The organism is Kocuria sp. KKT182 (assembly GCF_055635395.1).
Genome location: NZ_CM145757.1, coordinates 2,362,917 through 2,473,194 on the forward strand (window position 1 = coordinate 2,362,917; position 110,278 = coordinate 2,473,194).

The window sequence follows — 110,278 nt, forward strand, 5'->3', positions numbered from 1 at the left end:
GTGGCCTACTGCATCGTGTTCCTGGTCCTGGTCGCAGTGCTGGTGGTCCTTGCCAGGTTCGTAGCCACCCGCCGGCCGATCGCTGAGGTCCTGGAACGCTGGGAACACATCTTGTTCTCGATCGTGCTTATCGGCCTCGGCATCGTCATCCTCGTCAGCGGCGGAGCCTTCGGTCTCTAACAACTCCAGGGCAGGACGCGTAGCGGACCACTCTGGCCCGATGCCCAACCCCAACTGCAAGGCCGCCCTCGGGGCGGGTGTCCGGTAGCCGGCCATATGTAAAGCCGCAGTTCGAATGCCTGGGTCGAGGTGGGCTGCTCAGTAGGGCCGTGGCACGAGGATGCCGCCTCGAAAGGCCTGGTCCTGCTTCAGCAACGCATCCACTTGACCCAGGAAGCGCGAGTGAGCATCGATGCCTTGGACGAACTGATCCAGTGCGACGAAGACATGGTAATAGCTCTGGTGATGGAAATTGCCGGAGTTCTTTTTCGCGCGACGGAGGATGTTGTTGGGAACGCTTGGTGGGTTTTTGGACACGTCGTTCCACAGCCGCGACAGGTGAGCGCAGGCATTGCGCAGGGACACGAAGGAGCGCACCTGGGACGAGAAACCTTGGTGGTTGATGCTGAAATCTGTGGCCATGGTTTTGGCCACGTTTGCGTTCACCGTGTACTCGATGCATTTTGAGAGGGTTCCAAAGGACAACACTTCCGTTGCGACCCACACTGGAAGGTCAGCGTAGGCCTCAGCGTTGCCGTCGCCGCGGTGACGAATGATGTATGGCGCTCTTGAACGCTCCAGATCACTACGCACCAAGTCGTGCACCGGTATTCCACTGGAACCTGTCGGGTGGTAGGTCCCTGCGGCCAGAAGGGCGTCATAGGGTCCCATGTGCTGGCCGAACCTCAAGGCGAAGCCTGCACGGAGGGCCGACTCAACCGTGCTGAGGTTTTGCAAGCAGAGATGCCGCAGCTGTTCGTCCAAATCTTGGAGTACGACGATCTGCTCCAGTGTTGTGCCTGGGCGGAAGTCGTTATCTCCGTAGGTGGGAGCTTTCTGGAAGAAGCGTGCGTACCCGGAGAGATGGTAGTAGCTGACCCGGCGCAAGATCTGGCGGCAGTGGTCGGGATCTCTCATCACGAGACCGCGCCGATCAAGGAGAGCGACTTGCTCGTCCAGGTTCAGCCATGGTTTGCGTTGCATCGTGCTCCGGACATGAAAGGCCCCCGCGCATTTGAGCATCGTGGAGAGGCTTGGCGGGGGCGCTGTTAGGACCAACTCTAGGCACGGCGACGGTTGCCCGCAACCGGCCCTGCTCCTTGGAGCTCCCCGAGGTGCTCTCAGGCGCCGGTCTTGCTGAGGATGATCTCATCGGTCAGCGGCTGGTGGCGGGCGTCGACGAACTGGCGGAAGTTGTCCAGGAGGTCGTCGCCCTTGGTGAGTGCGTCGTGGGTGACCCGCAGAATGGTTCCGCGTCCCCGGGGCAGTTCGGGGCGTTCCTTCAGGCGGTCCTTGGGGGTGGTGAGGAGCTTGCCGCGGGAGTCGTGGACGGCTTCTTCCATCTGGATGAAGTCCAGCATCGCCGTGTCGTAGTAGCGGCCGGCGGACATCAGGAGGTTACGGCTCACCCACTCGCGAGGAACCAGCAGCAAGGGCTTACCCGCAGCCACTGGGAGCTCCACCGCACGCTCGGTCCATTCCAGGTTCGCAGGGTCCCAGACCTGTCGGTGGACACGGGTGGTGCGGTGCCCGCCGGCGGTGAGCTCCGGGTAGGCGGCGAGCATCTGGGCGGTGAAGTCGGCCAGGGGTTGGAACACGAGCCGGGTGGTGAGGTCGGAGGTGATGTCGTTGCCCACCCCTTCGACGAAGATCGGCAGGTCCTCGAGGAGCTTAAGCACCCCGACCCGCAGCAGGGCCTCGGCGTCGTTGTTGAGGGTCCCCCAGATCCATTGCCCCACCAGTCGAGCACCGCCGTGCCCCTCGATGCCGTTCTTAGCCAACCCGAGGCGGGTCTCCTTGGGCTCGGGGAACCGCTGCAGCAGCTCCAGCCCGCGCCGGTGATCTGCTGCCCGTTCGGAGCGGATGCACCGGGTGATCTCGTCGAAGAAGGTCTCGGTGCACCGGTTGGCCTGAGCCGCGAAGGGCTGCGGGGTCTTCTGCAGCCGGATCACTCGGGGGTCCACGAACAGCGGGGAGTCGCGCCGGACGTTGACGTCGAGGAAGGGCACCGGACCGGTGATCCCGTAGTGGACGGTGATGCTTTTGCTGCGGTGGGGCATGGCTGCCTCCTTGAGGTATAGGGCGGAGACGGCGCGGAGTGCGCCGGCTCAAGGCCCATCACAGGAGCAGAGCCTTAACACCCCCGACACTAGCCGCATAGTCATCTTCACGCAAGGGGTGATAGCACGTGCACTAGTAATTCACCTTAAGGGTGATTCGCCCATGCGCGTGTCCTGTCGTACGGGGATGACGGCGTCCCCCTATGGTGAAACGGGCACGGTCCGGTTTCGATATCCTTCCGCCGCCCCCAAGAAGAGTCGATATGTCATCATCACCCCTGAGGTGATGGATTGGAGATAGCTTGCGTGTAGACTATGCGTGCGAGGAGCTCCATCGGCTTGCCCACGAAGTGGATTTTCGGCCTGAGGGATGGAGTCCCGATGACTTGCGGGCCTACCGCAAGAAGGTCCAGGTCCTGGCAAGCGCTGGCCGCGAGCAGGACTTGGAGCAGATGCGCCTGCTGGGTCTCACGCCCCTGGCAGGCGATCAGCACGGCAGCTACTCGACCCGCCTCAACGATCAGTTCTGGTTGGTCGTCACCCTCGTCAAGGACGAGGGTTGCCCCGCGGTTCTTCTCGACATAGTTGATCACCACCATAGGGAGGCGCCCAGATGAGTGCGATGTTGGCAGAGGCATTCCCGGCCGGCGAGATGCTTGCCGACGAGCTAGAGGCGCGCGGCTGGACCCAGACGGAGTTCGCTGAGATTCTGGGCCGTCCGCCGCAGTTCGTCTCCGAGATCATCTCGGGCAAGAAGGAAATCACGCGTGAATCGGCGGCACAGATTGGTGCCGCCCTGGGCACCACCGCTGAGCAGTGGCTCAACATGCAAGACATGTATTTCCTGTGGAAGCAGCGACAGAACAGTGTCGTTCAGCAAGAGCTCGAAGAAGTGCGCCTTCGCGCGCGCCTCAAAGACCTTGCTCCGGTGGCCGTCTTGCGTAAACGCGGCATCGTGACCGCCTCCTCCACACAGGGTCAAGTTGAGCAGGTGAGCGCGCTGTTCAAAATGTCCTCAATTTTTGACTCCCCTCAGCTACCCATGGCAGCCCGACGGACCAACCAGGCCGAGGCGGTGACGCCGACACAAATGACATGGCTTGCCTGCGCCTATCAAAAAGCGGAAAACAAAGCGGTACCTGCTTATGACCGGGACAAGTTACACTTTCTCGCCGAGAAACTAAGTCAACAGGTGAGGAATCCTGCGGCGTTCAGAGGTCTTCCACAGCTATTTGCCGAGGCCGGTGTTGTTCTGGTTTATGTAGAAGCATTTCCGGCTAGCAAGATTGATGGCGCATCCTTCCTCATGGGGTCCACTCCAGTGATCGCTCTGTCCGGAAGAGGTCAACGGCTCGACAAGGTGTTATTCACACTTTTGCACGAGGTCGCTCACGTGGTACTGGGTCATATCGACACAGGGCTGGTCATGGACGACGCTGGCACTGGCCTATCCGCTGCGGAAGAGGCACATGCTGACGAGCTGGCCGCTCAATGGATCATGCCCAAAAATCTAGGCAATATCCCCATACGCATTAATCAAAGCTGGGTCATTAAAGCCGCTGAAAGCCGTGACGTGCATCCAATCGTTATTATCGGTTATCTACAGAAAACAGGTGCCCTAGCTTGGCGCACCGCCTTGGTCAAAGGCGCCCCCAATGTCACGCAACATCTAGCCACGTGGTAATGCGATCCATTCGCCACCACTAGCCGATATCCCTTGAGATCTCACTGAGCGAAACCTATCCATGGTCGGCCCCCTGTCCCGCCTGCGCCACAAGCTGTGAACCTGATCGCGCTCCGCACGGGAATGGCGCCAGCGGCAGTAGGGGCTGACTGGGGTTGAATAGTTTGCATGCGCATTAGGTGGAAGGGGCTCCGGGCCACGACCGGCCCGGCCCTCAAGGGCTTGAGACTGTGGGCCGGGCCTGTTGTCCTGTTGGTCGCCCTGGCCGTGGTGTGGGACGACTCCTGGCTTGTTTCACTTCAAGGTCTAGCGGCGAGGGCAGTGGAAGCGCCTGAGCCTGTCCTGGTGCTCTGCCTCGTAGCCCTTGGGGTGGTTCTTCTAGTAGGGCCAGTCAGACTGGTTGTTCACCGTTGGCGCCGAGACAATCCGTGGGCTTTGACGACAGCCTCCACGTGGGCTTTGGCCGTTCTAGGTATCGGGGCCGTTGCCCTATGGATACTGCTGGGGCAGATTCTGGGTGGTGTGTGGCCGTGGGAACTCGGCACGGAGGGCACCACTCGCTACACCCTGACCCGGATGGTGCTCTACATCGTTGCCGGAGCCATCGGGGCGATTGGCGTCGTGGTGGCCTACCGCCGGCAGCAAGGAATCGAAGAAGGCCACTTTCTGGAGCGCCTTGCCGAGTCGGCTCGCCAGTTGGGAGACCAGAACCCTACCGTGCAGGCTGCCGGCATTTATGCCCTCGCCGGGCTGGCGGATGCTTCCCCTCGTGCCCGCCGTCAACAGTGCATCGATGTGCTGTGCGCCTACCTCCGCCTGCCCTATACCGCACAGCCCTCTGGACCGGAGGGTGCCGAGTCGTCCATGGTCGAGAAGATCGTGCGGACCCGCACGATGCGCACCACGACGGGTGAAACGACAGAGGAGCAGACGCTAGGTGTAGGAGGGCATGACGTTATTGGCGCGGGCCGGGACGCGTGAGGCCGGGGGCTGATCGCCGCAGGCGGTATGGGGTCGATGGTAGTTGAAGTGGTTCACCCACACCCCGATCGCGTCCCGGCGGGCCTGCTCGCTGGCGTAGGGGCGGACGTAGAGCACCTCGTCGGCCAGCAGCCGGTTGTACCGCTCGACCTTGCCGTTGTGCCGTGGCGTGTAGGGCTTGATGCGCTGGTGCCGGCCGGCCAAGGCTTCCACGCAACGGGTGAAGTCCCGGGCCCGGTAGTTGGCGCCGTTGTCCGTGACCACCCGGTGCAGACGGGTGATGCCGTGGGCGGCGAAAAAGGCTCGCGCCCGGCAGAAGAACCCGATCGTGGTCGTGGCCTTCTCGTCGGCGAGGGCCTCGGTGTAAGCCAGCCGGGAGAACCCGTCCACGGCCGAGTGCAGGTAGGTGTAGCCGACCTTCGCCCCGGGCCCGCGCTTGGACTGCTTCGCGGCGCTGGACCCGCGGCCATGGGCCCGCCAGCCGCCGCCGTCAGGGATCTTGCCGACCTTCTTCACATCCAGATGGACCATGTGTCCGGGCCAGGCGGCGCGGATCCGTCCCGGGGTCCTGCGGGAGTTCTCACCTGCGGGGGTAAGGTCGCGCAGCCGGGAGATCCCGAGTCGATGCAGCCAACGGCCGACGGTGCGCAGACTGATCTGGACGGCGCGGTCGACCAGGTGACGGTGGATGCGCCGCGCCGACCACTTGCGGCCCCGACGGAGCGCCTCGATAAGGTCGACGACCGCCGCCGGGGTGAGCGTACGGCTCTCGTGCGGAGCAGAGGAACGGTCGATCAGCCCTGCTTCCCCGGCCTCGAGGTAGCGGGCCACCCAAGTGGCCACGGTCGGCCGGGAGACCCGGAACTCCGCGGCCACGTGGGCCTTGGGGATCCCGTCGTCGAGGTGGCGCAACACCATGCGCAGCCGGCCGGTCGGGGTCAGAGGTGCATTAACGTGGGTCATGAACGGGCTCTCTCGCGCGGACGGACGGTGTAGGAACTTCCATCCTGTGACGAGGAGCCCGTTCCTCAACTCATCGACGCACCCGCGCCAAGAACCTCATGCCCCACAACAGCTAGGTCTGCGTCCGCACGATCGACAGACCCGCCAGAGCATCATTCGGGTGATCGCTGAGCACCTACAGCCGGCGGCTGCAGTGAGCTGGTCTGGATTGAGGTTCGACTTTACCGAGGTGGTGTTCGACGGCGGGGACTTCAGCGGCTGCCGGTTTAGCGGGGAAGTTTCCTTTCAAGGCGCCCAGTTCCGCGAGGGCATCACCACGTTCAAGGACGCCCACTTCGCCGGGGAAACCCTCCAATTCGCCAACGCCAGCTTCCTCGGCGGGATCGTGAGCTTTGCCGATGCCCGGTTCGATGTCGCGAAGCTCGACTTCACCGCGGCCGTCTTTGCGGCCGGGACTGTCTCTTTTACCGGTGCGATCCTCACCACGGACAGCGTCGACTTCTCCGACAGCTCATTCCAAGGCGTGGTGGTCGAGTTCGTGAACACACGATTCGAAGGCGAAAGCCTGAGCTTCGCCGGGAGTCGCTTCGTGGCAGGAGTTACCTCCTTCCGCAATGCTGAGTTCGCGGGCAGCACCCTTTCGTTCTACACCGCCCAGTTCACTGCCGGGATCATGGATTTCAGCTTGACCCGCTTCCGGTGCCGAAACGTCACCTTCTCCGCGGCGCATTTTTCCGGCAGCACCGTCTACTTCGATGACGCCCGGTTCCTGGCGGGCGAGATCTACTTTCGGAATGCTCGACTCTCTGCCGGCTCCCTGAGCTTCCATGGCGCGCACTTCAGCGGGGCCTACGTGGACTTCACAGCGGTGGCGTTCACTGGGGCTACGGTCGACTTCCAACGCCCAGCTATCTGGGCATCCCCTCCCGCATTCAGCCAGATAAACCCGATGCCACCTGGAGTGCTCCCGCGCACGTGGCCACCCGGGATTGGCCGACCCCCACCCATGGACCCCTGAGCACGACAAACTATCGACACCAGCACCATGTTCCTTGCGGAACAGATGGCCTCACCACTCAGAACTGCACCGGTTTTCCCACCGAGGCCACCTGGAATCGGATGAACGCGTACTGGGCCAGTGGGCACACCGAAGAGAGCATGCTGCCCGCATGATCAACGTTGAGTTCTTTCGTGACACCGCGCCACACGGGCGAGCCGTATGCTCAAGGGCAACATCCGTTCGCTTAAGCGCATTTTTGGGTTCACCGCTCGGATCTGCTGCTTGCTTTTCTCGTCGCTGCCCGCGACTTCCTGGGGGAAACACCGTCATGCCCCGCGACTCCTCTCGCCGTCCCGCTCGCCCCGGTCTGCGCCACCGCGCGTCCTCCCCGGTGACCGCGCTCACCGCGTTCTCGGCGCTGGTGGCCGTCAGCGTGGCGGTCAGCTCCGGCATCAGCCCGGACACGGGGCAGGGCCGGGGCGCGGCCTTCGGCGCCCCGGCGGCCTCCGCGGAACGGACGGAGCAGCGGGACAGCGGATGGAGCCTGCTCGCGGCCGGGCAGGAGCGGGCCGCTCCGCCGGCCGGGCCGCTGCGGGACGACCGCACGACCTCGCCCGTGCGGGACGGCGGCGCGGGCCAGGGCTCCTGGCGGGCCGGGACGGGCCGCGGTGACGGAGGCCGCGAGGCGGCCTCGACGGTGCGCCCGGGCCGGCAGGCGCCGAAGCTGTACCAGGGCGAGCTGCCCGTCAACACGATCATCGCACCGGCCCGCCCCGGCGCCGTCCTGCCCGGCGGGCAGTTCGGCTGGCGGATCGCCCCCGACCGCGGCGGGCGCGAGTTCCACAACGGCACCGACGTCTCCGCCGCGGCGGGCCTGCCCGTCGTCGCCGCCCTCGACGGCGTGGTGACGGACGTGTTCTGGGACGTCTGGGGCGGCAACCGCGTGGAGGTCACCCACGCGGACGGGATCAGGACCACCTACAACCACCTCGAGGACGTCCGGGTCCGGACCGGCGACCGGCTCGCCGCCTCCGAGCAGCTCGGCACGGTCGGGGCCACCGGCGTGCGGGTCACGGGCCCGCACCTGCACTTCGAGACCTGGGTGGACGGGCAGGCCGTCGACCCGCAGTCCTTCGACTGGGTCGACGGCATGCGCGTCATCCCCGCCTCCCGCAGCAAGTACTCCCTCGAGGTTCCCGTCCCGGACACGGTCGAGGACCCGGCGGCGCAGCAGGCCGAGGCCGCCAAGAAGGCAGAGGCTGCCCAAAAGAAGGCAGCCCAGCAGAAGGCCGCGGCACAGAAGAAGCCTTTGAAGAAACCCCAGCCCATGACCGAGCCTTCCGCTCCGGTGAAGCCCGACCCCACAACGGCTCCTGCGCCACCACCGGCGAAGAAGCCCACGACCGCTCCAACCAAGCCCGTGAAGCCGGCGAAACCGGCCCCGACGCCCACCACCTCTGCCCCCTCGCCCTCACCGTCCAAGCCGACGCCAGCTAAGTGTACTGACCGGACACGTTGATCGATAGACAAGTCGCCACTTGTGACAGAAGGCCACGCTTGTCTATAGTGTGGGTATGACAGTTTCACTGGATGTTGCCCTGCCGCGCACGGACCTGTCGGCGCGGGATCACGCGCGGATGCTTGCTCCGTTGTTGAAGCCTTTGTCAGACGAGAACAGACTGATGATCGTGCTGACGCTTGCGGCGGGGGCGTGCTCGAACAAGAAGTTGCAGGAGGCCACCGGGTTGAGCCAGGCGCTGGTGAGTCACCATGTGGCAGCCTTGCGGCAAGCGCAGCTGATCAGTGTGCGGGCCGAGGGCCGGTCCAACATCTACGCGCTGTGTTGTGAGCAGTTGGCGGCGCCGGTGCAGTGGCTCGCTCACTTGGCGACTCTCACTCCAGAGGGACAGAAGGCGTGCTGCACTGCCCCAGCAGGGGAGGGTCAGGCATCGACTGAGGGTGCTGCGCGGTGATTCATGCGGTACAGACCTTCGGGTTGATCCTGGTCGAGTTGCTCGTCCTGTTCTCGCTGATCTCGGTGCTCGTTGCGCTGGTGAACCGGCGGTTCGGGCCGGATCGGATCCAGAGCTGGATGGCCGATGGGCGCCTTCCCGGCCCGCTCAAGGGGCTACTGCTGGGGGCGATCACGCCGTTCTGTTCCTGTTCGACGCTGCCGGTGCTGGCTGGGATGTTGAAGTCGGGGGTGGCGTTCCGGACGTCGATGACCTTCCTGATCTCGTCACCGCTGCTGGATCCCATCATCGTGGCCGGGGTGGTGCTGCTGTTCGACTGGCGTATCGCGTTGGTCTACACGGTGGTCACCGCCGCATGGTCCCTGCTCGCCCCCCTAGTATGGGAACGACTCGGCATGGCCAGCCAGCTCAAGCGAGTCAAGGTCGTCGGCGACGACAGCACCCCCCACCCCTGGGCAGGCCTGCGCAACGAGATCCGGCCCGCACTCGGCGAGGCCTGGGCCGATCTGAGACCGCTGCTCGTCCCGATGGTGCTGGGTGTCTCGGTCGGTGCATTTATCTACGGTTTCGTGCCTCAGGACCAACTCGCCGCGGTCGCTGGCGACGACAAACCGTGGGCCGTGCCGTTGGCCGCCGTGCTTGGCGTTCCGCTTTACGTGCGTATCGAGACGATGCTGCCCATCGGCTTGGCCCTCAGCTCGACCGGCATGGGGCTAGGTGCAGTGTTCGCGCTGATGATCGGCGGCGCCGGAGCCTCGATCCCCGAGATCTCGATGCTCACCACCTTGTTCAAGCCCCGACTGGTCGTCACTTTCGTGGTCACTGTCATCGGCACGGCCATCGCCGCCGGCTACCTCATCCCACTGATCGCCTGACCCAACCACCACATTCCCAACCACACGAGGAGAACAAGCAACCATGGGACTCAAGGACCTCTTCACCGCACGCAAGCAGGACAGCAGTTGCTGCGGGGCCCAGATCGTGCCCGACGATGACGACCAGCCCCAGAGCGAGCAGGGAACACCCACCGAGACGGCTGCCTCTTCAGCGCCGAACAGCGAGGACACGGACGGCAACTGACATACCGAATCGATGGGGCTGCACCACAGGGTGCAGCCCCATCACTGTCTCCACCCGCTCGTCACCAGGAAGACCACCATGTCCCACGCCAATGCCGCCCTCACTCCGCGTCACCGCCTCAAGGTTGCCCAGCTGGTTGTTGACCACGGATGGCCGATCAGCGAGGTCGCTGCCCGGTTCCAGGTCTCCTGGCCCACCGTGAAGCGCTGGGCTGACCGCTACCGGGCCGGTCAGTCCATGCAGGACCGCAGCTCACGGCCTCACCGCTCCCCGAACAAGACCAGCCCCACGACTGCGAAGCGCTGTATCCAGCTCCGGCTGCGTCTGCGGGAAGGTCCGGTTCAGTTGGCATACCGGATTGGCGTTGCTCCGTCGACAGTCCACCGGATCTTGGTCGACGTCCACTTGAACCGCCTGTCGCACGTCGACCGTGCCACTGGAGAGCCTGTTCGTCGCTACGAGCACGACCACCCCGGGGCGATGCTGCACGTCGACGTGAAGAAGCTCGGCAACATCCCAGACGGCGGAGGCTGGCGCTACGTCGGCCGACGACAAGGCGAGAAGAACCGCGCAGCCACACCCGACAAGCCCAAGAACAAGCACTACGACCCGTTGATGGGCAAGGCCTACGTCCACACCGTCATCGACGACCACTCCCGCGTCGCCTACGCCGAGATCCACGACGACGAAACAGCCCACACCGCCACAGCGGTCCTGGCCAGGGCCGTCAAGTGGTTCAACGCCCGCGGGGTGACCGTCGAGCGGGTCCTGTCGGACAACGGTGGCGCCTATCGCTCACACCTGTGGCGCGACACCTGCGCCGAGCTGGGAATCAGGCACAAACGGACCAGGCCGTATCGCCCGCAGACCAACGGCAAGATCGAGCGCTTCCACCGCACCCTGGCCGACGGCTGGGCCTACGCCCGCTGCTACACCTCCGAGACGGAGCGTCGCGGCGAACTCGACGGCTGGCTGCACTACTACAACCATCACCGGCCCCACACAGCCTGCAGCAACCAGCCGCCCTTCTCACGATTGACCAACGTGTCCGGTCAGTACAGCTAAGCCGTCCCCGTCCGACGATGCTGGGGAGGACCAGGAGCTCCTGCCCGAGGTCGCGCCCCGGGTTCCGGACGCCACGCGGGACACCGACCGTGACAGCAGCCTCGATATCGAGGACACCGACCTCGACGGGGACGGCATCGACAACGAGGACGACGACAACCTCGACGGCGACAAGTTCCTCAACGAGGTGGATCCGGACATGGATGGGGACGGGTTGGTCAACGAGGACGACCCGGACATCGACGGGGACGGCATCCCCAACGACCAGGACGAGGAACCCCGGCGCCCGGCGCGGATGGTCGTGTCCAAGCCGAAGCCTGAGGCGGGTGTGCCGGCCGATCCCGCGGACACCGCAGATCCTGCAGGGAAGCCCGGGGTTGCCGGGACCTCGCCGGTCACCGGCGCAGTCCCGGCCCCCTGAGTCAGGTACCGGCGCAGCCAGGTGCCCGCAGCCGGTTCAGGAACACCGCTGCACGGATGTCCTGGGCAGGCTTCGACCCACCGGGGGTCGTGCCCTGCTGCTCCGCGACCTCGGCCACCCACAGCTGAGCTGTGGGGGGCCGAGAGTGGCGGGTGTGGTGCGGGTTAGCGCTGGGTGAACCAGGCGCGGACCGGGGCCTTGAACGCGGTGATCAACCAGAGGATGTCCACGATGAGCACGGCCACGGTGAGAGCGATCAGCACCACCGCCCAGCCCCCGAAGAGCAGGGACCCGAAGACGCCGAAGATGGTGCCGATGGCGCTGAGGATGGCCAGGATGATGCCGAGGATCCGCGCCCAGTTCCGGCCCTTCTTCAACCCGCTGTAGACCAGGGCGTAGAGGCCGAGGGCGATCACCGCGGTGATGATCGTGCTCACCGTTGAACCGGTGGCCTGGGTTGCTGCGAGCTGGGCTTGTTCGGTGGTGAAGCCGAGGCGTTCGTAGGCTGCGGTCAAATCCACCGTGGAGGTCACCACCAAAGTGACCAGCAGGTTGAGCAGGTACAGCCCGGCCGAGGCCAGGGTGAGCTTCAGCAGCCGGGCGTGCTGGGGCGGGGGCGCACCACGGTTGGTGCGGCCGTACTGGTCCTGGGTGGGCTGGTAGGACGGCACTGCCCCCGGGGCGGAGCCGTTCGGGGCCTGCTGGGCGCGGGCGAACTCGTCAGGGTGGGGTGATGAGGGTGTAGTCATGGAAGTAACTCCTGAATCATGGCCCGAAACTCCTGCCGGCAAAGGCGAAGTGCCTGCCGGCGTGGGCTTGCGGTGCCCCGGGATGGGATGAAGCCCTCTCAGTATGTGCATTAGTGAAGATCAGGAGTTGTATTGGGTGTGTCCCTACTTCAGCTCAAAGCCACGGCGCACCGTGTGAGCCATGGATGCAACAGGAGCGTCCCTCGTTGACGGGACACTGACCTCCAAATGAGGTACACGGGAGGGCTGCCGCGGCGGGTGGTGATGCTCAGTAGCCTGCCCGTATGGATCTCTTTGCCCAGGTCACCGTGCAGGCATCGTCGCAGGGGCGCTTTTGTTACGCCCTCGTAGAGAAGTGGGTCGCCTGGCAACAACCCTTCCTTTGCCTTAGTAAGGCCTGGTCGTACTGTCGGCCTCACCTCTATTGGGCTGACAGAAAGACACCCCCATGTCTTACTCCCTTCGTGGTGCCACCCCCGTGGTACCATGTACTTCTTCTGCCGGCGGGCATCGTGGCTCGTCGGCATTTTTCATGCGTGGTCTCATGGCCGCCTCTCTGGCCGTGACCTTGGGCTTCAGCGCCGCGGCACCGGCTGCGGCGACCATGGTGCCGCTGGCCGTGCCGGCGGCCTCCACCGCGCTGCAGGACACCCTCGGGGACCTCGGTGCCCGGCCCGGGGCGACCCGGGTGCCGGTGTCGATCACCGATCAGGTCTCGGCCTCGGTGGACGTGGGCACGGGCAACTTCCTGCTCCAGGTCGCCGGGCTCTCGGTCCCGGGGATCACCGGGGACACCACGATCGGACTGACGGGCAACTCCCTGTCCCAGGAACGCTCCACCACCAGTGCGGAACCGCAGCGCTTCGAGCTCACCGCCGGCGCCGCCGGATCCCTGTCCACGGTCTCGGGTGGGGTGATCTATGAGGGCCCGGACGGCTACACCGCCAAGTTCACCGCCGTCGCCGGCTCCACCACCGCCTTCACCGCCCCGGCCGGAGTCAAAGCGGATCTGGTGAAGACCTCCACCGGCTACACCCTCACCTGGCGCCAGTCAGCTGCGGTGGTGGAGTTCAACAACGACGGCAAGACCACCGCGGTGGCCGACCGCAACGGCAACAAGACCACCTACACCTACACCAACGGGGTCCTCTCCAAGGTGGTCGGCACCCGCGGCACGACGGAGGCTCGCACGGCGACGATCAACGTCACCAGCTCGGCGATCACGGTCACCCAGCCCACCTCCTCGGAGAACCGCACGGTGAAGTTCGAGAAGGACTCCACCAACGACCTCGCTGCCTTCGTGGATGCTGAGGGTAACCGGACGTTGTTCGAGACCTGGTCTGGGCAGGTCCGTAAGATCACCTCTCCCACCGGAAAGGTCACCAACATCGCCTACGACGACCAGGATCGGGTCACTCGGGTGGGGAAGGTGAACTCCGACGGGGCGAACTCCCGCACCCGCTTCGACTACCCCTCCGCCACCCAGACCCTGGTGGCGGATCCCAACACGGATCAGGCCGCAGCGGTCTCGGCGGTCCCGCGCACCACCTACACTCTCAACGCCGATCAGCGGGTCACCGCGGCCACCGATGCGATGGGCCGGGCGGCGGCGAAGACCTACACCCCGGACTTCGACACCGCCACCGCCACCTCCGGCAGCGGGACCAGCGCCGGCACGACCACCAACACCTTCGGGGCCAACAACGGCCAGTCGATCACCAAGTCCGCCTCCGCCGGCGGGGCGGCCGAGCAGGCGACCTACGAGAACACCGCGGCGAACACCAAGTACCTGGCGAACTCCTCCACCGATGACGCGGGCAACAAGTCGCTGTACACCTACAACGGCGCCGGCAATCCGCTCACGAGCACGGATGCGATGGCCTCCCAGGCGAAGCTGACCTACAACACCGACGGGACCGTGGCCACCGCCCTGGCCCCGGGCAATGGCACCAACACCACCAAGTACACCTACGACACCAGCAAGCAGCTGACCAAGGTCACCCCGGTCACCGGCTCCTCGCTGGGGGTGAAAGATTTCACCTACGACACCTGGGGCCGGCTGGCCACCGCCACGGACGGGCGTGGGAACACGCTGACCTACTCCTACGACAAGGTCGATCGGATGACCAAGATCGACTACTCCGACGCCACCGCCGATGTGTCCTACACCTATGACGCCGATGGGATGCTCACCCAACGTGTGGATGGGTCCGGGACCACCACCTACGGTTACGACAACCTCGGCCGGCTCACCACCCGGGAGAACACCGCCGGGGGTGGGGCAATCACCTACGGCTACGACCTGGCCTCGAACCTGACCTCCACCACCGACTCCCGGGGTACCACCGGCTACGAGTTTGATGCTTCCGGCACCCCGACGGCGGTGAAGTACCTGTTGAACGGAACCGAGAAGACCCTGAAGATCGCCACCGATGACCGGGGTCGGCGCACCGATGTGTGGATGGACTACCAGCCCAACGGGTCCTCGTGGGCCGCCCATACCCACACCGACTACGACACCACCGGGCGGGTCAAGCGGGTGAAGACCACCCAGGGCTTCGGCACCTCCGCCACGACAGTGGCGGATCTGACCTACTGCTACGCCATCAACACCACCCCCGCAGGCGGGTGCGAGACCACCGCTGCCAAAACCGCAGCCAATGACCGTGCGAAGATCCAGTGGGTCAAGGACGCCTCCGACGGATCGGCCACCGTCTACACCTATGACAAGCGCGGCTGGCTCTCCAGCGCGGTGCGCACCGGCGGGTCCAACCCGCAGACCTACAACTACACCTATGACGAACGAGGCAACCGCAAGACCGCCAACGCCTCGGAGCAGTACAAGGCGCAGAACTACACCTTCAACGCCGCCAACCAGCTCACTAACACCGGATTCGAGTACGACGGCAACGGCAACCTGACCAAGGACCTGTCGGCGACCTTCACCTACAACGCGGCCCAGCAGATGGTGAAGACCGAACGCTGGACCGGCAGCAGCTACAACTACGCTTACGCCGGCAACACACAGCAAGAGCTCATCTCCCACGACACCGCCCGCGGTACTAAAAGCTACGTCTACGGCCGCGAGGACCAGAACGGCAACCCCGTGGTGGAACAGGTCACCCTGGACGGGGAAACCGGCTATGTGGAGCGTGACCCGGTGACCGGGGAGCCGCTGCTGTTGCGCACCCCCACCGGGATGCAATCCCTTTACGTCTACGACGGGACGGGGAACCCCCTGGCGCTAGTCACCAACGGTTCTTACACCGCCACCGCCTACGAGTACGACCCCTACGGCGTTCCCACCCTCACCAAGGATTCCGGCGGATATGGCACCGTGATGAACCCGTACCAGTTCAAGGGCGGTCTGCACGACCGGAACACCAACTGGGTGAAGTTCGGACACCGCTGGTACTCCGTGGAATGGGGTCGCTTCTCCCAGCAAGACACCATTGACGCCCCGCTGGACCCGGCCAATGCCAACCGCTACGCCTTCGCCGCCAACGATCCCGTCAATAATTCTGATCCCACGGGCCTCCTTTCAAAGGACAAGGTTTGCTCTGCCTTGAAGGCCGCTACATTAGGAGCAGCAGCGGCTGGTGCTGTAATTGGCCTTTTTGCGGCAGTCCTGGCCGCTAGTGGAGTCGGTGCACCTGGAGCAGGGGTAGCCGGAGCACTTGCAGCAGCCGTGGGCGTCGGAGTTGTAGCTTTCGGCGTTTCCGAATTCTTACTTGATTGCTAATAGTAAGGCTGTTGAGATGGAACTTAACTTGGCATTCTGGATGGCTATCATTTTTACTATTGCTGGAGCGTTGCTACTATGGGGAGTAGCCCCTAGATACAAAAATAATTATAGATCCTGGGCATGGGTGGCGGCCCTTATGTTTGCTGGGGCAATTATCATACTAGTTTATTTAATTTGGGTTGAATTTATGTGATTCGCCGCCCCCAATCGGAAAACAACACTGCCTTCGCATTCCATTAAGCGGAGGCAGTGTTGTTTGTTTTTATACTTAAGCACTAGTTATTCATCTTTGAATTTGTTAGATAGTTAAGTTTATTGGTGATTCCGGTGCTGGACATGGTCCACACGAAAAGGTAACACCAGTCATTCCAGTCGGTGACGAAGGCGCAAATCTTGTTAAGCTCCGCGACAGAGGAAAACTCTCAGAGGATCGTCACCTGCCGCAACTCCCGGATCCACCGGTAGAGCGCGGCCCTGGACATGCCGAGGTCCCGGGCCACCTGGGTGGCCGGCTCCCCACCCTCGATCAGCCAGACGGCATTGCAGTTCTAGGAGTCAGTGAAGGTCTGGCAGCGCCAGCCGAGGTCCTTACCGGCGGCACGGCGCTTGGCCACCGAGTCGGCGATCCGCCCTCGCTTTATTTCCAGCTCCCTCTGCGCCAAAGCAGCCATGACAGTGAACACCATTGAACCCATCGGGGTCGCGGTGTTTACGCCCCCCTCGCCTAGGTTGAGCACCCGCCACCCAGCACCTCTCCCCCGCAGGGCTTCGGCAAAGCCCAGCATGTTCTGCGTCGACCGCGCCAGACGGTCCAGCGTGGTGATAACCAGGGTGTCGCCCTCCTCAAGGGCGGCCACCGCTTTGTCGAACTGTGGACGCGAAGCACGCCCGCCAGACACTCCACTGTCCACATAAACATCATCGCGCCGCAGACCTGCAGCCAAGAGATCAGCCAATTGACGGTCCGCGTCCTGCTGCCGCGTCGACACTCGGGCGTACCCGATCAGCTTCCCCATGTCCACCTCATCTGTCTCACAACTGACGTTGAGTATCCGATTCTAGGGGCACGGATAAAGCACAAGGATGCGAGACACTCCGATCTGCGGAATCATGGGGGTGTGGCTGTTGGAGGTTAATGGCGGCCTTCTGACGGAAATAAATGGCGGCTTCGGCACTACCGAGCCTCCACGAAACAGTCACGGGACAATGATCGAGGGCCCGTCCCGGCGCCGTCCCGAGAGTCTTCGGATGGCCTCGGTGACTTCCGGTGCTTGGCAATCGCTGTCCTCGGGCGCATCCTGAAGCCAGGTCGTCGAAGGATCTCTGGGAGGCGGATTCCCATGACGAGCCCTCGCCACCGCAGCGTCTCGCACGCCCGTGATCTGTGGGCCGATGCGTTGGGGCGGGCGACCATACGTGCGCTGCAGGGACTGGTGCTGCTGACTGCGACCGTCGTGGTGGTCTACGGGTTGATCCAGCTCAAGTTGGTCGTCATCCCACTGTTGATTGCCTTGATCCTCGCCGCGGCGCTGCACCCTGTTGTGGGGTTCCTGCGCCGGCGGGGCGTGCCCGGGGCGCTGGCCACCTGGATCACCTTCCTGGCCGCGATCGTGGTGCTGGGCGGAGTGGTCACCGGCATCGTCTTCGCCGTGCGCAGCGAATGGGACGAACTGGTGCTCTCCGCGGTGGGTGGGCTGGAACGGTTGCGTCAGTTCATCGTCGCGGGCCCGATCCCGATCGGCCAGAAGGCCCTGGACGAGGCCATCACCGCCGTCGTGGACTTCACGTCCAGCCCCCAGTTCGGCGCCGGGGCGCTGCTGGGCATCTTCGCGGCCACCCAGGTGATCACCGGAGCGGTGCTGGTGGCCGTCATCCTCTACTTCTTCCTCCAGGACGGGGCCAAGATCTGGGCGTTCTTCCTGTGCCGCTTCCACGGTGAGAACCTGGAGAAGCTACTGACCTCGGGTACCACGACCCTGCACGTGCTGGGCGGCTATGTGCGCGGCACCGCCCTGGTGGCCCTGCTTGAGGCGGTAGTCATCGGAGTGACCCTCGTGGTGCTGCGGGTGCCGCTGGCGTTGCCCTTGGCCGTGCTGATCTTCTTGGGCGGATTCATCCCGATCGTCGGAGCGGCTCTGATCGGTGCCGTCGCGGTCCTGGTGGCCCTGGTCGCCAACGGCCCCGTGGTCGCACTGGTCGTCGTGGCGGTGGTGGTGGCCATCAACCAGCTCGACGGAAGGGTGCTCCAACCCATGGTGCTGGGTCGAGCACTGAGCCTGCACCCACTGGTAGTGCTGCTCGCCCTGGCTGGCGGAGCGATTCTCTCCGGCGTCGTGGGCGCTGTGCTGGCCGTGCCGTTGACCGCCGTGGGGTGGGCCTTGATCCAGATCTGGTTCCCGGCATCCAGAGCCCCGGACGCTCTATCCGGAAAAAATGCGCGCCCAGGTGCTGTGCTGCCGGATCCACCCGGCCCGGAGGCACCCACCACCACCTGAGCGCCATCAGCTCGGCTACGCACAACATGGCCGCCTCGGCGTCCCCATGAGGAGACAGACATCCACGGGTCCGGATCAAGGTGAGCACTGGTTTGACCGGCCCCCGTTGGCCGTCCCACTTCCAGGTACTGGGACACTCGGCGACGAGATCCCTCCTTGTGGACTATGGATAGCGATTGAAGTCCCAAAAGCTAGACCCATAATGTTGTCTCGTTTAAGCCGTACGGAGTCGACTTCCGGTACGCTGGCTGCATGGAATTGGGCTATGCGCGGGTCTCGACGGCCAAACAGGACCTCGATCGACAGATCGATGCCCTCCGGCAGGTCGGGATCGCGCCGGAGCGGATTTATGTGGACAAGAAGTCCGGGGCCACCACGGAGCGTCCCGGGCTGACCGCGGCCCTGGCCTACGCCCGGGAGGGCGACGTGATCGTGGTGCACACCCTGGACCGGCTCGGGCGCACCGTGCGCGACACCCTGAACCTGATCCATGACCTCGCCGAGCGGGGAGTGGGGGTGCGCAACCTGGCGGATCCGATCAAGGTGGACTCCACCAACCCGAATGATCCGATGGCGCAGCTGGCGGTGGTGCTGCTGGCGTTGTTCGGGCAGATGGAACGCACGTACACGCTCGAGCGCGCTGCTCATGCCCGGTCGGTGGCCGCGGCGAAGGGCCGGCGGATCGGGCGGCCGTCGGTGGTGGACCCGGACAAGCTGGCCTACGCGGCGCATCTGCGCGAGAGCGGGCACACGATGGCGGAGATCGTGGCCAAGACCGGGATCACCCGCACCAGTCTCTACCGTCATCTCCCGCCGCGTCCGTCGGAGCCGGTGACGGCCGGGTCGGTCACCGCCGCCGAGCTCGAGCCCGGTCCGGCGGACTGACCCCCGTGGGGTGATGGTGGTGGTGCAGCTGAGTCCGCAGGAGAAGGCGGCACTGCTGTGCCAGCACCTCGATGAGGGGGTGCCGCTGACCCGGCTCGCCGCCCACGCCCAGGTCTCGGTCCGCACCCTGCAGCGCTGGGCCGCCGAGTACCGGACGGACTCGTCCGCAGCCGGTCTGCAGCGCAAGGCCCGCAGCGACCGCGGTCACCGCCGGCTGCCTCAGGAGCTGATCGCGGTGATCGAGGCCCTGGCACTGCGCAGGCCGGCACCGACGACCACGTTCATCCACCGCCGGGTGTGCGATCTGGCCCCGGAGCGCGGCTGGGCGCCCCCGAGCTACTCGAGCGTGCGCAGTGTGATCGCCGCCATCGACCCCGGGCTGCGCACCCTGGCCCTGGAAGGAGACACCGCCTACCGGGACCGGTTCGAGCTGGTGCACCGGCGGTCGGCGGTGAGGCCCAATGAGCAGTGGCAGGCCGACCACACTCTGCTCGACGTCGAGATCCTCGAGCACCGGGGACGCCCGGTGCGGCCGTGGCTGACCGTGATCCTCGATGACTACTCCCGCGCGGTCGCGGGCTACACCGTTTTCCTCGGCGCCCCGAATGCCGAGCAGACCGCCCTGGCCTTGCACCAGGCGGTGCGGGCCAAGCCTGACCCGCGGTGGCCGGTGCAGGGGCTGCCCGAGGTGCTCTACAGCGACCACGGGGCCGACTTCACCAGCACCCGGCTGGAGCGGGTCTGCCTGGACACCCACATCCGGCTGATCCACTCCCGTGTCGGGGTCCCGCAGGGTCGGGGGAAGATCGAACGCTTCTACGGTACGATCACCACCGAGGTGCTCCCGCACCTGCCCGGGTACATCCCGCACGGCACCGGCGGCAGGCCCACCTCACCACCCGCCCTGAGCCTGGAGCAGCTCGACGCGGTGCTGGGGCGCTACCTCATCGAGGACTACCACTGTCGGGTGCACTCCGAGACCGGCCAGGCCCCGGCCGCCCGCTGGATCGGGGCCGGGTGGATTCCCCGGGCCCCGGCCCGGGGCGAGGACCTCGACCTGTTGTTGCTCACCGCCGCGACCACCCGCATCGTCCAGCGCGACGGCATCCGCTTCCAGGGCACCCGCTACATCTCCCCGGTGCTGGCCGCCTATGTCTCTGAGACCGTGACCATCCGCTACGACCCCCGCGACGCCGGCGAGGTGCGCGTCTACCACCAGGACACCTACCTGTGTCGGGCGATCGCCCCCGAACTGGCCGCCGAGACGGTCACCCTCCAGCAGCTGCAGCAGGCCCGGGGCGCCCGGCGCGCCGCGCTCAAGCAGCAGCTGCGCGCCCGGCGCAGTCTCGCCGACGCCCTGCCCACCGACGACCGCTGGGCACCACCACCCGCCCCGGCGCTGGACCCAGCGGAGCACATGCCGGCGGATCGGGCGCCCCGACACCGGTTGCGGACCTATGCCACCGACTGAGCCCGACTCCACGCGGAGCTTGCTGGGCAAGGACGACGACGGCCGGCGGTTCCTCTCCGGCACGTTCGGAGAGATCAACGGGCTCACCTCACCCCCGTATCCGGGCGCACCGGCGTTCTTGCCCACGCGGGAGCACCGCCGCTTCACCGAGTTCGCCGACACCGTCCGCGCCCACCGCTACATCGGCGTTTGCTGGGGCCCACCCGGGGTCGGCAAGACGCTCTCGGCCCGGCACTACGCCGGGGCCCCGGAATGGGAGCAGTGGCAACGAGACCTGGGCGAGGACCGCGGGCCCGGCCCCATTCCCGAGCGGGTCCTGCAGGCCCGCACCGCGCTGTGGACCCCGACCGTCAACGCCAGCCCCCGCCAGGTCGACCAAGCCCTGCCGCGGTCCTGCCAGCAGATCTCCTACGCCATCGACTACCACCGCCACGGCCGGGTCGACCCGTTCGTGCACCCCGAATCGCGGTCCTCCGGGCTCACCGAGCTGCTCATCATCGACGAGGCCGACCGGCTCAAGACGACCGGACTGGAACAGGTTCGCGACTACTACGACCGCCACACCATCGGGATGATCCTCATCGGGATGCCCGGCATCGACAAGCGCCTGGGGCGCTACCCCCAGCTCTACAGCCGGGTCGGTTTCGCCCACGAATACCGCCAGCTCACCCCTGAAGAGCTCACCGCCGTCCTGGTCCGCCGCTGGCACACCGACGGACTGGCCGGTGACGACGAGTTCACCCAGACGGTCGCAGTCGCCACCATCGCCCGGATCACCGGCGGCAACTTCCGCCTCGTCGACCGCCTCCTCACCCAGATCAGACGCATCCTGGAGATCAATCACCTGGCCACCGTCACCCCCGAAGTCGTCGAAGCCGCCCGCGACGCACTCCTCATCGGTCACTGACCACACAGGCCGGCCACCGGCTCCTGAGATCCACCAGCCAGACAGTGGCCTTTGGCAGCGACTCCTCGAGAAGGCCGCCGGGTCTGCGGCGAATACGGTCGTGCACACGACGTTGCCGCGACGACGTCTTGACCTTCCTCTCTAGGGGAAGGTGCAGGCTGGGCGCAGAGCGCAGCACACAGAAGGCCACTCGGGGCCTTCATCACGGATTTACGGAGGCCGGCCATGCCTGAGACTGGAACGCACGAAGTGGACCTGGCGATCATCGGTTCCGGCGGTGGTGCTTTCGCCGCCGCGATCCGGGCCACCAATCTCGGCAAATCAGTGGTGATGGTCGAGCGTGCCATGGTCGGGGGTACCTGTGTGAACACCGGGTGCGTGCCGTCGAAGGCGCTGCTGGCCGCCGCCGAGGCCCGCCACATGGCGCTGGACGCCACAGGACGGTTCCCCGGCCTGAGCACGTCGGCCGCCGGAGTGGACATGCCCGGGCTGATCACCGGTAAGGACGCGCTGGTGGAGGGGATGCGCTCGGACAAGTACCTCGATCTGATCGCCGACTACGGCTGGGAACTGGCCACCGGCGAAGCCGTGTTCACCGGAACCGCCGAGGACCCGGCGCTGGAGGTCACCGGAGCCGACGGTACCCGTCAGCAGGTGCGGGCGGCCCATTATCTGGTGGCCACCGGCTCCACCCCGATCGTCCCGGACGTCGAGGGCTTGGCGGAGGTGGACTACCTGACGTCCACCACGGCCATGGACCTGGACGAGGTGCCGGAGTCGTTGCTGATCATCGGCGGCGGGTACGTGGGCATGGAGCAGGCTCAGCTCTTCGCCCGCCTGGGCTCGAAGGTCACCATGGTCGTGCGGTCCCGGCTGGCCTCCCATGAGGAACCGGAGGTCTCCCGCACCTTGATGGGCGTGTTCGCCGAGGAGGGCATCCGGGTGCTCCGCCGGGCCACCGTCTCCTCCGTGGCTCCCGACCGGGATACCGGGGAGGTGGTGGCCACCGTCACGGGCCCGGGCGGGCAGGAAACCCTGCGGGCGACCCGGCTCATGGTCGCGGTCGGGCGCCGTCCGGTCACCGAGAACCTGGACCTCGGCTCGGTCGGGGTGGACACCGGTGAGCACGGCGAGATCGTGGTCGACGCCCGGATGGCCACCTCCCACCCCAGGGTGTGGGCGGCCGGGGACGTGACCGGGCACCCCCAGTACGTCTACGTGGCCTCGGCCCACGGGGTCACCGCAGTGGAGAACGCCTTTCACCACACCGGCCAGGAGATCGACTACACCCACCTGCCGCGGGTCACTTTCACCACCCCGGCCATCGCGGCGGTGGGCATGACCGACCAGCAGGCCCGGCAGGCCGGTCTGGCCTGCGAATGCCGGGTGCTGCCCCTGGAGTACGTGCCGAGGGCGCTGGTCAACCGTGACACCCGCGGGTTCGTCAAGATCGTCGCCGAGGCAGAGACCGGACGCGTCGTGGGCATCACCGCGGTGGCCAAGGACGCCGGGGAGCTTGCCGCGGCGGGCGTCTACATGCTCTCCGCCTCGATGACGGTGGATCAGGTCGCCACCCTGTGGTGCCCGTATCTGACGATGGCCGAAGGACTCAAGATCGCCGCCCAGTCCTTCCGCACCGACGTCTCCAAACTCTCCTGCTGCGCCGCCTGAGGACCGGCCTCGAGCGGGCCGGCCCTCCACCCACGGGTGGAGCCAGAGGCCTTGAACATCGAGCACGGCCTCAGGCCCACGCTTCACGAGCCACTGCACGAAAGGGGTAGTCATGGTCCAGCGATTGGTCGTCATCGGCGGGGATGCCGCGGGGATGAGCGCGGCCTCCGCCGCCCGCCGCCAGCTACCCCGGGAGCAGTTGGAGATCGTGGCCTTCGAACGCGGTCACTACACCTCGTATTCGGCCTGCGGCATTCCCTACTTCATCGGCAAGGACGTCGCCGACACCACGGAGCTGATCGCCCGCACCCCGCAGCAGTTCCGCGACCACCACGCCATCGACGCCCGCACCGGCCATGAGGTCCTGGAGATCGACCTCCACCGCCGCGCCGTACTGGTCCGCGACCTGGCCGCCGGCCGGGAGAGGTGGGAGGGCTTCGACCAGCTCATGGTCGCCACCGGCGCCACCCCGGCACGCCCGCCCCTGCCCGGGATCGGGGCACACGGCATCCACGGGGTCCAGACCCTCGACGACGGCCTCGCCCTGCGCGCAGTGCTGGAGCAGGACCGGCCGGGCCGGGCGGTGGTCGTCGGGGCCGGCTACATCGGCCTGGAGCTGGCCGAGGCCCTGTGCGCCTGGGGCGTGGACATCACCGTGATCGGACGCCCCCCGGCCCCGCTGCCGGGCCTGGACCCCGACATGGGCGCGCTCATCGCCTCCGCGATGGAAGGCTTCGGGATGGAGGTGCGGATGGAGGAGACCGTCACCGGCTTCGACACCCACAACGGGCAGGTCACCGCCGTGGTCACCGACCAGGCCACCATCCCCACCGATCTGGTGATCCTGGGCCTGGGTGTGACCCCGAACACCGCCCTGGCCGCCCGCGCCGGGATCCCCCTGGGGGCGACGGGTGCGATCACGGTGGACCGCCGGCTGCGCACCGGCATCGAGGGGGTGTGGGCAGCCGGGGACTGCGTGGAGAAGTTCCACCGCGTCTCCCGCCGCCACGTGGCCCTCCCGCTGGGCACCCACGCCAACAAGGAAGGCCGCACCGCCGGAATCAACATCGGCGGCGGCTACGCCACCTTCCCCGGAGTGCTCGGCACCGCCGTGACCAAGATCTGCGACGTCGAAGTCGGACGCACCGGCCTCGGGGAACTCGAAGCGCAGGCAGCCGGGTTCGACCCCATCACCGCGGTGGTCGACTCCACCACCCGGGCCGGCTACTACCCCGGGGCCAAACCCATCCGCACCAAGCTCATCGCCGAACGCGGCACCGGACGACTGCTCGGCGCCCAGATCGTCGGGGAAGAAGGCGCGGCCAAACGCATCGACGTGCTCTCCGTGGCGCTGTGGCACGAGACCCCGGTGGAGGAGCTGCTCAACATCGACCTCTCCTACGCCCCACCCTTCTCCCCGGCGTGGGACCCGGTGCTCATCGCCGCCCGCAAGACCTGGCAGGCCGTCGAAACCGACCGCTCCCGCACCGAACCCGGATGACCACCGACCCCCTCCGGGTCAGGCAGAACTCTGCGCCGGAACCTTCCTCTACCGTGGAAGGCCACAAGACAGTCCAGGATCGAGGTACACCGTGCGGATCGGTGAAGCCGCCGCAGCGGCCGAGATGACCACCAAAGCCCTACGGTTCTACGAACAGCAAGGACTTCTCGCCCCGGTGCACCGCGGTCCCAACGGGTACCGCGACTACCCACCAGAGACCGTCGCCCGCCTGCAGTTCATCCGCCGCAGCAAACTCGCCGGACTCACCCTGACCGAGATCCGGAAGATCCTGCAGGTACGCGACGCCGGGCAGGCCCCCTGCGCCCACGTAGCCGCCCAGCTGGACCAGCAACTCACCGACCTCGACCAGCAAATCGCTGAACTCACCGCTCTAAGAGGTCATTTCATAATGAGTTCGACGTAGCCCTTGAGTGCTGACGGGGTCCTCGGTGACCCTGGTGGGCATGATGGGGGATCTCGTACCGGACTCGCTGTGGGAGCGAGTCGAGCCGTTGCTGCCACCACGCCCACCCCGGCGCCACCAGCACCCAGGGCGCAAGCCCGCCGATGACCGGACAGCTCTGGCCGGGATCGTGTTCGTGCTCAAGACCGGGCTCGGCTGGAACCAGCTGCCCCGGGACCTGCTCGGCGTCTCCGGAGTGACCTGCTGGCGGCGCATGAGGGACTGGACCGAGGCCGGAGTGTGGCCGGCGGTACACGAAGTGCTGTTGGCTGAGCTGCGCGCGGCCGGGGCACTGGACCTAGACCGGTGCGCTGTGGACGGCTCGCACGTGCGGGCCCTCAAAGGGGGGACCACATCGGGCCCAGCCCCGTCGATCGCGGCCGGCCCGGTTCCAAGCACCACCTGATCGTTGAGGCGAACGGCATCCCGCTACAGGTCACCCTCACCGGCGGCAACCGCAACGACGTCACCCAGCTGTTGCCCCTGGTCGACTCGATTCCGCCGATCCGCGGGTTGCGTGGTCGGCCCCGCCGCAAGCCCCGGGAACTGTTCGCGGACCGTGGCTATGACCACGACAAGTACCGGCGGCTGCTGCGCGCCCGCGGGATCACTCCGCGCATCGCCCGTCGAGGCGTCGCCCATGGTTCCGGGCTGGGCCGGCATCGCTGGGTGGTGGAGCGCGGCTTCGCCTGGCTGCACTCCTACAAGCGACTCCGGACTCGGTGGGAACGCCGGGCCGACCTCCATCTCGGACTGCTGCAACTGGCCTGCGCGCTGATCTGCCACAGACGCCTCACCGCATTATGAAACAAGTTCTAAGGGCCTCCGTGGCCGAGCACTACCAGGCCGCCTCCCAAGGCGACCCCACCCAGTGCGATGCCACCCAGATCTGCAGCTACATCTGAGGCCACAGGAGTACCACAGCCGCCAATTACCTCTGCCAGAACACCGCCATTTACCGTCGACAGTCACAACATGCGGCACCAAATTTTCCGCACGAGACGTCTCGCATCCTTTGGCTTCCAAGACGCCCCGCCCGTCCATGCCGACGGCCGCCTCATCATTGTGAGCAATGGTTACGATGGACATCTATGTGATCAAGCGCGAGCTATAGGAGGCACCGTGCCGTTCGAGGTGTTCGATAAAAGGATGACTCCACTGGCGAAGGCGCCCAGCGTGACGATTCAAAGGCGCGGGGTCATCTCGCTGAACAGGGCCGCACACGACCTTATCGACAATGCCGAGACGGTGGAGCTGCTGTACGACCGCGACCGCAACGTCATTGCACTGCGCGCGGCGGATGACTCCTCCCCGCATGCTTACGCTGTGCGCAACGGCTCCAAACGCGTAGCCGGGCAGGCCATGGTGTCCGCCACCGCGTTCACCGCGCACTACGGCATTGACACCACCGAAACGCGGCGATGGAAGCCTTTCGTCGAAGACGGCATGCTCTGCGTGGATCTGTCTCAGGAAGGCACCATCATCACCGGCAACCGCACCAAGACCACCGCACCATCTGACCGGGCGGCAGCAGCATCCGGGGATGATCCGGAGGAGGATGGTTCCGCGTTGCCGGCTGAGGCCACATCCGGTCACCCCTGACTCGCTCGCCCCGCCTACACAACTAACGCCCTCACCTGAGGGGATTGACAGGAACACTACCCATGGCCTGGAAAGTCGAAGTCCATCTCGAGGACCACCTCGACGATGGAACCGTTGACGAGGCGTCACTTTCGCCCTCGACGGCAATGAGTACGCGATCAATCTCTCCCCTGGCAACGCCAAAAAGTTACGCGAGGCGCTGTGCCCCTCCTCCGCCGCAGCCCAAGGCCATCCGCGGCGTCGCCCGCACCATTGGCGCCCGCAGCAAAAGAACCCGCACTTCGGGAAGCGACCCGGACACCGCGAAGATCCGCGCCTCGGCCAAGCACAACGGCCTCCCAGCCTCCGACCGCGGCCGCATCCACCAGCGCATCCGCAACGCCTACTACACCGCCCACTGACCCAGCACCCAGACGGGACGCCATTCGCCGCATCCTGTAAAAGCATACTTAGACGCCGATAAGCCCCGCGACCTTGGGGATCAAAGCCATACCACCTAAACGGCAGGGATCACGGAGCGAACATCATAGGACCGTTACGATTAGTAGCACCCCGCCACCAATATATGTGATGGCGAAAAGTATAGGAATCATCAATTCGACCGCCGTGAAGGACACATAGCGAGTTTTTCCGTGACGCTGAAGTATTTGCCACTCCTCAACGAACACCTTCGCGGGCAAAAGTTCTTCCAAGGCGTGAATAATAATAAACTTAGCTCTATTGAGTCGCCGATAAGAAACTACCAGCAACAACCAAAAAAAGCATGTAAGCAGTAGGACTATCAGCGGCAAAAGGATCCACCACACCGTAACGCTCACTATTGCACTTTGCCAGAAAATGCCTAGTATTGTGATTGCCACCGAGTTAATGGCAAGAAAAAACATGTTAGACAAAGATCGTCTGGTGCTTACTCGTTCACTCGTCTCGACAAGCATTTTCCATTGATCTAGCACGGCCGTCTGGTATGCAGCCTCTCCGGGCCTAAAGTTCATGGAAAATATAGATTCATTCCAAAGATGATTGGTGGAACTCATAAATTTAGTCATAGGGAAATGCCTAACAGACGCGCGACGTACTCGGCAAGTACATCGATCAATAAGTGGGTTTGTCCAGGCCGGTAGAAAATAGTGTCACGGTTGCGCACCATAAAAGGAAGGTTTTCGGGAGCGGTACTACATAGTTGTACTACAGGTTTCCCTAGAGCATGCGCGTAACCCACTTCATACAGCACATCGGGTTCCGCTGTCGACAAATCAGCAATCACCGCTTGACATTTCTGTATTTGACGATAAGTTTCTGATACAGCATCTTGGCCGTGCATTAGGTGATCCACGCGAATCGATGTGCATCCAACCTTTTCAGCTGCCGCCTTGATAGCAACGTAATAGACGTCGTCGAATGCTGGATCGAAAGGCATAGCGGCGAACACAGTTTTCGAGTGCTGAGTCAACTTACCTATTGTCGACTCACCAAATTTAGGAGGAAATTTCCAGTGACCACCTCTAGATCGCGGTTCATCGGCTTGATGCCAACTAGTGTTTGTAGGACCACTAAACCTACTGGCGTCACCCGGCACTGGCACTTGGACGCAACTGTGTCAGCAGGTCATCTAACCATGGGAGCGAACGGTCGCGTGCAAGAGCTTCCTGTAGCAATCCCAAATTTTCAGCAATGGTAGCGCGGACCCAGTCGGGCGGTTTAAGGTACAGCAACCTATTGAGTGCCCCTTGCGCATCTCGTTCATCTGCACGCCCAACGGCCAGCTCGAGTACTGTCGCGACATCCCAGTAATCGCGTGACGCGAGTCCTTGACGTGCCGCCACAGCGAAGGCAACAACGGGCGAAAGTTCTCGCGCTCGTTGCAGGTGTTTTTCACTACCTTCTACAATCATCAAAGTCAGTGCGTTAACCCCGGGGTAGTAATCTCGAAAATCTACTCGAAACCCCCTTTCATATTCCTTGATTGCTTCAAGAAGTGCGAAATGCGCCTGCTCCGGATTTTCTTTACGGAGTCGGCGAAATTCATCTTTATGGATGCGGCCAAGTATGCCCTGCGTCTCTGGGTTCTCCCCCTGATCTGCTCTGAGCGTTTTCAGAATGGATATGGCACGCGGCACGTCACCGTGCGCGTTCCTGCGATTTAGGGCAAAAGCCAACTGCTGCCTGATTGTAGGATGCTGGCGCAGTGATAACGGAAGGGTTGCTTCCAATTTCACCATTTCTTCATAGGCAGACACGTCACGGTAGGCTAAAAACAGGTCGACAAGCAGATCGGTCGGCGCCTCCTGACCGAGTGTGGCCACTTTATCGGCAAGCCGATGCAGTTCCTGCAGCGCTTCAGCGGTAGGGAATCGAGACGGAACGGTACGAATCTCACCGCTCAACTCTAGCAACGACTGAGCGCGGCGTTGAAAAGTTTCCGTCGCCTCATGGGAAAGAGTCACGCCCGGATAGTCACGAATGAGTTGAAATAAAGGACTGTCGGATGCAGGGTCTTCTTGACATTCGCGGAATCGCTGCACCAAAGCCTTAACTAGAGATTTTCGGGACTTTTTGGTAAGTCTTCCGTGCTTATCTAGTTTGTACGGGACCGCACGAATGGGTGATACGTCAAATGGAAGCTGACTGACCGTGGCATATGTTGAAATCGTCGCGCGTGGGCGAGTGGCGTGACGAATACCAAGTTCGTACATGACGTTGGGGCTGGCAAGAGTAAGGTCCGCAAGAACAATTTCTGCCAAAACTAGTCTTTCAAACATTGCCAAATGAACGAAACCGCCAATGCGTTCTTCATCAGCACGCACGGGTTCTATGCCTGCAATTTCAGCTGCAGGACGAAAAGCGGTGTTCCATATATTGTCAAAGTCGATTGCGAGTCCGGTAGTGTGGTCTCTTTTGTTTCCATACGGCATTACAATGAAAGCCGTGGGTGCGAGATTATCGATCACCTGTGGACCTCCTCGCATGTGCATTTGTTAGCATATTTCAAAACAGTTTTCGGGAGCTTATCATGCTTTACGTTTTTTACACCAGAAAACTCATAAGCAGAACGGTTCCGAGGTCTGCAATCGCGACCGGATCCACCAGCCAGCTAAGGACGCTTACTACGCCGCCCGCTGATCCCTAGCTAGGCCCATGGAGACTTATTAGATCAGGTGGCTGACCACAGGGAGGTCCCAGCACGTCCCTCAGCCATAGGACTGTCGATCGTGGGGGCAGTGGCCTCGGTATCGATTGGGCCATCACATAGTTACCCCACCAGCAATCGCTGCCCAAAACAAGGCTGCTTTTTTGGGTTCTGTCCCTGGTGACAAAGTGCGTCTGGGGTTGCCCCGGGTTCGATTGACTTGACGTAGAAACCATTGGTCAGGATGCATGAGTGGGTTCCGTGCCCAAGGTCTTTTCGTCCTCGGGTTCCGATACGAGCAAGACCAGGTCGGCTGCGAACAAGCGTTGGTCGGCGTTGGCGCGTCCCAGACTGTCGAAGATTACGCCTTCTCGCTGGAGTAATTCTGCCGGCTCGTCCGTCTGGCTGTCGGTGGACCACTTGAAGTTCGTCGCGGGGCGAGCGTCCGAGGTCAGCACGCGGTGAGGGTGGGGGGTCGGGAAGTCGCGCAATCTGTTGCCGATGGGCTGTGCTGCGGTTCCCAGCGCCTTCGCGAGATCTCCGTACGTGGTCCACCGCCCGGCTGGAATTTCAGCCAACATCCGGTCGAGCCGCGACCATAGATCATCCGGCCCCTCGTTCCGAACACTGGGGTTTGGACCAGGCCACGCCATACAGATCATTTCCGCCAGTTCATCGGCACGAGCGTGGATCTGCTCCGGTCCCCACTCCTGCTTGGCGGAGATGAACTGGTTCATGCGTAGTCCGCTCCGGCCCAGTTCGGCTCGCTTATCCTCGAACAGCCGATTACTCATGTTTGAGTTGTATCCGCTGAGTGTCAGATTGCCGAGGGTGTGCACGAGGCTTTGGTGAAGCTCATCGACGGCTGCATCATCGGCAGCGGCCTCCAGGACCTGCCGCCACCCTGCCGACAGGGTCTGGGGGAGCACATGTTCGATGGTCAGCTTCGCAGGATCCACCGGTTCACGGCTGCCGTAGAGCTCCTCGAGCCAGAGGAGGATGAGCTTTCGCTGGTTGGCGCGGCCCTGCCGGTAGAACGGCATGTCATGCACGGCTCGAGCGATCTCTTTGTCGGCGGCGAAGTACCGCTGGCCCCGGGAGAAGTAGTCCCGCACCTCGTCGACCACTTCGGCGGTGCCGGGGATCTCGGCCACGGCCTGAGCGAACAACCGGTTCAGACCCGCCGAGGGCCGGCCAATCAGGACCCGACGGACCAGCATCGACTCGATCACCAGCAGGGCCTCGGCCAAAGTGTCATCATCGAAATGGCCGTCGGCGCGTCTCGTCAGCAGGTGCAACAGCAACGGCGCCGCGGTGGCCGAGCCCCAGTCCATGAGCCGCTGGAGACGCACTCTGACCGCTGCGGACTTTTCCTCATCGGGGTGGCTGATCAACCGGTACAAACGCGCCAGGCCGAGCAGGCGGGTCACCTCCCGCGCAATCTCCTCCTCCGAGATGAACTGCTCGAAGCGCTTCTTCTGCTCCTGGTAGGTGTCACCGATGGTGATCTTCGGATTGCGCTGCACGATGTCCAGCCAGAACAGGGCATCCATTTCCTCACGAGTCAAAAGGTCCTGGAGGGGTTTCCACGTGGAGCGATAGACCTCCTCCCCCAGAGTGGGAAGCCGCATGAAGATGTGGTTGCGCAGCAGGTCACCCTGCGACAGCTTCAGACCCGTGTTGTTGAGGGACTCGAAGATGCGGTGCACGTTGTCGGCCTCCGAGGTGCTGATCGAGACGAGCGACAAGCCACTCGTCACGGCGTTCTCCACCGCGGGGATGTCGACGTCCTCGCCCAACAGCGCGGCGCGGAAGAAACGATAGGCCTCACCGACAGCGTCCTCCCCATCGGCGCCGGGCACTCCGTCGATGACGTCGATGTAGGACTGCCGGTCGGCCTGAGTGGGAACCAGCTTGATGCGGTGCGGGTCGTCGGCGTACTGGTTGACGAGGAACTGGTGCATGATCCGGTTGGCCCCGCGTCGGTCGTCGGGGTCCACCAACACGATGTGGTCGTGGATGGCAGCCAACAGAATCGTCAGCGTGGTCAGTCGTTGCTGACCGTCGACGACCAAGTGCTTCGTCACACCCCCGGCCACATTGCCGGGATACGGGGCCAACACGAGAGATCCAATGAAGTGCGTGGTTCCCAGCTGATCCTTTCGATCCTCGGCCAGCTGAGCGATGTCCTGCCACAGCACGGACCACTGCTTCCTACTCCACTGGTAGGGCCGCTGGTAGAGCGGAACCATGTACTGCTTCTCGCCTTCGAGAATGCGCTGAAGGGACGTTTCCTGAGCGGCAACCATGGTCTATCTATACCTTGCCGACCTGGCCAGTCCCCACCACACAGCGTGGTGCCGGGCCGGCCGTTCCACAGACTTGGGGTACATGGCGAAGTGCATGCTGTCATAGTCCGCGACCCACTGTGCCGGGCACCTTTCCCATGGAGCACCAGGAGAGCACCGGACTCCGGTGTCCTGCCGAGGCTCAAGACCAGACCAGCGGCGACTGGCGCGGGAGGCGTCGTGGTATCGAATTCTCACGAATAGAGACCTGCATGCCGCAGGAACAGGATTGCTGTTGATACTCTGTGCAAATGCACACCTCTGGCTCGATCGACCCCCATCTTCAATCGGTTGTTAAAGCCGCAGAATCTGGTGAAAGCCTCCAACGTATCGTCGTGGTCTGCGGCTCCACCGTGTATGTGGGCGTGCCTGTCTCGACAAGTAAGTTCCTTTTCAAGACGCGCGATGCCTTCGCAGAAGAGGTCAAGAAGGAAATGGCGCCCACTTGGAAGACATCACGCCAGGAGAAGGATCGACTTGCCGCCGAAAGGGCTAATGATTTGATTGCGGCGATCTCCCCGGGCGACCAAGCGGCGACACCCGATCTACTTTCGTTGTCTCCAGCGACCGTGGAACCGCCTGGGCTGACAAGTTACGAAGTCCCAGCGCTACGCATTCACCTGCGTCAGGTGGATGCCTGGTGGATTGCCCCGTTCCGGGATCACCAAGCTAAGTTCCGAGGCGGCGGCGTAGGGGTGGGAATGGAGTTCTAGATGTGATGTCCAGGGAGGTTGGTCAGGCGGGTGACCGGTGGCTGGCCTCCAAGTGCGGAGTGGGCTCGATGATGATTGTAGAAGTGCAGCCAGCCCGGTAGGGCATCGTCGCGCTCTGCCGTGGAGGGGTAGAACCGGGCGTAGGCCCAGCCATCGGCCAGGGTGCGGTGGAAGCGTTCGATCTTGCCGTTGGTCTGGGGCCGGTAGGGGCGGGTGCGTTTGGTCTTGATGCTCAGCTCGGCGCAGGCCTGGGCCCAGGCATGGGAGCGGTAGCAGGACCCGTTGTCCGAGAGCACCCGCTCCACGGTGACGCCCTGGTCGGCGAACCACGCCCTGGCTCGGCGCAGCACCCCGATCGCGGTGGCAGCCTTCTCATCGGTGCAGATCTCCGCGTACGCCATCCGGGAGTGGTCATCGATCACGGTATGCACGAAGGCGGTCCCGATCAGGGGGCCACGTACTGGGCCTTTGCGGCGTTGAGTATCGGTGGTGGCGCGGTTGCGGTCGCCTTGCTGCTTACCGAGGTAGCGCCAGCCACCTCCGTCGGGGATGTTGCCGAACTTGGTGACGTCGACGTGGATCAGTGATCCGGGATGGTCGTGTTCGTAGCGGCGCAGGGGTTCGCCGGTGACCCGGTCGATGCGGGAGAGCCGGTTGATCCGGCAGCGCACCAGCACCGCATGCACGGTCGAGGCCGGCATTCCGAGTCGGCCGGCGATCTGCACTGGGCCCAGCCGGTGTCGCCACCGCAGGGCCACGATCCTCCGGACCACCCCGGGGGCGGTCTTGGTCGGGCTGGTGCGCGGGCGAGAGCTGCGATCAGCCATCCCGGCTTGGCCTTCGGCCCGGTAGCGGTCGGCCCATTTCTTGGCCGTGCGGGCAGAGACCATGAACATCTTGGCCGCCGCGGCGTAGGTCCACTGATCCTCGACGATCAGCCGGGCCAGGCGTAGGCGTGTACGAGGGGTCAGGACGGCGTTAACGTGGGACATGAAGGCCTCCGGTGGGTGAAGCGGTGAACTAGACAGCTCCACTTCACTACCGGAGGCCTTCCCGTGTCAGCCCGACTCACCGCCTTGCGGCGGGACAACCTCCCTGGACATCACATCTAGACGACCCTTCTATGGTCCAGCGCTCCCCCACCTCAGCAGCCAACGACGCTGCAGCGAGACTGTGTTTCACAACTGCGATGCCTCATAACCCATGCCTTGAGAGACGTTGCCTCGTTGCATCAGGACTAGACCCGAACGCACTCCCGGTGCAGAAGTGTCGCTGGGACCCTACTGCAGCGCACTGTCGCTGGTAGCCGAGACGTCGCTTTGGGGTATACCCCAAAGCAACACCGGGATCGATCTTCAGCGACTGGGACTGATGCACCGATAGGTGACAGGTTGACCTGACCCACGGTTTGGTTTCCAGTGTGACCTGACCTACGGTTTGGTTTCCAGTGGCGGTCGCTAGTCGAAGGCCTTCATGGAAGGCTCACCGCTATGCCCCGCCCCTACCCTCCTGAGTTCCGTGCACGAGCGATCGCTCTCGTGCGCGAGGGCCGCCAGGTCAAGCAGACCGCGGCTGATCTTGGTATCCACCCTGTCACGCTCCATTCCTGGCTGCGCCAGGACGACATCGACCAGGGCCGCCGGCCCGGGCGCAGCACCCAGGAATCGGCTGAGCTCCGCGCGGCCCGCGGCCGGATCCGCCAGCTCGAGCAGGAGATCGCGATCATCCGCCACGCGGCCACCTGGCTCGATGAGGAGGACGGACTCCCCCCAAAAGGGCGCACCCGGTGATCGACCGTCTCGTCGACGCCGGGGCTCCGGTCCACACCTGCTGCCGCCTCCTGGGCGTCTCCCGCCAGGGCTACTACCGGTACCGCAAGCGTCCGACCAGCGCCACGGAACTGCGCCGACGCTGGCTCACCGGGCTGATCCGCGAGATCCACGTGGCCTCTCGGGGCACCTACGGCTACCGCCGCATCCACGCGGAACTCACCATCGGCATGGGCATCCCCTGCTCCAGCCGGCTCATCTCCGCGCTGATGACGCGCGCCAGCATCGGCGGACTGCCCGGCCCGGCGCGCATCAAGCGGCTTCGAGGCGTGGCGACCGCAGACGACCTCGTCAACCGGAAGTTCCACCGCCTGGCGCTGAACGAACTGTGGGTCACGGACATCACCGAGCATCCCACCCGCGAGGGCAAGGTCTACTGCGCAGCGGTGCTCGACGCCTGCAGCCGCAAGATCATCGGCTGGGCCATCGACTCCAAGCAGGACTCCACCCTGGTCATCAATGCCCTGGACATGGCCATCCGCGCCCGGAAGCCCGGTGCCGGCGGAATCGTCCACGCCGACCACGGGGTCCAGTTCACCTCGTGGGTGTTCACGCAGAAGATCCGCTCGGCCGGGCTGCTGCCCTCGTTCGGCACGGTCGGCGACGGCCTCGACAATGCCATGATGGAATCGTTCTGGTCGACGATGCAGATCGAACTGCTGAACCGTCGGAAGTGGAAGACCCGGATCGAGCTGGCGAACGCGATCTTTGAGTACATCGAAGTGTTCTACAACCGACGACGACGCCACTCCGCACTCCAGTACGCCACCCCGCACGAATACGACCTCGCGCGAACACCACAGGCACTCACCACCGCTGGAAGCTAGTCACCACGAGTGGAAACCAAACCGTGGGTCAGGTCAAGGTGTCACCGAACCGTGCATCAGTCCCGCTCTAGAGTGCAAAGCATGAAACTGAGTGACCTCACCGATCCCGGAGCCGTCGTGGCGGCCATGCACGAGTTCGACGAGCTCGGGCGAGATCGGTTCCTGGAGAAGTACGGCTTTGGCCGATCCAGCACCTATTTCGTGGAGTATCAGGGCAGACGCTACGACTCCAAAGCGCTCATCGGGGCCGCTTGCGGTTATCAGCACGGCAGACCTCTGCGTCATGAGATGTTCAACGGGGGCCTGAACACGACAGCGCGCAAACTGATGGATCTGGGGTTCAACGTGGTCGGAGGAGACCCGAGTGCGGGCTCCACACGTCCTCCGGCGACCTTCGTGCTCCTGTGGAACCCCGGCAGCTGGGAATGGTCAGAGGGAGACAGCGATCGTATGCTGCGGCTCATCGCCGACCAGGGGCAAGCCCCGGACAGGTGGTCGACGGGAAGCCGCACCTCCGGCATGCACCCTGGGGACCGGATCTTCCTTCTCGAGGTGGGGACGAAGCCTCTCGGCATGATCGCCTCGGGAACCGCCCTCAGCGAGATCGAGTACTGGGATCATTGGGACACGGAGCGGCAGGAGCGGGCCCCGTTCGTCGACGTCGCCTGGGACACCCTGCTCGACCCGAACGACGTGCTGCCGCGGGAGTCGCTCCAGACGCGGATTCCGGGCAGTGGCTGGACCTTCCAGGGCGGCGGAGTTCTCTTGCCTCCCGAAATCGCGGACGATTTGGAACTTCTTTGGGCGTCCCACCGACCGGTTGAGCGGGCTGCCGAGGCGATCGAAGCGCGCTACACCGTCGGTTTCAGCAGGCGTCGGTTGCACCAGCAGGCCTTCCGGAGGCTGCTTTTGCGGCACTATCCAGCAGAGTGCGCTGTCTGCGGATTGGAGGAAACGTTCATTCTGGAGGCCGCTCACGTCGTTCCGGACAGCGAGGGTGGTCCGTCCGACGTCGCCAATGGGCGGCTTCTGTGCCCCAATCACCACCGAGCGCTGGACGCGGGCCTGTACGAACTCACCGGCGACGGGGCCGTGTGGAAGAACCCGACTCGAGCCTTCTGACATGACGGCGGCTGTCGAAACGGGGGCGGTGACCTGCACCCCAACGTTTTTGCCTCAATCACCCGCACCCAGAAGACATGTTTGCTGCCACCAATCGAATAGCCGCGCACTTGGTGCCGCGAGCACTTGGCGGCTCGCACAAGGTGCCCGCCGGCGTAGAGTCCGCCGAAGAACTGTTGTGGAGGGCAACCGACAGGTTCCCTGAGAAGGAGCTGCGCACCGGGATGAGCCGATGACCCGCCCCGACCCAGCCGTCCTGCTGGCCGACCTGTGCCAGGAGGGGGACCTGCTCGAGGAGATGCTGCGGCCGCTGTCCGCCGAGGACTGGGACCGCCCCACGCCGGCGGAGGGGTGGACGATCCGCCACCAGGTCGCCCACCTCAGCTGGACGGAGCGGACCGTGCTGACCGCCCTCGAGGAGCCGGAGGTCTTCGCGCAGCTGAGGGAGCGGTTCGGGGCGGAGGTCGACGTCGTCGACCGCGCCGCCGCAGAAGGCGCCACACGTGCCCCGGCCGAGATCGTGGCGTCCTGGCAGGACAGCCGACGCCGCGTGCTCGAGCGGCTCGCCGCCGTGCCGGGGGGCAAGCGCATCCCGTGGATCGGTCCGCCCATGGGGGCGCCCATGATGGCCAGCGCCCGGATCATGGAGACCTTCGCGCATGGCCAGGACGTCCGCGACGCTCTCGGAGTGCCCCCGGTCGCCTCGCACCGGTTGCGGCACGTCGCCCACCTGGGCGTGGCCACCCGTGACTACGCTTTCTGGCAGCGCCGGCTGGAACCGCCGGCCGAGCCGTTCCGCGTCGAGCTCATGCACGAGGACGAGACCTGGACCTGGGGACCGGCCGAGGCCGTGCAACGCGTCCACGGTCCGGCCCTCGACTTTGCCCTGCTCGCCACCCGGCGGCGGCACCGACAGGACGGGAGCCTCGTCGCCGAGGGCGCCGATGCCGACGCGTGGCTCGACATCGTCCAGGCCTTCGCCGGCCGACCGGGTCCGGGGCGAGCCCCGCTGTTGTAGAACGGACGAGGAGTGGGCGCAGGTTCGGGCAGGAACACCCCTGGGGTGCAGCTCCGGTGCAGCAGTGGTCAGGCTGCAGGGCACCCGTTCCCTACCGGACAAGAGTTCTCGTGGTGGTCACCACTGAGCGGCTGCCTGCTCTTCCACGTCATGCCCCTCCGACCCGGCGCCCCGCCGGGCGCACTCAGCGGCGCCGGCCCGTTCCCTGCGGCGCGCACGGCCGCGCCACGACACTGACCGATCCGGTGTTCAGCTCCTGCCACTCGCGGTACCGGGCATCATTGGCCTCCTCGGTGTCCGAGGAGTAGTAGCGACGTTCCGCTTCGAGGCGGGACATCTTCCGGCTGGTTCCGGTCGAGGCCGTTCGACCCTTCGGGGACTGATCGGTCTTGAACCCGGGAGTCTTGTCCTCCACCGACGCCGCTGATCTCGGCGCTCGCGGCGTCGGCGGCGCCTCGGGCCGGCCGGTGGCCTCCGGGGCGACGACCCTCTGCACCACCCGCCACGTCACCCGCCGCTTCTCCCCGGCCAGGAACTCGGCACCGCTGCGCACACAGACGGACCGGCCGTTCACGGGGGAGCAGTGACGCGGGAACCGCCCCTCCAGTGAGAACGTCGGCTCCTTCGCCCCGCATTTGGTGCAAGTGACGGTGTAGAGCAACTGGTATCCATCCGGCGGCACCGGGAAGCGCGGCGGCGGTCCCGTCGTCGTCCGTTGTCCCCGTGAAGCCACCATGGCACTCCTTCCGAAGCACTGCACTAGATGCCTGGATCGTATGCGCCTGCATTCACTACTGTGAATGGACAGATGTGGGGACGCCGGAAGTCTTGCGGCGGCCCCGATTCCGTGGACGACAGGAGCAGTCATGGAAACAGCAGCAGTGACCCAGTGGATGTTCGTGGCCGAGTGCCCCATCCCGAGCGACGTCGCCGAACTCATGGTCCCGGGAGAACAGCCCGTGGCCGCCTACAAGACCTTCCGCGACAGCGCCGTCTTCACCACCAAACGGCTGATCGTCCGCGACGCCCAGGGCATGACTGGGCGGAAGGTCGAGGTCTACTCCCTGCCGTACTCAGGGATCACCATGTGGTCGTCCGAGAACGCCGGCACCTTCGACCTCGACGGAGAGCTCGAGCTCTGGACCCGCGCCGGGCGCATCAAGATCAGGGTCGGCAAGAAGGTCGACGTCCGGCGCCTCGACATGCTCATCGCGCACTCGGTTCTGGGCGTTGAGCACTGAGGCATAGGCCCACGCAGGCGGTCCCCCGCACGAGTGACCAGCAGACCGGTCGCCTGCGCCTCCGCGCCACATCCGAACGTCGGCGCTGGCCTGATCCCCTCGGTGATCGACCTCCGAAGCGTCCTGTGACGTGACAACTTTCCTCGACGTCCGAGCCCCAGGATACGTTTGCGCAGGTAATCATCCCCGTCCGTGAATGGCGCCATGAAGTTCAACACACCCCCCAGCTGGCCCCAGCCGCCCTCCGGCTGGACACCTCCGCCGAACTGGTTCCCCGACCCGGCGTGGGGTCCCGCACCCGACGACTGGCAGTTCTGGGTCGAGGACGCGCAACCCGCTGCCTCCCCGACCGCCACGAAGGTTAAGAAGAAGACAGCGTCTTTCCTGATGCGACTGAGGAAACTCTGGTCGTCCGCGGTCTCCTCCGACAGCCGGCACTGGATCTTCGGCGGCACGGGTTTAATCGCCGGACTGCTTCTGGGAGTGATGGTGGGCGCCGGCGCCTCGTCCCCGGCAACGCCTGCCGCCTCGGGCTCCGACATCGCCGCGGACGCCGGGAGTGCCGACGTGGGCTTCGGGTCCACCGCCATCGAATCCGCCGTCGAGGACTGTGGCCTGACGGACGCGGCCGGCATCTCGATCGGCGACGAGGGGCACAGCGTGACGATCCAGACAACGGGCGAAGACAACACCTACGGTGCCGACATCTACGAGACGGTGTGTGTCCTCCAGGGACTGGACGCCTCGGACAGCGTCATTGCCCGCATGGACAGCACCCGCGCCCTCGACGGGCGACAGATGGGCACCTGGGACGACTTCGAGGCGTCCTGGGGCTACCACCCCGACGACGGACTCAATCTCGTCATCGAGGAGGTGGAGTAGCCGTGCCGGATCTGGATTTCGTGGCCGTGGACTTCGAGACGGCCAACGGCAAGAGGGAATCGGCGTGCGCCGTGGGCGTCGCTGTCGTCCGTAACGGCCGGGTGCAGTCCTCGGACTCCTGGCTCGTCAAACCTCCACCGCCGGCGGATCACTTCGAGCGGAGGAACACCGCCATTCACGGCATCACCCGGGAGCAGTGCATGGCCGATGGACTCTCCTGGCGGGAGACCGCGCAGCGCTTGCACCGGCTCTGCGCCGATCTGCCCGTCGTCGCGCACAACGCGTCCTTCGACGAGTCCGTGTGGCGGGCCGCCAACCGGGCCTCGGGCGTGGAGTCTCCCCTGCCGCGGTTCCACTGCACGCTCCAGCTCTCGCGAGGCCATCTCGACCTGGTGGACCACAAGCTCCCCACCGTGGTGCGCCATCTCGGCCTGGACGACTTCCCGCACCACCAGGCCGAGGCCGATGCCCTGGCCGCGGCGCAGGTGACCGTCGAGCTGGCCCGCCGCACCGGCGCCTCTACCGTGGACGAACTCTGGCAACGAGCGCCGCGCCGCTCCACCACTGGCTCGTCGCCCGCACGTTCGGCGGGTTCCCGGCGGGCCCCGGAGTCGGTGTTCCGCACGCCCGGGGAGCGGCCGGCCACCGGCCCGTCCCTCGCCGATCCCACCGTTCCCTCACCGACCACCCTTGAGAACGAGGTCGTGCTGATCACCGGGGATCTCTCCTTCGGAACTCGTGAAGAGATTCAGGAGCGTATGCGCGGGGCCGGTGCCGTCGTCGCGCAGAACCTCACGAAGAAGGTCACGTGCCTGGTGATCGGCGCCGGGGCCCAGGTCAGCAATCCACCGCTGACCGGCGCCACCGGTAAGGAGAAGAAGGCTGCCGAGCGCATTCAGGAAGGTCAGCGCATCGCCGTGATCGGGGAACCGGAGCTCCGGGAGCTGCTGGAACGGGCAGAGGCCGGAGCACCGGTCGAGGACGACGTCGACCCACCCGCGGTGCTCGACGACACGACTCCTGTCAGCTCCATCCCTCCGGAACCGGTCACGGCCCCGCCGGAACCGCAGGTCGCCCCGAAGCAGTCCGGCATGTCCGTGCCGGCCTCGGCGGGCCCAGCGCCTGCTGAGACCTGGACCGTCGAACCCCACGCGGCGCCGAGGGTGGAGGCTCCGCTCCGGCCGGGTTCCGCGGAGTCCTCCTCGGCGCCGTACGCCGCACCACCCCGACAGCCCTGGGACCCCCCGCTGTCCGTCCGCCCGCGGCAGCCGTGGGACCCTCCGTTGCCTGCCGAGGCGTCACCCCGGGTGAAGCCGCAACGTCGCTGGGTGTTCCACGTCGTGATGTGGTCGATCATCCTGTTCCTGATCGTGGGCATGACAATCGTCGGCGCATTGCTGAGCATCGTCGGGGTGCCGGAGTCCGTCTGGGCTGCCGTCGTCGGATTCTCCTGGCTGATCGCTCCGCTCGTGTTCGTCGCCTGGCTGATCGTGACCGTCATCCGGTGGGTGAAAGGACGTCGATGACGGGTCCATCGCAGCCGGGACGAGGACGACCTTCCACGGCAACTACCCGGAGATGGCCGGTCCTCCCGGGCTCGGTGTCCAATGCTTCAGGACCGCACATTTCTGCATTGTGACCGCTCGGCAAGGAAGCGCGCCCACTCCCCGTTACGTTTGTGCTTGCAACCTCCGCTCGACCCCCTGGATGTCCCCATGCGCTTCAACGCTCCCCCCACCTGGCCGCAGCCCCCGGAAGGCTGGACTCCCCACCCCGGATGGTCCCCCGACCCTGCGTGGGGTCCGGCGCCGGACGGATGGCAGTTCTGGTTCGACGACGCGGAAACCAATGCTGGTGCGGGAGAGAACGAGCCCCTGACCCAGCCCCTGCCTGCCAGTGATCCGGAAGCGGCACATGAGGTGGGCAGCACGGATCGTCCCGCCTCCCGTCGCTCCGGCGCGGCTCTCGCCGGCGCCTGGACGCGCGCCACGACGTCGTTCCGGCGTGACCGGTCCGACATCGGGGCCGACTCGTCTGCCCCGGATCGGCAGAAGAGCAGGACCAAGCCGATCGTCATGGCAGTGGCCGGGGTCGCGCTGTTCGCGGGCGGCCTCGGCATCGGAGGTGCCGTGGCGTCGGACCCCACCTCGAGCGACGAGTACGCCGCCCTGGCCTCCGCCAAGGCGGACGTCGAGGAGGACTACGAGTCCCTCCAGACGGACTACGACACGATGTCGTCCGGCCTCCAGGACCGACACACAGAGCTCCAGAAGCGCGAGGACGAGGTCGTCGCTGCCGAGAAGGCCCTCGAGGAGCGCGAGGGCGACGTCGAGGAAGCGGAGAGTGCTGTCGAGGCGCGGGAGGAAGCCGTCTCCGGAACCGAGCAGAAGAAGGCTGAGAACACCATCCGCGAAGGCACGTGGACCGTCGGCGTGGACATCGCTCCTGGCACGTACCGTTCGACCGCCGACGTGGGCTCCCGGTGCTACTGGGCCATCCTCGCCTCTGGCGCCAACGGGGACGACATCATCGCCAACGACATCCCCGGCGGCGGCCGGCCGACCGTGACACTGGCCGAGGGACAGGACTTCGAGACCAAGCGCTGCGGCACCTGGGAACCGCAGTGAGCGGCTGACACCGCTTGCCCGTCGCCGTCCGGCGGTTCTCCGCCCAGTACGCCCAGGTTTCCGGGCGGGGGCCGCTCCGAATACTGCGCACTCGAGGTCGATGTGAGAGTCAATCGTTCGCCGCGGCACCGACTGCGGCACGTCGCCCACATGGGCGTGGCCACCCGCGACTACCTCTTCCAGCAGCGCCGGCTGGAACCGCCGGCCGAGCCGTTCCGCGTCGAGCTCACCCACGAGGACGAGACCTGGACCTGGGGGCCGGCCGAGGCGGCGCAGCGCGTCCAGGGCCCGGCCCTGGCATTTGCCCTGCTCGCTACCCGGCGGCACCGTCAGGACGGGACCTCGTGGCGGAGGGCCTGACGCCGAGGCCTGGCTCGACATCGTCCAGGCCTTGGCCGGCCGACCGGGCCGGGGGCGGGCCCCACTGCAGCAGACGGGATAGGGCACCGGCAACGGGCCGGGGAGCACAGCGGTCCAGTTCACCCACCGCGAGACGCCGCGCTTCACGCCGCCCACCCCGTGTGCGGCACAGGCCTCGGGGACTGATCTGCACGAAGTCCTAATCCGAGTCAACTGAGTCTGATCAGAATCCCCCATATCCCGGCTCACCTGGGCAGACGTCCTTCATACTGGAGGTTCGTCCATGTTCTGAATCACACCTGGGGGATCACCATGTCCGACTCTGATCGCATGTCGCGCTCCTCGTCGGGGATCTCCCGCCGCCGCGCCCTGGGCCTCGCATCCGCACTCGGGTTGACGCCGTTGGCCGCCACCGCCTGCGCCTCGGGAAGCGCAGCGTCATCAGGCACGCTGAGCGCCTCCGGCACCGCCTCCGCTGCGGCGTCCGCCCCCGGCCGCGCCCCGGGACGGCCCCCGCTGACCACCGACGCGACGAGCCGGGTCGTGCTGCTGGGCACCAGCGGCGGCCCGCCGTGGTGGAACGACTCCCACCGCGAGGGCGTGGCCTCCGCGGTCGTGGTCGGCGACAAGTACTACCTCGTCGACGCCGGGGACGGGGTCGGCAAGCAGATCAAGAAGGCCAAGCTGGGCACCTGGGACAAGGACATGCGCGGTCCCCTGGACGCCCTCGTGGCGGTGTTCCTCACCCACCTGCACTCGGACCACATCTCCGACCTCTACAACATCCTCGGCACCGGGCTGCAGAACGGGGTAGCGATCCCCGACCGCGTCTTGGAGATCTACGGTCCCGGCAACCGCGGCGCCCTGCCGATCAGCTACCAGGGCGCGCAGATCCCGTCCGACCAGGTGGTCAACCCGGGCAACCCGACCCCGGGCACCCGGGAGACGATCGAGGCGATGATCAAGACCTTCGCCACCGACTTCAACGACCGCATCATCGACTCGGGCTACCCGCCGCCCAAGGATTTCTTCGCCGGTCGCGACATCGAGCTGCCGGCCGAGCTGATCGACGACCCCAACGGGGATCCGCACCCGCGCATGCGCCCGGTGGAGGTCTTCGAGGACGACCGGGTGAAGGTGACGGCCACCCTGGTCCAGCACGCCCCCGTGTTCCCGGCCTTCGCGTTCCGCTTCGACACCGACACCGGTTCCGTGACCTTCTCCGGGGACACCGGGCCGAGCGAGAACCTCGTGGAACTGGCGAAGGGCTCGGACATCCTCGTCCACGAGGCCATCGCCGCCGAGTGGGTGGCCCAGCGCCATCCCGAGCCCCGCGACGCTGCGGCCGAGGCCGAGTACCAGCACCTGATCGGGGCGCACACCACGATCGAGGACGTCGGGGGCATTGCCGAGCGCGCCGGGGTGAAGAAGCTCGTGCTCAACCACCTAGTGCCGGGCAACTGGCCGGTCGAGAAGTGGGAGAAGGCCGCCGAGAACTTCTCCGGCGAACTGGTCATCAGCGAGGACTTCGACGCCATCGCCATCGGCTGATCCGGCCGGCACCGCAGCACCGGCCGTCGGCTCAGCCCCGCGACGCCGACGAGCTGGCCCGAGCGGCGACCGCACGGGCCAGCTCCGCCATATCCCGCATCTCGGGTCCGCCGGCAGCGGCATCGCCGACTGTCGTCGCGTCAGCGGGCTCCGAAGCACTATCGGCGACGAACGCAGCGGTCCCCTGGCATGCGGGGTCCGGCACGCATTGCGGCAGTGTCCGCAAAGAAGTCCGGCTGTGCCTGAGAATCACCACAGCACCAATCATTTTCCTTTTGTGAATTCTTGATCGAACCTTGAAACACCCGAAGAAGACGCCCTTGCCCTCCTGAAGTAAAAGGACTGAGCGCGGACAGCCAAAGGCTTTGTGGAGCTTTACTCCTCATTTGTCGCGCCCAGACACGGGCCCTACCACTGAACGTCCTGATGCAGGCCAGAGCGTGCTTACCCATCGCCTTCACCTCGATAGGCCTCCAGGTCAAGAGCACTTTCGTCTCGAGCTGAGCCTCCCCGGAGGTCCCGATCGGCGCCCTCGACAGGCAACTTCGTCTGGATGCGGAGGTCCACGACTGGGTCGACAACAAACGTCGAGACACGCCCGTGATCAAAGCGAGACTTTTCCGTTATCTTTCGATTAGTGTTCTCTTCGTGCCGGTCGCCTCACCGATCGGTATCCCTGTGCACATCGCCGAATTCTGCCGGTGCCCGGGGCCCCCAGACATATCGCTCGGCAGAAGCGGGGGAACCATGAACGGTCCCTCCCCCGGGACCTAGGGGTTAAGAACTTGTTTCATAATGCGGTGAGGCGTCTGTGGCAGATCAGCGCGCAGGCCAGTTGCAGCAGTCCGAGATGGAGGTCGGCCCGGCGTTCCCACCGAGTCCGGAGTCGCTTGTAGGAGTGCAACCAGGCGAAGCCGCGCTCCACCACCCAGCGATGCCGGCCCAGCCCGGAACCATGGGCGACGCCTCGACGGGCGATGCGCGGAGTGATCCCGCGGGCGCGCAGCAGCCGCCGGTACTTGTCGTGGTCATAGCCACGGTCCGCGAACAGTTCCCGGGGCTTGCGGCGGGGCCGACCACGCAACCCGCGGATCGGCGGAATCGAGTCGACCAGGGGCAACAGCTGGGTGACGTCGTTGCGGTTGCCGCCGGTGAGGGTGACCTGTAGCGGGATGCCGTTCGCCTCAACGATCAGGTGGTGCTTGGAACCGGGCCGGCCGCGATCGACGGGGCTGGGCCCGATGTGGTCCCCCCTTTGAGGGCCCGCACGTGCGAGCCGTCCACAGCGCACCGGTCTAGGTCCAGTGCCCCGGCCGCGCGCAGCTCAGCCAACAGCACTTCGTGTACCGCCGGCCACACTCCGGCCTCGGTCCAGTCCCTCATGCGCCGCCAGCAGGTCACTCCGGAGACGCCGAGCAGGTCCCGGGGCAGCTGGTTCCAGCCGAGCCCGGTCTTGAGCACGAACACGATCCCGGCCAGAGCTGTCCGGTCATCGGCGGGCTTGCGCCCTGGGTGCTGGTGGCGCCGGGGTGGGCGTGGTGGCAGCAACGGCTCGACTCGCTCCCACAGCGAGTCCGGTACGAGATCCCCCATCATGCCCACCAGGGTCACCGAGGACCCCGTCAGCACTCAAGGGCTACGTCGAACTCATTATGAAATGACCTCTAAGTCGTCAGGGCCCCCGCCCTGACGACCGGGTGTCTCCCACCCGCATCCGACAGCTCACCTCGCAGGCAAGAGGGAGGACATCACTCATGCCCGTTTTCCAGTCCCGCATGCCCCGCCACCGCGCCCAGAGCTCGTTCCGCCTCGGACGCACCGCGATCCTGGCGGTCGCCGGCGGCGCCCTGGCGCTCAGCAGCGTGGCCCCGGCCCAGGCCGCCCCCGCCGCAGCCCCCCAGCAGCTCGTCAGCATCCAGTCCCAGTCCGGCAAGGCCGCGACCATCGCCGCCGCCGCCAAGAACCAGCTCGGCGTGGGCCAGGACTGCACCGCCCTGGTCACCAAGTCCCTGCGCGCGGCCGGGATCAACCACCACGGGTGGCCGGCCTCCTACCTGAAGCTCGGCACCCGGGTCTCCGCCGCCCAGGCCCAGCCCGGTGACCTGGTCTACTACGCCAACGGCGGCATGGGTTTCGCCCACATCGCCGTGTACATCGGCGGCGGCAAGGCCGTCCACGGCGGCTGGAACGGCAACCAGACGGTCATCCAGACCGTCAACGTCGGCTCCGGCCCCGTCTACCTCCGCGTGCGCTGACCCCACGCACCTGAGCGGGGAGTGCGGTTCCCGGCCGTCCCGATGGGAACCGCACTCCCGAGTCCCACGGGGACGACCTCTGGACGCGGGAGTCCTCGCGGCGATGTCCACGGTGCGAATCCATCTGAGGATCACCCTTCCCAGCCAGATGCATGGCTCGTAGGCTCGACCCGGATCCGCCGGAGGATCGATCGCCAACTCGACGAGGAGTGGGACAGCATGCGCCAACTCGCGCACCGGCTCGAACGGCTGGGCACCGAAACCGCCTTCAGCGTCGCCCAGGCCGCGGCCGCCTGGACGGCGAAGGGGAACCGCGTGTACCCCTTCCACCTCGGCGACATCAACATCCCGACGGCCCCGCACATCATCGAGGCGATGGACCGGGCCATCGCCGACGGCCACACGGGCTACTGCCCCGGCCCCGGCATTCCGCAGCTGCGCGAGGCCCTCGCCGAGGACCTCGGATCGCGTCGCGGCATCGACCTCAGTCCCGAGAACATCGTGGTGATGACGGGCGGCAAGCCCGTCATCACGAAGTTCCTGCAGGCGGTCATGAACCCCGGCGACGAGGTGCTCTACCCGAACCCCGGCTTCCCGATCTACGAGTCCCAGATCGAGTACCTCGGGGGCACGTCGGTGCCGTACCGCTATCTCCCCACGGAGGACGGCTTCGCGATCGACCTCGACCAGGTGCGCGCGTCGATCACCCCGAGCACGGTCGCCATCATCTACAACGACCTGCAGAACCCCATCTCGGCCGAGTCGACGGCGGCCGAGCGCGAGGCCGTCGCGCAAATCGCCCAGGAGCACGATCTCTGGGTGCTCTCCGACGAGGCCTACTTCGAGACGCGCTACGAAGGGGTCTCGAACTCGATCGCGTCGCTCCCCGGCATGGCCCAGCGCACCGTCATCCTCTACACGTTCAGCAAGAAGTTCGCGATGACCGGCTCCCGCCTCGGCTGCGCCGTCGCGCCGCCAGAGATCGCCACGGTGCTCGGCACCCTCAACACCAACGACGAGTCGTGCACCACGCACTACGTGCAGTGGGCCGGCATCGAAGCACTCCGCGGCCCCCAGGAACCCGTGCAGCAGACGCTCGACATCCTGCGCGAGCGCCGGGACGCCGCATGCGAGTTGGTGAACGCCATCCCCGGCATGCACGTGGCCGTACCGCAGTCGACGTTCTACCTGTTCCCCGACGTCACCCAGACCATGGAGAGCATGGGCTACACGGCAGTCGGTGACTTCGCCACGGCAGCGCTGCACCAGACCGGCGTCTCCTTCTGCACGCGTGAGCACTTCGGCCGGCGCCAGCCCGACGAGGACCGGCAGTACATTCGGCTCGCCTACTCGGGCATCGACGTCGCCGACATCCGCGAGGGCCTCGGCCGCCTGCGCGAGTGGATCGAGACGGCATGAGCCGGGTCGTCGTCACGGGACGGGTGCCCGACGCCGCGGTCGAAAAGCTCCGCGCCGCCCACGAGGTCGAGATGTGGCCGGATCCGGAGCCGATCGGCCGCGAGGAGCTCCTGCGCCGGGTGGCCGGGGCGGATGCCGTCGTGAGTCTGCTCACTGAGCGCATCGACGCCGAGCTGCTCGACGCCGCCGGCCCGCAGCTCAAGGTGGTCGCGAACGTCGCCGTCGGCTACGACAACATCGACGTGCCCGCCTGCAGCGAACGCGACGTCGTGGCGACCAACACCCCCGGCGTGCTCACGGACGCCACCGCCGACATCGCCTTCGGTCTGATCCTCATGGCGACCCGTCGGCTCGGCGAGGGGGAACGGCTCATCCGCTCCGGCCAGGACTGGAAGTGGGGCATGTTCTTCCTGCTCGGCAGCAGCCTGCAGGGCAAGACCCTCGGCGTCGTCGGCATGGGCGCCATCGGTCAGGCGACCGCGCGGCGGGCCAAGGCCTTCGGCATGGAGATCGTCTACCAGTCGCGCAGCGAGATCGATCCCGGGATCGCCGCCGAGCTGGGCGCCCGGCGGGTCGATCTCGACGAGCTGCTGAGCGTCTCCGACGTCGTGTCGCTGCACTGTCCTTATGGGCCCGCCACGCACCATCTGATTGGCGCCGAGCAGCTGGCGGCGATGAAGAACTCGGCGTACCTCGTCAACACCGCGCGCGGACCGATCGTCGACGAAGCGGCGCTCGCGGCCGCCCTCCGCGAGGGCCGGATCGCGGGCGCCGGACTGGATGTCTACGAGCACGAGCCCCAGGTGCATCCCGAGCTGCTGGAGCTCGACAACGTGGTGCTGGTACCGCATCTGGGCTCCGCCACGGTGGAGACACGCACCGCCATGGCGGTGCTCGCCGCCGACAACGTGCTCGCCGTGCTCGGCGGGCAACGGCCGCCGACACCGATCGGGTAGCAGCAGGGCGGCCGGTTCCACCTCGAGCGGCGTGGGATTCCGGTGCCACGTCCCCGGCAGGACGGCTACGGCGGTGACGCAGGCGGCCGTCCCTCACAAGGCGTTGCTGAGCCAGTCCTCGAACCGGGCCGGGGCGGTCGTGAAGTCCCCCTGGGGCAGGAGGCCGCCGTTGCCCAGGGCGGTGAACGGCATCGGCACCCGGAGGATCTTCCGGCGTCCTCCTCGGTGCTGGTCGATCGCACGGGCCAGCTCCGCCATGTCGCGGACCTCGGGGCCGGCGATGACGGCGTCGTCGGAGGTCGCGGTGCCGCCAGGCTCCAGGGCACGGTCGGCGACGAACGCGGCGGCCTCGTCGGCGGCCAGCGGTCGGGAGCGCATCCCGGGTACCGCGGAGAGCGGGCCGATGCGCAGCTGCGACAGCAGGGTCTCGGCCAGTTCGTACCACTGCGCCGAGGCCACGAACACGACCGGGACGGGTCCGGCACGGTAGGTCTGCTCCTGGGCGGCCTTGCCCGCGTAGTAGCCCATCCACCGGTGCACCTCGGGTTCCCTCGCGTTGAGGATGGTGACGCACACGATTCGGGACACCCCTGCTCGCTGTGCCGCCGCCTGCACGTTGCGTGCGGTGGTGGTGAAGAAATCGACGGCGCGCTTGCGGGACAGTGTCGCCAAGTGGAGGCAGTCCACCACGGTGGAGACCCCCTCGAACGCGGCGTCCAGGCCTTCGCCGGAACAGACGTCGATGCCTTGCCCGCGGGAGACCTCGACGACGTCGACCCCGCGCTCGCGCAGCTGTGCCACCACCCGTGCGCCCAGTTGCCCGGTCGCTCCCAGGACCGCCACCTTCCGGCGCTCGCCCTCGCCCGTGCTCTCCATGGCCCACCGTCCTCTTCCCGCCGTCCGTGCCTCAGTGCTGCTGGCCTCGATTCTCCTCGCGTGCCCTCCCCGCCGCGACTGTCAGTTTTCGGACTTCCGTCGACTTCCTGCCGGTCCACTGGAAGCATGAACCCATGATCAGCAACGTGGCCGTCATCGTGTTCGACGAGGTCTCCCCCTTCGAGCTCGGGGTGGCCTGCGAGGCCTGGGCGATCGACCGCTCGGGCGACGGCCTGCCCGTCATGGACTTCGCTGTATGCAGCCCCGATGGGCGGCCGGTCCGCACGATCGCCGGCTTCGACCTGGCGGTCCAGCACGGCCTCGACCGGGTGGCTGCGGCGGATCTCGTGGTCCTCCCGGCCATGTCCCGGGACATCCCGGTCCCGGCCGAGGTGATCCACGCGCTGCGCGCGGCCCACGACCGTGGCGCCCGGCTCCTGTCCATCTGCTCGGGCGCCTTCGTGCTGGGGGCCGCCGGACTGCTCGACGGCCGCCGCTGCACCACCCACTGGATGCACACCGCGGAGCTGGCCGAGCGCTTCCCCGCCGCGCAGGTGGTGCCCGAGGTCCTCTACGTGGAGGACGGCAGCATCCTCACCAGCGCCGGCACCGCGGCGGGCCTCGACGCTTGTCTCCACCTGTGGCGCCAGGAGTTCGGCTCGGCGGCGGCCAACACCGTGGCACGGCGCATGGTGGTGCCGCCGCAGCGCCAGGGCGGGCAGGCCCAGTTCATCAAGGACCCGGTCCCCGAGCGCCGGGCCGAGACGCTGGACCCGCTGCTCACCTGGATCGTGGGACACCTCGACGAGCCGCTCGACGTCGACGCCCTGGCCCGGCGCGCCGCCATGTCACCGCGCACCTTCGCCCGCCGCTTCCGCGACGAGACGGGCACCACCCCGCACGCCTGGATCACCGCGCGGCGCCTGCACCGGGCCGAGCAGCTCCTCGAGGAGACCGATCTGCCCGTCGAGCGCATCGCCGCGGACGTGGGCTTCGGCAACGCGGCCACCCTGCGCCACCACTTCACCCGGATCCGCCGGCTCAGCCCGCAGCAGTACCGCCGCCGCTTCGCGACCACCTCCTGAGCACCGCTTTTTGAGCACCTCGGCCGCGAGAGCGCGGCCGACGAGCTCCGTCATGGCCGCGATCTCGAACAAGCGTTCCGCTCATCCGGGACTCCGCGGCAGAGCGCCTACAAAGTTGGCAGAAAATGACCGGAGGTAGTCATTTCTGCCACTCGTGCGAGAGACTCCGGCCGACGAGGCTTGTCAGCGTGAGGGTGAGCCGGATCGACCGGCACACCGCAGGCAAGGAGCTCATCATGATCTCGTTCGTGTTCCTGGTGCTGGCCGCAGCCGCTGTGCTGTCGGTGTACACAGTGATCGGCCGCCTGGCCGTTCCCCCGGAGGAGCGGGCGCCGTGGCGCGACCTCGGGTGGGACGGCTGGATTCACACGCTGCGGCGCAGCCTGGCCTTCCTGGGCGACCCGGTCGCCACGCAGGATGATCCGCACTCGGCGACGCCGTCGGGCATCGGAGCCCGATGAGCGGTCAGCCCGGCCGCGCCGCTCATCAACCCGCCGTGCTTTTGGTCTGAACCAATCCATTGACGGACAAATTGGTCTAGTCCAAGATGAACGAGTGGCATAGATCACTTGTCCGGAGCCCGAAAAGGACCCTCGTGATGCTCGCACCGGGAAGCCCCGGCATGCCGCCGCCCTGTCCATCGCTCCCTGAGATGGCGCCGCCCCACCACGAGGAGAACTCACCATGTTGAAGAAACTGCTGACCACGGGTTCCGTTGCAGCCCTGATCACCGGCAGCACCCTGCTCGGCGCCGGACCGGCCCTCGCCGCCCCCTCGAAGGCCGGCGAGAAGAGCACCGAGGTGACCGTGATGTCCTTCAACATCCACTACGGCGCGGACGGTGACAACCAGTTCGACCTCGAGCGCACAGCGTCGGTGATCGAGGATTCCGGCGCCGAGATCATCGGCCTGCAGGAGGTGGACAACCACTGGGGCTCACGCAGTGAGTTCCTGGACGAGGCGGAGTGGCTCGCCGAGCGGCTCGACATGCACGTCGTATACGGCGCCAATCTGGACGAACCACCGCTGCCCGGCGATGTGGACAACCGCCAGTACGGCAACGCCATCCTCAGCGAATACCCGATCATCTCCTCGGAGAACCACCTCCTGACGAACATCGACTACGAGGAGCGGCCCACCGAGCAGCGAGGTCTGCTCGAAGCCGTGGTGAACGTCCGCGGCAATCACGTCGCCTTCTACAGCACGCACCTGGACTTCCAGCGCGAGGAACAGCGCGCACTGCAGGTCGAGGAGATTCTCGACATCACCGGTGCCAGCGAGCGACCGGCGGTCATCGTGGGAGACCTCAATGCCGAACCGGACGCCCCGGAACTGCAGCCCCTGTTCTCGGTGTTCACCGACACCTTCGCCGCCCTCGGACAGGGCGACGACTACACCTTCGGCCCCGACCTCGAAGGCCTCCCCGGCAGCGGCTCCGTGGAGAACCCCAGCCTGCGCATCGACTACATCCTGACCGCGCGGGGAGCCACCGCCACCTCGGCGGAGGTCATCCGGACCACGGCGTCCGACCACCTGCCCATCGTGGCCGAACTGTCGATCACGAAGACTTCCAACGGCAAGGTCAAGTAGCGGCCATGGGTCATCTGCCTGGTTCGCGCCTCGGTGCTGGTCGGAGTCCTGACAGCCGATAGCGCCGAGGCAACAATCACGGGTGCCGGGGTCCTGAGGAGATCAGGACCCCGGCATCAGCTCGAAAGAGAAGAGTCCGGTGCCTCAGGGGGTCCAGCCGAGGACCGCTTCCCCGAACGTCATGACGCCGAACCACGTCGCGACGGCCACCAGGGGAACCAGGAGCACCAGGTAGGACCGGCGCTGCACCAGCCGCACCCCGATGTAGGTGAGCAGCACCCACCAGACGCCCAGGAGCACGATGGCCCACAGCGGAGCCATCAGACCGCTGGCCATGTAGAAGAACCCCACCACCAGCTGGGCCAGGGCCGCGATCACCACAGCCACCACGAACAACGGCGTCGTCGTTCTCATAGGAGAACTGTGCGCCTCGGGACAGCCACCGGCAAGAGGGCACCCGACTCTTCGCCAAGTCGCCGAGGCATGACGGCGGTGGGACCCGGTCGAGAGGATGGCCCACGGCCCTGCCGCCCGTACGAAGGTCGGAAGGACGCTCCTTCGACCGCGCTGTGCTGCTCCCCTGACCGCAGTCCTTCCGCCCCTCAGGAGAGTCCTACGTTGAGCAGTGCCGCCAAGAGGTCCGAGCCGTAGCTGACGGCGGCTGCACCACCCCCGACGATCAACCCGAGGCCCCACAGCCCGCGGCGGCGTCGCGCGCTCCGCACGGTGTGCCGCAGCTCCGCGAAGCGCTCCTGCAGCGCGACCGGGTCCTCGGGCGGCGCGGGATGGTGGTGCCAGGTCCCCGGAACCACGGCTGCGGCAGCGATCCGGGCAATCCGCTCGGGAGCCAGGACGGGACGACGACGCTTCAGCCAGCGCAGCAGCTCACGATCGGTGACAACTCTGACGTCGGCGGGACGCTGTTTGATCGTCAGCTTTCCCGGCTCGATCAGCACCAGCACCGGGGTGACCGACACCGACTCCCCCACCGCCGCGCTCAGCCGCCTCGCCACTCGGGCCGCCTCGTGCCGGGCGTGGGGCAGGTAGTGCTGCTTGTGCCCGTCGACCAGGATCGCGCGCTCGCCGATCCAGACATTTCTGCCCGCGTGGTTCTTCGTGTTGAGCGTGAACACGCCTGCCGGGCCGATCAGCACGTGGTCGATGTCCGAGACCCCGGCGCCGACCGGAACGGCGTGGAGCACCGTCCATTCCGGGCCCAGGCGGCCGAGGATCTGCCCGACCGCGATCTCTCCGAGCGCCCCTTGGAACCAGGGCCGGCTGTCGGCGCTGAGCGGGCTGGCTCCGGCCAGACGTCGCCACCACGACCGGGGCGGATCTCCGTCATGGATCCGCAGCGTCTCGGCCATCACCGCCTGGCCTGCTCGTCGGTTCGCCAGACTCGACTCCGGCATCGGGGCTCGGGCCTCCGCCGGCGGCCCGAGCAGCCGGAAGGTGGCGAACCCCGTGGTCCGGATGGGCGCAGGAGGTGGCAGCGCAGGGTCGACGGAGGGCGTCATGATGGTCAGCTTTCGAACGGGACGAGAAGGTCTCCCTGCATCTCATGTCTTTGCTTTAGTACACGGCAAGTGGCAGCGCCTTCGTTCCGTTGTGTGACGCCATCAGCACCCGCAGCGCGACCCCCTGCTCCGCAGCACCTCGGCGCAGGCCAGCATGTTACGACCGACGAGATACTTCCGCGTCGTGGTGCCTCCCTCCTTTCGGATGATGTCGATTGCAAACACAGTGGATAGCGTCAGCGTCATCCACGACGGTCACAGGGTCGTCCCGGCGCAAGGAGTGGTCCATGAGGCTCAGAAGCATCACCACAGGAACGATCGCCACCGTCCTGGCGGTGGGTCTGCTGGGCACTCCAGCAGCCGCCACCAGGATCGAGACCCCGATTCCTGCACCGGAGATCGGCCAGGAGTTCGCCGAGGTGTCCTTCGCCGTGGTCGGCGACATGGACGTGGCGGTCGGCGAGACCGTGGAGGCCACCGACCTGGAAAAGGTCGGCGTAGAGGATGGGGTCGCCGAGGCGGTGCTCGAGGAGCCGGAGACGGTGCCCGAACTGCTGCTGCCGGAGGAGGCCGCTCTGCCATCGGATCAGCCCGTTCTGCAGTCTCAGCAGCACTTCGTGGCCTCGACAGTCGCGGCTCCCCGGGTGATGGTGGCCGCCGCCAACGCGCCCGTGCTCTACAGCTGGCTGGATCGTGACAGCAGGACCGTGACGTTGCGCAGCAACATCAACACCAAGATCGTGAACACCCACAACGTCAACTACCGGGTCGCGCGAGCTACGACGAAGTATCCCCAGTACAAGTGGTTCGTCTCCGGCTCCAAGTACAACTACAGCACCCCGGTGAACGAAGTCAGGTGCTCCGGCATCCTGTGGTGGCGCACGTGCAAGGTGGTGCGAACGGTCACGGTGATGGCGGGGGTGGATTTCCGCACCAACACCAGTGACGGCCGCCCCTTCGGAGTGACGACGACGTACTGTCAGGGATACGCAGGAGCGTGCCCTGACTTCGTGAAGAACGCTCTGAACATCTGAGGGGTTGATGGACGTGACCGTGACCGGTGGAACCTTCCTGCACGAGCTGTCCATGGTCGAACGCGCCCAACACCACAGCCTCATCACCGGCGTCACGCTGGCCCAGGAGACCGCCGACGTGCAGTGCGTGACGGGACCGTCGGTGACCGTGCCGCTGACGGCCGGGCGGATTCGCATCGCACAGCTGCTGAGCGAGGTTGCCGGACCCATCACCCCGCCGGCCGCGCAGGATCCCGACACCTACCCGGACACCCCCGCCCCCCAGCAACTGTGGAGCGAACTCCTGGACGACCTAGGTGCTTACCTCCCCGACCTTTCCCACGCCGATCCCGATCTGCAGCTGGTTTCCGTGCACCGGGACGGGGCGACCGCGCGGATCCAGGTCGCCAACAACACTCGGCAGTTCACCCATGGAGTGCCCCTGGACAGCGGGGAGACACCGGCCGCGGTGACGGTCGACATCGCCGCCGCGTTCGCCGCGGCACCGTAGCCGCTGCGCTGAGACCTGGCCTCATTGCCGGTGGCGGTCCTCGCAGCACTCGCGCCGGAGCACGCCACCGGCCAGATCGTGCCGGGGACCATCCGAGATGCAGGAGGCCGCGCGGCGGGAATGACGACATTCCCCAACATCCGCCGGGATCACTGACTCCCCGGGCACCGTCGAGGACCGCGCCGACGACGGCAGCCCCGTCCCCACGGCCCCTCCTGCTACCGCGCCTGAGCCTGCGGCCGCAGAACTGGGGACACCAGCCTCCCCGGTGATTGCAGATGCATCCATAGGCTGGAGGGGAACTGACGCTTTCCTGACAGGACTCCCGTGGCCCCCTCCTCTCCCACCTTGCTCCGCCTGAGCGCCTCCGCGCTCGTCCTCCTGCTCCTGACCGGCTGCGGCGGGTCGGCGGTCTCCAGCGACACGACGTCGTCGTCGGACGCCGCCTCCACCGAGACCCCCGCCGCCCCGGAACTGCGCGGCGAGCGCGCCGTGGTGGAGCGGGTGATCGACGGCGACACCGTCGACGTCCAGCGGGACGGTGAGGTGGTGCGGGTGCGGCTGCTCAACATCGACACCCCGGAGACCAAGGACCCGAACGAGGTCGTCGAGTGCCTCGGCCCGGAGGCCACCGCGCTGCTGGAGGAGCTCCTGCCGCCGGGCACCGTGGTGGGCCTGGAGTACGACCAGGAGCGCACCGACCGCTACGACCGCACCCTGGCCGGGGTCTTCCTGGAGGACGGCACGCTGGTCAACGCCGAGATCGCCCGCCAGGGCCTGGGCACACCGCTCTACATCGCGCCCAACGGACGGTTCCTGCCGCCCGTCGAGGAGGCCTTCGCCGAGGCCGAGCAGCAGCAGACCGGCCTGCTCGACCCCGCCCACGGCTGCACCATCCCGGCGCAGGTGCAGCAGGCGACGAGCGCGCTCGCCGACGCCGCGCCGGCGGATCTCGCCGATGCGGCCGGCGAGGTCGCGGCCGCCGTCGCGTTCCTGGCGGCCCTCGAGGCGGTCGACGGCGACGCGCACCCGCACATTCGTCACCTGGTCGGGCTGCCGTCGCTCACGAGCGGGATCTCGAGCGTCCGCCAGGACGTCGCGTCTCTCCAGGAGCGTGACGCGGAGCAGCGCCGCGCGGCGGAGGCCAAGGCTGCGGAGCGCAGGGCGGCCGAGGACCAGCGCCGGCAGGCGGAGACCGACGCGGCACGTCAGGCGGAGTCCGCCCGGCAGGCCGAGCTGGACCGCCAGACGGAAGCGGCGCGACAGGCAGCGGCCGACGCCGCGCGCCGGGCGGTCGCACCCGCACCGGCGCCCGCACCGAACCCGGCGCCTGCTCCCGCCCCCGCCCCACGACCCGCCCCTGCGCCGGCACCGAAGCCCGCCCCGAACCCGGGCGCCAACATCGTCAACCAGGCCCCGCCCGGCTACTACGCGGACATCCCCGGTTACACCGGGCCGCGCTGCTACGCGCCGGGCGGGAAGTTCTTCAAGCCCTGCTGATCCCCTGGCTGCAGGTCGCAGGACACCCCAATCGCCAGCCGGTCTCCGCCCGCACCGCATCCATGGTTCAGCGGAACCTTGCCGTGTTGTCGTCAGCTTCGACCTGGCAGTCGAGAATGGCCGCTTTGCCGTGGATAGGGCCGAAGGCCCAGTGATTGCGTCACCTCCCGAGGTGAGCAGTCCAGAACGGGTCCTCCGACCAACCGTCGAACATGCCCATCGCGGGGAGCGGTACCCGTGTGTGCTGCTCGAGCAACTGAACAAGCCGCTGCGCCCAGGTGCTGCGCGGCGACACCGTCGAGAGGACGGTCTGGAGTGACACGAGCACCGGGTAGAGGCGGTGGCGCCGCGCGTCGACTTCGTCCAGGACTGTGCGATCGACCAGCCAGGTGATCGAGGCATCGGCAGGTATCGCGGGGTAGACACCGAGGCCCACGTTCCACAGCCGTCCATGGTGAGCGCACACGTTGCGGACGCGCACATAGGTCTTCCACCACGAGGTCAGGACCGCCTCGTTCAGACCGAGCGAACGGGCGATGGCCGTCCTGGCGCTGCGGGGGGAGATGTTCGAGTACAGGTGGCTCAGCTGCCCGATCGTCAGCATCTCGACCATCACCCAGGACGGCGGCAGCTCAGGGAATCCGTAGGTGATGAGATAGTGCTCCAGCGCCGAAGGATAGGTCATGGCGTCCCAGGCCGGCACGCACTGCCACCTCCACCCGTTCCAGGGCGTCGAGTACCAAGAGGCGCAGTTGTCGGTCGAACACGTACAGGTCGAGGATGTCGTCAAAGGTCGTTCCGGGCCGAAAACGGTGCGATCCGTCGCGGAACTGAAACGGGATCGTGTACGGCGAGAGCCTGTAGTAGCCGATGTGCCGCAGATAGCGCAGGGCACGATCTGGGTCGGGTACTGCCATGCCCCTGTCCGACCACTGTTTCGCCAGTTCGGCGTGCGGCAGCGCCGGCTTGGCGTAGTGGGCGTCTCCCCGCGAGCGGGGCCTGGGCGGAATGCGGCCTCTGGACACGGAACTGATCCTAGTTCCGAACAGAAAAAATCCCCCAGGTGCGCATCGTGGAGAGGCGAGGGGGATCTAGTGCTTCCATCCTAGCTCGGGAGGACGCGACCTGGAAGGCGCAGCCTCGGATTGTCCGGAGGTGGGGGCCGGTGGCGGAAATCAGGATCATCTCTCTGTCGGTCCCGTCGTCAGCGCCCCGATGGCGGTGACCAGGCGTGACCGCACTGTGAAGCGGGGACTTTCCCGCCTCTTGTACAACGTTATTCAGACAGAGTTGGCTAAGACGACGTGGTGACCAACGTTCCGACCACACCTCGTCCGCCCTGGACGACTTCGCCGCACGCCTCGGACGCCGCGCCTGAGCCGTCGGTGACCGGCCGGCGTCGTCGTCGCCCGGGATCCGAGCGGAGTCCGCACCGCGGTGGCCCAGGGCGTGGACCGATACGCACGCAGGCCCCGCGCTGCCGTGTCGGACGGGCCGAGGACCCTGGGGCCTGAGACGATCGACGTCCCAGCGACCCCGAGGAGCCCACCGTGGAGAAGACAGGTCAGCCGGTCGAGGAGTACCTCACCGGGGTCACGCCGGCGAAGCGGCGGGCGGACGCCGAGCGCCTCCTCCCCCTGTTCACCCGGGCCACCGGGCAGCCGGCGGAGATGTGGGGCACCATCGTGGGCTTCGGCCAGTACCACTACAAGTACGCGAGCGGGCACGAGGGCGACGCCCCCGCGGCGGGCTTCGCCGCCCGGAAGGCCGCGACGACGGTCTACGTGTACGACGGCGTCGACGCCCACCGGGAGAACCTGGCGCGCCTGGGCCCGCACACCACCGGAGTGGGCTGCATCTACCTCAGGGATCTCGGCGCGGTGGACCTGGACGTCCTCGAGCAGATCGTCGCCGCCTCGTACGCCAAGCTCGGCGACGGCTTGTGGACGGACCGCGCTCGGGACGGCGCCCCGGACTGAGCGGACGCCGCCTCCACCGACACGGAGGCGACATGAGTCACGGGCCGGCGACGATCCGGGTGATCCCCTGGAGTGCGCCCGTGTGGGGGCCTACGGTCAGCACACGCCTGATCGGAACCGGCCGGACGGACACCACCACACGAGGGGACGAGACGATGCCGCTCTACCTGTCCAAGTTCAGCTACACACCCGAGACCTGGGCGCGGTTGATCGCCCACCCGGAGGACCGTCGCCAGGCCGCCCAGGACTATATCGAATCCGTCGGCGGCAAGCTGCACGGCTTCTGGTACGCGTTCGGCGAGCACGACGGCTACAACCTGTGGGAGGCGCCCGACAACGTGTCCATGGCCGCGGTCGTCCTGGCCATCAGCGGTGGTGGCGCCCTGAGCTCCCGGGAGACCACGGTGCTCATGAGCGTCGAGGACACACTGGAGGCCCTGCGCCGGGCCGAGCAGATCAAGTACCGGTCTCCCGGGACCTGATCCCGTCTGCCAGGGGATCCCCAGAAGCAGACCGACCGCTGGATCGCTCAGCGAGACGGGGGCGGTCCGCCCGACCCTCCCGCCATGCCTCCGCCGGTGGGCGTGGTGGTCGTGTCCACCCCGGCGGTCAGGGTGACGGTGTAGCCCTGGGCGACGCCGCCGGTGACGGCACCCAGCTGGCTGGCCCCGCCGTCATCGCCGAAGACGTTGTCGCTCGCCAGGGTGAGCTGGGCCAGGTTGCTGACGGAGGACTCGTAGCCGGTGGTGGCGTAGACGGCGTCGCACGCGTTCTTCGGCAGGGCGACCTGCGAGGTGGCGATCGCGGTGGTGGAGTCGGTGATGGACGCCTGGTCGGGGTAGACCTCGAAGTGGATGTGCGGCCACCGGCCCGTGTAGCAGGCCGGGAAGATGCTGGTGAAGCGGACCTTCCCGTCGTCGTCGGCGATCTGCACCCCGCGCAGGTAGTTCTCCTCCGTGACGCCCTCGCTGTACATGGAGTAGCGGCCCTCCCGGTCGCAGTGCCAGACGTAGACGGCCACTCCCGCGAACGGCACCCCGCCGTTGGCGAGATCGGCGATGGTCAGCTCCAGCGTCATCGGCACGCCCTCGGCGGTCCCGCCGGCGTCCCCGAAACTGGAGCGCAGGTCGCTGCGCACGATCCCGCTCTGCTCGAGCACGTCGGGACCGTTGGAGCCGTCCCCAGGGTAGGGCCCGGCGGTCTCGTCCGGGATCTCGTCCACCGCCAGGGCCGTGGCCGAGGGCGAAGGAGACGTGGAGGCCGACGACGACGCGCTCGCGCCGCTGCCGCCCGCTCCGGCCACGCAGGCCGCGAGTCCGAAGGCCGAGGCGCCGAGACCGAAGACCGTCAGCACCTTCCGCCGGTTCATCAGGGTGCCGATGTCGAAGCCCAGCCCCTGGTCCACCACCTCCTCCTCGGGGCGCGGCAGCCGGCGGCCCTCGTAGCTGAGCGCCGTCTCGTGCGGGGTGCTGCGGTCCATGGGTCCTCCATCGGTACGGGTCGTCGTCGGCCTCCACGCTAGGAACGGGTGCTGTGCCGGGGCTGAGCCGGGACACAGCACCGCTTTTGCGAATTCATGGACCGGTGCCGGCGCCCGGTCAGCGGGACGCGCGCCGGCCGCGCTCCGCCGGCGACACGCAGCCGCGGCGAGCAACGATCCGGTCTCACCCGGACGGACCCGGCGCCCCGGGGTCCTACCGTGGGAGCACCCGGCCCGTCGCTCCCCCCGGGGTGCCCAGGCCCCGTCACTCGGACACCGCACGGAGGACCACCATGCAGACACTGGGCCGCGCCGAGGACTCCATCCACGTCGAGGCGCCGCCGCGGACGGTCTACGACCTCGTCGCCGACGTCACCCGCACCCCCGAGTACAGTCCCGAGGTCGACGAGGTCGTCTGGCTCGACGACGGCGGACCCCGCGTCGGCGCACGCTTCCGGGCCCGCAACCGGGTGCCGCCCGACTCCCGGTTCCCGTGGCACAACACGCCGATCGTCATGGCCGCCGAGCCCGGCCGGGAGTTCGCCTTCGCCCGCACCGAGCGCTTCGCCGGCACCCTCGTGTGGCGCTACCGGTTCGAGCCGGAGGGCACCGGCACCCGGGTGACGGAGTCCTACGAGATCGCCCGCCCGGTCGGCCGCATCGGCTGGTTCATCATCGGCACCCTGGGCCGGGACCGGGACCGGATGACCACGATGCGCCAGGGTCTGCGGGAGAGCCTGCAGCGGCTCAAGCGCGTGGCCGAGGCCGACGCCGCGTCGTCGTCCTCCGCACCGTGACGGACGGGGTCGGGACCAGCGCCTGACCCGGTCAGCTCAGGCGGGCCGCCGCGGCGACCACGGCGTTGCGCACGGCCAGCCCGTGCCGCGCCGTGCCCACGCGGTTCGCCAGACGGGCCAGACGCACCGTGCGGACGGTAGGCCGGCGGCGTACGGCGTCGTACCGGTGCAGGGCGCCGGGCACGTCGGAGGCCGCGCTCAGCGCCTCGACGAGCGCCGTCGCGTCGAGGAGGGCCTCGCAGGCGCCCCGGCCGAGATTGGGGGCCATGCCGTGGGCGGCGTCGCCGAGGAGCACGGTGTGCCCCCGGACATAGGACGGCAGCGGGGGCACGTCGAGCAGCGTGCGCCGGTCGATCGGGGTGTTCCCGAGGGCGGCCAGGACGCGCCGCACGTCCGGGTGCCAGTCGCCGTAGAGGCGTTGGAGGGCCTGGGCGTCGTCGCGCCCGGACGCGGCGGCGGCGAGCACGTCGGCGCGGACGCTCGCGAACCAGTTGGTGCGCTCGGCGTCGTGCGGGGTGATCCCGAAGAGCCGCGCCGGCCCCCAGGTCTCCGTGGCGCCGTCCGCCGGCCCCGGGACGGTGCCCCGAAGGGCGACCGTCCCCAGCGGCCGCGGGGCGACGCCGAAGAGCGCGGCGCGGACGGGGCTGTGCACGCCGTCCGCGGCGACGACGACGTCGGCCGCGGGCAGGGCACCGCGATCCGTCACTGGGGCGTTCCACGCGATGACGTCCGGGGGCAGGCCCTGGGCCAGCGCCGCCAGGAGCGCCGGCCGGGGGACCAGCCGGGCCGTGCGCCCGGGGCCGAGATGGGCGATCTCGGTGCCGTCCGGCCGGAGGAGCCGCGCACCCCGCTGCTCCACGGACGCGGCCCGGACCTGCTCGCCCACCCCCAGCCGGTCCAGGGCCCGCATCGCCTCGGGCCACATGCCCAGCGCCGTGCCGGTGCCCGGCAGGCCCGAAGACCGCTCGAGCACCCGGACGGACCAGCCCGCGCCGAGCAGGCCGCGGGCCGTGGCCAGGCCGGCGATGCCCGCACCGATGACGACGGCCGATCCGCGCACGGCTCCTCCTGTGGTCGGCGGTCCCGGTCCCGGGACGCGCCCCGGTCGGTCGGGCTGCAGGCGGCCGGGCTACAGGCGGTCCAGGAAGTTCCCGATGTTCTCCCACGTCCAGGACTCGCAGCGCGCCGGGCCCATCTCGGCCGGCTTCTTCCGCGCCTCCGGCTCCACCCACAGGCCCAGCAGCGGCTTGTCCTCAGCCACCGCGCACCGGATCTGCCACCGCGCCGCGTCCGAGTCCGGTGTGCCGCCGCCGATCAGCGCGATCACGCCGTCGCTGCGGCGGATCCGGTCCCGCACGTCCTGCTTCCACGCGTCCGCGCTCGCCCCGTTCCCGGGCGGCTCCACGAACCGCGCCTGGTCCCCGGCCCGGTCCCACTGCGCGGTGAAAAGGTTCCGGAACAGCTCGTCCTGCTCCGCGAACGCCAGAAATACAGTCTTCGGCGCCATTGCCGTCAACTCCCTGCCACATCGAAAGTTTGTCCTAGTGCAAGGCACCATATGCGGTCGGCGCCGTCCGGCGGGCGGGGCCGAGCAACATCCCTTCATGAAGACCTTTGATGTCCCGGTGTGCAGTGCGCGGCCCGAACGCCCTCCGTGCGCTCTGGCCTGCCCGCGGGCGGGGTGGGAAAATGGTGCTGCGCCTGCCCCGCACCCGGGCTGAGCCCGTCGAGCACCGCGGTCCCGAGAACACCCCCGCGCACCGGGGCACGAGAGGTCGACGGGACCGGCCGGTGGGCGACGAACCGGAATCCGCCCGCCGGCCCAGCACTGCGGCCCGACGTGACCCGCGCGCTCGGCACCGGCACCACCGCGCGCAAGGAGCCCGCGCCGGACGGATCCGGAGGACGACGAAGGAGCGGCATGGACGAGCTGGAGCGCATCGACGCGGCGTTCCCCGGACTGACGTGGTCGAGGGCGCGGCGGATCACCGAGGGCTGGGACCACGTCATCGTCGTCCTGGACGAGGCCCTGGTGTTCCGCTTCCCGCAGGAGGCGCCGTACACGGAGGCGCTCGGCCGGGAGGTCGCGGTCCTGGCCCACCTCGCCCCGCGGCTGCCGGTGCGGATCCCGCGCTACGACCGCGTGGCGCCGGACGGCTCGTTCGCCGGGTACCCGCTCCTGCCCGGCCGCACGCTCCAGCCGGAGGTGCTGGCCTCCCTGAACGGAACGGCGCGCGACGCGCTCGTGGACCAGCTGGCCGGCTTCCTCTCTGCCCTGCACACCGCACCCGTCCCCGGCACCCCGCTGGAGCAGGTGCCGGCGTCCTTCCTGGCCGAGGACCAGGACGACGTCCGCAGCGCGGCCGCCGCGCACCTGCCCGCTGTGCTGACTCCGGCCGAACTGGACGAGGTGGAGCGGATCCTGACCGACGTCGACGCGCTCCTCGCCGCCGACCTCCCCGAGGTGGTCGTCCACAACGACGTCTACAGCCGGCACCTGCTCTGGGACGACGACGACGCCCGGCTCGGCGTGATCGACTTCAGCGACATGTGTGTCCGTGACCCGGCCGTGGACTTCGCGGAGCTGCACGAGTACGGCGAGGACTTCGTCCGCGCGGTGCACGAGCGCTACACCGGGCCGAGGGACCCCGGGCTCCTCGACCGCGCCTGGACGTACCAGCGCTGGATCGGGGTGTACATGCTCACCGACCACTTCGACGTCGGCAAGACCACGTGGGAGGTCGCCCGGGAGACCTTCGACCGCGTCCGGCGCGGTCGGTGAACCGGGCCCCGGCGCCGCGCCGCACCCGTCGTGGTCCGGGACTGCCGTGACGTCGCCCGGTGCACCGGCCGAGAATGGGAGCATGCGACGACTGACCTACTTCATCGGCGTCTCGATCGACGGCCGGATCGCCGGCCCGCACGACGAGACCGACTTCTTCCCGCTCTCCGACGACTACGGCGCCTGGCTGGGCGAGGAGTTCCCCGAGACCCTCCCGACCCACGTCCGCACCCACCTCGGCATCGACGACGCGCCCCACCGGCACTTCGACACCGTGGTCATGGGCCGGCGCACCTACGAACCGGCCCTGGCGATCGATGTGGTCAGTCCCTACGCGCACCTGCGCCAGTACGTCGTGTCGACCACGCAGCAGGAGCTCACCCCGGAGGTGACGGTCGTGCGCGAGGACCCGGTCGGGCTCGTGCGCTCGCTCAAGGCCGAGGACTCGCCGTTCGACGTCTGTCTCGTCGGCGGTGCGTCGCTGGCCGCGGCGGTGCTCCCGGAGATCGACCGGGTGGTCGTCAAGCTCTACCCGGTGCTCGCCGGGGCCGGGCGGCCGGCCTTCGACGCCGGGGAGTTCTCGCCCGCCCGGTTCGACCTGACGGACGTCAGCACGTTCGAGGGCGGCCACGTGGTCCTGACCTGGGACCGCCGCCCGGTCGCCTCGTCCTGACCCGTCGGGCACCGCTCCGGGGTCGGCGGGCCGGCTCAGGCCGCGAGCGCGGGGCGGAGGACGGCGTGGGCCCAGGCGCCCAGTGCAGTGGGCGTCGTGGTGAGCGGCTCCCGCGGGTTCTCCGGGGTGAATCCCCGCTGCCCCCGGGACATCCCCAGCACCCCCTCGACCTGCGCGTCGGTGAGGCCGGCCGAGCGCAGGATCCCGGCGACCTCGGCCTCGGCCACCTGGACGGCGGTCAGCGGGCGCCCGAGCGCCTCCCCCACGATCCGGGCGGCCTCGGCGAAGGAGAGGTCCTCGGGCCCGTGCACGCCCTGCGTGTGCCGGCCGGTCCAGTCGGTGGCCAGCAGCCGGACGGCGGCGACGTCCCCGATGTCCCGCGGGTCCACCCAGGGCATCCGGTGGTCGACCGGCAGGGTGGTGCTCAGCACTCCGGACCGTACCGACTCGAGATCCATCAGCAGGTTGGTGAAGAAGTATCCGCAGCGCAGATGGGTGACGTGCGCGCCCGTGGCGTCGAGCAGCTCCTCGGTGCGGGCCAGCCCGTCGATCTCCCCGAACCCCTGCCGGGCCTCGGCGCCGACGCTGCTCTGGAAGACCACCCGCGGCACGGCGTTCCCGGCCACCGCAGCGGCGGCGACCTCGCCCATCCGGACGTAGCCGGCGACGGGGTCGTCGTCGTCCGTCGGCGGGTTCACCCAGTACAGGGCGTCGGCCCCGGCGGTGGCCCGGGTCACGGCGGCGAGATCGCCCTGGTCGCCCTCGACCACCTCGCACCGGGCCCGCAGGTCCGGGTCCAGGCGGGACGCGCGGCGCACGAGCACGGTGGGCCGCAGCCCGGCCTGCACGAGCAGCCGCACGACGCGGGAGCCCACGTGTCCTGTGGGCGTGGTGACGACGATCCTCATGACGGGTCCCCTCTGTCTCGAGCAGTCCGGTGCTCCCACCACGCTACGACTCCGGCTGCCCCGGCGCACCGGGTTCCGCCGCCGTCCGCACCCGCCGGAGGGTGGCCCGCCCGTAGGGTGGTCCGGACGGCGGGCTCCCCCGAGGATGAGGAGCACGGCCGGCGCCACTCCGCCCAGCAGCGAGGAACGACCATGACTTCCACCGCGTTCACGATCCGACCGGCGACCAGCGAGAGGTTCGACGACGTCGCCACCGTCCTGGGCCCCCGCAACCCCGACTCGGCGGTCTGCTGGTGCCTCACCTACCGGCTCCCCTCCAAGGAGAACCGCGCGCTGACCGGGCGGGAACGGGCGCAGAGGGTCCAGGAGCTGTGCGCCCGGCCGATCCCGCCGGGCGTCCTCGCCTACGACGGCGGGACGGTGGTCGGCTGGTGCGGCGTGGCCCCGCGGGCCGAGCTGCACTCCTTCGCCCACAGCAGGCGCATCCCGCACGTCGACGACCTCCCGGTCTGGGCCGTGTGGTGCTTCCGGGTGCGCGGCGGCCAGCGGGGCCGGGGTGTGGCCCAGGCGCTGCTCGAGGGCGCCGTGGAGCACGCCCGCGGCCACGGCGCGCCGGCCGTCGAGGGCTACCCGGTGGACAACGAGGACCGGAAGGTCGACACCACGATGGCCTATGTCGGCACCCGCGCCATGTTCGAGCGCGCCGGCTTCACCCAGGCCGCCGACACCACCTCGGTCCTCAACGGGTTCCCCCGCATCCTCATGCGGCTGCCGCTGCGGTGAGCGGTGCCTGAGCTTGGCCCGCACCGGGCACGCGGTCAGGACGCGGGCGCGGCCCGGGGCGGGCGGCTGAAGCGGGCCCGGTAGTCGGTGGGCGAGATCGCGTACCGGCCCACGAAGCTCTGCCGCAGGGCCTCGGCGGAGCCGAACCCGCACCGCTGGGCGATCGCGGCCGCCGGCAACGAGCTGGACTCCAGCAGCCGGGCGGCGGCGTCGGTCCTGGCCTCCCGCACGAACCGGGCCGGCGGCAGGCCCAGGTGCGCGTCGAAGAGGCGGGTGAGGTGGCGGGGGCTGACCCCGACGTGGTCGGCGACGGCCGCGGTGGACAGGTCCGCGTCCAGGTGGGTGGTGATGAACCCGATCGCCTGCTGCACCACGTCGTTGCCTCCTCCGGAGACGCCGGTGAACAGGCTCATCTGGGCCTGGTTGCCCGGCCGCTGCAGGTAGGTCACGAGGTTGCGGGCCACCTGGCGGGCCAGCGGCACGCCGTGGTCGTCCTCGATGAAGGACAGGGTCAGGTCCAGGGCGCTGGTGACCCCGGCGGCGGTGGCGATCCGCCCGTCGCGGATGTAGATCGGGTCGGGGTCGACCTCGACCTGCGGATAGCGGCGGGCGAGGTCGGCGGCGAAGCGCCAGTGCGTGGTGGCGCGCCGCCCGTCGAGCAGCCCGGCGGCGGCCAGGACGCTGGCGCCGGTGCACACGGAGGCCACCCGCCGGCTCGTGGCCGCGAGGCGCCGCACGTGCCGCAGGAGGGGCTCGGCGTCGGCGGCGCGGTGGTGGCCGAGGCCGCCGGTCACGATCATCGTGTCGACCGGTCCGAGCACGTGCTCGAGGGCGCCGTCCGCCTGCAGGGTCAGACCGGTCTCGCAGCGGATCGGGACCCCGCGCAGGCTCAGCATCTGCACCCGGTAGGGGTCGCGCGGCCGGCCGATCATGTTGGCCAGGGCCAGGGGCGTGGTGATGCAGGCGATGTCGAGCAGCTCCGCCCCGTCGTAGGCGATCACCGCCGTGGCACGATCAGCCATCAGGTTCCCCTGTCACCCGGTGTGGGACGAGTATCCCAGGATTCCGGACGCAGCGGAGGACGGGTCCGAAGAGTGACGTCCGGCCGCTCCTACCCTCGTGGCATGAACCACCGGTCTCCGTCCGCAACCCTCTCCGCTCCGGCACCGACATCGTCGGCGCCCCGACCCGTCCTGGCGATCGCACGGCGGTGGCCCGCGATCCTCGGCCTGGCGTTCGCCGCGTTCAACCTCGCCACCGACGACCCGCGCAGCGTCACAGCCGTGCTCCTGGTGCTGGTGCTGGCGACGACGGGGTACGTGGTGATCGCCGTGCTCGACCGTCCCCGCTGGTCCTGGCCGGTGCTCGCCGTCCTGGTCGTCCTCGTGGTCACGGCCCGGCTCGCCGGGGCGGGGCCGGTCGTCGAACTGGCCGCCATGACCGCGGTCGTGCTGGGCGCCGTCGTCGTCGGCGCGGTCCGGGGCACCTTCTCGCGGCCCGGGGCCTATCGCTGGCAGCCGTTCGCCGCCGTCGGGTTCATGGCGCTCGGACTCGGTGCGCTCTGGCTCTCCCCGGAGGCCGGGCGCGTGCTGGTCGCTGCTGGCCTGATCGGCCACGCCGCGTGGGACCTGGTGCACTGGCACCGCCACGAGGTGGTCTCGCGGTCGCTGGCCGAGTGGTGCGGTGCCCTCGACCTCGCCCTCGGGGTCGGCGTCCTCGCTCTCGCCCTCGCCGGATGATCCCCGGCCGACCGGGAGGGAGTGCACGGCGGTCGTCAGCGGCCCGGACGCTCGTGGAACTGCAGCCGGTGTCCGTCCGGCGCCTCGACGGTGGCGTAGGTCCCCCACGGCTCGCTGACCGGATCGGACACCGTGGCACCCCTGGAGCGCAGCTCCGCCACGGTCGCCGCGACGTCGTCGGCGGTGAAGGTCAGGTGGGCGCCCTCGCCGGGATCCTTGCCGGAGGCCGAGGCCGCCGACAGGACGATGGACGTCTGCGCGCCGGGGGGCCTGACCTCGATCCAGCGAGCGCCCCCGCCCATGTCGGCGTCCGTGACGACGTCGAATCCCAGGGTGTCCCGGTAGAACGCCAGGGCCTCGTCCTGGTCGCCGACGTACAGCACCGCCGCCGCGACGTTCGTGATCATGAGTTCCTCCTGTGTGAGCTCTTTCCCATGGACAGGTGAGGTCGATCGGCCTCAGGTCCCCATCATGACGGGCCGCTCACGCCCGTGTGCCGTAGACGAGCGCGACGGTCCCGAGGTCCGTCCTGGCGACCGATCTCAGCGCGAGCCGGCGTGGGACCGGCAGCTCGCCGAACAGCCGCTTGCCGGATCCGAGCAGCAAGGGGTGGACGAACAGCCGGATCTCGTCGACCAGGTCCTCCGCGAGCAGCTCCCGGCAGAGCACGCCGCTGCCCAGCACGGCGATGTCCCCGTCCTCGCCCGCCCTCAGCCCGCGCACGGCGTCGACGACGTCCGTCGAGAGGATCCGTGTCCCCGGCCACGCGGCCTCGGTCAGGGTCCGGGAGGCCACGTACTTGGGGGTGGCGTTCAGATGCGCGGCCACGGGGTTGTCGGCCGGCTGGTGGGGCCAGAACGCGGCCATCTTCTCGTAGGTCCGGCGCCCGAAGAGGTAGCTCGAGGTCCTCGCGAACCCCGCGGATGCGGTGACCTGATGGACGCTCCCGGCATAGGGGGCACCCCAGCCGCCGTGCACGAACCCGCCCTCCGGGTCCTCCCCGGGTGACCCCAGCCCTTGCATGACTCCGTCGACCGTCAGAAACTCGATCATGACCAGCGCGCCCATCGTGGGGTCCTCTCCTCGTCCTCCTCCGACGGTAGAACTCCGGGGCCGAGGGGGTCTTGAAGAAAGCGGCACGGCACAGAGGGCAGACGTGAGCAGGTCCGCACCGACGGTCCTCCGGCAGGCCGTTCCGCCTCCGCTGCGGGGGCTGGTGGCGGGGATCGTGGGCTTCGACGAACTCGCTCCGCCGGGAGGACGGTCCCGGGTGCAGCCGGTCGGCAGCTTCCTGGTGCTGGAGATCTCCTTCACCTCACCGCTGCACGTCCGGGCGCTTCCCGCGGGAGCGGAGACGGCCCACGGTGCTTTCCTCGCCGGGCTGATGCCCGGTCCGGTGCGCACGGTCTTCTTCGACCGGCACGCCTCCGTGCAGGTCTATCTGACCCCACCGGGCGCCTGCCGGCTGCTGGGCGTGCCGGGCCGGGAGACCGCCGGGCACGTCCTGCCACTGGCGGACCTGGTGCCGCGATGGGGCCACGACCTGCCCGACCGGCTCGCCGAGGCGCCGGGCTGGTCCCAGCGTTTCGCGATCGTGGTCGACGAACTGGTGCGGCTCGCCGGGTCCGGGGCACCGGCCGATGCCCTGGTGGAGTGGACGTGGTCGGAGCTCCAGCAGACGGGCGGACAGGCGCGGATCGCGGATCTGGCACGGCGCTCGGGCTGGAGCGTGCGGCACGTGCGCGCGCGCTTCGACGAGGTGACCGGGGTCCCGCCCAAGGTCGCAGCACAGATCATCCGGTTCGAGCGCCTGCACGCGGAGCTGGGGAGCCGGAGTCTCGGGGCGCTCGCCGCTCGGCACGGCCTCTCGGACCAGAGCCACCTCACCCGGGAGGTGCGGCGCTTCGCGGGCGAGACGCCCCTCGCCCTCGCGCGGGCACGGCGGCCCACTGCGTTCACCCTGCTCGGGACACGCCCTCTTCCCTCTCCGACCTCTCAGACGGTGTGACGAGTCCTGTCCCGACCGCGGGGCGTCACACTCGGCCCTCCCCTTTCCCGGGTTGACCGCGCGGCCTATATTTTGACCATGCGGTCAAACGAGGCCTCGGGTGACTCCCCGACCTTCACGGAGACGGCCCGCCGGGCCCAGATCCTGGCGTGTGCGATCGAGGCCATCTCCGAGTCCGGGTACGGGCGGGCCTCCCTGGCCGAGATCGCCCGCCGCGCCGGCGTGAGCAAGGGCGTGGTCTCCTACTACTTCACGTCCAAGGACGAGCTGCTGGCCCAGGTGGTGATCGACGTCTACCGCCGCGCCGGGGCCGCCATCGCGGCCCGCACCGACGCCGAGACCGACCCCTCGGCGGTGCTGACCGCCTACGTGGAGGCGAACCTCGCCTTCCTGGGCCGGCATCCGGCGGACCTCCGGGCGGTCACCGAGATCGTGATGAACCTGCGCGCCCCGGACGGCGCCCCCCGGTTCACCCCGTCCGGGGCCGACCCGGTGCTGGCCCACCTGGAGCGCCTGCTGCGCGACGGGCAGGAGACCGGGGCCTTCCGGGACTTCGACGCCCATGCCCTGGCGATCCTCGTCCGCGGGGCGATCGACACCGCCTCCGGGCGGCTGGTCACCGACCCGGACTTCGACCTGGGCACCTACACCCGCGAGCTCGTCTCCGTGATCGGGCTCGCGACCCGGAAGAGACCCTGAGGAGAGCGCTGTGAGCGTCCCGGACCCCATCCCGCGGCCGACCGTTCCCCCTGCCGGGACACCACCGGACCGGAACCCTGCGCCGTCGCCGGCCCCGGACGGCGGTGCGGTCCCGAGCGGCGGTGCGGTCCCGGGCGGAACGCCGGTGAGCTGCCGGCGTCACCCGCTGGTGGGACTGCTGGGCGCAGGCCTGGTCCTGCCCTTCGCCCTGTACTACGGACTGCGACTGGCCGGGGCGGAGCCCTGGGTGGCGCTGGTGCTCGGCGGGCTCGCCCCGCTGCTGCGCGTGCTGGGCGCCGCGGCCCGCACCCGCCGGCTGGACCGGCTCGGGGCCTTCACCCTGTCCGTGCTGGCCCTCAACACCGCCGTGGGGCTGATCACGGCCGACGCCCGGCTGCTGATGGCCCTGGGCGGCTGGCTCACCGCACTGCTGGGCGCGTGGCTGCTGACGAGTCTCGCCGGCGGCCGGTCCGCGCTCTTCGACGCCACCGTGGCTCTGATGCCCGCCGAGGCCGCCACCCGCTGGAGGCACGGCTGGGAGCAGGACCCGGTGTTCCGCCGGATCTTCCGGGCGATGACCGCGGGCTGGGGAGCCGCCTTCCTGATCGGGACCGGCGCCCGAGCGGTCATGGCCTACACCCTGCCCGTCGACGCGGTCCCGGTCGCCGCCGCGGCGCTGCTGCTGGTGCTGCTGGTCGCCGTCGTCCAGGCCGGCAAGGCGTACGGGCGGCGGCACCTGGGCCCGCCCGCCGCGCCGGCCACGGCGGCCGGGCCGCCCCCGGCGCCCGGCGGTCCGGGCGCCCGGAGCGGACCGGACGGTGACCTGGGCCTTTGACGCCACGTTGCGCCCACAGGGGACCGCAAGGTGTGAGAGTTCCCACTCGGCCTGTGCTTTCCCAGGTCAGTCCGGATAATGGGGAAGGCTGGCCCGAGCATCGTCGCGGGGATCAGCACCCCCTTCCCCGCAACCGAAGCAGGACAGCATGACTCTGGAAAAACCACGCACCGAGGCCCCCGCGGCCGAGGACCATCCGCAGGCACCGGCCGAGGAGCAGTCCGAGAAGAAGAGCCCGGCCCTGAACATCCCGGGCCTGCTCGCCGGCGCCGCCACCGCCGCGACCATGTCCGTGATCGGCGGCCACCTCAGCGTCGCCGGCACCGTCCTCGGCGCCGCACTGACCAGCATCGTCTCCGGCATCGCCATCGTCATCTACTCGACCTCGCTCGAGAAGAGCCGCCGCGGCCTGAAGAAGGTGAAGACCACCGTGGCCCAGCGCGTGCTCGCCCGCCCCGGCCTGGACTCCTCCGAGTCGGACGGCAGCACCGCCGTGGCCGCCGGCAGCCGCTGGACCGCCCTGCGCCCGCGCCTGAAGCCCGTCCTGGTCTCCACCGGCGCCGTCCTCGGCCTCGCGGTCGCGGCGATCTTCGGCATCCAGGCGCTCACCGGCACCGAGCTCTCCGGGGGCACGGGCACGATCCAGCGCACCGTGACCGGCAGCGAGTCGGTCTCCGTGCGCAGCGACGTTGCCCCCGCCCCGGTCGAGGACCCGGCCGCCGGCACCGGCGAGGTGGCCCCTGCCGAGGGGACCGTCCCCGACGCGGAGGTCACCGTGGCCCCGGGTGGAGTCGTTCCGGGCGAGGTCGCCCCCACGGACGGAGCGGTGACCGAGGACGACACCACGACCGGCGGCACCCTCCCGGACACGAGCGGCCAGGAGTCGGAGAGCGGGCAGACCGACACCGTCCAGCCGGGCGCCGGCGCGGCCGCCGAGCAGGCCGTGCCGGGCGCCGACGCCGGTGCGGTGCCCGCGGCGCCGTAGACGGCAGCACACCGGAAGGACCGGGGCGGGGACGTGGATACCACGTCCCCGCCCCTTCCCGTGCCGGCCCCTGTTCCTGGACGCAGGCCGCGCCATCTTTCGTCATGTTCGCCTGTTGCCCCTGACCAGGCCCGATGTTGGCGCGGCTCCCACGAGGTCTGGACTTAAGTCGACTGACATATGTCCCGAAAGGCACCTAACTTGGCCTCATCCCGGCTGCGGTCGCAGGCGGGAGGCGATCGACGAAGGGGAAGACAGTGGCAGGGGTTCGAGAGGTTCGCGGAAATCAGGTGGCGCAGTGGCTGACGGTCGCGGCCGTCATGCTGTTCGTCGCCAACGGCGCCGTCCTGGCCCTGGGGTCCCAGGCCTACGGGTGGGCCACGCTGCTGTTCGCGGCGGCCGCGTACTTCGCGGTGTCCACCGGGATCGTGGGACGCCCCCTGCGACAGCACTGACCCGCCGGCACCGAGGTGCCGGTCCTGACCCACCGACGCTCCGTCGTCGTCCCGGCGGCGGTTCCGGGGCGCGGGTGCCGCTGCCCGGGAGTGACGCCGCCCGAGGCCCGGAGGGACGCGGTCCGGCTGGTATCGTCCCTGAGGTCCACCCCATGTGCACCCAGCGAGGACCACCATGTCGCGCTCCCCTGCCCCGCGGACGATCTCCGCCGACGCAGAATTTGTTCCCTCCCCCACGACCACGCCGACGACCACGAACCCCGCCCCGGACCGCTCGGCCACGGCACCCGGTGCCCGGAGCCGGCCCTCCGCGGTCGACACCGGCTGGATGCTCGGCCTGTTCGGCACCGCCATCGGCGCGGGCATCCTCTTCCTCCCGATCAACGCGGGGGCCGGCGGCCTGTGGCCGTTGCTCGTGGTGACGGTCCTCATCGGGCCGATGACCTACCTGTCCCACCGGGCCCTCGCACGCTTCGTCTGCGCCTCGCCGCGGAAGGGCGAGGACATCACGGTCGTGGCCCGCGACTACTTCGGGGAGGGCGCCGGGCGGGTGATCACCGTCCTGTACTTCCTCGCGATCTACCCCATCGTCCTGATCTACGGGGTGGGCATCACCAACACGGTCGAGAGCCTGCTGGTCAACCAGCTGGGCCTGCCGCAGGTGCCCCGCGTGCTGCTCTCCGGGGTGCTGATCGCCCTGATGATGCTGGTCATGGTCGCCGGTCAGCGCCTCATGCTCGCGGTGACCCGGTGGCTGGTCTACCCGCTGATCCTCGCCCTGCTGGGGGTGACGATCTACCTCGTCCCCACCTGGCAGGTGGGCGACCTCGCCGTGGTGCCGTCCGCCGGCGAGCTCACGCTGTCGGTGTGGCTGATCATCCCGGTGCTGGTGTTCGCGTTCAACCACTCCCCCGCGATCTCCCAGTTCTCCCTGGCGATGCAGCGCGAGCACGGGACGGACGCGCCCGCGGCGGCGTCCCGCGTGCTGCGCCGCACCACGGTCCTGCTGGTGCTGTTCACCATGGGCTTCGTCTGGTCCTGCGTCCTGTCCCTGGGCACCACCGGGCTGCAGGAGGCCCGCGAGGCCAACCTCCCGGTGCTCTCCCACCTGGCCAACGTGCAGGACAACCCCTGGATCGGCTACCTCGGCCCCGCCGTGGCGGTCGTGGCGATCGTCTCCTCGTTCTTCGGCCACTACCTGGGCGCCAGCGAGGGCGCGGCGGTGATCGTGCGCAGCATGCTCCCCGCCCGGATCCGGCAGCCGCAGGACCGGACGCTGCGCCGGGGGATCGCGGTCTTCATCTTCCTCACCACGTGGGCGGCCGCGGTGCTCAATCCGAGCATCCTGTCCCTCATCGAGTCCCTGGCCGGGCCCGTCATCGCCGTGATCCTGTACCTGATGCCGATGTACGCCGTGCGCCGGATCCCGGCGCTGGCGCCCTACCGGGGGCAGCTCTCCAACGTGTTCGTGACCGTCGCCGGGCTCGTGGCCATCAGCGGCATCCTCTTCACCCTCGTCCGCTGAGCCCCCGGCCCCGGGCGGGGCGTCCCCGATAGACTGGGGGCCGCACACCGACCCGGTTCGAGACCGGTGCTACCGCCGGAGGAACATGGCCCGCAACCCCACTGCCGCCGATGTCGCGCGCGAGGCCGGGGTCTCCCGGAGCGCGGTCTCGATGGTCCTCAACAACAACGCCGACGGCAACGTCTCGCCCACCGCCCAGCAGCGGATCCGGGAGGCCGTGCAGCGGCTGGGCTACGTGCCGAACGCGGTGGCGGTCGCCCTGCAGAGCCAGCGCACCAACACCATCGGCGTGATCACCGACGAGATCGTGACCAGTCCCTTCGCCGGCCGGATCATCAGCGGCGCCGGTTCCGTCGCCCGCCCGGCGGGCTACGTGCTCACCGTGGCCGACACGGAAGGGGTGCCGGGGCGCGACCTCGAGCTCGCCGAGGCCCTGATCCACCGGCACGTCGACGGGCTGGTCTACGCCACGGGCGGCCTCGTGGAGCTGGACCCGCCCGTGGCGCTGCTGCACCGCCCCGCGGTGCTCGCCAACTGCTACGACCCGCAGGAACGGCTCGCCGCGGTGATCCCGGACGAGGTGACCGGGATGCGCCGTGCCACCGAGCACGTGCTCGGCCTGGGGCACCGCCGGATCGCCCTGCTGACCGGCACGTCCGACTCGCCGGCCACGCCGCTGCGCCGGCAGGGCTTCGAGGCGGCCTGCGCGGAGTTCGGCCGCGAGGGCCTGCGGCTCACGGTCGAGCCGACCGGCTGGGAGATCCAGGACGGCTACCGGGCGGCGCAGCGGCTGCTCGCCCTGCCCGAGCCGCCGACGGCGGTCCTCGCGTCCAACGACCGCACCGCCACGGGCGTGCTGCTCTGCGCGGCGGCGTCCGGCCTGCGGGTCCCGGAGGACCTCTCCCTCGTGGGGGTCGACGACCAGCAGAGCGTGGCCGACCAGCTCGTCCCCGCGCTGACGACCGTAGCCCTGCCGCACCTGCGGATCGGGGCGCGCGCCGTGGAGCTGCTCCTGGAGCAGCTCCACGGCGTCGAGGTCCCGCCCGCGGTGGAGCGCATCGACTGCCCGCTGATCGTCAGGGCGTCGACGGGCCCAGCGCCCACCCGGTGACCGCGCCCGGCTCGACCGCCGCGCACCAGGTCTCGCCGTCCTGCGGATAGGCCCGGAGGGTGTGGGAGGGCCCGTCCTGCGCGTAGACCTCCACCAGGGAGCCGTCGACCACGACCGTCGCCGCGCGCCCCGACCAGACCTCGCGCTCGCCGGCGGGACCGCGCAGCAGCAGGCGCACGGCGGCGTCCGGGCCCGTGGCGCGGAGCTCGGCGGCGTCCGGCAGCTCGACCGTCCCGTCCGCGGACGCCGGCTCGAGGGGCTCGCGCCGGTGCCCCGCGCACTCGGCTGCGGGGGCCGCGACGAGGACGTCGCCGTCCAGGCGGAGCTCGCGCGGCCAGGTGAGCAGACCGGCCCACCCCTCCTCGTCGCTGACCTCCTCCGGCCGCGTCTCCCACGACCAGCCCCACAGGAGGGTGCGGTCCTCCAGGGCCAGCACCTGGGGCGCGTAGAAGGCCGGCCCCGTGTCCACGGCGCCACAGGCCTCGGGGGTGAAGCGGGGGGCGGCTCCCCGGGCCCGGGCCCCGTCGTCGTCGTTGTCGTTGTCGTTATCGGGGTCCGCGTCCATGTGCCCGACGATGTAGCGCACGTCCTGCAGCCGGCCCGACCCGTCCTCCTGGCGCATCCACCGGGAGACGATCAGCACCCAGCGGGACACCTCGCCCTCGACCACCTCGAAGATCTGGGGGCACTCCCAGATCGAGGCGTCGAGGTCAGCGCTGAGCACGGGGTGGTCCGAGGTCAGCCACACGCCCAGGTAGGTCCAGTGCGCCAGGTCGGCGGCGTCGTAGAGCAGGATCGCCGCCCGGCCGTCGGCCAGCCCCGCGCCCTGGAGGGCGTACCGCCGCCCCGCCCAGCGGAAGAGGAACGGATCGCGCACCGCGACGACGTCGGGGTCCTCGGGCATCCCCGCCGCCGTGACGCCCTCCTGCCGCCAGGACCGCAGGTCCTCCGAGCCGGTGGCCAGCGTCACGCGGGACCGGTTGTCGCCGGCCTCGACACCGCTGTAGACCGCCACCGGGCGCCCGTCGTCGACGGTGAGCACCCCGGACCAGCAGCCGAACGCGTCGGGGCCGTGCTGCTGCGGGCGCAGGGCCACCGGCTCCTCCTGCCACGTCACCAGGTCCGGTGAGGACAGGTGCCCCCACTGGATGGCGTCGTGGCGTGCGGAGCCGGGGTTGTACTGGAAGAACACGTGCCAGGTGCCGTCGACCCGGCACAGCCCGTTGGGGTCGTTGAGCCAGCCCCGGGCCGGCCGGGGGTGGGTGCGGGGGAAGGCCCGGCTCATGGGCAGGACGGCGGAGGCGGTGCTGGGAGAGAGGGTCATTTGCTGCTTCCTGCGGTGAGGCCTTCGCGCAGGTAGCGCTGCCCGAAGACGAAGACGATGAGTGCGGGGATCATGGAGATCACGACGCCCGCCAGGACCACGGAGATGGAGCCCGTGCCCAGGTTCCCCTGCAGGGACACGAGGCCCAGGGGGAGGGTGAAGTTCTGCTCCGAGATGGTCAGGATGAGGGGCCGGAAGAACTCGTTCCAGTGGTAGTTGAACGCCAGGATGCCCACGATGGCCATGCCCGGCAGGGACAGCGGGGCGTAGATGGAGAAGAAGGTCCGCCAGGGGCTCGCCCCGTCCAGGGCGGCGGCCTCCGCGAAGTCGTTCGGCAGCCCCATGAAGTACTGGCGCATCAGGAACGTGCCGAACGCGGTGGGGATGGCCGGGATGATCAGCGCCAGGAGGGTGTCGGCCAGGCCCATGCCGCGGACCAGCATGAACACGGGCACGATCGTCACCTGGACCGGGACCATCATGGTGGCCAGGACCACGCCGAACATCAGCCCGGAGCCCCGGAAGCGCATGCGGGCGAAGACGTACCCGGCCATGGCCGCCGTCAGCATCTGCCCGGCGGCGATGAGGGCGGTGACCAGCGCGCTGTTGAGGACGAGCCGCACCAGGTCGATCTGCCGGGCGACCTCGGCGTAGGCCGTGGTGTCCGGGTCGGTCGGGAAGAACTTGGGCGGGAGGTCGAACGCCTCGCTGGGGCTTCGCAGCGACGTCGACAGGGTCCACATGACGGGTCCCAGGACCGCGACGGCGGCGACGATCAGGAAGAGGAAGCCGGCGACGCGTCCCGGGGTGGGCAGCCCCCGGCGCCGACGACGGCGGGGCGCGGAGCCGGCCGCCCGGGACGGGGTGTGAGCAGGTGCAGACATGAGGTGGTCCTTCGTCGGTCGGGAGAGCTCACTGGTAGTGGACGTAGCGCCGGGAGAGGCGGAACTGCGCCAGGGTGACGAGCATGATGAGCACCATGAGCACCAGGCCGATGGCGGACGCCTTGCCGAACTCCAGCTGCTGGAACGCCGTCTGGTAGACGACCATCACGGCGGAGCGGGTCGAGTCCCCGGGGCCGCCGCGGGTGAGCACGTAGGGCTGGTCGAAGACCTGCAGCGCCGTGATGATCGCCGTCACGGACGCCACCAGGAGGGTCGGGCTGACGAGGGGCAGGGTCACGTTGCGGAACTTGGACCAACCCTTGGCGCCGTCGAGGTCGGCCGCCTCGTAGAGCTCCTTGGGGATGGACGCGATCCCGCCCAGCAGGATCAGGAACGTGAAGCCGAAGTTCTGCCACACGTAGACGAGCACCACCACGAGCGAGGCCCCGGTCGTGGTGGTCAGCCAGGGCACCGCGGGCAGGCCGACATTGGTGAGGAGCCAGTTCACGACGCCGAACTGCTCGTTGAACATGTAGCGCATGAAGATCGAGACGCTGGCCGCGGAGAGGATGAGCGGGAAGAAGAACGTGGAGCGGAAGAACAGCCGCAACCAGCTCGGCATCTTCCCCTGCACCAGCACCGCGAGGGTCATCGCGAGGGACAGCTGCAGAGCCACCGCGACCACCACGAACACGATCGTGTTGAGGAAGGAGACCCGCACGGTCCGGTCCGTGACGAGCTCGGTGAAGTTGCGCAGCCCCACGAACTCGGGCGCGGAGATGATGTCCCACTGGAAGAAGGCCAGCACCACGGAGGCCAGGATGGGCAGCACCGTGAAGACGCCCATCCCGATGACGGTGGGGGCCAGGAAGACGACGGTCATCCACCCCTCGGCCCGGGAGCGGGTCCGCCGCGGCGGCGGCGCCGGTGCGGGGACCGTGGTCCGGGCGACGTCCGGTGCCGGTGCGATGGTGGTCATGAGTCCTCCCCGAGGATGAGAGCGAGTTCGGTGTCGAGCCGGTCGAGGGCCGAGGTCATCTGGCCGGCGCCGCCGCCCATGGCGACCGCCACGTTCTTCGTGAGCGCGGACTCGACGGCGGCCTGCTGCGGCGGGGCGGGAATGGGACCGGTGCTGGGGAAGCGGTCCAGCGTGTCGTAGAAGACCTGCCAGTGCTCGGGACCGGCCCCGCGGTAGAAGTCCGCGGTGACCATGGAGCGCCGGCTCGGCGTGGTGTTCGGGTGGGGGGTGGCCAGCTGCATCGACTCCTTGCGGGCCGTGAACTTGATCCACTCCCACGCCTGGTCCTTGCGCTCCGAGGTCTTCATCAGCGCGTAGCCGGCACCGCCGAACTGGTGCCGCTGCGTGCGCCAGCGCGGGAAGAACTGCACGTCGAAGGCCTCCGGCCCCATCCCGGCCTCGTTCAGCCCCTGCGCCCAGTACCCGCCGGCCGGGGTGGCGCCCACGCGGTTGGAGGCGAACAGGCCGATCAGGGCGTTGCCGCCGCCCTCCTCGGGGCGCACGCCGAGGCCCTCCTGCACGAGCTCCCGCAGGTAGTCGAACGTCTCCGTGACCCGCTCGTCCCGGACGTTGGAGCCCGTCCACAGGTAGCCGCCGCTGCGGTCGGCACCCGCCGGGTGGTCCCCGTAGAAGCCGTTCCACAGCCATCCGCCGCCCGGCGCCTTCTCCTCGGTGAGGAAGCTGGTGCCGTTGGCGTAGAGCCAGGGGACCACACCGCCGAACAGGCGGTTCGTCCAGTAGTAGGGGCGGAAGGAGCCCTCGTTGGAGCGCTGCAGGGCGCGCATGAGCCCCGTGAAGTCGTCCTTCGTCCAGTCGTCGGCGGGCCGCTCCGCCCCGGCACGGCGCAGCGCCGCCGTGTTGAGGTACATGTTGGCCGCGTTGAACTCCAGCGGCAGCTGGTACAGGTTGCCCTTGTACATGAAGGCCTCGACGAGGCTGGGGTGCACGTCGCCGAAGTACTCCCCCATCGTGGCGGCGTCCCGCTGGACGTAGCTGTCGAGGGGCACCGCGAGCCGGTCGGCGAACAGCTGGGTGCCCTCCGTGGCCACGTAGACGATGTCCGGGGCCTGGCCCGCCGCGACCATGGTGAGGATCTTGGAGAAGAAGTCCCCCCAGTCGGCGCTCTGGATCGCCTGGATCCGCACCGGGATGTCCGGGTGCTCGGCCTGGAACTCGTCCACCAGCTGCTGCCGGTTCGCGGCGTCCTGGGCCGTGCCCTGGATCGCGACCGTCAGGACGTCCTCACCACGGCCGGGGATGTCGGAGCCGGTCAGTCGCGGCCACGCCCCGACGGTGGCCCCGGCCAGGGCGATGCCGCCGACCCCCAGTAGCGCGCGACGGGTCAAGCTGCTCGCTGCAGTCATCCGCGTGTCCTCACTCTGCTGAACTAACACGTGTCAGGTTCCTGACACGTGTTAGGAGAGTAGGGACATCCGGGCCGGGGTGTCAAGGATCACACTGCGGGGCCGTCACACCATCGCATCGAGGGCCGTGCGGGACGGCGAACGCTCAGCGCGCGAGTCCGGCGGCTCCGGGGCCGGTGAGCTCCTCGGGGCCGACCGCGCGCCCGGACACCGCCAGCAGCAGCGCGAGGACGCCGCCGCGCACCTCCGGGCCGGTCCCGGCGTCGAGGTCGGCGTCGGTGGCCACGAGCCGCAGGCCCGCCGCCCGCTCCTTCCCGCCGCCGAGCTTCGTGCTGGTCCGCAGCTGGTGGCGCAGGGCCTCGGCGACCGGTCCGGCCGGGCGGTCCCGGGTGAGCGAGAGCGGGCGCCGGATGTCCTCCCCGTGCACGAACGCCTCCACCAGCCGGGTGGCCGGCGCCGCCGGCGCACTCGTGGTGCGGCCGCTCACCGCGCGGAACGCGGCCAGCGTGTCCCGCGGATCCGCTCGGCGCTCCCGCGCGACGCCGCTGGCGTTGCAGCGGTCGAAGTCGAAGCGGGCGGCCGCGAGGCGGCGGAGGAAGCCCAGGCGCGTGGTCCGCGCGTCGTCGACGAGGTGGGCCAGGACGTCGTGGACGTCCCAGCCGGGGCACAGCGAGGGGGTCGCCCACTGCCGCGCCGGGAGGTCCTCCAGGTCCCGGATCAGCGCCCGGCGCTCGGCGTGGACCACGGGCCACATCTCGGTCATGGGGACTCCTCGGTGCTCGGGCGCCCGGCGTGCTCGGGGCGGTGGGGTCAGGGGCGGACCCGCACCCGGGCCAGTTCCCGGGTCAGGCGCAGGTCCCACCCGGTGCCGAGGACGACGACGAGCAGTGCCGCGGTGAGGGGCTCCGGCTGCTGCAGCACCACCGCCAGGGCGACCAGTGCCGCGGTGAGCACGGCGGTCGCGGTGCGCGTCATGGTCCGGGTGGTCGTCTGCGTCATCGGTTCTCCCTGGGTGGTCTGGGGCGTGCTCCGGGGCCGAGCCTGGCACGGCAGGCTGTGCCGGAGCTGTCACCGCGACCGGCAGTGGCTGGGCGTCGGCTCAGGTCGACGGTGCCGCCGGCAGCCGCAGCAGGAACGTGGTGGTCGGGACGGACTCGAGGGTGAGGCTGCCGCCGAGGGACTCGGCGAGCTCGGCGGCGACCGTCAGCCCGATGCCCTCGCCCCCTTCCCCGGTGCTGACGTGGCGGTCGAAGATGCCCGGGCCCGCGGGTCGGTCCCCCTCGTCCTGGACCGTGATCGCCCAGTGCGTGCGGGCATCCCTGGCCCGTACGCGCACGACTCCGCGGCCGTGCCGCAGGGCGTTGTGGATGAGCACGTCCAGGATCTGCTGCAGCAGCCCGGGATGCGTGCGGACGCGGGCGGGACGCGGTGCCATCGCCGTGACGGTGCGGCCCGCCGCACCGGCCTGCCGGTCCCAGCGCGCGGCGGTCTCGGCGGTGAGCAGCGCCAAGTCCACGGGCACCGGGCGCTCCAGACGGCGGCCGCGGGAGTGCTCCAGCAGCTCGGTCACCGTCCCGCTGAGCCGGTCCAGCTCCCCCAGCGCCCGGTGGAGCTGCTCGGACACCGCGGGGGCGGTCTCGGGCCAGTAGGTGAGGTCCTCGAGCTCCAGGCGCAGGGCGGTGAGCGGGGTCCGCAGCTGGTGGGAGGCATTGGCGGCGAACTGGCGCTCGCGGTGCAGGAGGGCCTCGAGCTGCCGGGAGCTGGTCTGCAGCGCCACCCCGATGGCCCGGGCCTCGGGCAGCGTGGAGTCCATCGGCGGCAGGCTGAAGGTCCCGTCCCCCAGCCGGCGGGCGGCGTCGGCCAGCCGCTGGAAGGGCCGCGCCAGCCCGCGGGCCAGCACCACCGCGGCGAGGACGGCCAGGACCACGACCCCCAGGCCGATGAGCACGATCGGCATCACGGCATCGGTGATCCGCTCGCTCACCGCCGCACCGGAGCGGGTCAGCTCCAGGGCGCTGCCGTCCGGCAGCCGCCGGGTCGCCACCACGTCCGCGGCGTGGCCCTCGGCCTCGCCCGCCGACGCCACTATCCGGCCGTCCGCACCTCGGTGGACCAGGACCTCCCCGTCGTGCACGAGGGCGTCCAGGTCCTCGTCGACGGGTCCACCGCCGCGCGAGCGCTCCGTGAGCACGGCTGCGATCAGGTCCGCGGAGCGCTCGGTCTGCTGGACCACGGTGGTCCGTGCCTGCTCGGCCACCATGTAGGCCCGCGGGCCGCCGTACAGGACGATCACGGCGATCGCCAGACCGACGAGCGCCGTGATCAGCCGGTCACGCATCCGGCGGGCCGTCCTCGAGCCGGAAGCCGATCCCGCGCACGGTGACGATCTGGGCCGGCGCCCCGGAGTCGGCCAGCTTGTGCCGCAGCCGGGCCACGGTGACGTCGAGGGTCTTGGTGGAGCCGAACCAGTTCTCGTCCCACACCCGGTCCATGAGGTGCTCCCGCGTGACCACGTCCCCGCGGACACCGTCCAGTTCGGCCAGCACGTCGAACTCCTTGGCGGTGACCGGCAGGACCGTGTCGGCCACGAAGGCCTGCCGGGACCGCGGGTCCACCCGCAGCCCCGGGGCGGTCTGCGGCTGCGGCACGGGAGCGGTGGACGGGCCGTTCTGCCGGCGCAGCAGCGCCCGGACGCGGGCCAGCAGCTCGGCCAGGCTGAAGGGTTTGGCCATGTAGTCGTCGGCGCCCACGTCGAGGCCGACCACCCGGTCGATCTCCGAGCCGCGGGCGGTGAGGATGAGCACGGCCCCGGTGTAGCCGTCCTCGCGGGCCTGCCGGCACACGTCCAGTCCGTCCCCGTCCGGCAGCCCGAGGTCGAGGACCACCAGGGAGAACCGTCCGGTGGCGGCGCTCACGAGGGCGGCCTGGCCGGTGCTCACCCGCTCCACGGCGTACTGCTCCCGGTCGAGGGCGCGGGTCAGGGGGAGGGCGATGCCGTCGTCGTCCTCCACCAGGAGGATGCTGGGGACCATTGCAAAAGCATATCCATTCTCATGGGACTGTCCGGTGTCCCGCGTCATGTTTCGGCCGCAGGCCCACCAGGACGACGACGGCGCCCGCCATCGCCGCTGTTCCCGTCACCGTGAGGCCGGTCCGTGCGCCCGCGTGACCGAGCCCGGGCAGACCGAGCGCCGCCAGCAGGCCCTCCCCGAAGAGCACGAGCGCCGCCACGAGCACCAGGGTGAAGCGGGCCGCGAAGCAGCCGCGGAGCCGGAAGCGCACGGCGCCCACGACGCCCAGTGCGGCACCGGCGAAGAGCAGCACGCTCAGGTAGGCGGCCTCGTCCCGGATGAGCACGGCCTGGACGGCGAGGACTGCGGCGAGCAGCACCGCGGCCACGGCGGTGGCCCGGCGGGCGCGCGGACGGCGCATCAGAAGTCCCCGTCCGCGGCGCCGGTCTCGTTGACCGCTGCCGACGACACGGCCTTGCCGGCGAGGTCCTTGACGGCGGTGCTGGGCGTCCAGGCCATCGTCGGCGTGCTGTTCGTACTCGGCGTGCCGCCGCCCGTCCTCTGGCCCAGTGTCACGGTGATCACCGTGCGCGGACGGCCGTCGACGACGACCGCCTCCGCCGTCATGGTGGCGTCGAACCGGGCGCTCGTCGAGACCGAGAGGTAGTCGGCGCCCAGGTTCACGGAGCCCACGGAATCGGCCCGGGCGGAGCCGGCCACGGTGATGCTGCTGTCGGCGAACCAGCCGCTCTGCATGTTCAGCGCGGTCGCCAGTGCGCTGCCGTCCCACCCGGTGCTGATCGTGTTCAGGTCCACGAGGTGGCTGTAGGTGTAGGTGATCGTGTCCCCGGCGTCCATCGTGCCGGCCCTGCCCCCGTTAGCTGCCTGGACGTCCACGCCGCGGACCACGGTGTTGAGCACGTGCCGTTCGGGAACGGACGCCGAGGCGGTCTCCCGCCCCTTGCCGTCCACCAGGACCGTGCGGAGGTCGTAGGCGCCGTCTGCCACACCGGTCGTGGTCCAGGCGCAGCTGTACGGCGCGGTGGTGTCGGTGCACACCGTGCTCCAGGTGGTCGTACCGGCGGGGGCGTACTGGAAGCGGACCGCCTGCACCCCCGCGGTGGAGGCAGCGGTGGCGCTCAGCGTGGTGCCGCCGGACAGGTAGGTCCTCGGGGCGGCCAGGGTGACGGTGCTGACCGGGTTCTCGACCTCCCGGTTCGCGACCACCGCGGAGGTGGTGGCGTTGCCGGCGCGGTCGGTCGCGACCGCCCGGAGGTCGTAGCGGCCGTCGGGCAGCTGCCGGGTGTCGTAGCGGCAGGAGTAGGGGGCGGCGGTCGCGGTGCACAGGTCCCGGTAGGTGCTCGAGCCGCTCGGGGCGTACTGGAGGACCACCGCCTGCACACCGGTGCCGGGGTCGGCCGCGGTGGCCTCGAAGGTCCGGGTGCCGCCGAGGAGCGCGCCAGGATCGATCATCGTCACGACGGGCCCGGTGTTGTCCACCACGGTGGTCGCCACGGCGGAGACCGCCGAGTACCCGGCCCGGTCGGTCGTCACGGAGCGCAGCGCGTAGGAGCCGTCCACGACACCGGGGGTGCTCCACGTGCAGCGATAGGGGGCCGAGGCGGTGGTGCACACTGTGCGCCACTCGCCTCCGGAGGCCGAGCGGTACTGGACCGCGACGGTGTCGATCCCGGTCTCGGCGTCTGCGGCGGACGCGGTGAGGACGACCGAGCCCGCCAGGATTGCGCCCGGAGGGGTGAGGGACGTGGTGGGCGGGGTCCAGTCCGCGGCGGCCCGGACGGTGCCCTGCGGGTTGTCCGAGCGGCTCGTGAAGGACGCGGAGGAGAACTCGGCGGTGCTGCTGAGGCCCAGGAGCAGACCGAGCACGACGACGAGAACGGCGGTCGCAGCGGTTCGTGCGGTCATGGCGATCAGTGGCTCCCGGGGCGTGGGTCGAGGTCGGTGTGGGCGAGGACCGGGTGGTCGGTTCCCACGCTAGAGAGCCGGTGGCAACAGCCGGGGAACAGAGGCCGCTCGCAGTTCCACAGTTCGGCAACACCTCCGCGGCACGGCGTGCGGCATGCCGTGCCGCCGCGGGTCAGACCGCGGCGGCGGTCCTCCGGCCCGGGACAGGGCGTCTCGGCGGGCCGTCGAGGCGCTTCCGCGCCGTGGCGGCAGACGGCTGGGGGGTCGCGGTTCGGGGCCGGGGACGGCGCAGGACCTGCACGACCTCGATCGCGCAGCGGAGGGCGATGAGCCCGGCCGGCACGCCGATGACGAACTGCCGGACCTGCGGGTCGGACAGGGCGATGAACGCCCAGCCGAGGTGGGGGACGGCGTGGTCCAGACGGGCCTGGGTGGGCCCGGGCAGCTGGAAGGTCCACGGGTCGGCGTCGGCGTTGGCGTCGCCCTGGGTCCGGAACACGGGCCCGCTCTCGGACTCCTCGACGGTGAGGATGCGGTGGGTGACCAGTTCGGTGAGCCCGGAGTCCGGCGGGGGCAGGTAGGTGATGACGTCGCCGACGGCCAGGTCCGCCACCGGCACCGCGCTCTCGATGGCCAGGGTGCCCTTCTCGAAGGTCCCGGACATCGACGCGCCGGTGATGACGTAGCGCTCGTAGCCCAGCGCACCGGGCACGAGCATGGCCAGGGCCAGGGCCAGCACCACGAGCGCCGCCAGGTTCAGCAGCACCCGGGAGGCGGTCCGGGCCGCGATCCGCACAGCACGCACGGTGTCCTCCTGCTGCGGGCGCACGCCCGCGGTCGTGTCGAGCAGGGACGGCGGGGCCCGCCCGTCAGGGCCGGCCCCGCCGGACGGGTCACTGGTCGGTGGTGGTGCCCGCGGACTGCACCGCGTCCCAGCTGTAGGTAGCCGTGGCGGTCTTGCCCTGCTCGGTGTTGTCGGCCTTCGAGTCGAGGGTGACGCTGAAGACGAACGTCTTGGCCTGGCCCGGGGCCCAATCGCCCAGCACCAGCGGGCCGGCGGCGGTGAGCTCGCCGAAGGTACCGGTCCACACCGGCGCGGTGGAGCCGGACTCGGTGATCGTGAGCCGGAGGTTGGACTTCGTGGTGAACCCGTTGGTCGCGGTCTCCGTGAGCTTGAAGCCGGCGCCGAGGGAGCCGGAGTTGGTGATGGTGACCGAGCCGTTGAGGGTGTCGCCGGGCTTCATGTTGTCGAGGTTGAACACCGCACTGTTGGCCTTGGAGTTCGTCTGGGTCAGCGAGCCGGTGCTGAAGGCGTTGGCGGAGTTCACCGAGTTGGAGGTGAAGTCCGCCCCGGAGCCCACGGCGAGCGCGGCGGCGGCGGCGAGGCCGGCGAGGGGGACGAGGACGCGGTAGCGGCGGGGGCGGGAGACGGTGGCGACGGCGGTGGCGGTCATGGGAGGAGCCCTTCGTTCGGTGGTGCGCTGCGGTGGGTTGTTGACTCCAAAACTACGGAGCGCCGTTCCACCGCTCGGCCACGCATTTGCCTCCGCAAAGCCCCAGTTCCACCACACCCGACGCCGGGCGCCACCGTTTCCTACATCCTGGTAACAACCCGCGCAGCAGGACGTTTCCCCCTGTGGGCGGGTCGGGGGACAGCCCTCGCCATCGACTACCGGACGTGCTCGCGCAGGAAGGCGACCGCGCGCTCCCAGGCCGCGGCCGCGGCGTCGGGGCGGTGGTTCGCCCGGTTCCGGTCGTTGTGGAAGGCGTGCGGGGCGTCGTAGTAGTGGAACTCGACCACGGGGGCGGAGGACTCGCGGCGGAGCTGCTCCTCGAGCGCCTGCGCCTTCTCGACCGGGTAGGACGAGTCCTCGCGGCCGTAGTGGCCCTGCACCGCCGCGCGCACCCCGTGGCAGGCGTCCGGCACGCCCTGGCCGACGCCGTAGAACGGCACCGCGGCGCCGATCCGCTCGCCCTGGTCCGTGGCGAGTGCCAGGACGAACCCGCCGCCCATGCAGAAGCCGATCGCCCCCGCCGTGGAGCTGGTGACGACCTCGTGGCCGAGCAGGAAGTCGACGGAGCCGGCGAGCAGCCGCACGCCCTCCTCCTCGGGCAGCCGGGACATCATCTCGGCGGCCTCCTCGCCCTCGTGGGTGATGGACCCGCCGTAGAGGTCGGGGGCCAGGGCCACGAAGCCCTCGGCGGCGAGCCGGTCCGCGACGTCCCGGATGTGGTCGGTGAGCCCCCACCACTCCTGGATCACGAGCACGCCGGGACCGCGGCCGGCGTCCGGCAGCGCCAGGTAGCCGTGGGCCCGGCCCCCGGCCGAGGGGAAGGTGACGTTCTGGTGCGGGGTGGTCTCCACTGCGGTGCTCCTTCGGGTCGGGGCTGCGTCGGGCCAGTGTAGGCAGGAGTGTGGACAGGCGATTGCCCGTCACGGGCCGGTGCGGGATCCCCCGCCGTGTTTGCTTTCGTACACTTCAGTGTGGGCCGCGTGACGGCCTGATCCAGCACAGAAGCCAGGAACCATGCACCAGCCCGGTGGCGCCACGCCGCAGCGGGGAGCGTCGCCCCGGACCCGCGACGAGCACGCCGCCGCCGCGCGCCTCCCGCGGTCCCCGAGCGGACGGACGCCGCAGTGGGTGCTCGAGGAGGCGCTGGAGCAGCAGCGCGAGGCCTTGCTGGGCCCGGGCGCGCGCCGGCGGCGGGACCGGCGCGCCGCCCGGGCGGCCAGGGCATCCGCCCGCCGCTGGGCGAGGGCGCCGCGCAGGCGCAGCCCGGCGTGGCGGGGGACCCCGGCCGTGGGCGTCGTGGTGCTGCTGATGCTCTGGTTCACGCCCGGGCTCTTCCAGGACTACGCGCTGCCGGTCATCCGCCCCTACCTGCCGAACGCGTCGGCGCCCCCGCCCGGGGTCGGGGCCGCACCGGCGCCGCGGGGGGCGCCCCCGGCGGTCGAGGACGTCGGCGGCCACCGCTTCATGGACTCCCCGGACCCCGCCCAGCCGATGGTCGCCTACGACCCGTGCCGTCCGGTGCACTACGTCGTGCGCCCGGACGGCGCCCCGCCGGGCGGCCGGCAGCTCGTCGAGGAGGCGGTCGCCGAGATCTCCGCGGCCACCGGTCTGCGGTTCGTCCCCGTGGGGACGACGACGGAGGCGCCCGCCGAGCAGCGCACGCCCTATCAGCCGGACCGGTACGGCCGGCAGTGGGCGCCCGTGCTCATCGCGTGGTCCGACGAGACCGAGGTGCCCGGGCTGGCCGGCAACGTGGTGGGCCTCGGCGGCAGCACGGCCCGGCAGGCGCCCGGGGGGCCGTTCGCCTACGTCACCGGTCAGGTCGCCCTCGACGCCCCGGGCCTGGCGCCGGTGCTGGAGCACCCGGACGGGGCGGCCCACGTCCGCGCGACCATCATCCACGAGCTGGCGCACGTGGTGGGGCTCGCCCACGTCGACGACCCCACCCAGATGATGCACCCGGCGGGCGGGGCCACGGTGCTCTCGGCCGGGGACCGGGCCGGCCTGGCCAAGCTGGGCGCCGGGCCGTGCGTGCCGCGGCTCTGACCCGGACAGCGCCCGGGCGGTCCCTGCGCGGCCCGGCCCGTCACCGGCGGCGCTCGGCCCCGTCGTCGTCGGCGGGAGCCCTGGTGCGGAGCCGGGAGAACCCGACGAGGACCGAGGCCGTCGCCGTGATCGCCACCGCGAGCACCGCGATCCAGACCGCCACGGACCCGTAGCCGCCGGCGGACCCGTGCGGGTCCAGGAACGGATAGGGGTACCACCAGGGGTTGCCGGTGCCCTCGGCCAGCACGAACGGCGCCCGCACCAGGGTGTAGACGGCCCACAGCACCGGATACACCACGATCCCGCCGACCGTCCGCCACCGGACCGGGCTCCGCCCCGGCGCGAGCAGCCAGTCCAGCAGCGCGTAGACCGGGACGATCGTGTGCAGCACCTCGTTGGCCCACGGCTGCTCCAGGGCCGCCTCCTGCGGCAGAGCGCGCAGCAGCGCGTTGTAGACCACTCCGGTGGTGACGGTGTACGTCGTGGCCGCGGCGCGCAGGGCCCCGAACCACGGCGGGTCGGCGCCCCGCCGTGCGAGCAGGTACCACGCGCCGAACCCGAACACCACGGCGTGGAACAGCGACGTCTGGATGGTGAAGTAGCTGAAGAAGTTGGCGACGTCGACCGCGATGGCCCGGTCCCCGCGCTCGATCCAGAACCCCAGGTACGCCTGCAGCCGCCCGGCCACGGCCACGACCAGGGCCAGGCCCATCAGCACGCGGGCCGCGGCGAAGCACCGTCTCATGTCTGCCTTCCTCCGGTGCCGCAATCTACCCCGAACGGCTGACCTGCGAGAATAGGGGTCCCGACACCACCGGCCGGAGCGGAGGGAACACCGTGCGCAGATTCGAGCCACCGCAGACCCGTGCCCGGCGGACGGTGCTCGTCCCGCTCGCGGTCGCCCTGGGCGTCCTGACCGGCTGCACGCCGCAGGCCGTGGAGACCACCTCCCCCGCCGCGCGGGCGCTCGCGGCCCTGCCCGTCGGGAACGCCGGCAGCGGGGAGGACTACGACCGGCTCGCCCAGTTCGGGGACTGGGCCGATCCCGACGGCAACGGCTGCGACGCCCGCAACGACATCCTGGCCCGGGACCTCACCGGTGACGTCCTCCACGACGACGGGTGCAGGGTCCTCTCCGGGACCCTCGAGGACCCCTACACCGGGCGGACGATCGAGTTCGTCCGCGGACCGCTGACCTCCGCCGACGTGCAGATCGACCACGTGGTGGCGCTGAAGAACGCGTGGATCTCCGGGGCCGACCGGCTCACCCAGGACGAGCGCACGGCCCTCGCCAACGACCCGCTCAACCTGCGGGCCGTGGACGGGCCGACCAACGGGGCGAAGTCCGCCTCCGACGCCGCCGGGTGGCTGCCGCCGAACGAGTCCTTCCGGTGCGAGTACGTGGCCACCCAGATCGCGGTCAAAGCCCGCTACGAGCTGTTCGTGACGGCTCCCGAGCGGGACGCCATGGCGGACGTGCTGGCCGGGTGCCCGGACCAGGACGTGCCCACCGATGTCCCGCCGGCCGGGAACACCGCCGCGGGGCCGTCACCGGCGGAGGAGGTCCACTACGCCGACTGCGCCGCGGTCCGCGCCGCGGGTGCGGCGCCCCTACGCTCGGACCAGCCCGGCTACCGCCCGGAGCTGGACCGGGGCGGGGCCGAGGGCCTGGCCTGCGAGTGACGGTGGACGCCGCGGCACCAGGGCATCCCGGAGCACATTCGCGGCCGGGACGAGGTGGCGACGAGGCCCACAGGGCCTGACACCTGCTGGCTCAGCCACGACTGACGGTCCGCTCTCGTGGCCTTCCCCACCGCCTTCGTGGTCGTCGGGGCTCACTGTACAAGTGCACAATGACACCGGCTGAACTGGTTGTTGGGAACTAGTGCCTGCACCCCGCTGTCCTGCGACGATTGTGGAAACCATCAATCCAGCGCAAGGACGGACAGTCATGCTCAACGGTGCCGTGCCCGAACCCGATCCCACCCAGTTCACCGGACCCGACGCCGCCTTCCTGGAGGACTTCGCCACCCTGTGCACCTTCGGTGCTACACCCGGCGGCGGAGTGGACCGGCAGGCCGGGTCCCCCGCAGACGGCGAGCAGCGTGCCTGGCTGACTCGGACACTGCAGGACAAGGGCTTCGACGTCCAGTTCGACCAGGTCGGGAACCAGTTCGGCATGCTGGAACTGCACCCTGGTGCGCCTTATGTGCTGGTGGGCTCCCACCTCGATTCCCAACCGACAGCTGGACGATATGACGGCGCGTACGGCGTCCTCGCCGCCGCCCACGCTGCATTCCGCCTCGCAGCGGAGTGGCGGGCCGATGGGACGGCTCCCCGCTACAACCTGGCGGTCGTGAACTGGTTCAACGAGGAAGGCGCTCGCTTCAAGCCGTCGATGATGGGCAGCTCCGTCTACACCGGAAAGATGCGGCCCGAGGACGTTCTGGCCACCACAGATCCGGCGGGCATCACCGTCCGAGAGTCGTTGGAGGCCACCAATGCTCTGGGGCAGGGCGACGGACCGACCGCCGTCTACGCCGCGGAGATCCACATCGAGCAGGGCCGCAGCCTGGAACGCGACGGCATCGCCATCGGAGTCATCGACTCCAACTGGGCGGCCAACAAGTACGAGTTCGAGGTCCGCGGTGAGCAGTCGCACACGGGGTCGACAGTCATCGCTGACCGGCGCGATGCGCTGCTCGGCGCGTCGATGCTCGTCGTCGCCGCCCGGGAGATCGCGGATCACTTCCCTGACGGAGCCGTTCACACTTCGGTCGGCCAGCTCGACGTCTATCCCAACTCGCCCGTGGTCGTGCCCTCGCTGGTCACTCTGCTCCTGGACCTGAGGTCCGCCGACGAGCAGCTCCTCGCCGAGGCAGATCAGCTGTTGCATGAGCGCATCGAACGGATCGAGCACGCGGCCCGGGTCGGGATCAGCAGGACGGGGTCCCACTGCTGGCCGGTCACTCCCTACCAGTCCGAAGGTGTGGAGCTGGCAGAGAAGACCGCCGCCAACCGAGGCCTCACGTACACGCGGGTCAAGACGTTGGCCGGACACGACTCCACCAATCTGAAGGACATCGTTCCCACAGTGATGCTGTTCGTTCCGTCGGTGGAGGGCATCTCGCACAACGAGCACGAGTACACCACCGACCGGGACGCCGTCACCGGGCTGCACGTGCTCACCGACGTTGTCCGAAACCTCTGCCTCGGGGAACTCGACCCCCGATAGTCGCGACAACGCGGAAGGCGCCCGGCCAACGGCAGAGCGCCTTCCGCGTTTCCGGCGTTGCTACGCCGGCTCGGTCACGCCGCACCAGTCGGCGATGAACAGAGCGATAGTCTTCGTCACCTTGCGCACGGACTCGAGGTGCACGCGCTCATCGAAACCGTGGATCGACTCGGACACTGGCCCGTAGACCAGCGCCGGTATCCCGGCGTACAAGGCGAAGACCCGGCCGTCCAGGTATCCCGGGGTGGTGAAGCTCTGCAGCGCCGACCCGAAGGTTTTCTCATGCGCAGCCGCCAGAACCGCCTCGGCGTCCGAGCCCTCTTCCAGGACATAGCCCTCGGAGAAGAACCCCGTCCGCTCCGCGGATACTGCAGCCCCGGAATCCGTGGTCCGGAGGCACTCCTGGATCTCTTCCCATGCGTCAGCGGCTGAGATGCCGGGATAAAGTGCCACGCGCACGTCGAACTCGCACCAGGAGGGCACGCTCGAGGGCCAGTCGCCGCCGGAGATCATGCCGATGTTGAGGTTGATCGGACGATCAACGTCTTCGAAGTACCGGTGGTTGCCTCGGTCGGAGTTCCACTTCGTCTCCAATTCCCGCAGTGCGCCCATGACCGTGTAGGCCGCGTCGATGGCGTTGAACCCCGAGGCCATCTCCCGCACGTGGGTGGGTTTGCCGGACACACGGACCCGGAACCAGATCACTCCGACGTTCGCCCGCACCAGCATGTTCTCCTCAGGTTCGGGGATGACGACGGCATCTGCGGTGTAGCCGCGCTGCAGCGCGGCCAGTGATCCGTTGCCAGTGCACTCCTCCTCCACGACCGACTGGAGGTGGATGGTCGCCGCCGGCGTGAATCCGGCAGCCAGGACAGCGTCGAAGGCGAAGAGATTCGCGGCCAGGCCGGCCTTCATGTCGCCAACCCCTCGCCCGTACATCCACCCGTCCTCGACCACGGCATCCCAGGGGTGGTGCTCCCAGGTCTCCTCAGGTCCGGTGGGGACGACATCGATGTGCCCATTGAGGATGAGTGAACGTCCCCGCTGCTCCGAGGCGGTGTAGGTGCCCACAACGTTGGTGAGGTCCTCGAAGGCAACAGTGGTGGGGCCGTATCCCACATGCGCACTCAGGGCTTCGCCGTCGAGCGTCCACCGATCCACGGCGAGGCCGCGTTCCCGGAACTGGGCGGCCATGAGGTCCTGGGCGCTGGCCTCAGCGGCCCTCAACGAGGGGTGGCGAACCAGCTCCGCTGTGAACTGGAGCTGCCGGTCGAAAGCAGCGTCTACCGCGTCGGTGATCCGGCGCGCTGTATCGGGATCCAGCATGGTTCCTCCTTATCGAACGATCGACTTGTCCTTGACGCGAAGACGTTCGCCGAAGAATCCACCGGCAGCAGTGATCAGGGACACGGCAATCAGCAGCAGGGCTGGGGCCCAGGAGGCACCTCCGGAGAATCCCAGCAGGGCCACGGCGATCAGAGGCAGGAATCCGCTCAGCGCACCGGCCAGGTTGTAGCCGAGCGCGACACCGCTGTACCGCAGATGCGGTGGGAACAGTTCGGTCAACAGACCGCCCGTGACCGCGTAGGCCAAGGAGAGCAGGGCGATACCGACAGTTACCGCCAGGATGATGGCCGCCGGACTGCGGGAGTCGATCAGCCAGAAAAGCGGGAACGCGGCCACCGCGGTGGCGATGCCGCCGAACACGGTCATGCGCCCGGGCCCCATCCGTTCGCTGACACGGCCCACGAGCACGATGACGCCGATCTGGACGACAGCGGCGATCAGGGTGGCGTTGACCATGAGTCCACGGTCCATGCCGAGCGTTTCAGTACCGTAGCTGATGACGAAGGTGGTCATGATGTAAAAGCCACCGACGCCCAGAAAGGCGGCCATGATGGCAACGATCAACCGGCCCCAGGCTTGGCGGAAAACGTCGACTGCCGGGATCTTGGCGCGCTCCTCCAGCTTGACCAGTTCACGGAAGATCGGTGATTCCTCGACCTGCAACCGGATGTACAGCGCGATGAGCAGCAGCGGGAAGGCCGCCAGGAACGGCAGGCGCCAACCCCACGAATCAAAAGCGTCAGAGGGCAGGAGCAGCACCAGGGCGAAGGCGCCGGAGGACATCAGGGTGCCGACCGGCGAACCGACCTGCACCAGCGCCGCATACCGACCGCGCTTCTCGAGCGGGGCGTGCTCCACCGCGATGGTCATGGCACCGCCCCATTCACCGCCCACCGCAAGACCCTGCACCAGACGCAGGACTGCCAGCATGATGGGTGCGGCGAGGCCGATGCTGCCGAAGTCGGGCAACAGGCCGATCAGTCCGGTAGCCACGCCGATCGACACGATGGTAATCAGCAGCGCTGGTCGACGGCCTACTCGGTCACCGATGTACCCGAACAGGACGGCGCCGAGCGGTCGGGCAGCGAAGCCGACACCGAACGTGGCGAACGCTGCCAGCGTCGCGGCCGTCGGATCGAGTGTTGTGAAGAACAGTCGGTTGAACACGATGGCGGCAGCAGTGCCGAAAAGGAAATAGTCGTACCACTCAAGAGCCGTGCCGACGAAGGCCGCGCGGGCGATCTTCCCGGCATCGGCTCCGCTGACAACGGGCACCGCCGTGTCCACTTCCGGCGTTGTCTCATGTGATTCCATGTTCAGTCTCTCGATCCTTCGATGTGGGACGGGGTTTGGGCGGTGTGGTCAGTCGTCTGCAGTTCATCGACATAGTCCTGCCCAAAAATGCAGACGCCGTCGAGCAAGGTGGCCAGCACAGTGATTCGGCTGATGTCTTCGGGTGGCACTTCTGCCGGATGCGCCGAGAGGAAGACCAGATCGGCGAGCTTTCCGCGTTCCAGGGTTCCCCGCTGGTCTTCTTCTCCTGCGGCCCACGCCGCGTCGACCGTATAGGCACGCAGGGCCGTTTCGGCGTCAACGCGTTCCTGGGGACTCATCGTTGCTCCACAGGAGGTGCGGCGCAGCACCATGGACTGCATGCCCAGCAACGGCGCCCCGGCTGCCACCGGCCGGTCCGAGCTGCCAGGTACTCGCACCCCGAGATCGAGGAAGGACCGGTGACGGTACACCCACGGTTCCCGCTCCGCGCCGACAGCGTCGGCCATCGTGTCACCCACCTCGTACAGGAAGTGCGGTTGCGGAACCGGGGTGACCCCCAAGGAGGCGAACCGGTGCAGCTGGTCCGGCCGCACCATGCCGGCGTGCTCGATGCGGTGTCGTGCCTCAGATCTTGGCAGCTCCTGTTGGGCAGCCGCGAAGGCGTCCAGGGCGACATCGACGGCGGAGTCCCCGATCGCGTGTGCTGCGATGTTCCAGCCCGAGCAGTGCGCGTCCACGATTCGTTGGGTCAGTTCCTCGATGGAGAGCTGAAAACTGCCGGTGCCGTGGTCGTGGTCGCAGAACGGCTCCGTCACGGCAGCCGTGCGACCGATCAGGGAACCGTCGATGAAGATCTTCATGGCGCCGAGCCGGACACGATCGTCACCGAATCCTGATGCGATACCGAGGTCCAAGCCGAAGGTCCTCCGGTCCGCGGCATGGCAATGCAGCGGGTGCAGGGCATCACTGGAGGCCATCAGCTGGACCCGAGTTCTCAGCAGACCCTGGCGCCGGGCTTCCACGTAGGCGGCAAGTTCCACGGCGCTGCGTCCGATCCACCCCGCACCGATGCCCGCCTCCACCACATGCGTCAAACCCTCCGAGGCATAGACCGAGCTGGCCGCTCCGATCGCCTCGACCAGGTCCGCCACCGGGTAGGGCACCATCAGCGCGGTGACCAGCTTCTGGGCCTGTTCCTCGAGCAGACCCGTTGGCCCTTCGGAATCTCGGACCACGGTGCCGCCTTCGGGGGTGGGCGCCGAACCGTCCAGCACGCCCGTGCGTTCGAGCGCCTCGGTGTTGACGGTGCACATGTGTCCCGACCGATGCTTGAGCCAGACCGGACGGCCATTCGAGCACCGGTCGAGATCGCTCCGGTGCGGATGTCCACCCATGACCGTGTCGTCATAGCCAGACCCCACCACCCACGCGTCTTCAGCGAGGCCGGACGCGAATCCGGTGACAGCGTCGTACAGCTCGTCCAACGTCCGGCAGCCGGACAGGTCCAGCTCGGCGAGAGATTGTCCGAACCAGGCCATGTGATTGTGTGAATCGCCAAAACCGGGGACCACGACGGCGCCCTCGCAATCGAATGTGCGCCGTGCGGGGAGCTGGAGGACGTCCTCATCAAGACCGATGATTCGTCCGTGCAGCACGCCCAGGGCGTGCGCCACGGGAGCCCCGTCGATCATCGTGAAGATACGGGCATTGACAAGTTTTAGATCCAGCATGATCCTCCAGGGATCTCTTCCACAGTTTGATGACCAGATAGGCGTATCCCTTCCCATCGTGGCCCGGATCACGACTCCAGACAATGGATGAAGACAGCGCACTATGGCCCTAGAATGGGCAAATGCCCAATGAGGAAGCGGTGTACGCGGGAGACCCTGCCGAGGGGCCGGACTCCCGGTCGGTCGTGGCGGATGTAGTGGCCGGCTGCCTGGCCGACATCGACCAGATCGCGCAGGACTTCCTGCTGGAAGTCGAGCAGATCGAGGGTTACTCGAGCTCCGCCGTAGTAGCCCAGGACCTGCAGGAGACCGCGGTGGCCTCGATGGAGTTGCTGCTGCGGCTAGTGGGGGATCTCCCGATACCCGACCGGCTGGCAGGGATGTCTGAGGCTCTGGGCCACCGCCGCGCACAACAGGGAATTCCGCTCGAGTCCCTGCTGCGCGCGGTGCGCATGGACTTCCGCATCCTGTGGACCGCGATGCTGAAGAAGGTCCCCGTTGCGTCCCTGCCGAAATTCACCGAGGACGCGGTCCGGGTGTGGGAAGCAGTGGAGTTCCACACCATCCGAGTGCACGCGGGCTATCTCGATGAGCTGGCCACCATGGCCCAGGAGAAGGAAGCGCAGCGCGCATTCCTCCTGTCACGGCTTCTGAACTCGGATGGCAAGGACTCGCAGTTGCTGGGCCAGGCCGCCCGTGCGCTGGGCGTGAATCCGGAGAGCAGCTTCGTCGTCGCCGTCGCGGCTGAACACGCGCAGAAATCCTTCAGGACCGGGGTTCATCGCGCCGGCGCCGACCAATTTCTGCACGAGCGCGACGGCGCGCTGATTCTCATTCTCGAGGACACTCCGGCCCGGCCCGGACAGGAGCCAGCAGAGGGGCGCCCCTGGCTCGCCCCACTCGACTGTTTCGTGGCACCCCGCGCGCAGTCCTTGGCCGAGGTGCCTCTCATGCTCCGGATCGCGTTGGAGTCGCTGCCGGCAATCACGCCCGAGACACCAGGCCAGCGGACCGTGGGGCACACATGGGGACATGTGGCGGCCACCCGGCTGGGAGAGTACGGAACGGTTCTGGCGAACTCGGTACTCGGGCCCCTCACCACCATCTCGGCGCATGAAAAGGAGCGGCTGATCGAAACGGTCCAGGCGTATCTCCGTTCGGGGTCGGTGTCCGACGTTGCTGGAGAGCTGTATTGCCACCGGAACACGGTGCTGAACCGGCTTGCCCGCTTCGCGAAGCTCACCGGATACGATCCGGCCAGTCCGCAGGACGCCGCGACGGTCATCGCCGCACTTCACACCAAGCGGCTACTGGACAACTGATCGGAGCAGTTGAGAAACCAGGCGCGAGAACTCCCGTGGGTCAGTGTCCCGAAACCGGCCATGTATGAAGCGGAAGGGCGTTGGGGCAGGATCAGTTGGCACCGGGTGGCGCGGCGATCCCCCGGATCTTCCCATCGCACGGCAGGACGGAGAAGAATCTGGTGATGGACCTCCCCCGCATCTTCACCATCCGCGAGAGCACCCACCGGATCCACAACCCGCTGACCGCGGGCAAGCTCGCGGCCCTGGGCGAGGCGCTCCACCTCGCCCCCGGGACACGGATGCTCGACCTGGCCAGCGGTTCGGGCGAGATGCTGTGCACCTGGGCGCGTGACCTGGGTTTCACGGGCACCGGGGTGGACATCAGCACGGTCTTCACCGAGCAGGCCCGGGCCCGCGCCGTCGAACTCGGCGTCGCGGACCGGGTCGAGTTCGTCCACGGTGACGCCGCCGGCCATGTCGCGGACCAGCCGGTCGACCTCGCCGCCTGTATCGGCGCCACGTGGATCGGCAACGGCGTCGCCGGAACCGCCGAGCTGCTCGACCGCAGCCTCCGCCCCGGAGGACTGATGCTGATCGGCGAGCCCTACTGGCGGCGGCTCCCTCCGGACGAGGAGACCGCCCAGGCATGCCACGCCACCGGCATCGCCGACTTCCTGCTCCTCCCGGAACTGATCGAGCAGTTCCAGGCGCTCGGATACGACGTCGTGGAGATGGTGCTGGCCGACCAGGACAGCTGGGACCGCTACGCCGCCGCCCAGTGGCTCAACCTGCGCCGCTGGCTCGACCAGAACCCGGACGACGATCTGGCCACCGAGGTACGCGAAGAACTCACCACGGAGCCCGCCCGCTACGCGCGCTCCACGCGTGAGCACCTCGGCTGGGGAGTCTTCGCCCTCATGGAACGCTGATCTCCCGGAGCAGGTTCCCGGGTCAACGGGCGTACGACCCGGCGGGACCGAGGAGGTCGAGGCCGGGGCGCAGCACGAAAAGACCGGTCCGGGAGTACCAGGAGCGCCTTCAGGAATGCGTGGGAGGCGGCTGGAGACCGATCTCGTCCAGGTCGGCCCCGACGATCAGCCGACCGCTGTACCCCTGCTGCGCCGCCTGCCACTTCTCGAGCGGCCAGCTGCCCGGCACGAAGTGGTTGAGCACGAGCGTCGGAACGCCGGCCTTCTCCGCGATGGCGCCCACCTCTTCGACAGGGGTGTGGGACTTGATGAGGTGCTGGAAAGCCGCCTCGTCCTCGGGGCTGCGAGGTTCCGGATAGCGCTGGGCCGCCCATTCGGTGGCGATCACCTCGTGCACCAGCACATCGGCGCCCCGTGCCATCCGGACGAGGTTCTCGCTGGGTCCGGTGTCGCCGGAGAAGACGACGCTGCCGTCCTCGGTGTCGAAGCGGAAGGCGAAGGAGGGGAAGACCGGAGCATGCTGGACCAGGGTCGCGGAGACCTTCACCCGGTCGTCCTCGTAGAAGACCACCGGCTTCATCCGCGGGTGCGGATCGCCGTTCGGGTCGTCGACGAGACGCTCCGGCAGCGGGATGTCGTGACCGGCGAACATGTCCTGCGGAGCGGGCATGCCGCCGTCGATGGCGCGATCGTTGAAGTCCGTGGCGAAGGCACGCACGAGCAGCCCGACCATCTCCGCGGTGCCCGGGGTGGGGTTGTCGGGGGCGGTGATGGGCGGCATCGGATGGGTGCCGGTCTTCGGCGGCAGGATCCCGCGGTTGCCGGGGCCCCACACCGGGACAGGGCGGTCCGCGGCCACCAGACCGTTGTAGGCGCCCAGGCTGAGGATGTTCGACAGGTCGTTGATGTGGTCCGAGTGCAGGTGGGTGAGGAAGATCGCGCGCAGATCGCTCAGCGCGGCCCTGGCCTGCCAGTTCCCGAGCTCGGCGTCCATGAGCCGGAATCCGACGCCCTCGCCGGTGTCGACGAGGTAGTAGCGGTCACCGACGACCAGCGCGCTGGCGATGCCCGTGCGCGGGGGCTCGGTGGTGCCCCAGCCCGGGCCACCACTGGTGCCCAGGAGGACGATCTTGGTCCGTGCATCGGAACGCAACGGCGTGCCGGCCGCCGCCGCAGCCACGGGGGCCGGGGCGAGCAGCGGAACAGCACCGGCGGCGGCGAGACCGCCGAGCACCGTACGACGCGACACGGGAAGTTCTCGAGAGGACATCAGGACTCCTGGGCAGGCTGCAACGAGACGCACCTCACACTAGTCCGCGGGCCGTCTGCTCAACAGGCGGTCGAGCACCGACCCCCTCCCCCGCACCACGAGCGCACTGACCGACTGTGGCCCCTACGCCGGCGGGCCGGCCCCAGGCCCGTCCTGCTCCGTGGCACGCAGGTGCTCCCGGGCGACCCGGCGGACGCACTCGGTGATGCGGTGCAGCCGCTCGGAGTCCAGGGCCCAGCTCTGCCAGTAGAGGGCGACGTCGTGGTGCGCGTGGTCCTCGAGCAGCTCCAGGGACCCGTCGGAGAGGTCCGTGCCCAGCTGCAGCTCCGGGAGCATGCCCCAGCCCAGACCCGCCCGGACGGCGGCGAGGAAGCCCTCGGCGGACGGGACGGTGTGGGTGGGCGGGGACCGGTCGACGCCGCGGGCGCGCAGTGCGCGCAGCTGCAGGTCGTCCTTGGCGTTGAACCGGAGCACCGGCATGTCCGCCCAGTCGACGCCGGCCTCGGTGGTGAACCGCCGGCGCAGGGCGGGGGTGGCGACCGGGACGTAGCGCATGAAGCCCAGCCGCTCGAGCCGGCACCCGCTCACGGGGGCGGGGTCGCCGGTGACGGCGCCGATGACGTCCCCCTGGCGCAGGAGTCGGCTGCTGTGGTCCTGGTCCTCCACGTGCAGGTCCAGGGTGGTGTCCGACCAGCCGGCGGCCTCCTGCAGGACGGGCACGAACCAGGTGGCCAGGGAGTCGGCGTTGACGGCCACCGGGGTCACCGTCCGGGAGGAGACCCCGTGGCCGAGGGAGTGCAGGGCCTCCGCCTCGAGCACCTGCACCTGGCGGGCGGTGCGCAGCAGCACGGCCCCGGCCTCGGTGGGAGTGCAGGGCGCGCCGCGGCGCACCACGACCTGGCCCACGGAGGCCTCCAGGGCCTTGATCCGCTGGCTGACGGCCGACGGGGTGATCCCCAGGGCGTCCGCGGCGGCCTCGAAGGTGCCCTCGTCGACGATCGCGGTCAGGGCGCGCAGATGCTCGAAGTTCATGAAGCAAAACTAACGCACCCATCAATTCTTTCGTTTGTCTGTATCTCAGGAGCTGGCTACCGTCGAGGCCATGTGGAGCATCTGGGGTACCGGGCTGATGAGCGGACTGGCGCTGATCGTCGCCCTCGGCGCGCAGAACGCGTTCGTGCTGCGGCAGGGCATCCGCCGCGAGCACGTGGGCGTGGTGGTGGCGCTGTGCGCGGTCAGCGACGCGGTGCTGATCCTCGGCGGCACGGCCGGGATCGGGGCGCTGGTCTCCCGGTTCCCGGAGGCCCTGGACGTGCTGCGGTGGGGCGGGGCCGCCTACCTGACGTGGTGGGCCGTGCGGTCCTTCGCCTCGGCCCTGAAGCCGTCCTCCTTGACCGCCGAGGCCCCGCGCTCCCGCGGATCGGTCATCGCCACCACCCTGGCCCTGACCTACCTGAACCCCCACGTCTACCTCGACACCGTGGTGCTGCTGGGCAGCCTCGCCAACCAGCACGGACCCGACGCCCGGTGGATCTTCGCCGGAGGCGCCGTGGTGGGCAGCGTGGTGTGGTTCTCCGCCCTGGGCTACGGCGCCCGGGCGCTGTCCGGGGTGCTCAGCAGCCCGCGCACCTGGCGGGTGGTGGACCTGGTGATCGGCGTGGTGATGCTCGCCCTGGCCGTCAACCTGGTGCGGGGCTGATCCCGCGGCCTCAGCCCGCGGCCGGCTCCTCGGCGGCAGGCCCCCCGGTAAGCGGCGGCTCCTGGGTCAACGGCTCCTCGGTCGTGGGCTCCTCGGCGGCCGGCTCCTCGGTCATCGGCTCCGCCGACGCCGCCTCGGTCCAGGAGGCGCCGGGCTCCCGGGGCGTCCCGGCGGCGAAGGCCTGCCGGACGGCCTCGGCCTGCTCCTCGGGACCGGCGTGCTCGGCGGCGGCGATCACCGTGGCGAACGCCTTCGTGTCGTGGACGAGCTCGGTGATCGTCTCGGGCGAGTCGACGCACCAGGCGTAGGCCGTCGCGTAGTCCACGGGGCGCCCGTCGGCGGTCACGGTCCCGCGCTCGTCGATCTCCACGCTCATGCGTCCTCCTCGGTCGGGGCTCCGGCCTCCGGAGCGGGCCGGCCGTACGGCGAGAGTACCCCCGGGCGGCACGGCAGGACCGGAGGAGACCCTCTGCCGGCCGGATCCGCGCCACCCGGGCGGGCACACCCCGTCGCGGAGTGACACCCTGTCGTCAGCGGTTGTCAGGCCCGCTCCCTAGACTGAACGGGTGCAGGCCTGGCTGGAGTCCCTCCCCCTCGGGGCCGCGATTCTGTTCTTCTGGGCCGGGGCCGTCGTGCGGACCACCACCATCTTCGCCCTGGGCCGTGCCGCCGCCACCGGCGGGAGCCGGCGCTCCGACCGCGTCCGCGAGCTCATGGACACCGCCGTGTACCGGCGGGCCCAGCGGTTCGTGCACCGCTGGGGCGTCCTGGCCGTCCCGGCCTGCTTCCTCACCGTGGGTCTGCAGACCGCCGTCATCCTCACCACGGCCGTCACGGGCATGCCCCTGCGCCGCTGGATCCCCGCGATGCTCGTGGGCACCCTCATCTGGGGCGTCATCTACGGCACCGTGGGCATGGCGGTCGTCTGGGCGTGGCTGGAGCAGCCGTGGGTGGTCGCGCCGGTCGTCGTCGCCGTGCTCCTCCTGCTGCTCGGCCACAGGATCCGCGCGCGACGCCGGGCCCGCCGCGAGCGCCGCGACGAGGACCTGCGGATCTCCCGATGATCCCCGGCCCGCCGTCCGGTCTCAGAGAATTCTTATGAACCGGGGGTAGTGTTCCGGCAGTGATGTCACCGATGCAGTCCCCCGTTCCCCACATGTTCGCCGCGCCCGTCTACGCCGCCGAGCGGCTGCTCGTCGAGGCCATCCACGACGAGCACGTCAGTGTCGACGCCGTCGTCGTCCTCGACGCCCTGGCCGAGCACGTCACGGCCGCGGAGGCCCCCGCCCTCGAGGTCGTCGCCGAGGACGCCCAGCTGACCTGCGCGGAACTCACGGCCGCCCTGGGCGACCTGGATGACCTGGGCTACCTCCAGGAGCTGGCCGAGCACGCCCCGCCCCTGTCCGCTCTTCGCGCCTCGCTCTTCGGAACGGCCGCCTGAGCCCAGCGGAACGGGCTCAGTCCCGCTGCTCGGACTCCTCGTTCTTGGCGTCCCCGTGCTCGTGCGGGATCGGGGTCATCTCGGTGGTCATGTCGGCGTCGTCGTTGGAGGCGGCGTCCTCGATGGGGTCCGGGCTGGAGGTGGGCTGCTCGCTCACGGGGTGCTCCTTCGTCGGGATGGCGTGCGCCGCATCGGCGCGGTGTCCCCAGACTACGACGGCGCCCTGCTCAGCCGGCGTCCTCCGCCGGGGCGCGCAGCGGCGCGAGGGCGGTGGACCAGGCCACGACCTGGTCCAGCATCGTGGCCAGCGAGCGCCGGTGGTGCTCGGCCGGGGCGAAGGTGCGGTAGTGCTCGAAGTCGGTGCGCAGGGACAGCGACACCTGCTGGCGCACGTCGGCCAGCTGCAGCTCCCCGGCCACCTGCCGCAGCTGCTCCACGGCGCGCACGCCGCCGGCGGTGCCGTAGGAGACGAAGCCCACGGCCTTGTTGTTCCACTCGGCGTAGAGGTAGTCGAAGGCGTTCTTCAGCACCCCGGGCGCGCCGTGGTTGTACTCGGGGGTGACCACCACGAAGCCGTCGAAGCGATCGATCGTGGCCGCCCACCGCCTGGTGTGCTCGTTCTGGTACTTCCCGGCCGAGGGCGGCACCGGCTCGTCGAAGTGCGGCAGGGGGTGCTCCCGCAGGTCGAGGAGCTCGAACTGGGCGTCGCCGCGCCCGGAGGCGTGGGCGAGGACCCAGCGGGCCACGTCCCCGCCGTTGCGGTTCGGCCGGGTGCTGCCGAGGATGATGCCGATGCGGACCATGGCGGTCCCTCCCGAGGGTCTCGGATCAGGTGCTGACAGTGCCAACACGTGCTGCGGGCCGCTGCTTCCCGTCCGGAGCCGCGGACAGCAGCCGCACGGCCTCGCGGGCGGCCGCCCGCCCCGCGCGGGTGGCGCCGAGGGTCGAGGCCGAGGCGCCGTAGCCGACCAGCAGCACCCGCGGATCCTGGAGCACGCGCACCCCGTCCATCAGGATGCCGCCGCCGGGTTCGCGCAGCCCCAGGGGTGCCAGGTGGTCCAGGGCGGGCCGGAAGCCGGTGGCCCACAGGATCGCGTCCGCCCGAACCTCCCGGCCGTCGGCGAGCCGGACGCCCTCGGGCGTCACCGCCCCCAGCGGCCCGGCCGAGACGAGGATCCCGGCCTCGATCCCGGCCCGGTACTGGGCGGTCAGGGGCAGCCCGGTGGCCGAGACCACGCTGGCCGTCGGCAGGCCCGCGCGGGTCCGCTCGTCGACCCGGCGCTCGACGTCCCGCCCCCAGTCCGGGTCGAACTCCCGGTCCGTGAAGCGCGGGGGCCGGCGGGTGACCCACGTGGTGGTGGCGCCCGCCGCGGCGAGCTGGAGCAGGAACTGCACGGCCGAGGTGCCGCCGCCCACGACCACCACGTGCCGGCCGCGGAAGTCCTCCGCCGAGCGGAAGTCGTGGGTGTGCAGCTGCCGCCCGCGGAAGGACTCACGCCCGGGGTAGTACGGCCAGTGGGGGCGGTCCCAGGTGCCGGTGCCGTTGATCACCAGCTCCGTCCGCCAGGTGCCGGTGTCCGTGACCACCTCGAGCAGCCCGTCGTCGGACGCCGCCTCGACCCGCCGCACCGCGACGGGACGGTGGACCGGCAGCGCGAAGCGGCGCTCGTACTCGCCGTAGTAGCGCGCGACGACGGCGGAGGCCGGCTCGGCCGGGTCCGGCACCCCGAGGGGCAGCCCGGGCAGGTCGTGGATCCCGTGGGCGCCGCCGAAGGTGAGCGAGGGCCAGCGGTGCCGCCACGCTCCCCCGGGGCCGGGATTGGCGTCGAGGACCACGAAGTCCTCCTCGGGGACCAGTCCCCGGCGCCGCAGGTGGTGGGCCGCCGACAGCCCGGCCTGTCCCGCCCCGATGACCACGACCTTCATGCCCGCTCCCCTTTTTGGTTGATGTATCACCAATCAGGGAACGGCCGGGGGTGCCGAGCTATTCCTGGGCCCGCCCCGCCGCCGGGGCGTGCTCCCCGAGCAGGGAGCGCACGTGCCGGACCGCCCGCCGGGCCTCCGGCGTCCACCAGGCGCCCACGTAGACGTGGAAGGCGCCGGGCTCGTAGATCAGCTTCCCCGGGTTGCCTGCCCGCGCCAGGTCCCGCGCGAAGGCCAGGACGTCGGCGGCCAGGATGTCCTTGCCGCCCTGGACCACGTGCACCGGCGGCAGCCCGGCCACGTCCCCGTAGAGCGGGCTGACCAGCGGGTCGGTGAGCTCGCGGTCCCGCGCCCAGGCCGCGGCCATGGGCACCACCCGGTCGGTGCTCAGCATGGGGTCGTGCGGATCGATCTCCCGCACGGCCGGGTGCGTGGCGGAGACGTCCACCGCCGGGGAGAAGCCCACCACGTGGTCGGGCATCCGCTGCCCGGCGTCCCGCAGGCGCATGGCCAGCCCGATCGCCAGGCACCCACCGGCCGAGTCCCCCGCCACCACGATCCGGTCCGCGGCGGGCCGGGCCACGAGGTCCGCCCAGGCCGCGGCGAGGAAGTCGTAGCCCTCGTCCATGTGGCCCTCCGGGGCCAGCCGGTACAGCGGGACCGTGACCGTGGTCCCGGTGTCCTTCACGAGCTCGCGGACGATCCACCAGTGCGCCGGCAGCAGCGGGTTCACGAACGCCCCGCCGTGCAGGTAGATCAGGTGGGACCCGTCCGCCCCGGCGCGCGGGGTCAGGCGCAGCAGCGGGCGCCCGGCCACCTCGGTGCGCTCCACGGCGTGCGAGCGCCGCAGGTCGGCGGGGATCCTGGCCGGCTCCGGGTACCGGCGCCCGTGCAGCTGCTCCACCGGGGTCCACGGCTGCAGGCGCGCCCGCAGCCGGACCGCCTGGGAGGTCAGGGCCATGCTGATGCTCATCCGGTCACCCTTCCTTCGCGCCGGGCTCAGGCCAGCTGGAGGGTGGTGAGGCAGGTCGGGCTGTCCGGGGAGGTCTCGAACTCCTGGACCGCCCGGCCCCGCTCCGAGCTGATCTCGAGCGTGCCGGTGATGTCCTTGGGCAGCCAGAAGCCCACGAACCCGTTCTCGTAGCTGGTCACGCTCTCGTCCACGAGCACGGCCCCGGAGCCGTCGGTGATCCGCACGTCGAAGTCCTCGCCCACGAGCTCGCCCTGGCACCCGGAGAGGCTGTGGAAGAAGCACTCGTGGGTCGTGGTGGCATACGGGGCGACCGCCAGGTAGAAGCGGTCCTCCGGCATGGGCAGGGCCGTCTCGGCGGTGCCGTCGTCGAGGACCACCTCGTCGTAGGTCACGGAGCCGGCGAGCCCGGCGTCGCGGTCCTCGTGCGTGCGGTCCAGCTGCTCGACGACCTCCTGCGTGCTCGCGCCCTCGAGCCCGTGCGCCCGGAGCAGGTCGTCCTGCTCGGAGCCCCCGCCGGCGCAGCCGGAGACGAGGAGGAGGACGGCGGCGGACACGGACAGCACGGCGGATCGCATGGGTCCAGGATATCGGGGCGGCCCCTGTCGCCGGCCCCTCCGCGGCCGCCCCGGGATGCCGGGAGTTTCCTGTGGGACCGGTCACAGATCCCGCCCCGGCGGCTAGAGTGGATGTCCAGTGGTGTGAGGGGTTCGGGAGGATCCGCCGTGCAGAACACCGAGAACAACGAGGTCTCCGGGATCGTGCTCCTGATTGCCGGGGCGGTGGTCCTGTCGGTGGTCTCGTTCGTCCTCGTCAACCTGGGCACGATCCTTCTCCTCCTGCTGGCCGGAGCAGCCCTGTGGCTGCTCGGCGTGCTCCTGCGGACGCTCGTCCGCTCCCTGGTGGTGCGCGCGCGGGAGCGGCTGCACGGCACGCCGCGGAGCAGCTCCGGGACCGGCGCCGGGTCCGGTGCGCGGACGGACGGAAGGGCCGCCGCGAGGAACCCGGACAAGAGCCCCCGGAAGAACAGCGGGAAGTCGATCGCCAGGACCGCCGAGCAGGCCCGGCTGGCCGCCGCGGAGGACATGCGCACCGCGTGGATCCGGTGGCAGCTCGGCGTCCTGCCGCCGCAGCAGCGGCACGGGGACGCGAGCTTCATCGCCGTCCGGCTGGCCGAGGTCCCGCACGCGGACTGGGACGCGACCCGGCTGCGGCGGCACGGCCAGGCCCTGTGGTCCGTCCGGGACGCCGCCGCCAGGACGCCCCTGCACGGGGAGGTCGAGGCCCGCCTGGACCGGGTGGCCGCCATGCTCTCGGAGCTGACCGACGAGGAGTTCGACACCCACCGCGGCCAGGTCGACGACCGCTACCTGTACCACCCGGACCGGGAGGTCCGGGCCGCCTACCTGGCGGGCGGTTCGCAGGGCGTCGAGGCCATCATGGGCACCATCACCGCCGTCCGCGCCCAGGTCCGCGAGGACGCGGCCGCCCGGGCCGCCGCGGACTCCCTGGCGCGCGAGCGCAACGCCGCGCTCCGGGCGCTGCGGGAGACCCGCCGGCCGGCCCGGCCCCGGGACGCCCACGCCGCGTGGGAGGCGCAGGCCGAGCAGATCGGCAGGTGAGCCGCCGGGACCGGGGCGGGCCCTACGCCAGGTGCTCCTCCGGCTCGCCCTGGAACTCGCGCACCTCCACCGGGAGCGTGGTCGCCTGCGCCAGCTTGCGGCCCCACTCGATGGCGGCGTCGTAGTCCGGGGCGGCCACGATGCAGATGCCCCCGGCGTGCTCGTCCTCGCGCTCGTACGGACCGTCCGTGGTCACCACGTCCTCGCCGTGGAAGCGCACGACGACGGACGCCTCCGCCCGGTCCAGGCCCCCGGCGAAGACCCACGCCCCGGCCGCCCTGAGCTCCTCGTTGAACGCGGCGACGTCCCGCATCACGGGCTCGAGGACCTCCGGGGCCGCCGGTCCGCCGTCGGGCTGTTCGATGCTGAGCAGGTAGTGCTTCATGGCGAGCCTCCTGGGCGTCGGATGGTCCTCGGAGTCTACGGTCGCGGCGGCCCGCCGAAATAGACCTGGGCGTCCACCACCTGCCCGTCGCGCACGGTGATCGCCTCCATGTTCCGGAAGGTCCCCCCGGTCCGGAGCTCGTACTCGTACCGGACGAGCACCAGGCCGGGTTCCGCCTCGACCACCTGGAGCAGGTCCTGCCGGGAGACCCGCTGCGCCGTGGGGAAGCACCGCTCGAAGTACGCGGCCCGGTCGATGTGGTCGTCCTGCGGGGACGTGAACCGGAACCCGTCCCCGACGAGCCCGCGGGCCGCCGCCTCGTCCTGCGCGAGGTAGGCGGCGAAGAGCCGCCGGACGACGTCCGTGCTGCTGCTGGTCATGCCCGCAAGCTACTCCCGGGCGGGGTGCGGGACAAGCACCGGGCCCGGTCCGCCGGCCGGGGCTCAGCCGTTCTGCGGGACCTGGGCCACCAGCTCGTCGTCGCCGGGCTCCGTCACGGGCGGCAGGGTCCGGGCCTGCTCCGCGACGGGGCGCACCGCGCGGTCCGCGGGCTCCAGGCGCACGGTCCGGCCCGTCTCGAGGGAGGTGAGCACCGCCTCGTGCACCCGGATGTCCATCAGCCCCTCCTCCCCGCCGGCCTCGGGATCGGTGCCGGTGAGGATGCAGTCCGAGAAGTACTCGGTCTGGCCCGCGAACTGCTCCACCGGGTCGTGGGCGCGGGTCTCGCTGCGCCCGTCACGGGTCACGGTCCAGCTGATGCCCACCTCGGGGCCGAAGCCGAAGCACGGCTGCGCCGCGACCACGCCCCCGGTGCCCACCACCGTGAACTGCTCGGTGGCCTCGCCCGCGTAGCTGATGGTGAACTGCGCCACCCGCTGCCCGGGGAAGCGCAGCGTCACCGCCACGGTGTCGTCGAAGTCGAAGCCGCGCCCCGGGGTCCGCACCCCCATCGCGTGGACCTCGAGGGGCTCGGCCGCGAACAGGTGGCGCACCGCGTTGAGGGGGTAGCTGCCCATGTCCGGGATGGGCCCGCCCCAGTACCCGGAGTGCCCGCGGTGGTTGGCCTCGTCGATGTCCTGGGTGAAGACGGCGGTGAACAGCCGGGGGTCGCCCACCAGCCCCTCGTCCCGGACCCGGGTGATCAGCTCGAGCGTGCCGGGCTCGTGGTGCAGCCGGTACGCGACCATCAGCCGGGCCCCGCCGCGCGCGGCGGCGTCGATCATCGCCCGGCAGTCCGCCACGGACGTCTCCATCGGCTTCTCCACCAGCACGTGGACGCCCGCCTCGAGCGCCGGCTCGGCGAACTCGCGGTGCCGGAACACGGGCGTGGCCACGTAGACCGCGTCCACGTCCCCGGAGGCCAGCAGCGCGGGGTAGTCCTCGTAGGAGTACGCGGGCACGCCGTACTCGGCCGCGAGCTCCCGGGCCTTGTCCGGGGTGCCGGTGACCAGCGCCGCCAGCACGGAGCTGCCGGCCCGGGCCATGGCGGGCAGGAACGCCTGCTGGGAGATCTGGCCGAGCCCGACCACCGCGTAGCGCACGGGGCCGTTCGTCGAGGGGGCGGTCCGGGGAGAGGTCATGGGGGCATCCTTCGCGGTCGGGACGGACGGTCCCGGCCAGACTAGCCCCGCGGGGTCCCGGCCGGGCGGAGCGGGCCCGGCGTCCCCGGATCCCGCCGGATGCGCGATCATGGGAGGTCCGAGGGACCGCGCACGCGTCCGTCCCCGCCCGTCAGGAGGATCCGTGCCCAAGAGCAAGCCCCGCAAGAAGGCCGCCGCCAAGAAGAAGCAGCAGCGGCGGGAGTTCCACGCCGCGGCCGGCGCCCGCACCGTCGACATCGAGGGCGCCGCCCAGGGCACCTGGGACGACGACGCCCACGAGCTGCTCGTCGCCCGCGGCTGGGTGGCCTACCGGGACCTGGAGATGGACCAGCTCGGCGACGGGTGGGAGTGGCTGCCGTCCCAGCTGCCCCTCGACGCCGGCGTGGGCGGGGAGCCCGG

The 110,278-nt window shown here is 69.1% G+C and carries 117 protein-coding genes and 1 pseudogene (2 of these 118 only partly in view); 65 read left to right on the top strand and 53 right to left on the bottom strand.

Annotated features, from left to right (window positions below):
- Positions 1-180 carry the end of a cadmium resistance transporter gene (locus tag ACZ2G1_RS11030; RefSeq protein ID WP_470376775.1) on the top strand. Its footprint begins 423 nt before the window's first position, so the window shows 180 of its 603 coding nt (coding positions 424-603); its start codon lies beyond the left edge, outside the window; its stop codon occupies positions 178-180.
- A 138-nt stretch (positions 181-318) separates the two neighbouring features.
- On the opposite strand, the gene ACZ2G1_RS11035 is transcribed toward ACZ2G1_RS11030, so the two are convergent.
- The 3 genes from ACZ2G1_RS11035 to ACZ2G1_RS11045 form a co-directional block, all read right to left on the bottom strand.
- Positions 319-1,203, bottom strand: a complete 885-nt coding sequence (locus tag ACZ2G1_RS11035) for an Abi family protein (protein ID WP_470376776.1) — start codon at positions 1,201-1,203, stop codon at positions 319-321.
- Between the two features lie 137 nt (positions 1,204-1,340).
- Positions 1,341-2,279, bottom strand: coding sequence for a hypothetical protein (locus ACZ2G1_RS11040; protein WP_470376777.1), 939 nt, complete (start codon positions 2,277-2,279; stop codon positions 1,341-1,343).
- A gap of 272 nt (positions 2,280-2,551) precedes the next feature.
- Positions 2,552-2,878, bottom strand: a complete 327-nt coding sequence (locus ACZ2G1_RS11045) for a hypothetical protein (protein ID WP_470376778.1) — start codon at positions 2,876-2,878, stop codon at positions 2,552-2,554.
- Positions 2,879-2,892: 14 nt separating this feature from the next.
- On the opposite strand from ACZ2G1_RS11045, the gene ACZ2G1_RS11050 reads away from it, so the two are divergent.
- On the top strand, positions 2,893-3,963 hold the full coding sequence (locus tag ACZ2G1_RS11050) for a HigA family addiction module antitoxin (RefSeq protein WP_470376779.1): 1,071 nt from the start codon (positions 2,893-2,895) through the stop codon (positions 3,961-3,963).
- A 576-nt stretch (positions 3,964-4,539) separates the two neighbouring features.
- Positions 4,540-4,944: a hypothetical protein gene (locus ACZ2G1_RS11055; protein ID WP_470376780.1), complete on the top strand. Its 405-nt coding sequence runs from the start codon at positions 4,540-4,542 to the stop codon at positions 4,942-4,944.
- On the opposite strand, the gene ACZ2G1_RS11060 is transcribed toward ACZ2G1_RS11055, so the two are convergent.
- Entirely contained in the window at positions 4,897-5,907 is a 1,011-nt protein-coding gene (locus ACZ2G1_RS11060) for an IS481 family transposase (RefSeq protein WP_272027982.1), read from the bottom strand. The two genes, ACZ2G1_RS11055 and ACZ2G1_RS11060, sit on opposite strands and share 48 nt — an antisense overlap.
- Before the next feature lie 160 nt (positions 5,908-6,067).
- Here ACZ2G1_RS11060 and ACZ2G1_RS11065 point away from each other — a divergent pair, with 160 nt between their 5' ends.
- The 7 genes from ACZ2G1_RS11065 (at position 6,068) to ACZ2G1_RS11095 (ending at position 11,446) form a co-directional block, all read left to right on the top strand.
- On the top strand, positions 6,068-6,925 hold the full coding sequence (locus ACZ2G1_RS11065; protein ID WP_470376781.1) for a pentapeptide repeat-containing protein: 858 nt from the start codon (positions 6,068-6,070) through the stop codon (positions 6,923-6,925).
- A gap of 310 nt (positions 6,926-7,235) precedes the next feature.
- Positions 7,236-8,426: a M23 family metallopeptidase gene (locus tag ACZ2G1_RS11070; protein WP_470376782.1), complete on the top strand. Its 1,191-nt coding sequence runs from the start codon at positions 7,236-7,238 to the stop codon at positions 8,424-8,426.
- Positions 8,427-8,481: 55 nt separating this feature from the next.
- On the top strand, positions 8,482-8,880 hold the full coding sequence (locus tag ACZ2G1_RS11075) for an ArsR/SmtB family transcription factor (protein ID WP_048896403.1): 399 nt from the start codon (positions 8,482-8,484) through the stop codon (positions 8,878-8,880).
- 23 nt (positions 8,881-8,903) lie between these two features.
- On the top strand, positions 8,904-9,755 hold the full coding sequence (locus tag ACZ2G1_RS11080) for a permease (RefSeq protein WP_217905942.1): 852 nt from the start codon (positions 8,904-8,906) through the stop codon (positions 9,753-9,755).
- Positions 9,756-9,798: 43 nt separating this feature from the next.
- A complete protein-coding gene (locus ACZ2G1_RS11085; protein ID WP_154676754.1) occupies positions 9,799-9,960 on the top strand; it encodes a hypothetical protein in 162 nt (53 codons plus the stop codon).
- A 78-nt stretch (positions 9,961-10,038) separates the two neighbouring features.
- Positions 10,039-11,025: an IS481 family transposase gene (locus tag ACZ2G1_RS11090; RefSeq protein ID WP_209907617.1), complete on the top strand. Its 987-nt coding sequence runs from the start codon at positions 10,039-10,041 to the stop codon at positions 11,023-11,025.
- A 199-nt stretch (positions 11,026-11,224) separates the two neighbouring features.
- Positions 11,225-11,446, top strand: a complete 222-nt coding sequence (locus ACZ2G1_RS11095; RefSeq protein ID WP_470376783.1) for a hypothetical protein — start codon at positions 11,225-11,227, stop codon at positions 11,444-11,446.
- Between the two features lie 164 nt (positions 11,447-11,610).
- On the opposite strand, the gene ACZ2G1_RS11100 is transcribed toward ACZ2G1_RS11095, so the two are convergent.
- Positions 11,611-12,195 carry a hypothetical protein gene (locus tag ACZ2G1_RS11100; protein WP_470376784.1) on the bottom strand — a complete coding sequence of 195 codons (585 nt, stop codon included), beginning with the start codon at positions 12,193-12,195 and terminating at the stop codon, positions 11,611-11,613.
- A gap of 544 nt (positions 12,196-12,739) precedes the next feature.
- Between ACZ2G1_RS11100 and ACZ2G1_RS11105 the strand changes: the two genes are divergently transcribed.
- Complete coding sequence (locus ACZ2G1_RS11105; protein WP_470376785.1) at positions 12,740-15,937, top strand: RHS repeat-associated core domain-containing protein; 3,198 nt, start codon at positions 12,740-12,742, stop codon at positions 15,935-15,937.
- 425 nt (positions 15,938-16,362) lie between these two features.
- Here ACZ2G1_RS11105 and ACZ2G1_RS11110 read toward each other — a convergent pair.
- A pseudogene (locus tag ACZ2G1_RS11110) lies at positions 16,363-16,956 on the bottom strand (recombinase family protein).
- A 324-nt stretch (positions 16,957-17,280) separates the two neighbouring features.
- Here ACZ2G1_RS11110 and ACZ2G1_RS11115 point away from each other — a divergent pair.
- From ACZ2G1_RS11115 to ACZ2G1_RS11160, 10 genes are all read left to right on the top strand, one after another.
- Positions 17,281-18,435: an AI-2E family transporter gene (locus ACZ2G1_RS11115; protein WP_112254581.1), complete on the top strand. Its 1,155-nt coding sequence runs from the start codon at positions 17,281-17,283 to the stop codon at positions 18,433-18,435.
- Between the two features lie 252 nt (positions 18,436-18,687).
- Entirely contained in the window at positions 18,688-19,320 is a 633-nt protein-coding gene (locus ACZ2G1_RS11120; RefSeq protein ID WP_368828611.1) for a recombinase family protein, read from the top strand.
- Between the two features lie 13 nt (positions 19,321-19,333).
- Positions 19,334-20,791 carry a Mu transposase C-terminal domain-containing protein gene (locus ACZ2G1_RS11125; protein ID WP_058857605.1) on the top strand — a complete coding sequence of 486 codons (1,458 nt, stop codon included), beginning with the start codon at positions 19,334-19,336 and terminating at the stop codon, positions 20,789-20,791.
- Positions 20,792-20,810: 19 nt separating this feature from the next.
- Complete coding sequence (locus tag ACZ2G1_RS11130; RefSeq protein ID WP_470376786.1) at positions 20,811-21,698, top strand: AAA family ATPase; 888 nt, start codon at positions 20,811-20,813, stop codon at positions 21,696-21,698.
- Between the two features lie 225 nt (positions 21,699-21,923).
- Positions 21,924-23,369: a mercury(II) reductase gene (gene merA, locus ACZ2G1_RS11135; protein ID WP_058857606.1), complete on the top strand. Its 1,446-nt coding sequence runs from the start codon at positions 21,924-21,926 to the stop codon at positions 23,367-23,369.
- A gap of 112 nt (positions 23,370-23,481) precedes the next feature.
- Positions 23,482-24,870: an FAD-dependent oxidoreductase gene (locus tag ACZ2G1_RS11140; RefSeq protein WP_058857607.1), complete on the top strand. Its 1,389-nt coding sequence runs from the start codon at positions 23,482-23,484 to the stop codon at positions 24,868-24,870.
- 91 nt (positions 24,871-24,961) lie between these two features.
- On the top strand, positions 24,962-25,294 hold the full coding sequence (locus ACZ2G1_RS11145; RefSeq protein ID WP_470376787.1) for a heavy metal-responsive transcriptional regulator: 333 nt from the start codon (positions 24,962-24,964) through the stop codon (positions 25,292-25,294).
- Between the two features lie 40 nt (positions 25,295-25,334).
- Positions 25,335-26,140, top strand: a protein-coding gene (locus tag ACZ2G1_RS11150) for an IS5 family transposase (RefSeq protein WP_470376661.1) whose coding sequence is annotated in 2 segments (ribosomal slippage) — positions 25,335-25,674 and positions 25,674-26,140 — 807 coding nt in all. Because the reading frame shifts where the segments join, the coding sequence is not laid out codon by codon here.
- 315 nt (positions 26,141-26,455) lie between these two features.
- Positions 26,456-26,935 carry a hypothetical protein gene (locus tag ACZ2G1_RS11155; protein ID WP_470376788.1) on the top strand — a complete coding sequence of 160 codons (480 nt, stop codon included), beginning with the start codon at positions 26,456-26,458 and terminating at the stop codon, positions 26,933-26,935.
- 308 nt (positions 26,936-27,243) lie between these two features.
- Entirely contained in the window at positions 27,244-27,336 is a 93-nt protein-coding gene (locus ACZ2G1_RS11160) for an Lsr2 family DNA-binding protein (protein WP_470377725.1), read from the top strand.
- Between the two features lie 123 nt (positions 27,337-27,459).
- Here the strand turns inward: ACZ2G1_RS11160 and ACZ2G1_RS11165 are convergent, their stop codons facing one another.
- The 4 genes from ACZ2G1_RS11165 to ACZ2G1_RS11180 form a co-directional block, all read right to left on the bottom strand.
- Positions 27,460-27,969, bottom strand: a complete 510-nt coding sequence (locus ACZ2G1_RS11165) for a RipA family octameric membrane protein (protein ID WP_470376789.1) — start codon at positions 27,967-27,969, stop codon at positions 27,460-27,462.
- Between the two features lie 8 nt (positions 27,970-27,977).
- Positions 27,978-28,385, bottom strand: a complete 408-nt coding sequence (locus tag ACZ2G1_RS11170) for a nucleoside 2-deoxyribosyltransferase (protein WP_470376790.1) — start codon at positions 28,383-28,385, stop codon at positions 27,978-27,980.
- Between the two features lie 115 nt (positions 28,386-28,500).
- Positions 28,501-29,883, bottom strand: a complete 1,383-nt coding sequence (locus tag ACZ2G1_RS11175; protein ID WP_470376791.1) for a TRAFs-binding domain-containing protein — start codon at positions 29,881-29,883, stop codon at positions 28,501-28,503.
- A 418-nt stretch (positions 29,884-30,301) separates the two neighbouring features.
- Entirely contained in the window at positions 30,302-32,371 is a 2,070-nt protein-coding gene (locus ACZ2G1_RS11180) for a GmrSD restriction endonuclease domain-containing protein (RefSeq protein ID WP_470376792.1), read from the bottom strand.
- Positions 32,372-32,661: 290 nt separating this feature from the next.
- On the opposite strand from ACZ2G1_RS11180, the gene ACZ2G1_RS11185 reads away from it, so the two are divergent.
- Complete coding sequence (locus ACZ2G1_RS11185) at positions 32,662-33,123, top strand: hypothetical protein (protein WP_470376793.1); 462 nt, start codon at positions 32,662-32,664, stop codon at positions 33,121-33,123.
- Here the strand turns inward: ACZ2G1_RS11185 and ACZ2G1_RS11190 are convergent.
- A complete protein-coding gene (locus tag ACZ2G1_RS11190; protein WP_470376794.1) occupies positions 33,120-34,115 on the bottom strand; it encodes an IS481 family transposase in 996 nt (331 codons plus the stop codon). The two genes, ACZ2G1_RS11185 and ACZ2G1_RS11190, sit on opposite strands and share 4 nt — an antisense overlap.
- A gap of 498 nt (positions 34,116-34,613) precedes the next feature.
- On the opposite strand from ACZ2G1_RS11190, the gene ACZ2G1_RS11195 reads away from it, so the two are divergent.
- The 3 genes from ACZ2G1_RS11195 to ACZ2G1_RS11205 all read left to right on the top strand — a co-directional run bounded on the left by ACZ2G1_RS11195 (position 34,614) and on the right by ACZ2G1_RS11205 (position 37,919).
- A protein-coding gene (locus ACZ2G1_RS11195) for an IS3 family transposase (RefSeq protein ID WP_470376693.1) occupies positions 34,614-35,779 on the top strand; the annotation gives its coding sequence in 2 pieces (ribosomal slippage) (positions 34,614-34,890 and positions 34,890-35,779; 1,167 coding nt in all).
- A gap of 81 nt (positions 35,780-35,860) precedes the next feature.
- Entirely contained in the window at positions 35,861-36,901 is a 1,041-nt protein-coding gene (locus ACZ2G1_RS11200; protein ID WP_470376795.1) for an HNH endonuclease, read from the top strand.
- A gap of 232 nt (positions 36,902-37,133) precedes the next feature.
- Positions 37,134-37,919: a TIGR03084 family metal-binding protein gene (locus ACZ2G1_RS11205; protein ID WP_470376796.1), complete on the top strand. Its 786-nt coding sequence runs from the start codon at positions 37,134-37,136 to the stop codon at positions 37,917-37,919.
- Between the two features lie 184 nt (positions 37,920-38,103).
- Here ACZ2G1_RS11205 and ACZ2G1_RS11210 read toward each other — a convergent pair whose 3' ends face one another.
- The gene (locus ACZ2G1_RS11210) at positions 38,104-38,256 is read right to left on the bottom strand and encodes a hypothetical protein (RefSeq protein WP_470376797.1); all 153 of its coding nucleotides are present in this window, start codon (positions 38,254-38,256) and stop codon (positions 38,104-38,106) included.
- Between the two features lie 67 nt (positions 38,257-38,323).
- Here ACZ2G1_RS11210 and ACZ2G1_RS11215 point away from each other — a divergent pair, with 67 nt between their 5' ends.
- From ACZ2G1_RS11215 to ACZ2G1_RS11245, 7 genes are all read left to right on the top strand, one after another.
- Complete coding sequence (locus tag ACZ2G1_RS11215) at positions 38,324-38,506, top strand: hypothetical protein (protein ID WP_470376798.1); 183 nt, start codon at positions 38,324-38,326, stop codon at positions 38,504-38,506.
- Between the two features lie 279 nt (positions 38,507-38,785).
- A complete protein-coding gene (locus ACZ2G1_RS11220) occupies positions 38,786-39,160 on the top strand; it encodes a PH domain-containing protein (RefSeq protein ID WP_368812189.1) in 375 nt (124 codons plus the stop codon).
- A gap of 204 nt (positions 39,161-39,364) precedes the next feature.
- Positions 39,365-40,042 (top strand): hypothetical protein, encoded by a 678-nt coding sequence (locus tag ACZ2G1_RS11225; RefSeq protein WP_470376799.1) that lies wholly within the window; start codon positions 39,365-39,367, stop codon positions 40,040-40,042.
- A gap of 2 nt (positions 40,043-40,044) precedes the next feature.
- A complete protein-coding gene (locus tag ACZ2G1_RS11230; RefSeq protein ID WP_470376800.1) occupies positions 40,045-41,568 on the top strand; it encodes an exonuclease domain-containing protein in 1,524 nt (507 codons plus the stop codon).
- A 549-nt stretch (positions 41,569-42,117) separates the two neighbouring features.
- Positions 42,118-42,669, top strand: coding sequence for a hypothetical protein (locus tag ACZ2G1_RS11235; protein WP_470376801.1), 552 nt, complete (start codon positions 42,118-42,120; stop codon positions 42,667-42,669).
- Positions 42,670-42,771: 102 nt separating this feature from the next.
- Positions 42,772-43,029 (top strand): hypothetical protein, encoded by a 258-nt coding sequence (locus ACZ2G1_RS11240; RefSeq protein WP_470376802.1) that lies wholly within the window; start codon positions 42,772-42,774, stop codon positions 43,027-43,029.
- 330 nt (positions 43,030-43,359) lie between these two features.
- Positions 43,360-44,580: an MBL fold metallo-hydrolase gene (locus tag ACZ2G1_RS11245; protein WP_470376803.1), complete on the top strand. Its 1,221-nt coding sequence runs from the start codon at positions 43,360-43,362 to the stop codon at positions 44,578-44,580.
- Positions 44,581-45,370: 790 nt separating this feature from the next.
- On the opposite strand, the gene ACZ2G1_RS11250 is transcribed toward ACZ2G1_RS11245, so the two are convergent.
- Positions 45,371-46,176, bottom strand: a protein-coding gene (locus tag ACZ2G1_RS11250) for an IS5 family transposase (protein WP_470376661.1) whose coding sequence is annotated in 2 segments (ribosomal slippage) — positions 45,371-45,837 and positions 45,837-46,176 — 807 coding nt in all. Because the reading frame shifts where the segments join, the coding sequence is not laid out codon by codon here.
- A 158-nt stretch (positions 46,177-46,334) separates the two neighbouring features.
- Between ACZ2G1_RS11250 and ACZ2G1_RS11255 the strand changes: the two genes are divergently transcribed.
- The 3 genes from ACZ2G1_RS11255 (at position 46,335) to ACZ2G1_RS11265 (ending at position 49,210) form a co-directional block, all read left to right on the top strand.
- Entirely contained in the window at positions 46,335-46,835 is a 501-nt protein-coding gene (locus tag ACZ2G1_RS11255; protein WP_470376804.1) for an NlpC/P60 family protein, read from the top strand.
- Between the two features lie 219 nt (positions 46,836-47,054).
- Positions 47,055-48,254, top strand: coding sequence for a pyridoxal phosphate-dependent aminotransferase (locus tag ACZ2G1_RS11260; RefSeq protein ID WP_470376805.1), 1,200 nt, complete (start codon positions 47,055-47,057; stop codon positions 48,252-48,254).
- The gene (locus ACZ2G1_RS11265) at positions 48,251-49,210 is read left to right on the top strand and encodes a 2-hydroxyacid dehydrogenase (RefSeq protein WP_470376806.1); all 960 of its coding nucleotides are present in this window, start codon (positions 48,251-48,253) and stop codon (positions 49,208-49,210) included. Before ACZ2G1_RS11260 ends, ACZ2G1_RS11265 begins: the two co-directional genes overlap by 4 nt.
- A 93-nt stretch (positions 49,211-49,303) precedes the next feature.
- Here the strand turns inward: ACZ2G1_RS11265 and ACZ2G1_RS11270 are convergent, their stop codons facing one another.
- On the bottom strand, positions 49,304-50,086 hold the full coding sequence (locus tag ACZ2G1_RS11270) for an SDR family oxidoreductase (RefSeq protein ID WP_470376807.1): 783 nt from the start codon (positions 50,084-50,086) through the stop codon (positions 49,304-49,306).
- A gap of 134 nt (positions 50,087-50,220) precedes the next feature.
- On the opposite strand from ACZ2G1_RS11270, the gene ACZ2G1_RS11275 reads away from it, so the two are divergent.
- The 3 genes from ACZ2G1_RS11275 (at position 50,221) to ACZ2G1_RS11285 (ending at position 52,761) form a co-directional block, all read left to right on the top strand.
- On the top strand, positions 50,221-51,171 hold the full coding sequence (locus ACZ2G1_RS11275) for a helix-turn-helix domain-containing protein (RefSeq protein ID WP_109221509.1): 951 nt from the start codon (positions 50,221-50,223) through the stop codon (positions 51,169-51,171).
- A gap of 194 nt (positions 51,172-51,365) precedes the next feature.
- On the top strand, positions 51,366-51,632 hold the full coding sequence (locus tag ACZ2G1_RS11280) for a hypothetical protein (RefSeq protein ID WP_470376808.1): 267 nt from the start codon (positions 51,366-51,368) through the stop codon (positions 51,630-51,632).
- A gap of 223 nt (positions 51,633-51,855) precedes the next feature.
- Positions 51,856-52,761: an endonuclease/exonuclease/phosphatase family protein gene (locus tag ACZ2G1_RS11285; RefSeq protein WP_470376809.1), complete on the top strand. Its 906-nt coding sequence runs from the start codon at positions 51,856-51,858 to the stop codon at positions 52,759-52,761.
- Between the two features lie 144 nt (positions 52,762-52,905).
- Here ACZ2G1_RS11285 and ACZ2G1_RS11290 read toward each other — a convergent pair whose 3' ends face one another.
- Positions 52,906-53,175 carry a hypothetical protein gene (locus tag ACZ2G1_RS11290; protein WP_255250869.1) on the bottom strand — a complete coding sequence of 90 codons (270 nt, stop codon included), beginning with the start codon at positions 53,173-53,175 and terminating at the stop codon, positions 52,906-52,908.
- Positions 53,176-53,363: 188 nt separating this feature from the next.
- A complete protein-coding gene (locus tag ACZ2G1_RS11295; protein WP_470376810.1) occupies positions 53,364-54,128 on the bottom strand; it encodes a nuclease-related domain-containing protein in 765 nt (254 codons plus the stop codon).
- A gap of 437 nt (positions 54,129-54,565) precedes the next feature.
- On the opposite strand from ACZ2G1_RS11295, the gene ACZ2G1_RS11300 reads away from it, so the two are divergent.
- The 3 genes from ACZ2G1_RS11300 (at position 54,566) to ACZ2G1_RS11310 (ending at position 57,302) form a co-directional block, all read left to right on the top strand.
- Positions 54,566-55,312 carry a hypothetical protein gene (locus tag ACZ2G1_RS11300; RefSeq protein ID WP_109244028.1) on the top strand — a complete coding sequence of 249 codons (747 nt, stop codon included), beginning with the start codon at positions 54,566-54,568 and terminating at the stop codon, positions 55,310-55,312.
- A gap of 19 nt (positions 55,313-55,331) precedes the next feature.
- Entirely contained in the window at positions 55,332-55,802 is a 471-nt protein-coding gene (locus ACZ2G1_RS11305; RefSeq protein WP_146200259.1) for a hypothetical protein, read from the top strand.
- 327 nt (positions 55,803-56,129) lie between these two features.
- Positions 56,130-57,302 carry a thermonuclease family protein gene (locus tag ACZ2G1_RS11310; protein WP_470376811.1) on the top strand — a complete coding sequence of 391 codons (1,173 nt, stop codon included), beginning with the start codon at positions 56,130-56,132 and terminating at the stop codon, positions 57,300-57,302.
- A 160-nt stretch (positions 57,303-57,462) separates the two neighbouring features.
- On the opposite strand, the gene ACZ2G1_RS11315 is transcribed toward ACZ2G1_RS11310, so the two are convergent.
- Both ACZ2G1_RS11315 and ACZ2G1_RS11320 read right to left on the bottom strand, forming a co-directional pair.
- Positions 57,463-57,987, bottom strand: coding sequence for an Abi family protein (locus ACZ2G1_RS11315; protein ID WP_470376812.1), 525 nt, complete (start codon positions 57,985-57,987; stop codon positions 57,463-57,465).
- Complete coding sequence (locus ACZ2G1_RS11320; RefSeq protein WP_470376813.1) at positions 57,935-58,327, bottom strand: Abi family protein; 393 nt, start codon at positions 58,325-58,327, stop codon at positions 57,935-57,937. Before ACZ2G1_RS11320 ends, ACZ2G1_RS11315 begins: the two co-directional genes overlap by 53 nt.
- Positions 58,328-58,852: 525 nt before the next feature.
- Between ACZ2G1_RS11320 and ACZ2G1_RS11325 the strand changes: the two genes are divergently transcribed.
- Together ACZ2G1_RS11325 and ACZ2G1_RS11330 are read left to right on the top strand one after the other, a co-directional pair.
- Positions 58,853-59,281, top strand: coding sequence for a DUF1801 domain-containing protein (locus ACZ2G1_RS11325; protein ID WP_017834932.1), 429 nt, complete (start codon positions 58,853-58,855; stop codon positions 59,279-59,281).
- 155 nt (positions 59,282-59,436) lie between these two features.
- Positions 59,437-59,763 (top strand): GYD domain-containing protein, encoded by a 327-nt coding sequence (locus ACZ2G1_RS11330; RefSeq protein WP_095650127.1) that lies wholly within the window; start codon positions 59,437-59,439, stop codon positions 59,761-59,763.
- Between the two features lie 47 nt (positions 59,764-59,810).
- Here the strand turns inward: ACZ2G1_RS11330 and ACZ2G1_RS11335 are convergent, their stop codons facing one another.
- Positions 59,811-60,761: an intradiol ring-cleavage dioxygenase gene (locus ACZ2G1_RS11335; RefSeq protein WP_470376814.1), complete on the bottom strand. Its 951-nt coding sequence runs from the start codon at positions 60,759-60,761 to the stop codon at positions 59,811-59,813.
- A 293-nt stretch (positions 60,762-61,054) separates the two neighbouring features.
- Between ACZ2G1_RS11335 and ACZ2G1_RS11340 the strand changes: the two genes are divergently transcribed.
- Complete coding sequence (locus ACZ2G1_RS11340; RefSeq protein ID WP_095650125.1) at positions 61,055-61,558, top strand: SRPBCC family protein; 504 nt, start codon at positions 61,055-61,057, stop codon at positions 61,556-61,558.
- A gap of 31 nt (positions 61,559-61,589) precedes the next feature.
- On the opposite strand, the gene ACZ2G1_RS11345 is transcribed toward ACZ2G1_RS11340, so the two are convergent.
- Positions 61,590-62,618 (bottom strand): FAD-dependent monooxygenase, encoded by a 1,029-nt coding sequence (locus ACZ2G1_RS11345; protein WP_126346708.1) that lies wholly within the window; start codon positions 62,616-62,618, stop codon positions 61,590-61,592.
- A gap of 69 nt (positions 62,619-62,687) precedes the next feature.
- Positions 62,688-63,065 carry a TIR domain-containing protein gene (locus tag ACZ2G1_RS11350; RefSeq protein ID WP_095650123.1) on the bottom strand — a complete coding sequence of 126 codons (378 nt, stop codon included), beginning with the start codon at positions 63,063-63,065 and terminating at the stop codon, positions 62,688-62,690.
- Between the two features lie 414 nt (positions 63,066-63,479).
- Between ACZ2G1_RS11350 and ACZ2G1_RS11355 the strand changes: the two genes are divergently transcribed.
- Together ACZ2G1_RS11355 and ACZ2G1_RS11360 are read left to right on the top strand one after the other, a co-directional pair.
- Entirely contained in the window at positions 63,480-64,340 is an 861-nt protein-coding gene (locus ACZ2G1_RS11355; protein ID WP_470376815.1) for a phosphotransferase family protein, read from the top strand.
- Between the two features lie 82 nt (positions 64,341-64,422).
- Complete coding sequence (locus ACZ2G1_RS11360; protein ID WP_470376816.1) at positions 64,423-65,013, top strand: dihydrofolate reductase family protein; 591 nt, start codon at positions 64,423-64,425, stop codon at positions 65,011-65,013.
- 35 nt (positions 65,014-65,048) lie between these two features.
- Here the strand turns inward: ACZ2G1_RS11360 and ACZ2G1_RS11365 are convergent, their stop codons facing one another.
- Complete coding sequence (locus tag ACZ2G1_RS11365) at positions 65,049-65,921, bottom strand: NAD(P)H-binding protein (RefSeq protein ID WP_470376817.1); 873 nt, start codon at positions 65,919-65,921, stop codon at positions 65,049-65,051.
- 192 nt (positions 65,922-66,113) lie between these two features.
- Here ACZ2G1_RS11365 and ACZ2G1_RS11370 point away from each other — a divergent pair, with 192 nt between their 5' ends.
- On the top strand, positions 66,114-66,704 hold the full coding sequence (locus ACZ2G1_RS11370) for a GNAT family N-acetyltransferase (protein WP_272026498.1): 591 nt from the start codon (positions 66,114-66,116) through the stop codon (positions 66,702-66,704).
- A gap of 35 nt (positions 66,705-66,739) precedes the next feature.
- Here the strand turns inward: ACZ2G1_RS11370 and ACZ2G1_RS11375 are convergent, their stop codons facing one another.
- Complete coding sequence (locus ACZ2G1_RS11375) at positions 66,740-67,726, bottom strand: GlxA family transcriptional regulator (protein ID WP_470376818.1); 987 nt, start codon at positions 67,724-67,726, stop codon at positions 66,740-66,742.
- A 102-nt stretch (positions 67,727-67,828) separates the two neighbouring features.
- Here ACZ2G1_RS11375 and ACZ2G1_RS11380 point away from each other — a divergent pair, with 102 nt between their 5' ends.
- On the top strand, positions 67,829-68,443 hold the full coding sequence (locus tag ACZ2G1_RS11380; RefSeq protein WP_035923711.1) for a hypothetical protein: 615 nt from the start codon (positions 67,829-67,831) through the stop codon (positions 68,441-68,443).
- A 35-nt stretch (positions 68,444-68,478) separates the two neighbouring features.
- On the opposite strand, the gene ACZ2G1_RS11385 is transcribed toward ACZ2G1_RS11380, so the two are convergent.
- Both ACZ2G1_RS11385 and ACZ2G1_RS11390 read right to left on the bottom strand, forming a co-directional pair.
- The gene (locus ACZ2G1_RS11385) at positions 68,479-68,850 is read right to left on the bottom strand and encodes a VOC family protein (protein ID WP_109269092.1); all 372 of its coding nucleotides are present in this window, start codon (positions 68,848-68,850) and stop codon (positions 68,479-68,481) included.
- Positions 68,851-68,926: 76 nt separating this feature from the next.
- A complete protein-coding gene (locus tag ACZ2G1_RS11390; RefSeq protein ID WP_426120124.1) occupies positions 68,927-69,511 on the bottom strand; it encodes a dihydrofolate reductase family protein in 585 nt (194 codons plus the stop codon).
- 88 nt (positions 69,512-69,599) lie between these two features.
- Here ACZ2G1_RS11390 and ACZ2G1_RS11395 point away from each other — a divergent pair, with 88 nt between their 5' ends.
- The 7 genes from ACZ2G1_RS11395 (at position 69,600) to ACZ2G1_RS11425 (ending at position 76,061) form a co-directional block, all read left to right on the top strand.
- The gene (locus ACZ2G1_RS11395; protein ID WP_470376819.1) at positions 69,600-70,451 is read left to right on the top strand and encodes a helix-turn-helix domain-containing protein; all 852 of its coding nucleotides are present in this window, start codon (positions 69,600-69,602) and stop codon (positions 70,449-70,451) included.
- 78 nt (positions 70,452-70,529) lie between these two features.
- Entirely contained in the window at positions 70,530-71,150 is a 621-nt protein-coding gene (locus ACZ2G1_RS11400; protein WP_109269090.1) for a TetR/AcrR family transcriptional regulator, read from the top strand.
- A gap of 145 nt (positions 71,151-71,295) precedes the next feature.
- A complete protein-coding gene (locus tag ACZ2G1_RS11405) occupies positions 71,296-71,985 on the top strand; it encodes a VC0807 family protein (protein ID WP_136340986.1) in 690 nt (229 codons plus the stop codon).
- A 148-nt stretch (positions 71,986-72,133) separates the two neighbouring features.
- Positions 72,134-72,970 (top strand): hypothetical protein, encoded by an 837-nt coding sequence (locus ACZ2G1_RS11410; RefSeq protein ID WP_109269089.1) that lies wholly within the window; start codon positions 72,134-72,136, stop codon positions 72,968-72,970.
- Between the two features lie 290 nt (positions 72,971-73,260).
- Positions 73,261-73,425, top strand: a complete 165-nt coding sequence (locus ACZ2G1_RS11415) for a hypothetical protein (RefSeq protein WP_017834952.1) — start codon at positions 73,261-73,263, stop codon at positions 73,423-73,425.
- A gap of 175 nt (positions 73,426-73,600) precedes the next feature.
- Complete coding sequence (locus ACZ2G1_RS11420; protein WP_470376820.1) at positions 73,601-74,950, top strand: SLC5/6 family protein; 1,350 nt, start codon at positions 73,601-73,603, stop codon at positions 74,948-74,950.
- An 85-nt stretch (positions 74,951-75,035) separates the two neighbouring features.
- A complete protein-coding gene (locus ACZ2G1_RS11425; protein ID WP_109269087.1) occupies positions 75,036-76,061 on the top strand; it encodes a LacI family DNA-binding transcriptional regulator in 1,026 nt (341 codons plus the stop codon).
- Here ACZ2G1_RS11425 and ACZ2G1_RS11430 read toward each other — a convergent pair.
- The 13 genes from ACZ2G1_RS11430 to ACZ2G1_RS11490 all read right to left on the bottom strand — a co-directional run bounded on the left by ACZ2G1_RS11430 (position 76,027) and on the right by ACZ2G1_RS11490 (position 87,953).
- The gene (locus tag ACZ2G1_RS11430; protein WP_272026488.1) at positions 76,027-77,385 is read right to left on the bottom strand and encodes a glycoside hydrolase family 32 protein; all 1,359 of its coding nucleotides are present in this window, start codon (positions 77,383-77,385) and stop codon (positions 76,027-76,029) included. The genes ACZ2G1_RS11425 and ACZ2G1_RS11430 overlap by 35 nt on opposite strands.
- A complete protein-coding gene (locus ACZ2G1_RS11435; RefSeq protein WP_095650109.1) occupies positions 77,382-78,269 on the bottom strand; it encodes a carbohydrate ABC transporter permease in 888 nt (295 codons plus the stop codon). Before ACZ2G1_RS11435 ends, ACZ2G1_RS11430 begins: the two co-directional genes overlap by 4 nt.
- A gap of 28 nt (positions 78,270-78,297) precedes the next feature.
- Positions 78,298-79,248, bottom strand: coding sequence for a carbohydrate ABC transporter permease (locus ACZ2G1_RS11440; protein ID WP_419720442.1), 951 nt, complete (start codon positions 79,246-79,248; stop codon positions 78,298-78,300).
- Entirely contained in the window at positions 79,245-80,651 is a 1,407-nt protein-coding gene (locus ACZ2G1_RS11445) for an extracellular solute-binding protein (protein ID WP_470376821.1), read from the bottom strand. The genes ACZ2G1_RS11440 and ACZ2G1_RS11445 overlap by 4 nt, the downstream gene beginning before the upstream one ends.
- 145 nt (positions 80,652-80,796) lie before the next feature.
- Entirely contained in the window at positions 80,797-81,414 is a 618-nt protein-coding gene (locus ACZ2G1_RS11450; protein ID WP_470376822.1) for a maleylpyruvate isomerase family mycothiol-dependent enzyme, read from the bottom strand.
- 47 nt (positions 81,415-81,461) lie between these two features.
- On the bottom strand, positions 81,462-81,650 hold the full coding sequence (locus ACZ2G1_RS11455) for a hypothetical protein (protein WP_017834960.1): 189 nt from the start codon (positions 81,648-81,650) through the stop codon (positions 81,462-81,464).
- Positions 81,651-81,750: 100 nt separating this feature from the next.
- Positions 81,751-82,989: a sensor histidine kinase gene (locus ACZ2G1_RS11460; RefSeq protein WP_115163329.1), complete on the bottom strand. Its 1,239-nt coding sequence runs from the start codon at positions 82,987-82,989 to the stop codon at positions 81,751-81,753.
- Positions 82,982-83,683, bottom strand: a complete 702-nt coding sequence (locus ACZ2G1_RS11465; RefSeq protein ID WP_470376823.1) for a response regulator transcription factor — start codon at positions 83,681-83,683, stop codon at positions 82,982-82,984. The genes ACZ2G1_RS11460 and ACZ2G1_RS11465 overlap by 8 nt, the downstream gene beginning before the upstream one ends.
- Before the next feature lie 19 nt (positions 83,684-83,702).
- On the bottom strand, positions 83,703-84,083 hold the full coding sequence (locus tag ACZ2G1_RS11470) for a hypothetical protein (protein ID WP_035924531.1): 381 nt from the start codon (positions 84,081-84,083) through the stop codon (positions 83,703-83,705).
- Entirely contained in the window at positions 84,083-85,588 is a 1,506-nt protein-coding gene (locus ACZ2G1_RS11475) for an Ig-like domain-containing protein (RefSeq protein WP_470376824.1), read from the bottom strand. The genes ACZ2G1_RS11470 and ACZ2G1_RS11475 overlap by 1 nt, the downstream gene beginning before the upstream one ends.
- 172 nt (positions 85,589-85,760) lie before the next feature.
- Positions 85,761-86,393 carry a signal peptidase I gene (locus ACZ2G1_RS11480; protein WP_232035210.1) on the bottom strand — a complete coding sequence of 211 codons (633 nt, stop codon included), beginning with the start codon at positions 86,391-86,393 and terminating at the stop codon, positions 85,761-85,763.
- Between the two features lie 88 nt (positions 86,394-86,481).
- Complete coding sequence (locus ACZ2G1_RS11485) at positions 86,482-87,042, bottom strand: TasA family protein (protein WP_109269076.1); 561 nt, start codon at positions 87,040-87,042, stop codon at positions 86,482-86,484.
- 215 nt (positions 87,043-87,257) lie between these two features.
- Complete coding sequence (locus ACZ2G1_RS11490) at positions 87,258-87,953, bottom strand: dienelactone hydrolase family protein (protein WP_470376825.1); 696 nt, start codon at positions 87,951-87,953, stop codon at positions 87,258-87,260.
- A gap of 163 nt (positions 87,954-88,116) precedes the next feature.
- Here ACZ2G1_RS11490 and ACZ2G1_RS11495 point away from each other — a divergent pair, with 163 nt between their 5' ends.
- Positions 88,117-89,148, top strand: coding sequence for a zinc metalloprotease (locus tag ACZ2G1_RS11495; RefSeq protein ID WP_470376826.1), 1,032 nt, complete (start codon positions 88,117-88,119; stop codon positions 89,146-89,148).
- 40 nt (positions 89,149-89,188) lie between these two features.
- Here the strand turns inward: ACZ2G1_RS11495 and ACZ2G1_RS11500 are convergent, their stop codons facing one another.
- Entirely contained in the window at positions 89,189-89,893 is a 705-nt protein-coding gene (locus ACZ2G1_RS11500; RefSeq protein ID WP_470376827.1) for a Pr6Pr family membrane protein, read from the bottom strand.
- A 92-nt stretch (positions 89,894-89,985) separates the two neighbouring features.
- Between ACZ2G1_RS11500 and ACZ2G1_RS11505 the strand changes: the two genes are divergently transcribed.
- Entirely contained in the window at positions 89,986-90,831 is an 846-nt protein-coding gene (locus ACZ2G1_RS11505; protein WP_470376828.1) for a GmrSD restriction endonuclease domain-containing protein, read from the top strand.
- A 268-nt stretch (positions 90,832-91,099) separates the two neighbouring features.
- Positions 91,100-92,383 (top strand): M20 family metallo-hydrolase, encoded by a 1,284-nt coding sequence (locus ACZ2G1_RS11510; RefSeq protein ID WP_470376829.1) that lies wholly within the window; start codon positions 91,100-91,102, stop codon positions 92,381-92,383.
- A 60-nt stretch (positions 92,384-92,443) separates the two neighbouring features.
- On the opposite strand, the gene ACZ2G1_RS11515 is transcribed toward ACZ2G1_RS11510, so the two are convergent.
- Genes ACZ2G1_RS11515 through ACZ2G1_RS11525 form a run of 3 tightly spaced genes read right to left on the bottom strand, consistent with a single transcriptional unit; the run spans position 92,444 to position 96,735 of the window.
- Entirely contained in the window at positions 92,444-93,709 is a 1,266-nt protein-coding gene (locus tag ACZ2G1_RS11515; protein WP_035924511.1) for an ArgE/DapE family deacylase, read from the bottom strand.
- A 9-nt stretch (positions 93,710-93,718) separates the two neighbouring features.
- On the bottom strand, positions 93,719-95,044 hold the full coding sequence (locus ACZ2G1_RS11520; RefSeq protein ID WP_035924508.1) for an MFS transporter: 1,326 nt from the start codon (positions 95,042-95,044) through the stop codon (positions 93,719-93,721).
- A 2-nt stretch (positions 95,045-95,046) separates the two neighbouring features.
- Complete coding sequence (locus ACZ2G1_RS11525) at positions 95,047-96,735, bottom strand: amidohydrolase (RefSeq protein ID WP_035924506.1); 1,689 nt, start codon at positions 96,733-96,735, stop codon at positions 95,047-95,049.
- A 122-nt stretch (positions 96,736-96,857) separates the two neighbouring features.
- Between ACZ2G1_RS11525 and ACZ2G1_RS11530 the strand changes: the two genes are divergently transcribed.
- Positions 96,858-98,057, top strand: coding sequence for a PucR family transcriptional regulator (locus ACZ2G1_RS11530; protein WP_081994233.1), 1,200 nt, complete (start codon positions 96,858-96,860; stop codon positions 98,055-98,057).
- A 164-nt stretch (positions 98,058-98,221) separates the two neighbouring features.
- Complete coding sequence (locus ACZ2G1_RS11535) at positions 98,222-98,968, top strand: SAM-dependent methyltransferase (RefSeq protein ID WP_035924503.1); 747 nt, start codon at positions 98,222-98,224, stop codon at positions 98,966-98,968.
- A gap of 109 nt (positions 98,969-99,077) precedes the next feature.
- Here ACZ2G1_RS11535 and ACZ2G1_RS11540 read toward each other — a convergent pair whose 3' ends face one another.
- Positions 99,078-100,217 (bottom strand): MBL fold metallo-hydrolase, encoded by a 1,140-nt coding sequence (locus tag ACZ2G1_RS11540; protein ID WP_470376830.1) that lies wholly within the window; start codon positions 100,215-100,217, stop codon positions 99,078-99,080.
- Positions 100,218-100,361: 144 nt separating this feature from the next.
- A complete protein-coding gene (locus ACZ2G1_RS11545; RefSeq protein ID WP_272026467.1) occupies positions 100,362-101,270 on the bottom strand; it encodes a LysR family transcriptional regulator ArgP in 909 nt (302 codons plus the stop codon).
- Between the two features lie 70 nt (positions 101,271-101,340).
- On the opposite strand from ACZ2G1_RS11545, the gene ACZ2G1_RS11550 reads away from it, so the two are divergent.
- Positions 101,341-101,937 (top strand): LysE/ArgO family amino acid transporter, encoded by a 597-nt coding sequence (locus tag ACZ2G1_RS11550; RefSeq protein ID WP_272026465.1) that lies wholly within the window; start codon positions 101,341-101,343, stop codon positions 101,935-101,937.
- Positions 101,938-101,947: 10 nt separating this feature from the next.
- Here the strand turns inward: ACZ2G1_RS11550 and ACZ2G1_RS11555 are convergent, their stop codons facing one another.
- Entirely contained in the window at positions 101,948-102,313 is a 366-nt protein-coding gene (locus ACZ2G1_RS11555; protein WP_272026464.1) for a hypothetical protein, read from the bottom strand.
- Between the two features lie 190 nt (positions 102,314-102,503).
- Here ACZ2G1_RS11555 and ACZ2G1_RS11560 point away from each other — a divergent pair, with 190 nt between their 5' ends.
- Together ACZ2G1_RS11560 and ACZ2G1_RS11565 are read left to right on the top strand one after the other, a co-directional pair.
- Complete coding sequence (locus ACZ2G1_RS11560; RefSeq protein WP_272026463.1) at positions 102,504-103,001, top strand: DedA family protein; 498 nt, start codon at positions 102,504-102,506, stop codon at positions 102,999-103,001.
- Positions 103,002-103,060: 59 nt separating this feature from the next.
- Positions 103,061-103,378, top strand: a complete 318-nt coding sequence (locus tag ACZ2G1_RS11565) for a hypothetical protein (RefSeq protein WP_146202072.1) — start codon at positions 103,061-103,063, stop codon at positions 103,376-103,378.
- A gap of 16 nt (positions 103,379-103,394) precedes the next feature.
- Here the strand turns inward: ACZ2G1_RS11565 and ACZ2G1_RS11570 are convergent, their stop codons facing one another.
- From ACZ2G1_RS11570 to ACZ2G1_RS11590, 5 genes are all read right to left on the bottom strand, one after another.
- Positions 103,395-103,535: a hypothetical protein gene (locus ACZ2G1_RS11570; RefSeq protein ID WP_017834987.1), complete on the bottom strand. Its 141-nt coding sequence runs from the start codon at positions 103,533-103,535 to the stop codon at positions 103,395-103,397.
- A gap of 70 nt (positions 103,536-103,605) precedes the next feature.
- Positions 103,606-104,181 (bottom strand): NADPH-dependent FMN reductase, encoded by a 576-nt coding sequence (locus tag ACZ2G1_RS11575; protein WP_035924477.1) that lies wholly within the window; start codon positions 104,179-104,181, stop codon positions 103,606-103,608.
- A gap of 25 nt (positions 104,182-104,206) precedes the next feature.
- Positions 104,207-105,304, bottom strand: a complete 1,098-nt coding sequence (locus ACZ2G1_RS11580; protein ID WP_470376831.1) for an FAD-dependent oxidoreductase — start codon at positions 105,302-105,304, stop codon at positions 104,207-104,209.
- Between the two features lie 58 nt (positions 105,305-105,362).
- On the bottom strand, positions 105,363-106,274 hold the full coding sequence (locus tag ACZ2G1_RS11585; protein WP_470376832.1) for an alpha/beta hydrolase: 912 nt from the start codon (positions 106,272-106,274) through the stop codon (positions 105,363-105,365).
- A 26-nt stretch (positions 106,275-106,300) separates the two neighbouring features.
- A complete protein-coding gene (locus ACZ2G1_RS11590) occupies positions 106,301-106,849 on the bottom strand; it encodes a CueP family metal-binding protein (protein ID WP_109269063.1) in 549 nt (182 codons plus the stop codon).
- A 147-nt stretch (positions 106,850-106,996) separates the two neighbouring features.
- Between ACZ2G1_RS11590 and ACZ2G1_RS11595 the strand changes: the two genes are divergently transcribed.
- A complete protein-coding gene (locus ACZ2G1_RS11595) occupies positions 106,997-107,893 on the top strand; it encodes a hypothetical protein (protein WP_470376833.1) in 897 nt (298 codons plus the stop codon).
- A gap of 22 nt (positions 107,894-107,915) precedes the next feature.
- On the opposite strand, the gene ACZ2G1_RS11600 is transcribed toward ACZ2G1_RS11595, so the two are convergent.
- The 3 genes from ACZ2G1_RS11600 to ACZ2G1_RS11610 all read right to left on the bottom strand — a co-directional run bounded on the left by ACZ2G1_RS11600 (position 107,916) and on the right by ACZ2G1_RS11610 (position 109,858).
- A complete protein-coding gene (locus ACZ2G1_RS11600; protein WP_035924466.1) occupies positions 107,916-108,278 on the bottom strand; it encodes a YciI family protein in 363 nt (120 codons plus the stop codon).
- A gap of 35 nt (positions 108,279-108,313) precedes the next feature.
- Positions 108,314-108,658, bottom strand: coding sequence for a nuclear transport factor 2 family protein (locus ACZ2G1_RS11605; RefSeq protein WP_017834994.1), 345 nt, complete (start codon positions 108,656-108,658; stop codon positions 108,314-108,316).
- Between the two features lie 63 nt (positions 108,659-108,721).
- Positions 108,722-109,858, bottom strand: a complete 1,137-nt coding sequence (locus tag ACZ2G1_RS11610) for a Gfo/Idh/MocA family protein (protein ID WP_035924462.1) — start codon at positions 109,856-109,858, stop codon at positions 108,722-108,724.
- Between the two features lie 163 nt (positions 109,859-110,021).
- On the opposite strand from ACZ2G1_RS11610, the gene ACZ2G1_RS11615 reads away from it, so the two are divergent.
- Positions 110,022-110,278, top strand: partial view of a hypothetical protein gene (locus tag ACZ2G1_RS11615; RefSeq protein WP_017834996.1) — the 5' portion only. Its footprint extends 382 nt past the window's final position; 257 of the gene's 639 nt are visible here — the first part of the coding sequence; its start codon is at positions 110,022-110,024; the stop codon falls past the right edge of the window.

Bases quoted from the DNA above. Each gene is read 5' to 3' on its own strand.
- ACZ2G1_RS11575 (WP_035924477.1), bottom strand. From the start codon at position 104,181: ATGGTCCGCATCGGCATCATCCTCGGCAGCACCCGGCCGAACCGCAAC.
- ACZ2G1_RS11585 (WP_470376832.1), bottom strand. From the start codon at position 106,274: ATGAGCATCAGCATGGCCCTGACCTCCCAGGCGGTCCGGCTGCGGGCG.
- ACZ2G1_RS11455 (WP_017834960.1), bottom strand. From the start codon at position 81,650: ATGACGCAGACGACCACCCGGACCATGACGCGCACCGCGACCGCCGTG.
- ACZ2G1_RS11060 (WP_272027982.1), bottom strand. From the start codon at position 5,907: ATGACCCACGTTAATGCACCTCTGACCCCGACCGGCCGGCTGCGCATG.
- ACZ2G1_RS11495 (WP_470376826.1), top strand. From the start codon at position 88,117: ATGCACCAGCCCGGTGGCGCCACGCCGCAGCGGGGAGCGTCGCCCCGG.
- ACZ2G1_RS11040 (WP_470376777.1), bottom strand. From the start codon at position 2,279: ATGCCCCACCGCAGCAAAAGCATCACCGTCCACTACGGGATCACCGGT.
- ACZ2G1_RS11420 (WP_470376820.1), top strand. From the start codon at position 73,601: ATGTCGCGCTCCCCTGCCCCGCGGACGATCTCCGCCGACGCAGAATTT.
- ACZ2G1_RS11450 (WP_470376822.1), bottom strand. From the start codon at position 81,414: ATGACCGAGATGTGGCCCGTGGTCCACGCCGAGCGCCGGGCGCTGATC.
- ACZ2G1_RS11095 (WP_470376783.1), top strand. From the start codon at position 11,225: ATGGATGGGGACGGGTTGGTCAACGAGGACGACCCGGACATCGACGGG.
- ACZ2G1_RS11120 (WP_368828611.1), top strand. From the start codon at position 18,688: ATGGAATTGGGCTATGCGCGGGTCTCGACGGCCAAACAGGACCTCGAT.
- ACZ2G1_RS11360 (WP_470376816.1), top strand. From the start codon at position 64,423: ATGCGACGACTGACCTACTTCATCGGCGTCTCGATCGACGGCCGGATC.
- ACZ2G1_RS11355 (WP_470376815.1), top strand. From the start codon at position 63,480: ATGGACGAGCTGGAGCGCATCGACGCGGCGTTCCCCGGACTGACGTGG.
- ACZ2G1_RS11440 (WP_419720442.1), bottom strand. From the start codon at position 79,248: ATGACCACCATCGCACCGGCACCGGACGTCGCCCGGACCACGGTCCCC.
- ACZ2G1_RS11070 (WP_470376782.1), top strand. From the start codon at position 7,236: ATGCCCCGCGACTCCTCTCGCCGTCCCGCTCGCCCCGGTCTGCGCCAC.
- ACZ2G1_RS11445 (WP_470376821.1), bottom strand. From the start codon at position 80,651: ATGACTGCAGCGAGCAGCTTGACCCGTCGCGCGCTACTGGGGGTCGGC.
- ACZ2G1_RS11255 (WP_470376804.1), top strand. From the start codon at position 46,335: ATGCCCGTTTTCCAGTCCCGCATGCCCCGCCACCGCGCCCAGAGCTCG.
- ACZ2G1_RS11370 (WP_272026498.1), top strand. From the start codon at position 66,114: ATGACTTCCACCGCGTTCACGATCCGACCGGCGACCAGCGAGAGGTTC.
- ACZ2G1_RS11285 (WP_470376809.1), top strand. From the start codon at position 51,856: ATGTTGAAGAAACTGCTGACCACGGGTTCCGTTGCAGCCCTGATCACC.
- ACZ2G1_RS11090 (WP_209907617.1), top strand. From the start codon at position 10,039: ATGTCCCACGCCAATGCCGCCCTCACTCCGCGTCACCGCCTCAAGGTT.
- ACZ2G1_RS11205 (WP_470376796.1), top strand. From the start codon at position 37,134: ATGACCCGCCCCGACCCAGCCGTCCTGCTGGCCGACCTGTGCCAGGAG.
- ACZ2G1_RS11510 (WP_470376829.1), top strand. From the start codon at position 91,100: ATGCTCAACGGTGCCGTGCCCGAACCCGATCCCACCCAGTTCACCGGA.
- ACZ2G1_RS11100 (WP_470376784.1), bottom strand. From the start codon at position 12,195: ATGACTACACCCTCATCACCCCACCCTGACGAGTTCGCCCGCGCCCAG.
- ACZ2G1_RS11555 (WP_272026464.1), bottom strand. From the start codon at position 102,313: ATGAGCGTGGAGATCGACGAGCGCGGGACCGTGACCGCCGACGGGCGC.
- ACZ2G1_RS11365 (WP_470376817.1), bottom strand. From the start codon at position 65,921: ATGAGGATCGTCGTCACCACGCCCACAGGACACGTGGGCTCCCGCGTC.
- ACZ2G1_RS11105 (WP_470376785.1), top strand. From the start codon at position 12,740: ATGGCCGCCTCTCTGGCCGTGACCTTGGGCTTCAGCGCCGCGGCACCG.
- ACZ2G1_RS11380 (WP_035923711.1), top strand. From the start codon at position 67,829: ATGAACCACCGGTCTCCGTCCGCAACCCTCTCCGCTCCGGCACCGACA.
- ACZ2G1_RS11315 (WP_470376812.1), bottom strand. From the start codon at position 57,987: ATGACCTATCCTTCGGCGCTGGAGCACTATCTCATCACCTACGGATTC.
- ACZ2G1_RS11330 (WP_095650127.1), top strand. From the start codon at position 59,437: ATGCCGCTCTACCTGTCCAAGTTCAGCTACACACCCGAGACCTGGGCG.
- ACZ2G1_RS11125 (WP_058857605.1), top strand. From the start codon at position 19,334: ATGGTGGTGGTGCAGCTGAGTCCGCAGGAGAAGGCGGCACTGCTGTGC.
- ACZ2G1_RS11535 (WP_035924503.1), top strand. From the start codon at position 98,222: ATGGACCTCCCCCGCATCTTCACCATCCGCGAGAGCACCCACCGGATC.
- ACZ2G1_RS11275 (WP_109221509.1), top strand. From the start codon at position 50,221: ATGATCAGCAACGTGGCCGTCATCGTGTTCGACGAGGTCTCCCCCTTC.
- ACZ2G1_RS11460 (WP_115163329.1), bottom strand. From the start codon at position 82,989: ATGCGTGACCGGCTGATCACGGCGCTCGTCGGTCTGGCGATCGCCGTG.
- ACZ2G1_RS11375 (WP_470376818.1), bottom strand. From the start codon at position 67,726: ATGGCTGATCGTGCCACGGCGGTGATCGCCTACGACGGGGCGGAGCTG.
- ACZ2G1_RS11350 (WP_095650123.1), bottom strand. From the start codon at position 63,065: ATGGCGCCGAAGACTGTATTTCTGGCGTTCGCGGAGCAGGACGAGCTG.
- ACZ2G1_RS11075 (WP_048896403.1), top strand. From the start codon at position 8,482: ATGACAGTTTCACTGGATGTTGCCCTGCCGCGCACGGACCTGTCGGCG.
- ACZ2G1_RS11435 (WP_095650109.1), bottom strand. From the start codon at position 78,269: ATGTCTGCACCTGCTCACACCCCGTCCCGGGCGGCCGGCTCCGCGCCC.
- ACZ2G1_RS11220 (WP_368812189.1), top strand. From the start codon at position 38,786: ATGGAAACAGCAGCAGTGACCCAGTGGATGTTCGTGGCCGAGTGCCCC.
- ACZ2G1_RS11245 (WP_470376803.1), top strand. From the start codon at position 43,360: ATGTCGCGCTCCTCGTCGGGGATCTCCCGCCGCCGCGCCCTGGGCCTC.
- ACZ2G1_RS11045 (WP_470376778.1), bottom strand. From the start codon at position 2,878: ATGGTGGTGATCAACTATGTCGAGAAGAACCGCGGGGCAACCCTCGTC.
- ACZ2G1_RS11400 (WP_109269090.1), top strand. From the start codon at position 70,530: ATGCGGTCAAACGAGGCCTCGGGTGACTCCCCGACCTTCACGGAGACG.
- ACZ2G1_RS11190 (WP_470376794.1), bottom strand. From the start codon at position 34,115: ATGTCCCACGTTAACGCCGTCCTGACCCCTCGTACACGCCTACGCCTG.
- ACZ2G1_RS11050 (WP_470376779.1), top strand. From the start codon at position 2,893: ATGAGTGCGATGTTGGCAGAGGCATTCCCGGCCGGCGAGATGCTTGCC.
- ACZ2G1_RS11235 (WP_470376801.1), top strand. From the start codon at position 42,118: ATGGCAGTGGCCGGGGTCGCGCTGTTCGCGGGCGGCCTCGGCATCGGA.
- ACZ2G1_RS11270 (WP_470376807.1), bottom strand. From the start codon at position 50,086: ATGGAGAGCACGGGCGAGGGCGAGCGCCGGAAGGTGGCGGTCCTGGGA.
- ACZ2G1_RS11085 (WP_154676754.1), top strand. From the start codon at position 9,799: ATGGGACTCAAGGACCTCTTCACCGCACGCAAGCAGGACAGCAGTTGC.
- ACZ2G1_RS11210 (WP_470376797.1), bottom strand. From the start codon at position 38,256: ATGTCCCGCCTCGAAGCGGAACGTCGCTACTACTCCTCGGACACCGAG.
- ACZ2G1_RS11425 (WP_109269087.1), top strand. From the start codon at position 75,036: ATGGCCCGCAACCCCACTGCCGCCGATGTCGCGCGCGAGGCCGGGGTC.
- ACZ2G1_RS11545 (WP_272026467.1), bottom strand. From the start codon at position 101,270: ATGAACTTCGAGCATCTGCGCGCCCTGACCGCGATCGTCGACGAGGGC.
- ACZ2G1_RS11530 (WP_081994233.1), top strand. From the start codon at position 96,858: ATGCCCAATGAGGAAGCGGTGTACGCGGGAGACCCTGCCGAGGGGCCG.
- ACZ2G1_RS11055 (WP_470376780.1), top strand. From the start codon at position 4,540: ATGGTGCTCTACATCGTTGCCGGAGCCATCGGGGCGATTGGCGTCGTG.
- ACZ2G1_RS11035 (WP_470376776.1), bottom strand. From the start codon at position 1,203: ATGCAACGCAAACCATGGCTGAACCTGGACGAGCAAGTCGCTCTCCTT.
- ACZ2G1_RS11590 (WP_109269063.1), bottom strand. From the start codon at position 106,849: ATGCGATCCGCCGTGCTGTCCGTGTCCGCCGCCGTCCTCCTCCTCGTC.
- ACZ2G1_RS11485 (WP_109269076.1), bottom strand. From the start codon at position 87,042: ATGACCGCCACCGCCGTCGCCACCGTCTCCCGCCCCCGCCGCTACCGC.
- ACZ2G1_RS11500 (WP_470376827.1), bottom strand. From the start codon at position 89,893: ATGAGACGGTGCTTCGCCGCGGCCCGCGTGCTGATGGGCCTGGCCCTG.
- ACZ2G1_RS11605 (WP_017834994.1), bottom strand. From the start codon at position 108,658: ATGACCAGCAGCAGCACGGACGTCGTCCGGCGGCTCTTCGCCGCCTAC.
- ACZ2G1_RS11385 (WP_109269092.1), bottom strand. From the start codon at position 68,850: ATGATCACGAACGTCGCGGCGGCGGTGCTGTACGTCGGCGACCAGGAC.
- ACZ2G1_RS11260 (WP_470376805.1), top strand. From the start codon at position 47,055: ATGCGCCAACTCGCGCACCGGCTCGAACGGCTGGGCACCGAAACCGCC.
- ACZ2G1_RS11335 (WP_470376814.1), bottom strand. From the start codon at position 60,761: ATGGACCGCAGCACCCCGCACGAGACGGCGCTCAGCTACGAGGGCCGC.
- ACZ2G1_RS11515 (WP_035924511.1), bottom strand. From the start codon at position 93,709: ATGCTGGATCCCGATACAGCGCGCCGGATCACCGACGCGGTAGACGCT.
- ACZ2G1_RS11390 (WP_426120124.1), bottom strand. From the start codon at position 69,511: ATGGGCGCGCTGGTCATGATCGAGTTTCTGACGGTCGACGGAGTCATG.
- ACZ2G1_RS11165 (WP_470376789.1), bottom strand. From the start codon at position 27,969: ATGAGTTCCACCAATCATCTTTGGAATGAATCTATATTTTCCATGAAC.
- ACZ2G1_RS11200 (WP_470376795.1), top strand. From the start codon at position 35,861: ATGAAACTGAGTGACCTCACCGATCCCGGAGCCGTCGTGGCGGCCATG.
- ACZ2G1_RS11410 (WP_109269089.1), top strand. From the start codon at position 72,134: ATGACTCTGGAAAAACCACGCACCGAGGCCCCCGCGGCCGAGGACCAT.
- ACZ2G1_RS11140 (WP_058857607.1), top strand. From the start codon at position 23,482: ATGGTCCAGCGATTGGTCGTCATCGGCGGGGATGCCGCGGGGATGAGC.
- ACZ2G1_RS11340 (WP_095650125.1), top strand. From the start codon at position 61,055: ATGCAGACACTGGGCCGCGCCGAGGACTCCATCCACGTCGAGGCGCCG.
- ACZ2G1_RS11600 (WP_035924466.1), bottom strand. From the start codon at position 108,278: ATGAAGCACTACCTGCTCAGCATCGAACAGCCCGACGGCGGACCGGCG.
- ACZ2G1_RS11580 (WP_470376831.1), bottom strand. From the start codon at position 105,304: ATGAAGGTCGTGGTCATCGGGGCGGGACAGGCCGGGCTGTCGGCGGCC.
- ACZ2G1_RS11610 (WP_035924462.1), bottom strand. From the start codon at position 109,858: ATGACCTCTCCCCGGACCGCCCCCTCGACGAACGGCCCCGTGCGCTAC.
- ACZ2G1_RS11265 (WP_470376806.1), top strand. From the start codon at position 48,251: ATGAGCCGGGTCGTCGTCACGGGACGGGTGCCCGACGCCGCGGTCGAA.
- ACZ2G1_RS11525 (WP_035924506.1), bottom strand. From the start codon at position 96,735: ATGCTGGATCTAAAACTTGTCAATGCCCGTATCTTCACGATGATCGAC.
- ACZ2G1_RS11430 (WP_272026488.1), bottom strand. From the start codon at position 77,385: ATGACCCTCTCTCCCAGCACCGCCTCCGCCGTCCTGCCCATGAGCCGG.
- ACZ2G1_RS11465 (WP_470376823.1), bottom strand. From the start codon at position 83,683: ATGGTCCCCAGCATCCTCCTGGTGGAGGACGACGACGGCATCGCCCTC.
- ACZ2G1_RS11180 (WP_470376792.1), bottom strand. From the start codon at position 32,371: ATGGTTGCCGCTCAGGAAACGTCCCTTCAGCGCATTCTCGAAGGCGAG.
- ACZ2G1_RS11115 (WP_112254581.1), top strand. From the start codon at position 17,281: ATGACGAGCCCTCGCCACCGCAGCGTCTCGCACGCCCGTGATCTGTGG.
- ACZ2G1_RS11295 (WP_470376810.1), bottom strand. From the start codon at position 54,128: ATGGCCGAGACGCTGCGGATCCATGACGGAGATCCGCCCCGGTCGTGG.
- ACZ2G1_RS11520 (WP_035924508.1), bottom strand. From the start codon at position 95,044: ATGGAATCACATGAGACAACGCCGGAAGTGGACACGGCGGTGCCCGTT.
- ACZ2G1_RS11290 (WP_255250869.1), bottom strand. From the start codon at position 53,175: ATGAGAACGACGACGCCGTTGTTCGTGGTGGCTGTGGTGATCGCGGCC.
- merA (WP_058857606.1), top strand. From the start codon at position 21,924: ATGCCTGAGACTGGAACGCACGAAGTGGACCTGGCGATCATCGGTTCC.
- ACZ2G1_RS11300 (WP_109244028.1), top strand. From the start codon at position 54,566: ATGAGGCTCAGAAGCATCACCACAGGAACGATCGCCACCGTCCTGGCG.
- ACZ2G1_RS11225 (WP_470376799.1), top strand. From the start codon at position 39,365: ATGAAGTTCAACACACCCCCCAGCTGGCCCCAGCCGCCCTCCGGCTGG.
- ACZ2G1_RS11475 (WP_470376824.1), bottom strand. From the start codon at position 85,588: ATGACCGCACGAACCGCTGCGACCGCCGTTCTCGTCGTCGTGCTCGGT.
- ACZ2G1_RS11550 (WP_272026465.1), top strand. From the start codon at position 101,341: ATGTGGAGCATCTGGGGTACCGGGCTGATGAGCGGACTGGCGCTGATC.
- ACZ2G1_RS11185 (WP_470376793.1), top strand. From the start codon at position 32,662: ATGCACACCTCTGGCTCGATCGACCCCCATCTTCAATCGGTTGTTAAA.
- ACZ2G1_RS11470 (WP_035924531.1), bottom strand. From the start codon at position 84,083: ATGCGCCGTCCGCGCGCCCGCCGGGCCACCGCCGTGGCCGCGGTGCTG.